The sequence below is a fragment of the Marinomonas sp. G8-14 genome (assembly GCF_055808935.1).
Genome location: NZ_CM147891.1, coordinates 3,485,145 through 3,600,487, shown reverse-complemented (window position 1 = coordinate 3,600,487; position 115,343 = coordinate 3,485,145). Strand labels below are relative to the sequence as shown.

At 44.8% G+C, this 115,343-nt stretch carries 111 protein-coding genes and 6 pseudogenes (2 of these 117 cut by a window edge); 54 read left to right on the top strand and 63 right to left on the bottom strand.

Features of this window, described 5'->3' with window-relative positions:
- From AC0L6V_RS18295 to AC0L6V_RS18285, 3 genes are all read left to right on the top strand, one after another.
- Positions 1-1,092: the 3' portion of a phosphatase PAP2 family protein gene (locus tag AC0L6V_RS18295; RefSeq protein ID WP_418138482.1), read on the top strand. The gene continues 996 nt to the left of window position 1, outside the view; 1,092 of the gene's 2,088 nt are visible here — the last part of the coding sequence; its start codon lies off the left edge, out of view; it ends in the stop codon at positions 1,090-1,092.
- A gap of 119 nt (positions 1,093-1,211) precedes the next feature.
- Positions 1,212-1,649 (top strand): hypothetical protein, encoded by a 438-nt coding sequence (locus tag AC0L6V_RS18290; protein WP_265219786.1) that lies wholly within the window; start codon positions 1,212-1,214, stop codon positions 1,647-1,649.
- Positions 1,650-1,785: 136 nt separating this feature from the next.
- Positions 1,786-2,592: an ATP-grasp domain-containing protein gene (locus tag AC0L6V_RS18285; protein WP_265219785.1), complete on the top strand. Its 807-nt coding sequence runs from the start codon at positions 1,786-1,788 to the stop codon at positions 2,590-2,592.
- 112 nt (positions 2,593-2,704) lie between these two features.
- Here the strand turns inward: AC0L6V_RS18285 and AC0L6V_RS18280 are convergent, their stop codons facing one another.
- Both AC0L6V_RS18280 and AC0L6V_RS18275 read right to left on the bottom strand, forming a co-directional pair.
- Positions 2,705-3,076 carry a hypothetical protein gene (locus AC0L6V_RS18280; protein WP_265219784.1) on the bottom strand — a complete coding sequence of 124 codons (372 nt, stop codon included), beginning with the start codon at positions 3,074-3,076 and terminating at the stop codon, positions 2,705-2,707.
- Positions 3,077-3,226: 150 nt separating this feature from the next.
- Complete coding sequence (locus AC0L6V_RS18275; protein ID WP_265219783.1) at positions 3,227-5,269, bottom strand: HAMP domain-containing methyl-accepting chemotaxis protein; 2,043 nt, start codon at positions 5,267-5,269, stop codon at positions 3,227-3,229.
- Between the two features lie 233 nt (positions 5,270-5,502).
- Here AC0L6V_RS18275 and AC0L6V_RS18270 point away from each other — a divergent pair, with 233 nt between their 5' ends.
- Both AC0L6V_RS18270 and AC0L6V_RS18265 read left to right on the top strand, forming a co-directional pair.
- Positions 5,503-5,910, top strand: coding sequence for a GNAT family N-acetyltransferase (locus AC0L6V_RS18270; RefSeq protein WP_418138481.1), 408 nt, complete (start codon positions 5,503-5,505; stop codon positions 5,908-5,910).
- 149 nt (positions 5,911-6,059) lie between these two features.
- Positions 6,060-7,571: an adenylyltransferase/cytidyltransferase family protein gene (locus AC0L6V_RS18265; RefSeq protein ID WP_409418877.1), complete on the top strand. Its 1,512-nt coding sequence runs from the start codon at positions 6,060-6,062 to the stop codon at positions 7,569-7,571.
- Between the two features lie 94 nt (positions 7,572-7,665).
- Here the strand turns inward: AC0L6V_RS18265 and AC0L6V_RS18260 are convergent, their stop codons facing one another.
- The 5 genes and pseudogenes from AC0L6V_RS18260 to AC0L6V_RS18240 form a co-directional block, all read right to left on the bottom strand.
- A complete protein-coding gene (locus AC0L6V_RS18260; protein ID WP_409418876.1) occupies positions 7,666-8,976 on the bottom strand; it encodes an NAD(P)/FAD-dependent oxidoreductase in 1,311 nt (436 codons plus the stop codon).
- Positions 8,977-9,078: 102 nt separating this feature from the next.
- Positions 9,079-9,850, bottom strand: a pseudogene (locus AC0L6V_RS18255) (amino acid ABC transporter ATP-binding protein).
- The gene (locus tag AC0L6V_RS18250; protein ID WP_265219775.1) at positions 9,850-11,208 is read right to left on the bottom strand and encodes an amino acid ABC transporter permease; all 1,359 of its coding nucleotides are present in this window, start codon (positions 11,206-11,208) and stop codon (positions 9,850-9,852) included. Before AC0L6V_RS18250 ends, AC0L6V_RS18255 begins: the two are co-directional and overlap by 1 nt.
- The gene (locus AC0L6V_RS18245; protein WP_265219774.1) at positions 11,209-12,441 is read right to left on the bottom strand and encodes an amino acid ABC transporter permease; all 1,233 of its coding nucleotides are present in this window, start codon (positions 12,439-12,441) and stop codon (positions 11,209-11,211) included.
- Positions 12,442-12,551: 110 nt separating this feature from the next.
- The gene (locus AC0L6V_RS18240; RefSeq protein ID WP_265219773.1) at positions 12,552-13,583 is read right to left on the bottom strand and encodes an amino acid ABC transporter substrate-binding protein; all 1,032 of its coding nucleotides are present in this window, start codon (positions 13,581-13,583) and stop codon (positions 12,552-12,554) included.
- Between the two features lie 210 nt (positions 13,584-13,793).
- Here AC0L6V_RS18240 and AC0L6V_RS18235 point away from each other — a divergent pair, with 210 nt between their 5' ends.
- The 3 genes and pseudogenes from AC0L6V_RS18235 (at position 13,794) to AC0L6V_RS18225 (ending at position 16,551) form a co-directional block, all read left to right on the top strand.
- On the top strand, positions 13,794-14,702 hold the full coding sequence (locus AC0L6V_RS18235; protein WP_265219772.1) for a LysR family transcriptional regulator: 909 nt from the start codon (positions 13,794-13,796) through the stop codon (positions 14,700-14,702).
- 82 nt (positions 14,703-14,784) lie between these two features.
- Positions 14,785-15,939, top strand: coding sequence for a hypothetical protein (locus tag AC0L6V_RS18230; protein WP_265219771.1), 1,155 nt, complete (start codon positions 14,785-14,787; stop codon positions 15,937-15,939).
- Between the two features lie 8 nt (positions 15,940-15,947).
- Positions 15,948-16,551: pseudogene (locus tag AC0L6V_RS18225) on the top strand (DNA-3-methyladenine glycosylase I).
- A 20-nt stretch (positions 16,552-16,571) separates the two neighbouring features.
- Here the strand turns inward: AC0L6V_RS18225 and AC0L6V_RS18220 are convergent.
- A complete protein-coding gene (locus AC0L6V_RS18220; protein WP_265219770.1) occupies positions 16,572-16,871 on the bottom strand; it encodes an addiction module antidote protein in 300 nt (99 codons plus the stop codon).
- Between the two features lie 367 nt (positions 16,872-17,238).
- Here AC0L6V_RS18220 and AC0L6V_RS18215 point away from each other — a divergent pair, with 367 nt between their 5' ends.
- From AC0L6V_RS18215 to AC0L6V_RS18180, 8 genes are all read left to right on the top strand, one after another.
- Positions 17,239-18,537 carry a methyl-accepting chemotaxis protein gene (locus AC0L6V_RS18215; RefSeq protein ID WP_321160357.1) on the top strand — a complete coding sequence of 433 codons (1,299 nt, stop codon included), beginning with the start codon at positions 17,239-17,241 and terminating at the stop codon, positions 18,535-18,537.
- A 266-nt stretch (positions 18,538-18,803) separates the two neighbouring features.
- On the top strand, positions 18,804-19,814 hold the full coding sequence (locus AC0L6V_RS18210; protein WP_409418873.1) for a LacI family DNA-binding transcriptional regulator: 1,011 nt from the start codon (positions 18,804-18,806) through the stop codon (positions 19,812-19,814).
- A 47-nt stretch (positions 19,815-19,861) separates the two neighbouring features.
- Positions 19,862-20,740, top strand: coding sequence for an ABC transporter substrate-binding protein (locus tag AC0L6V_RS18205; protein ID WP_418138480.1), 879 nt, complete (start codon positions 19,862-19,864; stop codon positions 20,738-20,740).
- Between the two features lie 7 nt (positions 20,741-20,747).
- Positions 20,748-21,218, top strand: coding sequence for a type 2 periplasmic-binding domain-containing protein (locus AC0L6V_RS18200; protein ID WP_265219767.1), 471 nt, complete (start codon positions 20,748-20,750; stop codon positions 21,216-21,218).
- Positions 21,219-21,338: 120 nt separating this feature from the next.
- The gene (locus tag AC0L6V_RS18195; protein ID WP_418138479.1) at positions 21,339-21,962 is read left to right on the top strand and encodes a carbohydrate ABC transporter permease; all 624 of its coding nucleotides are present in this window, start codon (positions 21,339-21,341) and stop codon (positions 21,960-21,962) included.
- On the top strand, positions 21,959-22,204 hold the full coding sequence (locus tag AC0L6V_RS18190; protein WP_418138478.1) for a hypothetical protein: 246 nt from the start codon (positions 21,959-21,961) through the stop codon (positions 22,202-22,204). Before AC0L6V_RS18195 ends, AC0L6V_RS18190 begins: the two co-directional genes overlap by 4 nt.
- A gap of 9 nt (positions 22,205-22,213) precedes the next feature.
- Positions 22,214-23,176 (top strand): carbohydrate ABC transporter permease, encoded by a 963-nt coding sequence (locus AC0L6V_RS18185; RefSeq protein WP_265219765.1) that lies wholly within the window; start codon positions 22,214-22,216, stop codon positions 23,174-23,176.
- A 187-nt stretch (positions 23,177-23,363) separates the two neighbouring features.
- Entirely contained in the window at positions 23,364-24,473 is a 1,110-nt protein-coding gene (locus tag AC0L6V_RS18180) for an ABC transporter ATP-binding protein (protein ID WP_265219764.1), read from the top strand.
- Between the two features lie 14 nt (positions 24,474-24,487).
- On the opposite strand, the gene AC0L6V_RS18175 is transcribed toward AC0L6V_RS18180, so the two are convergent.
- Positions 24,488-25,393 (bottom strand): LysR family transcriptional regulator, encoded by a 906-nt coding sequence (locus tag AC0L6V_RS18175; protein ID WP_265219763.1) that lies wholly within the window; start codon positions 25,391-25,393, stop codon positions 24,488-24,490.
- Positions 25,394-25,493: 100 nt separating this feature from the next.
- On the opposite strand from AC0L6V_RS18175, the gene AC0L6V_RS18170 reads away from it, so the two are divergent.
- Positions 25,494-26,669, top strand: coding sequence for an MFS transporter (locus tag AC0L6V_RS18170; protein ID WP_265219762.1), 1,176 nt, complete (start codon positions 25,494-25,496; stop codon positions 26,667-26,669).
- 108 nt (positions 26,670-26,777) lie between these two features.
- Here AC0L6V_RS18170 and AC0L6V_RS18165 read toward each other — a convergent pair whose 3' ends face one another.
- Positions 26,778-27,404 (bottom strand): FMN-binding negative transcriptional regulator, encoded by a 627-nt coding sequence (locus AC0L6V_RS18165; protein ID WP_265219761.1) that lies wholly within the window; start codon positions 27,402-27,404, stop codon positions 26,778-26,780.
- Between the two features lie 132 nt (positions 27,405-27,536).
- Here AC0L6V_RS18165 and AC0L6V_RS18160 point away from each other — a divergent pair, with 132 nt between their 5' ends.
- A complete protein-coding gene (locus AC0L6V_RS18160) occupies positions 27,537-28,619 on the top strand; it encodes a linear amide C-N hydrolase (RefSeq protein ID WP_265219760.1) in 1,083 nt (360 codons plus the stop codon).
- 6 nt (positions 28,620-28,625) lie between these two features.
- On the opposite strand, the gene AC0L6V_RS18155 is transcribed toward AC0L6V_RS18160, so the two are convergent.
- From AC0L6V_RS18155 to AC0L6V_RS18145, 3 genes are all read right to left on the bottom strand, one after another.
- Positions 28,626-29,669, bottom strand: coding sequence for a GGDEF domain-containing protein (locus AC0L6V_RS18155; RefSeq protein WP_265219759.1), 1,044 nt, complete (start codon positions 29,667-29,669; stop codon positions 28,626-28,628).
- A gap of 307 nt (positions 29,670-29,976) precedes the next feature.
- The gene (locus tag AC0L6V_RS18150) at positions 29,977-31,494 is read right to left on the bottom strand and encodes a pectate lyase family protein (RefSeq protein WP_265219758.1); all 1,518 of its coding nucleotides are present in this window, start codon (positions 31,492-31,494) and stop codon (positions 29,977-29,979) included.
- Between the two features lie 219 nt (positions 31,495-31,713).
- Entirely contained in the window at positions 31,714-32,025 is a 312-nt protein-coding gene (locus tag AC0L6V_RS18145; protein ID WP_418138477.1) for a TSUP family transporter, read from the bottom strand.
- Positions 32,026-32,218: 193 nt separating this feature from the next.
- Between AC0L6V_RS18145 and AC0L6V_RS18140 the strand changes: the two genes are divergently transcribed.
- The gene (locus tag AC0L6V_RS18140; RefSeq protein ID WP_265219756.1) at positions 32,219-32,791 is read left to right on the top strand and encodes a hypothetical protein; all 573 of its coding nucleotides are present in this window, start codon (positions 32,219-32,221) and stop codon (positions 32,789-32,791) included.
- 151 nt (positions 32,792-32,942) lie between these two features.
- Here the strand turns inward: AC0L6V_RS18140 and AC0L6V_RS18135 are convergent, their stop codons facing one another.
- The 3 genes from AC0L6V_RS18135 to ypfH all read right to left on the bottom strand — a co-directional run bounded on the left by AC0L6V_RS18135 (position 32,943) and on the right by ypfH (position 35,335).
- The gene (locus AC0L6V_RS18135) at positions 32,943-33,704 is read right to left on the bottom strand and encodes a sulfite exporter TauE/SafE family protein (protein WP_265219755.1); all 762 of its coding nucleotides are present in this window, start codon (positions 33,702-33,704) and stop codon (positions 32,943-32,945) included.
- A 159-nt stretch (positions 33,705-33,863) separates the two neighbouring features.
- Positions 33,864-34,631 (bottom strand): transporter substrate-binding domain-containing protein, encoded by a 768-nt coding sequence (locus tag AC0L6V_RS18130; protein ID WP_265219754.1) that lies wholly within the window; start codon positions 34,629-34,631, stop codon positions 33,864-33,866.
- An 86-nt stretch (positions 34,632-34,717) separates the two neighbouring features.
- Positions 34,718-35,335, bottom strand: a complete 618-nt coding sequence (gene ypfH / locus AC0L6V_RS18125) for an esterase (RefSeq protein ID WP_265219753.1) — start codon at positions 35,333-35,335, stop codon at positions 34,718-34,720.
- 229 nt (positions 35,336-35,564) lie between these two features.
- Between ypfH and AC0L6V_RS18120 the strand changes: the two genes are divergently transcribed.
- Together AC0L6V_RS18120 and AC0L6V_RS18115 are read left to right on the top strand one after the other, a co-directional pair.
- Positions 35,565-36,641, top strand: a complete 1,077-nt coding sequence (locus AC0L6V_RS18120) for a bifunctional transcriptional activator/DNA repair enzyme AdaA (protein ID WP_265219752.1) — start codon at positions 35,565-35,567, stop codon at positions 36,639-36,641.
- Between the two features lie 134 nt (positions 36,642-36,775).
- The gene (locus AC0L6V_RS18115) at positions 36,776-37,186 is read left to right on the top strand and encodes a gamma-glutamylcyclotransferase family protein (RefSeq protein WP_265219751.1); all 411 of its coding nucleotides are present in this window, start codon (positions 36,776-36,778) and stop codon (positions 37,184-37,186) included.
- Here the strand turns inward: AC0L6V_RS18115 and AC0L6V_RS18110 are convergent.
- The 9 genes and pseudogenes from AC0L6V_RS18110 to AC0L6V_RS18070 all read right to left on the bottom strand — a co-directional run bounded on the left by AC0L6V_RS18110 (position 37,155) and on the right by AC0L6V_RS18070 (position 44,221).
- Positions 37,155-38,315 carry an aldose 1-epimerase family protein gene (locus tag AC0L6V_RS18110; RefSeq protein ID WP_265219750.1) on the bottom strand — a complete coding sequence of 387 codons (1,161 nt, stop codon included), beginning with the start codon at positions 38,313-38,315 and terminating at the stop codon, positions 37,155-37,157. The two genes, AC0L6V_RS18115 and AC0L6V_RS18110, sit on opposite strands and share 32 nt — an antisense overlap.
- An 80-nt stretch (positions 38,316-38,395) precedes the next feature.
- Positions 38,396-38,848, bottom strand: a complete 453-nt coding sequence (locus AC0L6V_RS18105) for a phosphatase domain-containing protein (protein WP_265219749.1) — start codon at positions 38,846-38,848, stop codon at positions 38,396-38,398.
- The gene (locus AC0L6V_RS18100) at positions 38,845-39,192 is read right to left on the bottom strand and encodes a histidine phosphatase family protein (RefSeq protein ID WP_265219748.1); all 348 of its coding nucleotides are present in this window, start codon (positions 39,190-39,192) and stop codon (positions 38,845-38,847) included. The genes AC0L6V_RS18105 and AC0L6V_RS18100 overlap by 4 nt, the downstream gene beginning before the upstream one ends.
- Positions 39,161-39,397 (bottom strand): histidine phosphatase family protein, encoded by a 237-nt coding sequence (locus AC0L6V_RS18095; RefSeq protein WP_265219747.1) that lies wholly within the window; start codon positions 39,395-39,397, stop codon positions 39,161-39,163. Before AC0L6V_RS18095 ends, AC0L6V_RS18100 begins: the two co-directional genes overlap by 32 nt.
- The gene (locus tag AC0L6V_RS18090; protein WP_418138476.1) at positions 39,381-40,481 is read right to left on the bottom strand and encodes an MBL fold metallo-hydrolase; all 1,101 of its coding nucleotides are present in this window, start codon (positions 40,479-40,481) and stop codon (positions 39,381-39,383) included. The genes AC0L6V_RS18095 and AC0L6V_RS18090 overlap by 17 nt, the downstream gene beginning before the upstream one ends.
- Positions 40,478-40,918, bottom strand: coding sequence for a TOBE domain-containing protein (locus AC0L6V_RS18085; RefSeq protein WP_321160375.1), 441 nt, complete (start codon positions 40,916-40,918; stop codon positions 40,478-40,480). Before AC0L6V_RS18085 ends, AC0L6V_RS18090 begins: the two co-directional genes overlap by 4 nt.
- A 165-nt stretch (positions 40,919-41,083) precedes the next feature.
- Positions 41,084-41,522, bottom strand: a pseudogene (locus AC0L6V_RS18080) (ABC transporter ATP-binding protein); the annotation flags it as partial.
- Positions 41,510-43,193: pseudogene (locus AC0L6V_RS18075) on the bottom strand (ABC transporter permease). The pseudogenes AC0L6V_RS18075 and AC0L6V_RS18080, both read right to left, overlap by 13 nt.
- Positions 43,194-43,243: 50 nt before the next feature.
- Positions 43,244-44,221 (bottom strand): ABC transporter substrate-binding protein, encoded by a 978-nt coding sequence (locus AC0L6V_RS18070; protein ID WP_265219745.1) that lies wholly within the window; start codon positions 44,219-44,221, stop codon positions 43,244-43,246.
- Positions 44,222-44,349: 128 nt separating this feature from the next.
- On the opposite strand from AC0L6V_RS18070, the gene AC0L6V_RS18065 reads away from it, so the two are divergent.
- Positions 44,350-45,099 carry a DeoR/GlpR family DNA-binding transcription regulator gene (locus tag AC0L6V_RS18065; protein ID WP_265219744.1) on the top strand — a complete coding sequence of 250 codons (750 nt, stop codon included), beginning with the start codon at positions 44,350-44,352 and terminating at the stop codon, positions 45,097-45,099.
- Positions 45,100-45,269: 170 nt separating this feature from the next.
- Positions 45,270-47,255: a methyl-accepting chemotaxis protein gene (locus AC0L6V_RS18060; protein ID WP_265219743.1), complete on the top strand. Its 1,986-nt coding sequence runs from the start codon at positions 45,270-45,272 to the stop codon at positions 47,253-47,255.
- Between the two features lie 54 nt (positions 47,256-47,309).
- Here AC0L6V_RS18060 and AC0L6V_RS18055 read toward each other — a convergent pair whose 3' ends face one another.
- From AC0L6V_RS18055 to AC0L6V_RS18045, 3 genes are read right to left on the bottom strand one after another with little or no spacing between them, the layout of a single operon-like run.
- Positions 47,310-47,675 carry an aldehyde dehydrogenase family protein gene (locus tag AC0L6V_RS18055; RefSeq protein WP_265219742.1) on the bottom strand — a complete coding sequence of 122 codons (366 nt, stop codon included), beginning with the start codon at positions 47,673-47,675 and terminating at the stop codon, positions 47,310-47,312.
- A complete protein-coding gene (locus AC0L6V_RS18050; RefSeq protein ID WP_418138475.1) occupies positions 47,653-48,558 on the bottom strand; it encodes an aldehyde dehydrogenase family protein in 906 nt (301 codons plus the stop codon). The genes AC0L6V_RS18055 and AC0L6V_RS18050 overlap by 23 nt, the downstream gene beginning before the upstream one ends.
- The gene (locus AC0L6V_RS18045; RefSeq protein WP_418138474.1) at positions 48,539-48,736 is read right to left on the bottom strand and encodes a hypothetical protein; all 198 of its coding nucleotides are present in this window, start codon (positions 48,734-48,736) and stop codon (positions 48,539-48,541) included. Before AC0L6V_RS18045 ends, AC0L6V_RS18050 begins: the two co-directional genes overlap by 20 nt.
- Positions 48,737-48,976: 240 nt before the next feature.
- On the opposite strand from AC0L6V_RS18045, the gene AC0L6V_RS18040 reads away from it, so the two are divergent.
- From AC0L6V_RS18040 to AC0L6V_RS18000, 9 genes are all read left to right on the top strand, one after another.
- The gene (locus AC0L6V_RS18040; protein ID WP_418138473.1) at positions 48,977-49,492 is read left to right on the top strand and encodes a GDSL-type esterase/lipase family protein; all 516 of its coding nucleotides are present in this window, start codon (positions 48,977-48,979) and stop codon (positions 49,490-49,492) included.
- A gap of 447 nt (positions 49,493-49,939) precedes the next feature.
- Complete coding sequence (locus tag AC0L6V_RS18035; protein WP_265219738.1) at positions 49,940-50,809, top strand: NAD(P)-dependent oxidoreductase; 870 nt, start codon at positions 49,940-49,942, stop codon at positions 50,807-50,809.
- A 516-nt stretch (positions 50,810-51,325) separates the two neighbouring features.
- Positions 51,326-52,918 (top strand): ABC transporter substrate-binding protein, encoded by a 1,593-nt coding sequence (locus tag AC0L6V_RS18030; RefSeq protein ID WP_265219737.1) that lies wholly within the window; start codon positions 51,326-51,328, stop codon positions 52,916-52,918.
- A 122-nt stretch (positions 52,919-53,040) separates the two neighbouring features.
- Positions 53,041-54,051 (top strand): ABC transporter permease subunit, encoded by a 1,011-nt coding sequence (locus AC0L6V_RS18025; protein WP_265219736.1) that lies wholly within the window; start codon positions 53,041-53,043, stop codon positions 54,049-54,051.
- 10 nt (positions 54,052-54,061) lie between these two features.
- Positions 54,062-54,976 (top strand): dipeptide ABC transporter permease DppC, encoded by a 915-nt coding sequence (dppC, locus tag AC0L6V_RS18020; protein ID WP_265219735.1) that lies wholly within the window; start codon positions 54,062-54,064, stop codon positions 54,974-54,976.
- 11 nt (positions 54,977-54,987) lie between these two features.
- Complete coding sequence (locus AC0L6V_RS18015; RefSeq protein WP_265219734.1) at positions 54,988-55,911, top strand: oligopeptide/dipeptide ABC transporter ATP-binding protein; 924 nt, start codon at positions 54,988-54,990, stop codon at positions 55,909-55,911.
- A 40-nt stretch (positions 55,912-55,951) separates the two neighbouring features.
- Positions 55,952-56,992 carry a peptide ABC transporter ATP-binding protein gene (locus tag AC0L6V_RS18010; RefSeq protein ID WP_265219733.1) on the top strand — a complete coding sequence of 347 codons (1,041 nt, stop codon included), beginning with the start codon at positions 55,952-55,954 and terminating at the stop codon, positions 56,990-56,992.
- 225 nt (positions 56,993-57,217) lie between these two features.
- Positions 57,218-58,471, top strand: a complete 1,254-nt coding sequence (locus AC0L6V_RS18005) for an MFS transporter (protein WP_409418863.1) — start codon at positions 57,218-57,220, stop codon at positions 58,469-58,471.
- Between the two features lie 230 nt (positions 58,472-58,701).
- Positions 58,702-59,661, top strand: coding sequence for an AraC family transcriptional regulator (locus tag AC0L6V_RS18000; protein ID WP_409418862.1), 960 nt, complete (start codon positions 58,702-58,704; stop codon positions 59,659-59,661).
- Positions 59,662-59,729: 68 nt separating this feature from the next.
- On the opposite strand, the gene AC0L6V_RS17995 is transcribed toward AC0L6V_RS18000, so the two are convergent.
- The 3 genes from AC0L6V_RS17995 to AC0L6V_RS17985 form a co-directional block, all read right to left on the bottom strand.
- Positions 59,730-60,821, bottom strand: coding sequence for a hypothetical protein (locus tag AC0L6V_RS17995; protein ID WP_265219731.1), 1,092 nt, complete (start codon positions 60,819-60,821; stop codon positions 59,730-59,732).
- Positions 60,822-61,002: 181 nt separating this feature from the next.
- Entirely contained in the window at positions 61,003-61,317 is a 315-nt protein-coding gene (locus AC0L6V_RS17990; protein ID WP_265219730.1) for an antibiotic biosynthesis monooxygenase, read from the bottom strand.
- Between the two features lie 40 nt (positions 61,318-61,357).
- Entirely contained in the window at positions 61,358-61,816 is a 459-nt protein-coding gene (locus tag AC0L6V_RS17985) for a YehS family protein (RefSeq protein ID WP_265219729.1), read from the bottom strand.
- A 215-nt stretch (positions 61,817-62,031) separates the two neighbouring features.
- Between AC0L6V_RS17985 and AC0L6V_RS17980 the strand changes: the two genes are divergently transcribed.
- From AC0L6V_RS17980 to AC0L6V_RS17965, 4 genes are all read left to right on the top strand, one after another.
- The gene (locus AC0L6V_RS17980; protein ID WP_265219728.1) at positions 62,032-63,156 is read left to right on the top strand and encodes an acyltransferase family protein; all 1,125 of its coding nucleotides are present in this window, start codon (positions 62,032-62,034) and stop codon (positions 63,154-63,156) included.
- A 95-nt stretch (positions 63,157-63,251) separates the two neighbouring features.
- Complete coding sequence (locus AC0L6V_RS17975) at positions 63,252-63,416, top strand: hypothetical protein (protein ID WP_265219727.1); 165 nt, start codon at positions 63,252-63,254, stop codon at positions 63,414-63,416.
- A 188-nt stretch (positions 63,417-63,604) separates the two neighbouring features.
- Entirely contained in the window at positions 63,605-63,787 is a 183-nt protein-coding gene (locus tag AC0L6V_RS17970; protein WP_265219726.1) for a hypothetical protein, read from the top strand.
- Positions 63,788-64,041: 254 nt separating this feature from the next.
- Positions 64,042-65,625: a methyl-accepting chemotaxis protein gene (locus AC0L6V_RS17965; RefSeq protein WP_265219725.1), complete on the top strand. Its 1,584-nt coding sequence runs from the start codon at positions 64,042-64,044 to the stop codon at positions 65,623-65,625.
- 40 nt (positions 65,626-65,665) lie between these two features.
- Here the strand turns inward: AC0L6V_RS17965 and AC0L6V_RS17960 are convergent.
- The 3 genes and pseudogenes from AC0L6V_RS17960 to AC0L6V_RS17950 form a co-directional block, all read right to left on the bottom strand.
- A pseudogene (locus AC0L6V_RS17960) lies at positions 65,666-66,947 on the bottom strand (transposase).
- Positions 66,948-67,215: 268 nt separating this feature from the next.
- Positions 67,216-69,153, bottom strand: a complete 1,938-nt coding sequence (locus AC0L6V_RS17955) for a phytase (RefSeq protein ID WP_265219724.1) — start codon at positions 69,151-69,153, stop codon at positions 67,216-67,218.
- Positions 69,113-69,262, bottom strand: a complete 150-nt coding sequence (locus AC0L6V_RS17950) for a hypothetical protein (RefSeq protein WP_418138472.1) — start codon at positions 69,260-69,262, stop codon at positions 69,113-69,115. Before AC0L6V_RS17950 ends, AC0L6V_RS17955 begins: the two co-directional genes overlap by 41 nt.
- Positions 69,263-69,619: 357 nt before the next feature.
- On the opposite strand from AC0L6V_RS17950, the gene AC0L6V_RS17945 reads away from it, so the two are divergent.
- Both AC0L6V_RS17945 and AC0L6V_RS17940 read left to right on the top strand, forming a co-directional pair.
- On the top strand, positions 69,620-70,573 hold the full coding sequence (locus tag AC0L6V_RS17945; protein WP_265219722.1) for a GGDEF domain-containing protein: 954 nt from the start codon (positions 69,620-69,622) through the stop codon (positions 70,571-70,573).
- Between the two features lie 3 nt (positions 70,574-70,576).
- A complete protein-coding gene (locus AC0L6V_RS17940; RefSeq protein WP_409418860.1) occupies positions 70,577-71,602 on the top strand; it encodes an AraC family transcriptional regulator in 1,026 nt (341 codons plus the stop codon).
- Positions 71,603-71,707: 105 nt separating this feature from the next.
- On the opposite strand, the gene AC0L6V_RS17935 is transcribed toward AC0L6V_RS17940, so the two are convergent.
- The 6 genes from AC0L6V_RS17935 to AC0L6V_RS17910 form a co-directional block, all read right to left on the bottom strand.
- Entirely contained in the window at positions 71,708-72,769 is a 1,062-nt protein-coding gene (locus tag AC0L6V_RS17935; RefSeq protein ID WP_265219721.1) for a class I SAM-dependent methyltransferase, read from the bottom strand.
- Positions 72,759-73,202: a gamma-glutamylcyclotransferase gene (locus AC0L6V_RS17930; protein WP_265219720.1), complete on the bottom strand. Its 444-nt coding sequence runs from the start codon at positions 73,200-73,202 to the stop codon at positions 72,759-72,761. The genes AC0L6V_RS17935 and AC0L6V_RS17930 overlap by 11 nt, the downstream gene beginning before the upstream one ends.
- A complete protein-coding gene (locus AC0L6V_RS17925; RefSeq protein WP_265219719.1) occupies positions 73,186-73,368 on the bottom strand; it encodes a gamma-glutamylcyclotransferase family protein in 183 nt (60 codons plus the stop codon). Before AC0L6V_RS17925 ends, AC0L6V_RS17930 begins: the two co-directional genes overlap by 17 nt.
- 197 nt (positions 73,369-73,565) lie before the next feature.
- Complete coding sequence (locus tag AC0L6V_RS17920; protein ID WP_265219718.1) at positions 73,566-75,098, bottom strand: DHA2 family efflux MFS transporter permease subunit; 1,533 nt, start codon at positions 75,096-75,098, stop codon at positions 73,566-73,568.
- A 10-nt stretch (positions 75,099-75,108) separates the two neighbouring features.
- A complete protein-coding gene (locus AC0L6V_RS17915; RefSeq protein WP_409418858.1) occupies positions 75,109-76,173 on the bottom strand; it encodes an HlyD family secretion protein in 1,065 nt (354 codons plus the stop codon).
- Positions 76,174-76,197: 24 nt separating this feature from the next.
- Entirely contained in the window at positions 76,198-76,623 is a 426-nt protein-coding gene (locus AC0L6V_RS17910; protein ID WP_265219715.1) for a MarR family winged helix-turn-helix transcriptional regulator, read from the bottom strand.
- A 201-nt stretch (positions 76,624-76,824) separates the two neighbouring features.
- On the opposite strand from AC0L6V_RS17910, the gene AC0L6V_RS17905 reads away from it, so the two are divergent.
- On the top strand, positions 76,825-77,574 hold the full coding sequence (locus AC0L6V_RS17905) for an SDR family oxidoreductase (protein WP_265219714.1): 750 nt from the start codon (positions 76,825-76,827) through the stop codon (positions 77,572-77,574).
- On the opposite strand, the gene AC0L6V_RS17900 is transcribed toward AC0L6V_RS17905, so the two are convergent.
- The 8 genes from AC0L6V_RS17900 to pdxR all read right to left on the bottom strand — a co-directional run bounded on the left by AC0L6V_RS17900 (position 77,512) and on the right by pdxR (position 86,594).
- Entirely contained in the window at positions 77,512-79,245 is a 1,734-nt protein-coding gene (locus AC0L6V_RS17900) for a tannase/feruloyl esterase family alpha/beta hydrolase (protein WP_265219713.1), read from the bottom strand. The genes AC0L6V_RS17905 and AC0L6V_RS17900 overlap by 63 nt on opposite strands.
- Before the next feature lie 206 nt (positions 79,246-79,451).
- The gene (gene cyoE, locus AC0L6V_RS17895; RefSeq protein WP_265219712.1) at positions 79,452-80,342 is read right to left on the bottom strand and encodes a heme o synthase; all 891 of its coding nucleotides are present in this window, start codon (positions 80,340-80,342) and stop codon (positions 79,452-79,454) included.
- A 71-nt stretch (positions 80,343-80,413) separates the two neighbouring features.
- The gene (gene cyoD, locus AC0L6V_RS17890; RefSeq protein WP_265219711.1) at positions 80,414-80,734 is read right to left on the bottom strand and encodes a cytochrome o ubiquinol oxidase subunit IV; all 321 of its coding nucleotides are present in this window, start codon (positions 80,732-80,734) and stop codon (positions 80,414-80,416) included.
- Positions 80,734-81,345 (bottom strand): cytochrome o ubiquinol oxidase subunit III, encoded by a 612-nt coding sequence (gene cyoC, locus AC0L6V_RS17885; protein ID WP_265219710.1) that lies wholly within the window; start codon positions 81,343-81,345, stop codon positions 80,734-80,736. Before cyoC ends, cyoD begins: the two co-directional genes overlap by 1 nt.
- A 2-nt stretch (positions 81,346-81,347) precedes the next feature.
- Positions 81,348-83,327: a cytochrome o ubiquinol oxidase subunit I gene (gene cyoB, locus AC0L6V_RS17880; protein ID WP_265219709.1), complete on the bottom strand. Its 1,980-nt coding sequence runs from the start codon at positions 83,325-83,327 to the stop codon at positions 81,348-81,350.
- Positions 83,327-83,713, bottom strand: a complete 387-nt coding sequence (locus AC0L6V_RS17875; RefSeq protein WP_265219708.1) for a COX aromatic rich motif-containing protein — start codon at positions 83,711-83,713, stop codon at positions 83,327-83,329. The genes cyoB and AC0L6V_RS17875 overlap by 1 nt, the downstream gene beginning before the upstream one ends.
- The gene (gene cyoA / locus AC0L6V_RS17870; RefSeq protein WP_418138471.1) at positions 83,710-84,357 is read right to left on the bottom strand and encodes a ubiquinol oxidase subunit II; all 648 of its coding nucleotides are present in this window, start codon (positions 84,355-84,357) and stop codon (positions 83,710-83,712) included. The genes AC0L6V_RS17875 and cyoA overlap by 4 nt, the downstream gene beginning before the upstream one ends.
- A gap of 773 nt (positions 84,358-85,130) precedes the next feature.
- Positions 85,131-86,594: a MocR-like pyridoxine biosynthesis transcription factor PdxR gene (gene pdxR, locus AC0L6V_RS17865; RefSeq protein ID WP_265219705.1), complete on the bottom strand. Its 1,464-nt coding sequence runs from the start codon at positions 86,592-86,594 to the stop codon at positions 85,131-85,133.
- A 117-nt stretch (positions 86,595-86,711) separates the two neighbouring features.
- Between pdxR and AC0L6V_RS17860 the strand changes: the two genes are divergently transcribed.
- Both AC0L6V_RS17860 and AC0L6V_RS17855 read left to right on the top strand, forming a co-directional pair.
- Positions 86,712-87,362 (top strand): pyridoxamine 5'-phosphate oxidase family protein, encoded by a 651-nt coding sequence (locus AC0L6V_RS17860; protein ID WP_409418855.1) that lies wholly within the window; start codon positions 86,712-86,714, stop codon positions 87,360-87,362.
- Positions 87,363-87,627: 265 nt separating this feature from the next.
- Positions 87,628-89,034, top strand: coding sequence for an alanine/glycine:cation symporter family protein (locus AC0L6V_RS17855; RefSeq protein WP_265219703.1), 1,407 nt, complete (start codon positions 87,628-87,630; stop codon positions 89,032-89,034).
- A gap of 101 nt (positions 89,035-89,135) precedes the next feature.
- On the opposite strand, the gene AC0L6V_RS17850 is transcribed toward AC0L6V_RS17855, so the two are convergent.
- Positions 89,136-89,351, bottom strand: a complete 216-nt coding sequence (locus AC0L6V_RS17850) for a DUF2798 domain-containing protein (RefSeq protein WP_265219702.1) — start codon at positions 89,349-89,351, stop codon at positions 89,136-89,138.
- A gap of 152 nt (positions 89,352-89,503) precedes the next feature.
- Here AC0L6V_RS17850 and AC0L6V_RS17845 point away from each other — a divergent pair, with 152 nt between their 5' ends.
- The 3 genes from AC0L6V_RS17845 to AC0L6V_RS17835 all read left to right on the top strand — a co-directional run bounded on the left by AC0L6V_RS17845 (position 89,504) and on the right by AC0L6V_RS17835 (position 91,284).
- Positions 89,504-90,028 (top strand): LysR family transcriptional regulator, encoded by a 525-nt coding sequence (locus AC0L6V_RS17845; RefSeq protein ID WP_265219701.1) that lies wholly within the window; start codon positions 89,504-89,506, stop codon positions 90,026-90,028.
- The gene (locus AC0L6V_RS17840) at positions 90,018-90,293 is read left to right on the top strand and encodes a LysR substrate-binding domain-containing protein (protein WP_418138470.1); all 276 of its coding nucleotides are present in this window, start codon (positions 90,018-90,020) and stop codon (positions 90,291-90,293) included. The genes AC0L6V_RS17845 and AC0L6V_RS17840 overlap by 11 nt, the downstream gene beginning before the upstream one ends.
- A gap of 184 nt (positions 90,294-90,477) precedes the next feature.
- Positions 90,478-91,284 (top strand): sulfite exporter TauE/SafE family protein, encoded by an 807-nt coding sequence (locus AC0L6V_RS17835; RefSeq protein WP_265219699.1) that lies wholly within the window; start codon positions 90,478-90,480, stop codon positions 91,282-91,284.
- Between the two features lie 200 nt (positions 91,285-91,484).
- Here the strand turns inward: AC0L6V_RS17835 and AC0L6V_RS17830 are convergent, their stop codons facing one another.
- Positions 91,485-92,885 carry a (Fe-S)-binding protein gene (locus tag AC0L6V_RS17830; protein ID WP_418138469.1) on the bottom strand — a complete coding sequence of 467 codons (1,401 nt, stop codon included), beginning with the start codon at positions 92,883-92,885 and terminating at the stop codon, positions 91,485-91,487.
- Positions 92,812-94,365, bottom strand: a complete 1,554-nt coding sequence (locus tag AC0L6V_RS17825; RefSeq protein ID WP_418138468.1) for an FAD-binding oxidoreductase — start codon at positions 94,363-94,365, stop codon at positions 92,812-92,814. The genes AC0L6V_RS17830 and AC0L6V_RS17825 overlap by 74 nt, the downstream gene beginning before the upstream one ends.
- 251 nt (positions 94,366-94,616) lie before the next feature.
- On the opposite strand from AC0L6V_RS17825, the gene AC0L6V_RS17820 reads away from it, so the two are divergent.
- Complete coding sequence (locus tag AC0L6V_RS17820; RefSeq protein WP_265219698.1) at positions 94,617-95,393, top strand: FCD domain-containing protein; 777 nt, start codon at positions 94,617-94,619, stop codon at positions 95,391-95,393.
- Between the two features lie 26 nt (positions 95,394-95,419).
- On the opposite strand, the gene aroE (AC0L6V_RS17815) is transcribed toward AC0L6V_RS17820, so the two are convergent.
- From aroE (AC0L6V_RS17815) to AC0L6V_RS17805, 3 genes are all read right to left on the bottom strand, one after another.
- Complete coding sequence (gene aroE / locus AC0L6V_RS17815; protein ID WP_265219697.1) at positions 95,420-96,310, bottom strand: shikimate dehydrogenase; 891 nt, start codon at positions 96,308-96,310, stop codon at positions 95,420-95,422.
- Between the two features lie 117 nt (positions 96,311-96,427).
- Complete coding sequence (locus tag AC0L6V_RS17810) at positions 96,428-97,573, bottom strand: MATE family efflux transporter (RefSeq protein ID WP_418139097.1); 1,146 nt, start codon at positions 97,571-97,573, stop codon at positions 96,428-96,430.
- Entirely contained in the window at positions 97,515-97,739 is a 225-nt protein-coding gene (locus AC0L6V_RS17805; protein WP_418138467.1) for an MATE family efflux transporter, read from the bottom strand. The genes AC0L6V_RS17810 and AC0L6V_RS17805 overlap by 59 nt, the downstream gene beginning before the upstream one ends.
- A gap of 386 nt (positions 97,740-98,125) precedes the next feature.
- On the opposite strand from AC0L6V_RS17805, the gene AC0L6V_RS17800 reads away from it, so the two are divergent.
- Both AC0L6V_RS17800 and AC0L6V_RS17795 read left to right on the top strand, forming a co-directional pair.
- Positions 98,126-98,329 carry a hypothetical protein gene (locus AC0L6V_RS17800; protein WP_265219696.1) on the top strand — a complete coding sequence of 68 codons (204 nt, stop codon included), beginning with the start codon at positions 98,126-98,128 and terminating at the stop codon, positions 98,327-98,329.
- Positions 98,330-98,336: 7 nt separating this feature from the next.
- On the top strand, positions 98,337-98,756 hold the full coding sequence (locus AC0L6V_RS17795; RefSeq protein WP_265219695.1) for a group II truncated hemoglobin: 420 nt from the start codon (positions 98,337-98,339) through the stop codon (positions 98,754-98,756).
- Positions 98,757-98,864: 108 nt separating this feature from the next.
- On the opposite strand, the gene norR is transcribed toward AC0L6V_RS17795, so the two are convergent.
- A complete protein-coding gene (norR, locus tag AC0L6V_RS17790) occupies positions 98,865-100,445 on the bottom strand; it encodes a nitric oxide reductase transcriptional regulator NorR (protein ID WP_265219694.1) in 1,581 nt (526 codons plus the stop codon).
- 205 nt (positions 100,446-100,650) lie between these two features.
- Between norR and hmpA the strand changes: the two genes are divergently transcribed.
- On the top strand, positions 100,651-101,841 hold the full coding sequence (gene hmpA / locus AC0L6V_RS17785; protein WP_265219693.1) for an NO-inducible flavohemoprotein: 1,191 nt from the start codon (positions 100,651-100,653) through the stop codon (positions 101,839-101,841).
- A 91-nt stretch (positions 101,842-101,932) separates the two neighbouring features.
- Here hmpA and AC0L6V_RS17780 read toward each other — a convergent pair whose 3' ends face one another.
- Entirely contained in the window at positions 101,933-102,574 is a 642-nt protein-coding gene (locus tag AC0L6V_RS17780; RefSeq protein WP_265219692.1) for a glutathione S-transferase family protein, read from the bottom strand.
- 144 nt (positions 102,575-102,718) lie between these two features.
- On the opposite strand from AC0L6V_RS17780, the gene AC0L6V_RS17775 reads away from it, so the two are divergent.
- Positions 102,719-103,705, top strand: coding sequence for a helix-turn-helix transcriptional regulator (locus tag AC0L6V_RS17775; RefSeq protein WP_265219691.1), 987 nt, complete (start codon positions 102,719-102,721; stop codon positions 103,703-103,705).
- 6 nt (positions 103,706-103,711) lie between these two features.
- Here AC0L6V_RS17775 and AC0L6V_RS17770 read toward each other — a convergent pair whose 3' ends face one another.
- The 5 genes and pseudogenes from AC0L6V_RS17770 to AC0L6V_RS17750 all read right to left on the bottom strand — a co-directional run bounded on the left by AC0L6V_RS17770 (position 103,712) and on the right by AC0L6V_RS17750 (position 108,474).
- Positions 103,712-104,872 carry a GNAT family N-acetyltransferase gene (locus AC0L6V_RS17770; protein WP_265219690.1) on the bottom strand — a complete coding sequence of 387 codons (1,161 nt, stop codon included), beginning with the start codon at positions 104,870-104,872 and terminating at the stop codon, positions 103,712-103,714.
- A gap of 40 nt (positions 104,873-104,912) precedes the next feature.
- On the bottom strand, positions 104,913-105,713 hold the full coding sequence (gene aroE, locus AC0L6V_RS17765; RefSeq protein ID WP_265219689.1) for a shikimate dehydrogenase: 801 nt from the start codon (positions 105,711-105,713) through the stop codon (positions 104,913-104,915).
- 61 nt (positions 105,714-105,774) lie between these two features.
- A pseudogene (gene hemF, locus AC0L6V_RS17760) lies at positions 105,775-106,717 on the bottom strand (oxygen-dependent coproporphyrinogen oxidase).
- Positions 106,718-106,887: 170 nt separating this feature from the next.
- Entirely contained in the window at positions 106,888-107,826 is a 939-nt protein-coding gene (gene lpxM / locus AC0L6V_RS17755; RefSeq protein WP_265219688.1) for a lauroyl-Kdo(2)-lipid IV(A) myristoyltransferase, read from the bottom strand.
- 84 nt (positions 107,827-107,910) lie between these two features.
- The gene (locus AC0L6V_RS17750; protein ID WP_265219687.1) at positions 107,911-108,474 is read right to left on the bottom strand and encodes a TetR/AcrR family transcriptional regulator; all 564 of its coding nucleotides are present in this window, start codon (positions 108,472-108,474) and stop codon (positions 107,911-107,913) included.
- Between the two features lie 136 nt (positions 108,475-108,610).
- Here AC0L6V_RS17750 and lpdA point away from each other — a divergent pair, with 136 nt between their 5' ends.
- A complete protein-coding gene (lpdA, locus tag AC0L6V_RS17745; protein WP_265219686.1) occupies positions 108,611-110,017 on the top strand; it encodes a dihydrolipoyl dehydrogenase in 1,407 nt (468 codons plus the stop codon).
- Between the two features lie 344 nt (positions 110,018-110,361).
- Here the strand turns inward: lpdA and AC0L6V_RS17740 are convergent, their stop codons facing one another.
- Positions 110,362-110,739 carry a hypothetical protein gene (locus AC0L6V_RS17740; protein WP_265219685.1) on the bottom strand — a complete coding sequence of 126 codons (378 nt, stop codon included), beginning with the start codon at positions 110,737-110,739 and terminating at the stop codon, positions 110,362-110,364.
- Between the two features lie 333 nt (positions 110,740-111,072).
- Between AC0L6V_RS17740 and AC0L6V_RS17735 the strand changes: the two genes are divergently transcribed.
- From AC0L6V_RS17735 to AC0L6V_RS17720, 4 genes are all read left to right on the top strand, one after another.
- Positions 111,073-111,735: a TIR domain-containing protein gene (locus tag AC0L6V_RS17735; RefSeq protein WP_418138466.1), complete on the top strand. Its 663-nt coding sequence runs from the start codon at positions 111,073-111,075 to the stop codon at positions 111,733-111,735.
- Positions 111,736-111,983: 248 nt separating this feature from the next.
- Positions 111,984-112,964 carry a dihydrodipicolinate synthase family protein gene (locus AC0L6V_RS17730; protein ID WP_265219683.1) on the top strand — a complete coding sequence of 327 codons (981 nt, stop codon included), beginning with the start codon at positions 111,984-111,986 and terminating at the stop codon, positions 112,962-112,964.
- The gene (locus AC0L6V_RS17725) at positions 112,952-113,887 is read left to right on the top strand and encodes a 4-hydroxyproline epimerase (RefSeq protein WP_265219682.1); all 936 of its coding nucleotides are present in this window, start codon (positions 112,952-112,954) and stop codon (positions 113,885-113,887) included. The genes AC0L6V_RS17730 and AC0L6V_RS17725 overlap by 13 nt, the downstream gene beginning before the upstream one ends.
- Positions 113,888-113,937: 50 nt before the next feature.
- Positions 113,938-115,137 carry an NAD(P)/FAD-dependent oxidoreductase gene (locus AC0L6V_RS17720; protein WP_265219681.1) on the top strand — a complete coding sequence of 400 codons (1,200 nt, stop codon included), beginning with the start codon at positions 113,938-113,940 and terminating at the stop codon, positions 115,135-115,137.
- A 164-nt stretch (positions 115,138-115,301) separates the two neighbouring features.
- Here the strand turns inward: AC0L6V_RS17720 and AC0L6V_RS17715 are convergent, their stop codons facing one another.
- Positions 115,302-115,343: the 3' portion of a GntR family transcriptional regulator gene (locus AC0L6V_RS17715; RefSeq protein ID WP_418138465.1), read on the bottom strand. Its footprint extends 534 nt past the window's final position; only the last 42 of its 576 coding nucleotides appear in the window; the start codon falls outside the window, past its right edge; it ends in the stop codon at positions 115,302-115,304.

Genomic DNA, 115,343 nt, shown 5'->3' with positions numbered 1-115,343 from the left:
GTGACGCGCGGCTCTGAGCTGGGTGAAAGTCGTATTGTGGCGGGTATGCATTCGCCATTCGATGTGATTGGTGGTCGCATTCAATCGCAAGCGGTGGCTGCAGCCGCTCTTCTTAACGAGAAAAACACGGCGCTAAAAGAAGCCGCCTATGAGAATACGGGCGAATATTTTTCCCAAATGTCCGCTGGGGATTCGCTTTACGATCTCGCGCACCAGCAAGATTCTTCAGATCGTTGGGCTGATCACGATAGCAACAAAGCTCTGTATCGTTTCCGTATGACCTATGGCTTTACTCAAGACAAGAGTAAAGCCGGACAAGCGCCTGTCGTACCAAAAGGTGCTGAAGTACTACTGGAAACACGCCAGCCTTATTTAACAGCTGAACAACGCCGTGCGGTGTTGTACACCACCTCGATTGATTCCGGCTACCCAGTGCTAGACGAGTCAAACGGGTGGGGGCGATTAGATTATGTCACCGCAGCGGATGGATATGGCGCCTTCCTTGGGGATGTCACGGTGACCATGGACGCTGATAAAGGTCGATTTAATGCCCATGATTGGTGGCGTAACGATATCAGTGGCAAAGGCTTATTAACCAAGCAAGGCACGGGCTGGTTAACCCTAACAGGCAACAATAGCTACAGCGGCGGAACGCATTTAAAAGCAGGGGTACTAGAGGCGCAATCACGTACTGCGTTTGGTTCTGGAGATGTCTTTATAGAGAACGGGGTTTTGTTAATCACTAGCGGGCTGAATGTGAACAACTTGCAACAGCAAAGCGGCATGCTAACCATCCATCTAGACCAAGTTAACGTACCCGCTCTCACCGTAAAAAATACCGCCATGATTCAAGGGGGCACCTTGGTCATTGATGCACTCGCTAAACCACAGGTCGGTGATCGTATCCCTCTCATTCAAGCTAAATACTGGCGTGGAAAATTTGAACAAGTACTCACAAAAGGCTTTAAGGCCAAGGTTGAGTACAATGACGACGGAGTAGAGGCTCCTCGTAACAGAATAAACGCAACGAAACATAACTTAAAGGGCGACAGGCAGAACAGCCATTCGCCCTTTTTTTATTCCTCTCCGTAAAAAATGAACAGTTTTTGTCATCAACAAGGAAGCTTGATGGCAATGAGCTTTTAAGCCTATGTATTTACTGGCGAATCCCTATTGTAAGAAGCGTTATCAAACACATTAGGTGCTTAACAATGCGCATAAACCTTCAAAAAGCTTTTGCCAAAACCTTCGCTACTATTTTCTTCAGCCTCGCAGGATTTGTGGTACTCGCCAGTTTTTTCGGTGCCATAGGTGAATACCGTCATGGCGAAAGCCTCACCCAAGTTATTATCAAAATCATCAACTCCAACATCATTGCCATTGCGGTATTTGAATTGGCGATGGTCATTAATAAAGAATACGGCAGTGATAATGAGCACGATATTATTGTTTTACTACGTCGCACTTTACCGCGCTTTATTGGCACCGTTTGTGTCGCCATGGCGCTAGAAGGTCTCATTATGGTGATTAAATACAGTCAGCTGGATATGGCGGGGAACTTGTATTATCCCGTTGCTATTGTAGCGAGTTCTGGATTCTTATTGATTTCATTAGGTATTTTTCTCAAATACGCACCACGAGAACACTGATTCTTACGGTGCTATTTGCTACCCGAATGGACGCTTTTTTTGAGTCGAAAATAGGCTAAAAAAAGCGCATTTTTTTGTTTATTTTTTCAGCTTCTGGCCTCACAATCGCGCCATGTTTGGCTATTGATTATAAATAATGAATATCATCTCGTTTGACGCACTAAGAACCCTCCACTTACCTCAGGTTAAATACATTAAACCCGAATCTATGTATGATCATTTGGAGGAAATCAAAGAGGCAGATTGGCTACTATTCCCACAATACTGGCAGCTTACCGCGTTGGTTCATGGGCTAAAAAAGCGTATTTTTCCAAGCCTTGCGTCATACATGATAGGACACGATAAAGTCGAAATGACACGCACATTTCGCACGGTCGTGCCGCATCAGCATCCTTATACGATCATAGCCGCCAATACACCTTACGAGGCGGATAAAATTTGGGACGAAATGCCGTCGCCCTTTGTTGCCAAGATTCCTCGTAGCAGTATGGGAAATGGTGTGTTTTTAATCGAAACACCGAGCCAGTGGCGCGATTATGTGGCGAAAACAGATGTCTTATACGCGCAAGAATATCTACCAATAGACAGAGACATGCGCGTTATTTGGGTAGGCAATAAGATTGTCAGTGGTTACTGGCGTCTACAGTCAGACAATGGTTTCCACAACAACATCAGCCAAGGCGGACAAGTGGAAGTGGCATTGATTCCCAAAGAAGCCCAAGACCTAGTGACATTTTTGGCACAATCTCTCGACATTAACCACGCAGGGTTCGACATTGCCATGGTCGGACCTGTTCCCTACGTGATTGAAATAAATCGCATTTTTGGTAACCAAGGGCTGCCAAATATTCAGCAAGATGTGAACACAGAACTGCTCAGTTATCTAAACGAACAGTATTTGTTATCAACCTCCATGTTGATAGATCAACCCAGCGGATTTTAATAATCACGACACAAAAGCTAGCTCTGCCGAGCTAGCTTTATCATCACGTTCAAAGACGTGTTTAAGGCTTTGGCAACGTCTGCTCTAACACGAGCTTTAGCAGTACAATCGTTTATCGCCGCCGCGTATTCAGTAAACAGTTTTCTTTTGGAATATCGCTCGTTAAGATGGCGAAAAAAGTCACTTGTTGTCGATCAAACAAATTTTGCATTAACTTTGCCTGATCCGCGTTCCCCCCGTACATGTTTAATAACATGGGCGTTATCACATCATTTTGTAAAAACTCACTGTAAGCTAATAAGCCTTTATGAACCAAGGCCATGTCTTCCTTCGTGTAATAACCAGCAAACTCATCTAATTTCACATCAACAAAGTCCACTAGAGCACGACAAGAATTCAGTTCATTAATCGACGCTTTGCTCGCCGCAAATAGTGGGAAGCAGAGTAAAACAAGGATAAAGAATAAGTTATGATACTTTTTCAAAGCCTTTCTCCTTTTTATTATTTTTCTTTTTGAAGAAAAAACAATCAATCAAATGACAATACGCCATTTCAACAGACTAAGGAAGGTTTGAACAGAAACCTATGGCAAACAATAATCGCTACCGTTTGCGCCATATAAAATAAAAAACCGCTAGCACCTTAGAGGCACTAACGGTTTTTTAGCACTAGCATTTAAAAATGCGCTTAGCTCTTTGCTAAAGTGAAATGAGCCATGGTGTCTCTCATTACAGCACTTTGACTGCTTAGCTGCTCTGCAGCAGCAGCGCCTTCGACAGAAGCAGCGGCATTGAGACTCGACAACATCGCCAACGGATACAATTGCACGCGTTACTTCATCTACTGCCAGTGCTTGCTCGCCACTGGCAGAGGCAATTTTCGTCACTAAATCCGTGGTTTCATTAATGCCATCAAACACCGCTTGAAGCGCTTGAGCCGTACTTTGTGCGATAGCAACACCGCTTTCGGTTTTGGCTGAAGACAGCTGAATTAATTTGGCTGTTTCCATGGCGGCGGCGGTACTTCTTGATGCCAAGCCACGCACTTCATCAGCCACCACTGCAAAGCCTCGCCCTTGTTCGCCAGCTCTCGCGGCTTCAATCGCGGCGTTTAGGGCCAATAAATTTGTCTGTTCGGCGATTTCATCAATGGTTTTAATGAAGCCTGCAATACTTTGTCCTGCGTCTTTTATGTCATTCATAGCTGCTACCATGTCTTGCATGTGTGACTGGCCTTGCGCAACCGCTTTTTGTGCCGTAAGAGCCAATTGACTGGCTTGTTTTGCCCCTGTTGCATTATCATTGGTTTGCACAGAAAGCTCTTCTAATGCCGCAGAAATCGTCTGTAAATTGTCTTTTTGCTGGTTCGCGCCTTCGGCAAGAGATTGGCTAAAGCTCGATACTTGTGAGCTACCAGCGGCAATTTGATCACCAGAGCTTTGGATTTCCGACAAGACATTGTTAAGGTTTTTGACCATGTCTTTCAGAGCTTTGCCCAGTACATCTTTATCCGACGCTAATACCACTTTGGACGATAAATCTCCGTCGGCAATCTTTTGTGCAAGGTGTGCTTTGTCGCGTGAACTCCTCACCATCACTTTCACAGCGGCATACAAACTGGCACTGTCTTCATTATTATTGGGTAAATCGATATCAAGATCACCTTCTGATACGCGTTTTACAATATTTGTGACCATCATAGGATCGCCACCCAGATTTTGTATCGTGGAACGAGTAATAAAGATGGCCGTGGCTATACCAAACACAATCGCCAATACCACAATCACTTCAATCACAATAATCGCGGTCGAATTACTTTGCTGTAACTCAGGTCCAAGGATATTTTGCTCCTCTAGGAATGAGGCTCTAAGCTCTTCCGTCATTTTGGCAACCATAGGGCCAATTTGATTCAATTTCTCGTTTACCAGCGCATTACGTTCCAATTGCGCTTTTACCACAGCGTCAAATCCCTGTTCGTAAAGCACAGCGCTGCTTATTGCTTCATCTAGCAAGTTGATACGCTCAGGATTTTCAAGTTCTTTCTTCAAAATCTGAAACTGTGCATTCATTTCTGTAAATTCTTTATGCACAATATCAACAGCGTCTTGTGTACTAGAATCTAAAAACTTCAACGCGTTCACTCGGGCGAGTAACAAGCTTCGCGTAGCTAGTGACGCGTGATAAGCCGCAAACATATCACCATCGTCCTTCGCTGAAACCAATATTTTAGTTAAATCCCGTTCAACAATGGGGCCATAAAGATTTAATACATTATTAACTAATTCATCTTTTTGTTTTTGCAGTGTTACCGCCTGACTAAAAGCTTGATTGTATTCTTTCAAGTTATCGGCAATTACTCTGATCACACCAACTTGCTCAGGATGCTTAATATTCAATATCGCTTCATCCATATATTGTTGAGTTTCTTGCCAGTAACCATCAAACTCGCGTTTGTCTTCTTCGTCAGACGTCAGTAAAAAATCTTTCACTTTAAGACGAACCATCAACATACGCTCTTCAACTTGACTAACGGCATTGGTGGATCTTGCAAGCGAACGATACTCTTCAAAACCGGTAGACGCGCTATTGAGAGCAAAATATGAAGTAATACCAACAGCACCAAGTAATATCAGTACAACAGAAAAACCCAGATACAATTTTCGCGAAAAACTAAACATAATGAACAATCCCTTATAAAACATTACACAAAACATAGTGCATGTAGAATAAAACACTGCTCAATTATTGTTTTATTTTGTCAAAAAATTGTAAATATAGTCGTAAATTTTGTTACGTTAAAATGTAAGGGGCTTTGATACTCCTACTAGTCTGTGTTCAAGAGAATAGAAAAATCTATTATATTCATTTTTCTAACAGAAATTACGCAAGCATGAGCGGCAGGGTTAATTTGATGACTAAAAAGACGCTATTAATGCCAATTAACATTCGCTCTATTCGACATCAAGATTGCAATGCTTGGTCAGCGCTAAGAGTCGAATTTCTGCCTGAAATAAAAAACATTAACCAAGCGGAAGTCGACGCCTTCTTTCATGGCAGCCATCCAAATGTACAAGAGGTGTTGATTGCCCTTGATGATGCCCAAAAGATGGTCGGTTTTATCGAGCTAAACCTGCGTGACAACGTCCCTGGCAGTAGCCAGCAAACCACGCCCTACATCGAAGCTTGGTTTGTCTCACCGGATTGCCAAGGGCAAGGTATCGGCAAAGCTTTGATTCACGCTGCTGAAGAATGGGCAAAACAAAAAGGCTTTCAGGAGGCTCGGCAGCGACGCTCCGATTACCAACGAAAAAAGCGTTAACCTTCACAAACAACTTGGCTTTAACGAAATAGAACGTGTAGTTTGCTTGCTAAAAGTATTAGATTAAGACCTCAAGAGGCACTTACCCAGCCAGCCTTAATAGTAAGAACAATACTGCTCCCAATCACATAATACCCTGCAGGAAGAACATGACCATTGATGACCAAATTCAGCTCGCCGTGCAGTATTTTCGTGCCGGGCAATATCAAGACGCCAAGCAACTTTTTCAAGGTATTTATAAACAAGCACCTGAATATATTATCCCGCAAATCTATCTCGCTCAGTTGGCGGTCTTAGAAGGTACGGGGAACGCGTGGATTGAAAGGCTTGAAGCTTTATTGCGTGAAAAACCTTACCTGCATGAGGCATATCACATCTTAGGATTGTGCTATCAACAAAGCCGCTTGTTGCCCCAAGCCTCCCACGCTTTTCATCAAGCCCTTGGGGCGTTTTTGTCTCAATCCTTTGTTTCGGCGGCGGCCTATCCTCAGCCGATAAAAAAGACCTCGACGTTTGATCGCCCCCGAGCCGAATCCTTATTATGGACCACTCTTGCCGAGCTAAAGCGACAAGGGATTTATGCTTTTGCTACCGCCGGCACCTTACTCGGCCTTGAGCGTACAGGGCAATTATTAGACAACGACAAAGACATTGATATTGGTATTGATTGGCAACAAATGCCCGCTGCCATCCAAGCGTTAATCGCACTAGGTTGGCAGGAAACAGCACGCTCCTATGGTTTGATCAACCCTCGCTGCTTTATACACCTAACGTCTGGCATCACCATGGATGTATGCGGGTATGGTACCGAGCTTCCTTCAGGTGAAACCATATCAGGACTTTGGATGGATCAGGTTCCCTTTGATTGGAACCGCATCACTTACTTCCCCCCGCTTCAGCTTAACGCCAAAATGTCTCCTGCCGGAGAAATATGGCATTTAACGGCACCAGATGCGTTTTTAGCTGCCCTTTATGGCGCACATTGGCGCGTTCCTGATCCATATTTCGACACCATAGTATCCGCCGCTAACTTACGGCATTTTTCTTGGCTTGCGCTATGTTATGGCTACTCACGCCTTTACGGAGAGTGGAGCAAAGGCAACACACAAAAAGCGCTGAATATTCTTTCCACCTTGCGACGACATAAAGCAGACGATCCACTACTGGCCGCCATCGAGAAACACCTTCAGACAATCCAGAAGAACCAGCCGCCAATCCAGAAAAGCCAACCACAGCGTGTACTCGCATTAGGCTACTTCGATTTATTCCACCAAGGGCACCTCAACTATCTGAAATATGCCAAACAACAAGGGGATGTTCTTGTTGTGGGGGTTGCGCCCGATGCGTTTGGCAAGCAAAGCAAAGGCTACGCTCCGGTGATGTCTGAACAAGATCGCATGGCCATACTCAGCGCACTATCGATTGTCGATGAAGTCCATTTGGTTGGCGCGCCCATGTCTCAAACCGAAGCAGCTGCTCAATGGATAGCCTCGCTCAACATCAACGCCGTTATCTGTGGTGATGAATGGCAAGGCAGCGAGCGTTGGAATGCCCTTAGCCAGTGCTTAGCGAAAGATAATATCATCGTCCTATACGCCCCACGTACGGCGAATATCTCAACAACCGATCTGAAAAAGCACATTCTGAATCTTCAAAGCTAAACGCATTTCAAGCATACCCAGCAAAAAAAACAAAACCCAAGTGAATCACTAGGGTTTTGAGAGGTGTTCAATCCAGCGTTGCTTCGCCTTGCTATTACCAGCCGCGTCGATCCGCAAAATCATGCCATCGCATAATGGCTGGCAAAAACCAAGGTTTTCCGGTGTAAAGTGGACGGGTATTGAATGGAAACTGGTCGAAAGACGTTTTCCCTTCCGCTTGATTCAGCACCTGTTGGGCAATTTTGCGACCAAAATAATTGGCGCGACCCACACCAGAACCACAGTAGCCCATGGCGTAGTGCATATCGTCCATTTGGCCGATGTGAGGCACATGGTCAAAGGTGTAAGCAACATAGCCCGACCAAGCGTAATCGATTTTGGCCTCTTCTAATTGGGGAAACACCCGAATCATGAAATCTTGCAGGTATTTCGAATACAGTTGCGGCTGATCACCGCGACCAAACGCCCGCCCGCCAAACAAGATGCGCTTACCGTCTGGCGAAGGTCGATAATAGGCCACCAAACGCTCAGTACCGCCATGAGCACGTAATTTCGGGCTCACAGAACGAATCACAGATTCAGGCAATTCCTCGGTGGCAATCATCGCGGAACGAATCGGAATCACACGACGTTTGAATTTATCAAACTCGCCACCCGTGTAGCCATTTGTGGCGATAATCACTTGATCGGCATAGATAACGCCGCCATCGTACTGAACCTTGTAGCTAGCGCCTTGTTTACTGACATCACGCACCTTGGTGTGTTCTAGCATTAACACGCCCGATTGCTGAGCGATATGACACAGTCCACGATGTAGCTTAGCGGGCTGCAAAGTACCATCGGTCGGATAAACCACGCCGCCATGATAAGCGTTAGAACCCACTTCTTCGAATTGATCCTGACGACTCACCGCAATCGCGGGGAAATCTACTACTTTGGCAAGTTCTTCAGCCTGCTCAATTAAACCCGCATAGTGGCTTGGATGACTGGCCCCACGAAAACGCCCGCACAAAGACAAATCGCAATCAATTTGTTCTTCTTTGATAAAGTCCACCAGCCAATTAAAGGCCACCAGACTTTCTCTAATCGTCGAATGCACCTGATCACGACCATATTGACGCTCTAGCCCATCCACGCCCAACTTGCTGAAGCTTGGGCCAAGCAAGCCGCCATTTCGACAACTGGCTCCTTCCCCTAACCGACCACCTTCCAGTAATATCACTTTGAGCCCCGCTCGCGCCAAAGTAATGGCCGCTGAGATACCCGTAAAACCACCACCAACAATCACAGCGTCGGCTTTTTGTGGAAGTTCAAAGCGAGCATTTGAGTGAATCTTGCTTGCCAAAGACGTATCGGCCAACCAAAAAGGCATGTTGGTGTACGTCGATCTGTTTTTTGCCAACATATTGATTTCATTCCATAAAATAAGGGTAAGTTCGTATTTTTTCTTTAACCGCTAAGCTCAATCTTTGAACGATGTCACGAGTGCTGCCATCGTTCAAAAATTTCAGAGAACATGTTGTAAAAACTCTTTCGTCCTATCCCACTGGGGATTGACTAACACCTGCTCCGGTGGCCCAACTTCGATGATTTCACCATCGGCCATGAACACCACACGATCGGCTACTTGTTTGGCGAACTGCATTTCATGGGTAACGCACACCATGGTCATGCCGGTTTTAGCAAGGTCAATCATCACGTCCAAGACTTCCTTGACCATTTCTGGATCTAACGCAGAGGTTGGCTCGTCGAACAACATGATTTTGGGACTCCATGGCGAGAGATCGAGAAATCGCCACACGCTGTTGTTGACCACCGGATAATTGCCCCGGATAACGCGTCGCCAATTGCGCAATGCCCACGCGATCCAATAAACGCATTGCCATTTTGTCAGCGTCACGCTCTGACATCTTGCGCAGCCAAGTGAGACCTAAAGTACAGTTCTGCAAAACAGTAAGGTGAGGAAATAAGTTAAAGTTCTGAAACACCATACCCATGGTTTGGTGAATGATTTTATGGCTTTGACGATCCCGAGAAAGCGGCTGACCAAACACGGAAACCACGCCTTCCTGGTAATCTTCTAAATGATTCAAGGAGCGAATCAGGGTCGATTTACCTGAGCCAGACGGCCCACACACCACCATAATTTCGCCTTCACTAATATCCAGAGAAACGTCTTTTAAGACATGATGGTCTCCGTACCATTTATTTAGCTTGTCGATTTTAATCGCTGTGTTTGTGGTATTTTTTCTAGCCAAATGGCCTGATGAAGTCATCATTAGCGATCCACCTTTAAACGTTTTTCTAGGGTCAAACTGTATTGAGACATGCTGTAGCAAAACAAAAAGAAGAGTACGGAAATCATCACCAAAGGTTCGGTGTGCATGCCCACCCAGTCTTTGTCATTGGCGATATTACGTGCCATCAACATAATGTCGAACAAACCAATGATGGAAACCAAGGTCGTGTCTTTCAACAAACTGATAAACGACGTCATGATGTTTGGAATCATCATTCGAAGCGCCTGCGGCAGAATAATCAGCGCCATGGTATGCAGATAACCTAAGCCAAGCGTTGCGGCGGCTTCGTACTGACCTTTGGGAATGGCCTGCAAACCACCACGGATGTTTTCCGCCATGTACGCACCAGCAAAGATACACACCGCCACCAGCACCTGCGCAAGCTTGTTGAATTCCACATCCGCGGGTAAAAAGATAGGCAACAGAGTCACGGCCATAAACAAGACAGTGATCAAAGGTACAGAACGAACTAGCTCGATCACTGTCATCGACAACCAATGAATCACGGGTAACTTAGAACGACGGCCAAGCGCTAATACCACACCAATAGGAATCGCCATGGTGATAGCAAAACTGGCGATAATAAACGTCAAGAACAAACCGCCCCAACGCTCAATGGCCACCGGTTCCAACGATACTTGATTCACTACAAAAGCCATCACCAGCGCGATAAGCAACCACACAGCCACAAAGCTCAACAGATGAATTCGTCGCTCAACGAAGCGTGATACCAGCGGCACAAACAGTTCGTTTAGCCCCTTTTTATCCCATACTGACAAGATCCAGTTAGCGTAGATAATGGTTAGAAAAGCCAAAGCAAGGCAGGTCATCACGCCATGTACCCAGCCCAACTCCGCACCAAAACGGCCACCTAAGAAAAGATACGCCCCGACAAAAGGATACAGGCCGATCCAAGACAATAAGATGACGTTACGCAAAGGTATACGCTTAGACATCAGCGGCAATAACCACACCAAGCCAAGCAATACGCCAACATTGACACGCCATTGCTCATCGACCGGAAAACGCCCATAAATTAAGCCATTAAACCAGCTAATAACCCCCGCCCAACAGGCGCCATCCGGACTGATATCCATGCATTGGCGACGATTATCCGCAATAAATACAGCGTTAAACACGGCCCAATCCAACACGTGTTTCACTAAATAAAACAGCACAGCGATCACACACAAGGTCAACACACTGTTACCGATACTGTTAAAACAACGCTGACGAATGGTACCGAAAATGCCACTTTTACTTTGACGTGGCGGACGCGGTGGTGTCGGAACAAATTGCTTTAAAACGGGTGGATTTTTCACGTTTAGATCGTCCATTTATCGCACCTTATACTGCACACTGTCGTTGTACTTGTTGAGCAAGTAGGAGATCAGCAAACTGATGAAGATATAAAAGCCCATGACCATAAAGATGATCTCGATAGCGCGTCCGGTTTGGTTCATCGACGTTTGCATAAACACCGACACCAACTCAGGAAAGCCAATTGCCACAGCAAGAGAAGAATCTTTCACACTGGTCAACCAAGAATTGGTCATCGGTGGAATAATGGATCGAATGGCCTGTGGAATTAAAATCAGACGCAAGGACTGAACACGAGAGAAACCAATGGTAAAAGCGGCTTCGTGTTGTCCTCTGTCGATAGATTGCATACCCGCTCGCACAGTTTCAGCTATCGCCGCAGATCGATACACCGTCATGGCCACAAACGCCGCCCCAAATGACGCTGGAATATAAGCTCCCCCGCTGAAATTAAAACCTTGCAGGCTCGGCACAGACAGAGTCATTGCATTCACAAAGAACCACAAAGCCCAGCTAGCCAGCAATGCCCAAACAACTAGGCCAATATAAAACCCACTGGAACGAGAACCAGACAAGACGTAATACGGTTTAGACCAACGCAACAACCCATAAAGCAACAGGGTCAAGCCAGCAACAAGGGCAAGAACCCATCCCCATGACACGGCACTTTGTACGGTCGTCACATACAAGCCACGGTTATTCAAAAACAACCATTCACCTAGATGATAACTTTCTCGCGGCGCAGGCAAGGTAGAGAACACCACGGTAAACCAAAAAATAATTTGGATTAACAAGGGCACATTACGCACGATTTCCACGTACCAACGAGCCAATTGAGACACCAAGGGATTCTCAGACAAACGTAAAATACCCACCAAGGTGCCAACCAGAGTACCGACGACAATCACGCAAAAAGACAATACCAAGGTATTCACAATGCCGACGAAAAAGACACGCCAATAACTCATGCTGGGGTCATAAGGAATCAGGCTCCAGCTAATATTAAACCCCGCAGTCACCTGCAAAAAATCAAAGCCAAACGTCATGCCCAAACGGTTTAAATTTTCACTGGCATTGGCAAATAAAAACCATAGGCCGAATAACGCTAACATCAAGACAAACGCTTGAAGAATGACCGCTCTGCTTGCATCATTATTAAGCAGAGACCGTCTTTTTTGTGTCGCAGACGAAGGCAAGCCAGCGCCCTTCAAGGGACTTTTTTGTGACTTGCTCGTAGAAGACTGAATCATATCGATATACCGAACGAAGAAAGAAAACCAAAACCGCAATAGATAGGCAAACGCCTAGCTATTACGATATTTAGAAACCCTTACACCCAATAACGTGTCGCCATCAGGTGTTAACGGAAAGATTTTGCGTACATCATTCCGCCGTTAGTCCACAATGCGTTCAGAGTACCTTCACGGTCCAGACCCAACACACTGTTTACCCCCACGTTACGTTCGTAGACTTCACCGTAATTACCGACGTTTTTAATCACTTGATACGCCCAATCTTGCGGCAACCCTAGACCAACATGCAGGTCGCCTTCAACGCCAAGCAAGCGGCGAACCACAGGGCTTTGACTTTCCGCACGCATCTGTTCAACGTTTTGCGAATTCACACCAAACTCTTCTGCCGCCACCATGGCGGCAAAGGTCCACTTCACCACATTCGCCCATTCACTGTCGTTTTGCTTCACCGCGAAAGACAGAGCTTCTTTGGAAATGGTTTCGGGTAAAATGACATAATCGCTTGGGTTAGGTGCGGCAGAACGCTGCGCCGCCAAACCAGACTTGTCATTGGTTAATGCATCGCAGTTGTTGTTAAAAAAGGCGGTGTTGCGCACAGAAGAGTCATCAAATACCACCGTCTTGATGTCTAGATTATTCGCTCGGCTGTAATCCGCGATATTCAACTCACTAGAGGTGCCAGTTAGTACACATACCGTAGCCCCATTTAGCTCTTTGATGGACTTCACCCCCAGATCTTTATGCACCATGAAACCTTGGCCGTCATAAAAATACGTGTCTAGGAAATCCAACCCTTGTTGGGTATCACGGGAAAGCGTCCACGTCATACCTTTTGATAATATGTCACCTTTACCACTCTTAATAGAGGTGAAGCTTTGCGCCCATTGCACTGGGAGAAATTTTACTTTGGTGGCATCACCAAACACAGCAGAAGCAACGCCTCGGCACATGTCGATGTCCATGCCCTGCCATTCTCCCTCTTTATTCAAACTGTAAAAACCGGGAAAGGAGTTGCCTATCACGCAATTTACATAACCGCGCTCCTTGACCGCACTTAAAGTGGATGTGCTATCGTCTGCATAGCTGTTTGTGGCTAAAAGCGTCGATGTAACGGCTAACGCAACGGATAATTTCTTCATTGTTCGTTCCTTTTATGCTGTTGATTTTATGGTTTCTTTTTATTCAGTATCGATTTTTAACTGGCTTCTTGTTGTAAGTGATACCGTGACCGCATCTTCTTATGCAATATTTTGATGCAGATCAAACAACTAACCGTTAGGATCTTATGTGAAGATTTTCTATAATCACACTGAATATTTTTAATAGTCTAATAACTTTAGGTTATGGCGATGAACATCAATAAATTGCGTATCTTTCACGAAGTCTTTGTTACTGGCAGCATTACCAGAGCCGCAGAACGCAGCTATGTCAGCCAGCCAGCCGCCAGTAAAATGCTTGCTAATTTTGAAGATGAAATCGGCTACAAGCTCTTTGTGCGCAACAACGGTAAATTGATCCCAACCGACGAAGCACTTTACTTACACGAAGAAGTCTATGGCATATTGCAAGGCGTAAACCACTTAGAGGACAGTATTAAACGTGCTAAAAACAGTAAAACAGGCAGGCTGCGTATCGCCACCATTTTTGGTCCGTCCTACCAATTTTTGCCCGAACTGATTGCAGAATATATGACGGCCAATCCTGGCGTAGACGTGAGCTTACATCTTTCTGGTTGTTCCGCGATTCGACAAGGTATTGCCTCTGGGCAATATCAAATTGGCTTAGTCGATAAAGCCCAAAGCTCCTCGAAACACGATTCCGTCGCCTTTGATCTCGCCTGTTATTGCGCGGTACCTAAAGATCATCCCGCGTCTCAATTAGACATTATCCATCCTCATGATTTACAAGGATTAAACTGGATAACACTCGACTCTGAAAACGCCACCACCAAAGCGCTGAAACGCCTTTATGCAGAAAACGGTTTGCCTTTTAACCGCACACTCGAAGTGCATACCACCATTCACGGCTTATCCTTTGTCAACTTAGGCATGGGCGCCACCTTGGTCGACATTTTAAACTTCCGCTACTTCGATAAAGTCTTCCAACTGCCCAACGTCGTCTTAAAACCCTTCGCCCCCAATATTGTTGAACCGCTCGAAGTACTGACCTCTAACTTAAGCCCGCTTTCAGGCCTCGCCAAAGAGTTTTACGATACCCTGATTAACAAACTGGAGAAACAAACTCGATTGGACAAATAATACTCGCTGCAATTTCACCTTGTGAATGGTCATAAATTGACCTACTTTGTAAGGAGTTCGAAAATAAAAGAGAGGCGCTACTATGCGTTTTCTACCCTTACTTATTCTTACTTTGGTCTTGAGTGCTTGCTCCAACAATCAACTTAATGTTGTCGATAGCCTCACCTCCTCAGCCCAAAACGATGGTGTGGGGATGAACCCCAGCAGATGGTTTGTGAAAGGCCATCCTCTACAAACCACTTATGTGTCTTTGAATGGGCAACTTGGGCTAAAAGCAGGCCAAGTTTGTGTCGCAAGCAGTTATCGATCCCCATTTAAAACAAATTGTTTAAATGAACTTGGTTACTCACCGATAGCAAAAGAAGACACTATCCTAGAACGCAAGGGCAAGCTCTACCAAGAATACTATTCTGCCAACACGACTGATGTCGAGAACGCCCAAAAAAGCACAGACACGAATCCTCTTTATAGGTTTATTAAAGCAGTGAGCGATGAGAAATTACTTTCTGCGAGCTTTGTAAAAGCCAATACAGACTATTTATCCTGTCTTATAGAGCACAGCAAGGGAATGGATGCTGACAGCTTATCAGCAGTGGATAAACAAAACGCCTTGGCTGCCTGCGCAACTGAAAACACACTAAAAGATCAAACGCTTACGGCACTAAATGAAGCCAGACTTAAAGTCGATACATTGGCTATCGCTCCAAACCGCATGGTTTATAACTGGGCGGAAAACACGCAATGGGAAAATGGCGTCGTCATTCAATCCGAAACAAACTCAGCCAATATGAGTTCTAAGAAAAGCGCTTCCGGCTATACCGTCGTAAATGGTTTGGTACTAGAACGCTATCAAATGTCTTGTTCAGAACTTCAAAGCCTTAAAGAGCGTGAGGACGTCAAGCGACTAAAAATCATCACCATGACTCTTGCCGCAGAAGAGCTGTATTACAATGCGAACGAAGAAGCTAGCCTATCTTTAGATGCGGCCTTTTCTTTCACCGACGACAGCCTAAAAATGCTAAAAGCAGTATTAAACAAGGACCCAAAAGACCTAAAATTAGACATTCAAACCACCATCAACACCAGCAGCTCCATCGCTTCGAAAGGGTATTTAACCGCACCGATTATAACCCTTACTAAATATGACAATATTATTCCATCGAGCCAAGACACCTTTAAGCCTGGCCTTACTTATTATGCTGTATTATCAGATGTTGGCACTCTCGCCTGTGATTAGTACCAATTATGACGTTAAAAACCCCCAAACAGAATGAAACCCGCTGCGCGTGGGCCAGCTCTGCGCCGGACTTCCCTGAATACCATGATCACGAATGGGGCTTTCCTGTCGACGACGACCAAAGATTGTTTGAAAAGCTTTGTCTAGAGACCTTTCAGTCTGGCTTGAGCTGGAGAACGATCTTGAGCAAGCGAGACAACTTTCGTCTCGCCTTCGAAAACTTCGACTTCCATAAAGTCGCGCAGTTTGGTGAAAAAGAAATAACAGAACTACTTAACAACCAAGGTATAGTGCGGAATAAACGCAAAATCCTCGCAGTGATTAACAACGCCAAACGCGCTTTAGAAATGGTCGAAAAAGAAGGTTCGCTAGCCGCGTTTATCTGGCGCTACGAGCTCCGACGAAAACACCCTACCACCGCCCGAGACCCAAACCACCTGCGCGGAATCTATCGCCCTCTCCAAAGAACTCAAAAAACGCGGCTGGCAATTCGTCGGCCCAACTACCATCTACGCCTTCATGCAATCCATGGGACTCATCAACGACCATGCGGAAGACTGTTTTCTGAGAGAAGAGATTGATAGGGCGCGGAAGGGTTTTAAGAGGCCATGAAATACATCCATGTGATGTGCTCATTTTTGCGAATGAATCACAGCTTTCAAATCAAAATTAAGGGATTTAAGCACTTTTACTATTGTGTCAAATTGTGGCCGAGAACCGGATCGAAGGGCTTTGTAAAGACTTTCACGTCCAAGCCCACTGTCTTTGGCTATCTGCGTCATGCCACGCGATTTGGCAATATGACCAAGCGCATGAATAAGCTCGTCGGTATCACCATCCTCAAGCACCATAGTTAAATAGGCAGCAATATCTTCATCTGTGCGAAGTTGCTCAGCCATATCAAAGTTGGTCAGTTCTTTTATTGAAGTCATCTTGTCTCACCCAGTTTTGTAGTCCGCAGTTTTATCATACATAAAGCAGTTCGTATTCATTTAGATACAGAATGGTTGTTTTTTAGCCTAACCTCAACTTTTTTCCACCTTCATGCAACCCATGGAACTCATTAACGACCATGCGAAAAACAGTGTTGTGTGGGGAAACATCGATTAAGTCAGAAGAAAAATTAAACGGTAATAAATCATTACAGAGTTGCATAAAAATTTACCACATCAGTACGCAAGTTCTCATGAGTTAAGCCACACTCTAGAGGTAGTGTTTTCAATACTGCAATGGTTTTGAATTGTTCGTATAAAACGCTCGATGTTTAACAATGACCGCTCATTATCAAGGATAGCCAACATGATTTTCGGTAAAAAAGTAGATAAACGACCTGATCTTGAAGCAACACTTCAGCAATTAAGACAATGCCAAGACGAGTTAAACGCCATTAAGCAAAATACCGCGAGTATCAGCTTTAGCCCTGAGGGTGTGATATTGGATGCTAACCCACTATTCTTAACTGCAGTGGGTTATAAACTAGAGCAAATCATTGGGCAACATCATCGTATTTTTTGCGATACAGAGTACACCCAGTCCGTTGATTACAAACAATTCTGGCATGGGCTAAAGGCAGGAAAATCCTTTAAGGGTACTTTTTTACGTTTCAAACAAAACAAACAACCTATCTTCTTAGAAGCCAACTACTTTCCCATCTCAGATGACAGTGGCAAAGTGAAGAAAATCCTCAAAATAGCCAATGACATTACCGATATACAAGCATCCTTAGCAAACAAAAATGCCATTTTAACAGCACTAGATCGCTCACTCGCCGTCATAGAATTTGACACCAAAGGCAATATACTTCATGCCAATAGTAATTTCCTAAGAACCATGAAATATGACCTACAAGACATAAAGGGCAAACACCATAAAATGTTTTGTGATGATAAATTTTACAAAGAAAACCCCAATTTCTGGTCTGATTTAGCACGTGGCAAACACTTTTCTGGGCGTTTCCAGCGTTTTGACCATACAGGAAAAATAATCTGGTTAGAAGCCACCTATAATCCCATATTTGATGAAAAAGGTCGTGTTTATAAGGTCATCAAGTTTGCGTCCGATATTTCAGAACGAGTCAATAATGCCATGAACGCCATTGAACTTGCGGCGGCCACATCGGAAGAAACTAGCCAAGTCTCATCCAATGCCGTCGGGATATTAAATGCATCTGTGCAAACATCAAAAGAAATTGCAGAAAAAGTAAAGCATGCGGCCGATATTGGTAACTTACTGAAAACACAGTCTAAAAGTATTTCCGACATTGTTGTTACTATCCGCGCCATTGCTGATCAAACAAACTTACTCGCACTGAATGCCGCCATTGAAGCGGCACGCGCAGGCGATGCGGGAAGAGGTTTCTCTGTTGTTGCCGATGAAGTCCGAAAGTTAGCCAGCAATACCGCCATCGCCACTGCAGAAATTGGCCAGGTTGTCGAGAAAAACCATAATTTAATCAATGAAATGGACGTGATGCTGAACTCCGTAACAGGCATTGCCTTGCACGGCCAAGAAAGCATTAACGAAGTGTCACGAGGCTTAATGGAAATTTCCTCTGGCGTCGCGAGATTCGTCGAAATGGTTGATAAAATGAAGACTTAATCACTCTTTATCATGTCGATTACTTACCCTTGAGGCGGGGCCTTACTAAACAAGGCTTGCCCTCTGCACTTCCGTGGACTGCAGCGTCGTAGTTTCATTCTTCTTTAATCAACGCACTCAAGTTGTGCAAAAATAAAGCATTGCATCGAAACATTTTCGGTTTTAACGTCAATTATTGCTGGTCACAAAATGCACGATTAAGTCTTTTAAATCAGACTTGAATGATGGACAGTGGTAACAATAAGAATGGTGCAGTGAATTAATTTATGTCAATTAAAGAGATAGCAACCCAGTTGGAGTTGTCGGTATCAACAGTGTCACGAGCGCTGAACGATTACCCAGACATTAGCCGGAGTACAAAGAAGCGTGTGCTAAAAGAGGCAGCGCGACAAGGCTACCAATTAAAAGGGCCAGAAATGGCACACTGGGTGCAAGCAAAACGTGTGATCACGGCGATTATTCCTTGCCAAGACACACAATATCTCGACCCCATTCTTTCGAAGGTGTTGGCTGGAACTCGACACGCGCTGCAAGCAGAAGGCTATTTGCTGCAAGTGGTGGCAATCGATACCGGCAAACAGGAATTAAGCGAGTTTGAACGTCTTGTCAAAGCAGGCGATCAAGACGGCTTTCTGCTCCTTCGCACTCGGGTTAATGACCCGAAAGTCCATCGTTTACTGAAACTCAACGTGCCTTTTGTGTGTTACGGACGCACCGAACGCGCGGCGCAATTTGCTTGGCTGGATTTGGACAATTACCAAGTTGGCCATTTAAGCCTGAGCCGCCTGCACGAGCAAGGCCACCACAAGATTGGCGTAGTATCGGTAAGCGAGCGATATTTTTTCGCCCAAGAAAGGCGACGCGGCATTCAAGATGCCGCTGAACAAATTGGGCTTTCTCTTACGTCTGAACAATGGCTAGAAGTGGGCTTTGACGAGGAAGAAAGTTACCTCGCCTGTGCCGAATTTCTGCTCCAGCACCCAGATATCACCGCGTTGATTTGCCTCACCAGCACCAGCGCGCGAGCCGCTGCATTGGCGGCCATGCGATTACACAACACACAGTTTAATGAAAGTGAAAAAATAGTGTGTGTGATTGGTTGTGATACGCCCGCAGATGAGCTGACCGCCAGTATGGGGATCGCCAGCATTCAGCAAGCGCCACCAGCACAAATAGGTGAGCAACTTGCCAAGATGATGGTGTCGCGCATCAAAGGAACTCCGGTGAAGGACCTACAAGTCGTTTTAGCGCCGGGCGTTGTGACCATTGGGTTATAAAATCTAAAAGTTCAGACAAACCAATAAAAACAATAGAGGAAGCCATCATGAACAATAGAACTTCACTATTCGTCGCCGGCACTGTGCTGGCCAACGGACTCCTAATCAGCTCGCTCGCCCATGCCGCCACGGTAGAGTTTTGGACAGCACAAACTCAAACCGATCGCTTACAAAATATCGAATTGCTGGCCAGTACATTTGAAGCCTTAAACGATGGCGTGACGGTTAAAGTCGTCGCTGTTGATGAAAACGAAATGGCGACTCAAATGGCTGCCGCTGTCGCAGCAGGTACAACACCGCAACTGATTGAGGTCAATTCCGAGATCATCATGGCGCTTGGCGAAGAAGGCATTGTCGATACCAAGACTCATCAAGGCGTCATTCAAGATATTGGCAAGAGTCGCTTTCATAAAGGGGCTCTGACCACTCTGACATCGCCTTCTGGGGAATACTATGGCTTGCCCTATCATGGTTTTATTCAGGGAATTTGGTACCGCAAAGATTGGTTTGATGAAAAAGGCTTAGCAGCGCCAAACACTTGGGAAAATATCGAAAAAGCGGCCAAAGCTCTCACTGACAAAGCCAATAATCAGTACGGCATTTTGGTCGGCACCAAGCAGGACAGCTACACAGAACAAGTCTTCACTCAACTGGCGCTTTCCAATAATGCCAGCCAGTTCGATGCCAACGGCAATTTAGTCTTCAACAGCCCTGCAACACTCGAAACCATCGAATATTACAAAGAATTAGCGAAATACAATCCACCAGGCCCACAGAACTGGCGTGCTCGAGATTATTACTTGCAAGGCAAGATGGGCATGTTCTTTTATTCCACTTACATAATGGATGATCTCGCTTTGGCAGAAGTGGCTAAAGGCTCACTGTCTTCAGCAAATTTCAAAGAGCCTCAGCGGCGGCACCTTTGACCCTGAGTTGGTCAAAAACACTGAGTTCGCACCAATTATCACCCACAAAAGCGCCGCGTCTTATGGCACCTTGTCTGGCCTTGTCGCCTTGAAAGCGAAAAGCGCAGAGGACACCAAAGCCACCAAAGACTTTATTGAATTCATGTACGACCCTGCCAGCTACATCACTTTCCTACATATGGCACCGGGTGGCATGAACCCAATGCTGAAAGGCATTGCAGAAGATCCAGCGTATTTAGAGGATCCAAACGGCGTATTCAAACTTTATGGCGCAGACAAGATGAAGCAGATCGTGTCTGGTTTTGACAACCTTCGCTCCTTTTCTGTCGTTGAAGGCAAAACCTTCCCTGCCTCTGGCGCCATCTTTGCTAAATCTGTCATTCCGCGAATGATCTACAGCGTCACCATTGAGGGAAAAGACCCGCAAGCTGCGCTGAATGATGCTGAAGCGGAAATGAAATCGATTATAGGCCAATAAGTCTCAACCCCCTCCCAACCTCACCCTTAGCAGGGGGAGGAGCTAAGCGCTTTGTGTTATTCCCTCCCCTTGTTAAGGGGAGGGCTAGGGTGGGGTTAAACGTAAAAAAGGGAAGCAAATATGTCTTCTGTCTTAATAAAAAATGAATCTCGACTGGGCTTAAAGCTGGTTGCTCCAGCGGTCGGAATCATTGGCCTGCTGGTGATTTACCCGATCCTGTTCAACATCTATCTGAGTTTTTTTGATGTTCAGCTCAACGGCACGAAAACCTTTGTTGGCATGGAGAACTACACGGACTTGCTCGGCAACCCGCGTTATTATCATTCCATTGGTGTCTCGGTTATTTACCTAATCGGTACAGTGGTCGGCACCACGGTGCTTGGGTTGGCGGCAGCGATTCTAATGAATCAAGAGTTCCGTTTTCGCAATCTTGCCCGCGGCTTGATTCTTTTGCCCTACTTTGCTCCTGTGATCAGTGTGGTATTTGGCTGGCAATTTATTTTCGATCCAGTAAACGGCATTTATAACCATGTGGTGGTCGATGTTTTGCACTTGACCGACTCTCGGGAAAACCTCATCGGTAACCCAGATTCTGCTTTGTTCGTGGTGATCTTGTTCGATATTTGGAAACATTTCCCCATCGCCTATTTGCTGTTTCTCGCCAAGCTGCAAAGCGTACCGAAAGATTTGTACGAAGCCGCGGCGATAGACGGGCAAAATGCCTGGGGCGCTTCTGGCACGTGACCTTGCCAGAGCTGAGATTCGTCATTGCGACTGTGGTGTTGCTACGCATCATTTGGAATTTAAACCGCTTCGAGGACGTTTATTTGCTCGCTCCGAACGTGGAAACTTTACCGATTTTCACTTACTACCAAGCGTTCGCTGGCATCGTCGATCAAGGCGTGGCCGCCGCAATTTCGGTGATTCAATTGCTCGTGCTGGTCGGCTTGATCTGGCTGTACGTTCGTAAAGTCCTTAAGTGGTAGGGGAAGAATATGATGAATAAACGCTCAACCACCCAATCTGTGATCTTGTATGCCTTGGTGCTCGCTTTGGTGATTTTCTGCGTGTTTCCATTTTTGCAGATTCTTTCAACCTCGTTAAAGCACCCTATCGATTGGGGCAATCCATCGCTTATTCCGCGCGTCTTACATTTGGATGCATACAAAGAGCTGCTTGGCTTGATGCCAGCAAAAGAAGCCGACATTCCAGCCAGTGTGCAACGCTTATTGAGCAATCCGGCCTTGTCGGAAGATCAAAAGCAAAAGCTCTTGGCGAAATTTAGCTCCGGCGGTGATGTATTTCCGTTTGGTCGCTACATGCTCAATACTTTTGTGATCTCCTTTGTAACAGGGGTTTGCTCGACCTTCTTGGCATCACTCGCAGCGTACGCCATTGCCCGCTTACGCTTCCCAGCGCAATCCTTGATGGCAAACGGCGTCTTGTTTGTCTACATGGTTGGCGGCGTGTTGCTGATGGTTCCGCTTTATCAAATGAGCGTTAACGTCGGCTTGGCCTCCAGTGCCGCGGGGACGATTTTTAGTCTGTTTTTGATCTATCTGATTCAGACTTTACCCGTCGCCATGTACATGTTGGGGAATTACTTCCGTACCATTCCCTTCTCGCTAGAAGAAGCGGCAATGATGGACGGTTGCTCAAGGGTGGAAGCATTCTGGCGCATCATCATGCCCTTATCGAAACCCATGTTATTTACCGTGTTTATCTATTGTTTTGTCATCGCTTGGAACGAGTATTTGTTTGCTTCCGTGTTCCTCAAACAATACCAAGATTTCCAAACCTTACCGCTGGCATTGCAAACTCTGTTCACCTCGAAAAACGCCATTTGGGATCGCATCATGGCCGCATCCATGTTGACGCTTTTACCTGTGGTGATTTGTTTCATGCTGGCAAATAAGCATTTGTCAGGTGGCCTTACCGACGGCGGTGTGAAAGGCTAAATATGACTATTGCGCTTCATAGATATCTTTTGGAAGGTTAACAACTAACAAAATGACAAAACGTCACGAGCGAAGATCAGACAAGGAAAAAGTGAGCGAAAAAGCGGAGTTTATAGTTATAAATGAGCATTTTGAGCGATCTTTTGACGCAGTATCATCGAGCACAGTCGTTTTGTAGGAGTAGAATATGAGTTCAGTGATCTTACGTAACGTAAACAAATCCTACGGCAACTTGCCGATAGTCAAGAACCTTAATTTAGAAGTAAAAGACGGTGAGTTTGTCGTGTTGGTTGGCCCAAGTGGCTGCGGGAAAAGTACCACGCTTCGCATGGTGGCAGGTCTAGAAGACATCACCCAAGGGGAAATACAAATTGGCAAACGTGCCATTAATGATTTGCCTCCACACAAGCGTAACATCGCCATGGTGTTCCAGAACTACGCCTTGTATCCGCATATGTCAGTGCGAGAGAACATCATCTTTGGCTTGAAAAAATCGGGGGCCGATGCAGAGACCATCAAGCAAAAACTTGCTGATGTGTCGGAAATGCTCAAGCTCGACGATTATTTGGATCGCAAACCGGCGGATTTGTCCGGCGGTCAGCGCCAACGTGTCGCCATGGGACGAGCCTTGGCTCGGGATGCAGATGTGTATTTGTTTGATGAGCCATTATCGAACCTAGATGCCAAACTGCGTCATCACATGCGTACTGAAATTGCTCGTATTCAACATCAATACAACATGACCGCGATCTACGTTACCCACGATCAGATCGAAGCCATGACCTTAGGCGATAGAGTCGTGGTGATGCGCGATGGCATCGTCGAACAAGTCGGCACACCGATGGAAATTTACCTACAGCCGACCAACACCTTTGTCGCGACCTTTATTGGCTCCCCAGCGATGAACTTGATTGAAGCAAAAATCGAAGGCGACGATCTGCTATTCGATAACTACCGACTGCCAGCAGCGAAAATCGCCAATGTGGACTTACACGACCTAAAATCCCACGACACAGTGTTGGTTGGCATTCGTCCTGACTTCTTTGAAGACAGCGCACTGTCCTCACCAAGCGACAACCTATTTGCATTCAATGATATACAAGTAGAACTGGTGGAAAACCTTGGCTTCGACAAAGAAATCATGTTCAAACTCGGTGGTGAAGACGCCAAAGCCCGACTCGACCTACGCTCCCACGTCAAACGCCAAGAACATATCTCCTTGTCGGTCGACTTGAATCGCGTCTTATTATTCGACACCAGCCCACAAGGCATGCTGTTGAATGCGGGAGAGGTTTGAGGAACCAAGACTCTCTAGGAATTTGAAGCCATTTTCTCAACCAGATAGTCGACAAAGACCCGCACTCTGGCTGGCATGTGTTGTCCGCCAATAAATACGGCGTGGATGACTTCTTTGTCCTGCGGGTTGAAGTCTTCTAATAAGGGAATGAGTTGGCCCGATGCGAGGGCTTGTTGAATATGAAAATTCCCAACTCGGGTGATACCAATGTCCGCCATCACCAGCTCCACCAGCGTTTCACCATTGTTGGAGGTCATGTTGCCTTGTATCGGTAGAATATAGTCTTCTCCGTTCTCACGGAATGGCCAGCCAGGTTCTAGCCGCTGAAAACTGAAATCCAGACAGTTAAAGTGCTGTAAATCGGCGGGCGTTTTGGGAATACCAGCTTGCGCTAAATAGTTAGGCGAAGCGACAACGGTTCTGCCTGTGTCGCCAAGGCGCCGTGCGGTTAAGTTACTATCAGGTAAAGGGCCAAAACGTATTGCGACGTCAATATGACCATCCGCCACATTGCTAATCTTATCGCTCACTTCCACTTCGATTTTGATCTTGGGATAACGCTCTAAAAACTCTTTGTATAAGGGAATCATGGTCAAACGACTATACGCCGTGGCGGTACTGACTTTGATCAATCCACTGGGACTCGCACGATCGGCAATGGCGCGTTCGGTTTCTTCTAGATCTTTCAGAATACGCCGTGCCGCAAGCGCATAGGATTCACCTTCGCTGGTTAAATAGAGTTTGCGAGTAGAACGGACCAGCAGCCTAACGCCTAAACGCTTTTCTATTCTTGTCATCATTCGGCTTACCGCCGACGGCGTGAGACCGAGCGCTCTTGCTGCACCACTTAAACTTCCCGTCGTGGCAACAGTTAAAAAAGTTTCCATCTCGGCGGTCTTATCAACTTTAATTTGCTTCATTTGTGAATCCAATGCAAAACAGAATCGCTTTTTTGCCCACTATTCTGGTGTTTTATATCTCGTTATATTCCCTCATATCATAAATAAACGAGAGAGTAACATGAAGATTAACTTTCCATTGATGGCTCTAGCCATTGGTGCTTTTGGAATTGGTGTAACGGAATTTTCCCCCATGGGGATGTTGCCGGTGATTGCGGGCGATTTGGGCGTCTCTATTCCAACGGCTGGCATGCTTATCAGCGCTTACGCCTTTGGTGTATTAATTGGTGCGCCAGTCATGACCTTGCTGTTTGCAAACATGCCTCGCCGTCGTCTGCTGGTTTTGTCCATGGGGATTTTTACCATCGGCAATTTAATCAGTGCGTTGGCCGACAGTTACAGTGCGTTGATGATTGGACGCATCATTACGTCGTTCAATCACGGTGTGTTTTTTGGCGTGGGTGCTGTAGTAGCAACCCAATTGGTGCCGCCGAATCAACGTGCCGGGGCAGTCGCGGCGATGTTTTCAGGCCTCACCATAGCGACCATTGGTGGCGTGCCATTAGCGAGCTTTGTCGGGACGACATTTGGTTGGCGAAATGCTTTCTTTGGCATTGCGGCTATTGGTTTAGTAGCAATGGTGGCACTACGAGTCAGCTTGCCTCCGTTGGTCAATCAAGAGAAAGCGAACATTCGTAATGAATTGGCCGTGTTAAGTAGAGGCTCTGTCTTGGCAGCGTTGCTATTAACTGTAGTGGGTGCCAGCTCGATGTTTACGGTATTCACTTACATCGTGCCCATCCTGCAACAAGAAACCCATGCCTCAACCACCTTCGTGACGGCCATGCTGGTGCTTTACGGCGTGGGACTTGCCGTTGGTAATATTCTCGGTGGCCGTTATGCGGATCGTTCACTGTTTGGCACCTTGATTGTGTCGTTAATCGCGGTGATTCTGCTGTTGGTCATTTTTGCCGTCACTATGTCTTCTTCAATTATCGTTGTTCCTCTGATTTTCCTCTGGGGAATTGCCAGTTTTGCCGTGGTTCCACCGCTGCAGTCTTTGGTGGTTCATGAAGCCAGCGAAGCGCCAAACCTTGCTTCCGCCATGAACATTGGCGCGTTTAACTTAGGCAATGCCGTTGGGGCAGTATTGGGCGGCGGTGTCATCAGCGCAGGACTTGGATTGCCTTCGGTCGCCTTAGCGGGTGCAGGAACCGCTTTGCTTGGGTTATTCATGGTACTGGTGTTAAAACGCAGTCCTTCAAGCCAGAGTAACGCACCCGTAGCTTCTTCCTAATCTAGCTTTTTCTTAATCAACACGCAGGGAATGTTTTACACATTAATAAAAGCATTCCCGCGATAACCGATAATCATACGGGGATGCCTTCCTCAAGCTAGCTATTCGTCAGTCTCCATTTGCTGGTTTTATCAGATCTGCCATAGGGTGCTGAGTTTCGGATAAGCCCTCATGAATTCCATTTTTATTATCGGCACTTTGGTTTTGGCTAAGTTTGAATTTACCCTGAATATCAGTCACGGTGATTTCAACGCCAACAACAGCAGCTTGCAGTCTGTCGATGTATTCCTGAGGCGCATCGGAGATTGACCAAGGCGCAGGTTGTTTTTGCTCATGGATATCGGTGAGTTTTTCCAGTAATGATAGTTTCCATTCAGCTTCATGGATAAAGTCTATCGTGCCTTTAATGTGAACGGCGCGATAGTTCCACGTTGGAACCGCTTTGCCATCTACTTTTTTAGAGGGATACCAGTTTGGCGTGATGTAGGCATTTTCGCCTTGAAAAATCACCAATACATCAGCTTGATTCGCTAGGTTCTGCCAAAGCTTATTGGCCTTGGCGATATGAGCTTGTAGGACAACTCTATTCTCTGCATCGACATGAACCAACATAGGAATATGCTCAGCGTTTAGACCGTTATTATCATTCGACACTAACGTCGCGAAGGGAAAGGCTTTAACAAAGGCGAGCTGCTCTTCTTGGTCATTGATCTCAAAATGTTTTGGCGTGTACACAACGGTTCCCTTTCTAACTATTTTTAGACATTAAAACGACGTTATATATTCAATTGATTTGATAATTAAAAGTGTCATCTACTTATGATCTATTGATTACAAACTACGGCTTTATTTTGATGGAGTAAATCTATGTGCACTCGAATTGTTAATAATATCAGTCCTGATTGGGTAACAACCGCCCGAAATTTTGATTGGGAATTTCCACTGACAAGCTCAGTTTTTCGATCTCCAGTAGGTATGCATAGAGTTGGCCTAAGCTTACAGGAAATAGAAAAACATCATTTTAGAAACGATCAAGTATTATCATGGACAGTAAAATACAGCTCGACATCTATCCTTATCGGTACCGAAAATGATGGATACGGTACAACGGATGGAGTAAACACAGAAGGCTTAACTGCGAATATCTTATACGATGCCACCACGTCATTTGATGACAATATTGCTGAAGGACAAAAAGCCTTAAGTCTTATACGTTGGGGGCAGTTCGTCTTAGATGTATTTTCAAGTGTCCAAGAAGCTGTCAAATATTTTGAATCTCAAAGCGTTTTCTTTGTTAGTGGTACGGTACCGGGGGATATAACGGCCGATACTGAGTTGCATTTAACCCTATCGGATAAACACGGAGACTCTGCCATTATAGGCATAAAGAAAGGTAAAGCCGACATCCATCACAGCCGCAACTTCACTGTCGCGACGAATCAACCTGATTACCAAACCCAGTTGCAAATGATGAATTATTGGTTTTACCAATGGAATTTAAAAAGCGCTGGCGCAGTGAACAACACTCCAGTATTCACTGCGCCAGGAGGCAATACTGCTGTTCAACGCTTTCAAAGAGCCTGCTTTTATCGACTACTAACAGGCTCCACTAGCGAACTTATAGATAGGGTGGCGCAAGTCAAAGCAATGATAGGAACCTGCTCTGTTCCTACCCTATGTTCGACATTTGACGCGCTATCCTCCAATAAGACAATTCAAAAAGAAGACGATGATGATATTTCATCAACCTTGTGGACCAGTATTAGCGATGCGACCAACCTTAAGTACTATTTTTTCGATGGCCTGCATTTGGGATCAGTTTGGTTTGATGTATCTGCTGCCACAAAAAGTTGCGCAATATGGTTAGTCAGCGATAAAGAGCATGGTCCAGGTTTTATGAACAACGGTGATCACATGCTTAAAGAATGCAATGATATCTATGCGCACTAAGCACGTTTAAACAAGTTGGCTGGCGGTACAGAATCGATTCTTGCCATCAGCCTTCGCGTTGTACAACGCTTGATCAACTGCTCGTAAGCTGTCTCGATGCCTACTGGCATGATGATTTGCCAACCCGATGCTAATCGTAATTTGTCGTTCAATGCCAAATTTTGTATTTGCTACACGCTGATTTAACTGCTTTAAGGTTTCCTCTAGTCGAGCAAGATTTGATTCTGCAAAAATAATAATGAACTCTTCACCGCCCCAACGACCGACGGTATCGTGAGGACCAAGATGCTCGTTTAGCGTCTGCGCTAGGTATATTAACACTTTATCACCCTGATCATGACCAAACTGATCGTTCACTTTTTTGAAATCATCCACATCCAACATGGCAATGTAGTGACTACCAGTCGAATTCAATAATTTATCTTCCACATAGCGACGATTGCGCAATTTAGTTAATACATCTGTCGTAGCCAACTCCTGTAACTGACGGTTCGACTCTTCCATCATTTGATAGGCTTTTCGGCGGCTAGTGTCGTAGAAAAACGACACCATGAGTAACAACAAATAGATAAAAGAAAAATGTATCAAGCTGGCAGGAAGGAATGGCTCTGGTTGCCAAGTATCCATTTGCGTAAAGCAAAAATAAAACACACCGACGAAATAAACGACACTCAACATCGACCCATAGCGATAGCCAAGAAGAAATATTCCCATGACGGGGGTTAGAAAGGCAAAAATGAGTGCAAATTCTTCGTTACCATTAATTAAAATCAGTATAAAAGTATCAATCGACACAATCAGCTGAAGAATTGCCGCTGCGACTTGGGAGCGTTTTTTTACCAGCAGGTAATATCCACCAATGATACAAAAGAACAACGACACAGAGTTCGCTATTAACATTGGCGGAAAATAGTCTATGACCAAATTGTAATAAATGAAGAAAACGAGACTAGAAGAGATAAACACCAAGGCTGAAAATAAAAACCCTCGAAAACGAAAATCAGGATGCGTACGCTTCGTTCCAAACCATTGCTCTAAAAGCGATATCACTAAGCAGACCCCTGTCTTTAAAAAATAAGTCATTCCTTACGGCGTTTTTCAAGGTAATTGTAGAGCGCTAATTTTTAGCGTAACTAATTAGTACTCCAGCAAAAGATGTGCCTACATCGTTCCTTTATTGAAGAGTAAACGAACTTATTAAGAAAAAGAATAAATATAATGTAAATAATGGTTTAGCTATGTAAAGCACGATTTATTGACCAAAAAACTACCTTTTTGAAAAAGATGAACAAAAAATGTCGATGTATTTCGATTGGAATGACATCGACATCACAAGGAATATTCTTCTACTTAAGATCTAAAGTTTACCCGCTCCTGCATTTTCTTTGACATAATCAATCACGTCACTAGCAGGCAATACTGGCGTTGGTCCATATAAGGTTGGTGTCCAGCCCACCTCTTTAGAGAGAGGTTTGCCACTTGCTTTGTTCGCTTCTTCAACGATATCCATCATTTCGCCATTGAACATGGAACCCTGATCGTAAGCTACTTTCCCTTTCATATTACCGATAGCATGAGAAGGATCACCATTTTTGATTTCGAACACATTGGCTTCTGAATAAATAGCAGACTCTTTACCCGCTCCCAAAACCTGACGAACAATATTGTGCTTAGGTTTGTTAACCAAAGAATTCACATGACGTTCATAGGCATTGGCGCCAACGCCGTCACCTTGTGCATTACCGACGAAATAGTTGTTATACACATGCACCTTGCCATAACGAACACGTGGCATACGCTGACCAACATTGTTGAAATAATTACCATGCAGCGTGACACGTAAATAACCAGTGTCTGCCGTTTTACCATCGCTATTACCAATCAGAAAGGCTTTATCATGATCATGAAAATAGCTGTTGGAAATCGTCACGAGATCCGCCTGATTGGTAATATCAACTAAGCCATCATGATGTTGGACTTTTTGTGTAATCTCGTTCTGGGGGAATGGGTAGACTGGTGGGAACATGGCGTCTGGGCGATCACCATCAGAGAAAGTGCTGTGATCAATCCACACTCGCTTACCACCGTTAATAGAAATTAAGTCGTACTCTGAGTTCCAACGGCCACCTGGACACATTTGCGGACCATGGGAAGCATCAGCGTATTCCTCCATGCAACCTGGGTAATTAGAATCGATTTTAAAACTATCACCTGGATCCCAACCAGGGAAATAATCAAACGCGTCTTCAAAAGTAATATTACGAATGATGACGTTTTCAACGCCTGCACTAATTTGCAAGGTGCCTTTAATGATTTTTGCGTTTTTACCTAAACCTATGATGCTGGTATTTGAAGGGACATCAATGACAATTTGGTCTTTTTGTTTTTTAGCCGAGGCTAAACGAGCTTCTTCTTGAGGGCCGGTTAAATCCCTATTCGGACGTTTTTTAATAAGTGGTTTTGCATTCCAAACCGATGGTGCGTAAGCGTTTTTATACTCTTCGAAATTATAAGGCGCAACTCGATAATCGGCTTCCGTAAGCTCACGCCCTTGATCATTGGATGATAAGTTAATCGTGCCACTAATTTGAATAATCTTAGGTAGGTTACCCGCTTCTTTTAATGCATCAACAAAGGCTTTTCGGCTACTGACGGTATAAACATGCTCATCGAGTGCATCCGCACCGCCCGTCACTTGCCCTTCGGCTGCCGCCCAACCGTCGTTATGAGGAAGAACAACACGCGCTATATTTTGCGACATACTATTCTTTCCAGTATTTGAGAGCTTCTGTGATGTGTTATCCGCACTCACAGCTGAACATCCGGCAATTAAGCTGGCCGCCAAACAAGACGCCGCTAAAATTTTTCTATTCATTTTATTCTCCAAAGACATTGAAAATAAGCAGATAAAGACCTCTCGCCGTGCATATTTTCAAATCGCATTGTTATTTTTATTGGCAGCATACAAAGAGCAACCTACAGCGATGCTTTCTGTATAGGAGAATAGACTATCAGGAAAACCAAAAAAGTAAAACGATGTTTTATTTTTAATAAATCACTATTTCTCATAAGATATTAGAAAGAAGAAATATCTTTAATCACTCAAAAGAGCCGCTGCACTGCCACAAACTGTCATGATGAAAAGAAACCATTTCAGATGACTTGGATGGGCTTTAATAGCCAATTTCACCGCGAGAAATGAGCCAAGCATGGTGCCAGATGCAAGGATTAATCCGAGAATCCATAGGATTTGATCGTTCCAAATAAACACACCTAATGCCAACGCTGTAAAGCCAAGTGTACACACCATTTTTAGCGAATTGGTGCGAACTAGGTCGTAACGCAAGGTACCAGATAAATCGACGATTAAATTCAATGAATCTTGACCTAAAACAAACAAATACATGTCCATACTCTCAAAATAGTTTAACCAATTTGAACCTAGCTGTTGATGACATGATCAATTCATTGTTTACTTTTTAAAAAGCAAATATATAGATAAGGTATTGCAAAAAAAATGTACAACATTCTTTTTTTACATAAAATAATCATATGTAATATATGAAATTACTATTTTTATGTATATTGGATGTACAAATATGAAAAAAATATCTCTTGCTACAATCATACTTCTAACAGCCTCTAGTGCTATGGCAGAATCACAAATTCAGGTAGGACTTGGCTATACAAGAACAACTGTTAGTGGAACAGATAATGGTTCTGGCTATGAAGAATATGTCAATGCCCCAGCATTAGTTGCTCGCTATGCTTTTTCTAATAACATTGCAATAGAAGGAGCTTACCGGTTTAAATCAGGTGACACTTGTGACTGGGATAACGGGAATTCTTGTACTGAAAACCCACGGGTTCAGGTCAATGGTATTGATATTAACTTATTACTAGGTGACCATTTTATCGATCAAGATCACTTCTATTATTTCGCAGGTGTTGGATTTTTTTCAGATAATTGGAATCGCAGAAAGTACAACCGAAAAGATACAATTAGCGGTGCCCATTTTCCATTTGGATTTGGCTATAACACTGGGAAGTTCTCCTTAGAAACTCAATATACTTATCGATTAGGTTCTGCGTATGACAATGGCCTTAACGGCTATTTTGAAACTGACACCTCAGCATACAGCTTAGCTTTAAAACTTATGTACTCTCTTTAAAAGCCAAAAAAATCGCTTTAGCTAAAAATACTAAAGCGAATCTTTCACTCAATATCTTTTTACATAACTAGGGAAATTTATGACTAAAGTTTAAGGTAAAACTAATAACCTTAGTTGGCTAAAAATTCTATTCAATCAAATGTCAAGCCAATTAATCACTTAATAGCGCCGCTGCACTGCCACAAACTGTCATGATGAAAAGAAACCATTTCAGATGACTTGGATTGGCTTTAATAGCCAATTTCACCGCGAGAAATGAGCCAAGCATGGTGCCAGATGCAAGGATTAATCCGGGAATCCATAGGATTTGATCGTTCCAAATAAACACACCTAATGCCAACGCTGTAAAGCCAAGTGTACACACCATTTTTAGCGCATTGGTGCGAACTAGGTCGTAACGCAAGGTGCCAGCTAAAGCGGCAATCAAGATAAAACCCACGCCCGCTTGGACAAAACCGCCGTAAACACCGGCGATAAATAAGGCAATCCAAGCACTGGGTTTTTCCGACACTTTAAAGGGCACCGTGCCTTCTGGTGGCGCAATCATAGTCGGACGCACAATCATAATAATTGTCATGCCAATCATGGCACTGAGCAATAAAGGTTTTAACCAAGTCTCTGGCGCGTAACTGGCCGCAAATGCCCCAACCACACCGCCAAGTAAAGAGGGTATCATCACCGGTAGGATATCCGCGTTATCCAATTTTTTTGCTTTACGAAAGCCAAAGGTGGCCGCCACGTTCTGTAAAAATACACCAACACGATTGGTTGCGTTGGCGATGTCAGCTGGCATGCCCATGACCATCAAAGCAGGCAAGGTAAGATTGGAGCCACCACCAGCAAGCGTATTAATAATGCCAGCAACAAACCCTGTACCGATCAACAGCGACACAGTGAATAAACTGTAATCCATAACATCGTCCTTAATGACTCTTGAGCGAGTCGGAAGAGAATAAAAAGAGGAGCGAATGATAAGGAGAATTCGACGAGCTGACAAAAGATAATTTAGGCGGAGAAATAAAAACCGGCCCAGCGTCACCTTTAACAATACGTTGGGCCGATAAGAAATGACTTATTTAAGCGAGTTATTCACCATCAAGGTTTCATCGATACCTTTTAATGTCATTTCCTCCATCATGAAATTCACCGTATTCAATAAACGCTGCTCACCCGCTGGAATCAAGTAACCAAATTGGCTTTTAGTGAAAGGATCATTCGCTCGTGAGGCTTCTAGTTGCTTGTTGACTACTTGGTAATATAGTGCTTCTGGGGTTTCTGTCACCATCACATCAACGTCTCCTGCTTCCACGGCTTTAGGGACATCTAGGTTATTTTCATAACGAATAATGGTGGCTTTGCTCAGATATTGGTCGGCAAATTTTTCATTGGTTCCACCGATGTTTACACCAACCTTTACCTCAGGGCGATTGACTTCTTCTAACGTATCAAAACGAGCCACGTTGCCCGTCGCCACAAGGAAACATTTGCCAAAAGTCATATAGCCTTGCGATTGATCCGCTTCCATTTGACGAGAAGTCCGACGCGTAATGCCACCCATTGCAATGTCGTACTTATCGTCCTTCAAATCCGTTATAAGGTTTTTCCAAGTGGTTTGTACAAATTTCACTTCCACGCCCATTTCTGAGGCAAAATACTTTGCGACATCAATATCATAACCAGAAAAAGTACTGCCATCGTAGTAAGAAAATGGCTTGTAATCCCCCGTGGTTCCCACCGTGATGTAGCCTTGTTTTTTGATATCTTCTAAACGATCAGCTTGTGCAATAGCACTGTAAGCCATGGTGGACACGAGCAATAAAAACGACGCGGTGAACTTCATAACAGTGTACCTAACATAAGAATGAAACGAATATATAAGCATTTGCTATGCCATGTTTTCAATTTTTATTCTGCAAAACCATACCGTTATACACGCTCTAACAAGCAATCCACCACCGCTTGATTCACACTGTGAGCAAGTTGAGGGATAAGATCGTAAGTACTCATGACACCACCATTGATCAGAGCGTCATAAGCTAATTTAGATAAGCGATAGTCAATCACAGTATCTTGATTTCCATGGATAAAATGCACCTGTGTGTTATTTATTGGGGTTTTAATGAGTGATGTAGCAAAGCGACCTGATAAGGAAACAATTTTTTCAGCTAATTTTTCCTCGACCATTTGCGTCGAAGACAATGACATAATCGCCCCTTGAGAAAAACCAATCAAAGTGGTTTTTTCCGCACTTAAGCCTATTTTTTGTTGCCAATATTTCACTGTTTCGACAAAAGCTGGCATGGCAGTGTTAATACGTTCAACACGATTTTCTTCTGTTACGCCTTGCACAGAAAACCATTGATAACCTTGTCCAAAATCAGACACATCAGGAGCTTGTATCGACACAATGAACGCATTCGGTATGGCTTCAGCCAAAATCTGACCCAAAGGAGCCAAACTCTGCGGTGTGGCTCCAACACCATGAAATAATAAAAACAGACGCGTCGATGAATTGGGTTCCTGTATTACAAGAGTATTAGGCATGATGCATCCTTAGGAAAAAGTTAGAAAATAGGATAAATACTCTATTCTTCTGTAAAAACAAGATATACAAGCTATTCCTTAAGCTTCTATTTCGTATTTGGAAATAATCCATCGTTCAATTCAAAACAATAAAAAATACTCGTCCAGTTTTCGGTTGTCGCTAAATTGTGAATCAAGCTAACCTAACTGATAGACACTCTTTCAGTCATTCAAACAACGGAATAAACGCATGTTAATAACAGATGAAAAACAAGCCGATGGTTATTATCAAGCCTTACTAAACCGTGAACCAAGCTATGTTGGTGTGTTTTTTGTCGGCGTAAAAACCACAATGATTTTTTGTATTGCCACCTGTCGGGCGCGCAAACCAAAGCGTGAAAATGTAGAGTTTTACACACATTTCAAAGACGCTATGGACGCAGGCTTTCGCCCATGCAAAGTCTGTCGCCCCACTGAAAACGCTCATGAAGCACCTTATGAAGTACAAGCGGCAATGAACCTTGTGCGAGACTGTACTAAGGCGAAAATCACCGACCAAGAACTAAGAGAATCAGGAATACGGCCCATCTTTGTACGCCGTTGGTTTAATCAACATTACGGCATGACGTTTCAAACTTTTCAGCGTATGTATCGGATTAATTATGCCTTTCAAGAATTAAAGACAGGCAAAAGCGCCACCAATACCGCGTTAGATTCTGGCTACGATTCTTTAAGTGGTTTCGGGTACACTTTTAAAAAATTACTTGGCCATGCGCCGACCCTAAATTTGGAGAATGCTGTGATTTTAATCGATAGACTGACAACGCCCATTGGCCCTATGTTTGTCTGCGCCACTGACCAAGGCATCTGTTTGTTGGAATTTGTTGACCGACGCATGTTAGAAACCGAGTTTGAAGACTTACAACGTCGCCTCAAAGCCAAAATCATCACTGGCGAAAATGCCCATATTAAGCAATTAAAAAAAGAGCTAGAAGAATACTTCGCTGGCACACGCAGTACATTCAACGTGCCGCTTCATACACCAGGAACCGACTTCCAAAATGCTGTCTGGCAAGCCCTTAGCACGATTCCATTTGGAGAAACCGCCAGCTATCAAGAACAAGCCACACGGTTAAATAACCCCAAAGCCGTTCGCGCCGTCGCCAGAGCCAATGGCATGAATCGCATAGCAATTGTGATTCCGTGTCATAGAGTAATTGGTAAAGACGGTAGCTTAACCGGTTATGCGGGTGGATTAGAGCGCAAACGCTGGCTGCTTGATCATGAAAAAACACATTGCGATAGCGTCAGAGATAGCAGAGATTAATCGTTAAAATGCCTGTAGTTTCATGAATACATCAAGGTTGTGTCATGGCAATGTAATTTCCTCTAAGCGCTCTTGAAATGCTGTCGCTACCAGTTCATCTTGTGCACTTTGATTATACTTAGATGGAATTCAACATGCCGACAAATATTGTTGCAGTATATGGGACGCTTCGTGAGGGGCTTGAAAATCATGAGCTACTGGCTGAGTGCAAACGCATTGGTCTTGGTTGGCTGACAGGGTTTCGCATGCACAATCTAGGCGACTTTCCAGGCATTACATCTACCCATGATGAAAGTGGTCGAATCCGAGTCGAATGGTACGATGTATCTGATGAAATACTGGCGGCCTTGGATCAACTAGAAGGCTATGATCCAGAAGCGCCAGAGAGTTCTTTATACATCAGAAAACGCGTTTTCTCACCTTATGGCCGAGGTTGGATCTATGTTTATAATAAATCCCTAGACCACGCACCCTATATGGAAGCGGGCGATTGGGAGCGGTACTCCCGCACCGCTACTTTTCACCAAGGCACACAATCGGCGTAGACAACACTTGAGCCATTTGACCACTTTGTAATTGGGTAATATTTGCCACACTTGCTTGGACTTGATCTTCATCCGTTAACAAGCCAAAACGCACCACAAAGTGTTTCGATTCACCCGCATCAATGGTTGGCACCAAGCCTAACTCGCGCTGATAAGAACGGTTATAAGCAAAGCTAGTGCCCGGCTCGATTCCCACCACATAACCTTGCTCCAGTGTGTCCGTATTTTTCCACACGGTAAGCACTGGCAAGGTATCGGTTTGATAACTCACTTCAATGCCACAGTTCGCGTTGGCGTTATGTAATAAGGCATAAGAAAAACCTTTCTCGTCACTGATAGGACGAATGTTAAACACCATTTCGTCAAAGTCTTTAGTTGGCGCAGGCATCTGATTCCAATCACTCAAACCGCCAGCGGCGTAGTCGTTAAAAGGCGATAATTCAGCTATGGGAACATGCAGTTGTGCGCCATTTTCCAAAATCGGCTGAGCAAAGTTATTGTGATAAATCGCTTGAAATTCGCGCGGGTAACTACCTTTATTGGTTAAGGTATCTTCAACCAATAAATAAGGCTCATCTGGCGTTAATGACAATACCGTTTGCAGTTCAAAATTAGTAAATTTGAAACGCTTTTCATCCACTCGACCACGTAAAGTCACCCGATAAGGCGGCACTTGCTCAACCTCTAAAATCACCTCGTCAGCAGGCGTGTTCTGAATGCGACCGTGCAAGGTCAAAAACTCATCGCCGTCTTGACCGGGATGCCCTGCCCACTGATAACCACAACGCACGATCATCTCGTTAAAACCATCTAACCAGCCCAAGCCACCAGACGCTTCTTGATTCACGAAACTAGGATGAACCACCTCTTTCACAGGAGAATCCCAGCCAAAGCGAATACCTTTACGGACCACATCAAGCACTGCCATGCCACGCGTCGGTACCACACGTACAATGGAATCGCCCACGGTCAAGGTGATCAGACGCGATCCTTCTTGCTTTCCCCCTACCAAACAGGTTTGCTGAACCTTGATAGGAATGTCTTTCGGCAATCCCATTAACTCAGCGTTAAGTGACAAATTACCCACATCAATGTGCTGTTGATGACTAAGAAGAACAAGTTGAAACATGAACTAGGCTCCAAGAAAAAATTTCCTCATGCTAACGCGAGCCAGATGACAAGGCTAGCTATGAGGATAAAATCTGCAGCTTAAAAATCCCCCGGCGCGCACTGTAGGCAAGTCAGCCCTAAGTTACGCCAGCCTTTTACCACCGCATCACGGTCATCCAATACCAACCAAGGTGTGAAACCATCTTCATGGATTTTCTCCAACAACGCTTTTTTAACATCCTCGTCTGGTACCGCATCGGCGTTATCAGGCCTTAGATAAATACCATCACAGGGAATTTGGTGTTTTTGAATCCATTCAAGTGAATGCTGTTTATGAGATTCAGGACGTCCGCTACAAATCAAAATGTGTTGCCCTTGCTGCTTGAGAATAGTCACCAAACGAAGCACATTTTCGATCACTGGCGCATGTTTCATATACTCAAAAAAAGGGTCCCAATGCTTTTCTGCACCAAGCACCCAATGGGCAACCTTGGTGTGATCAAACTCGGCAAGCGTGCCATCTAAATCAACAATTACGGCATTTGGTATCATATAAAGCTTCCTTTAAACGGGGTGATTTTCCAGCCGTTTTCGTCTTGGCTGGGTACAAAAGCAATGGGCGTCACATTGCCGATTCTTGGGCAATAAGGCGTGCCGTTGATGACATTATTGAGCACTCGATAAACGCCAGAATGCGCAATAATCAGAGGCCACGAATGCTCGCTTAGAATCTCATTCAATGCCGTAAGCACACGAGCCTCGAAGTCTTGCCAAGATTCACCATTAGGCGGCGTCACGTCATAAGGTAATTGTTGTTCTATTGGGCAACCTTCAAGGTCGCCCCAATTGCGCTCTTTAAGTTGCTCATAAGCCATAATGTTTTTTTGGTACCGCATGTAATGCGGTCTCTTGGGTGCGTTGTAACGTACTGGTTGCCACAAGACTCCAATCAATGGCGCTTAATATTGGCGCCGCGTCTTTGGCTTGTTGAATTCCGGTTTCGCTTAACGGACTGTCGGTAAAACCACCAATACGAAACGCGGCGTTAAACTCGCTCTGCGCATGGCGAGCAAAGACAAAAGGCTTAGGTATTAAGGTCATAATCTAACTCTATACACTCTAACTCAATATAAGAATCTACAGTAACGCTTGAGTTCAGAGCCTGTCGCCACTCGTTTAAATTTTTTATGGTGTGGAAAAGCGGAACACAAACGCGACAACCAAGATGATCCACCAGCCGTTTTAGATCTTGCTTACGCGGATGCACATTCCAGCGTTCAAAATGCGCTCTGTCTTCGCTCACGGCCTGACGAGCGTGTTCCGGCAAATGCCCAGTATAAACGGGCAAATATCGCTCTGGTTGTTGCAATAACACAGCGGAGTCGCCACTCAACCCATCGGGATCACCACATAAAACCACTTTGGCGTTAGGGTTGAACGGCTGGCTTTTCATGCTTTCCAAGACAGGACGAATCTCAGCGCATACACAGTCTTCAGGCCCAGCCAACACCGTTTCCGGTGCAATGCAATCTTCACCTAATGTCCAATCATAGAAGCCTTGGGAAGTTAGCCAGCAGGCCATTTCTAAGGCTCGTCCTGTTTGCGGAACGGGCATCAGTAAGGCGCGCTCGTCCTTCAGATAATGCAACAAGGCGTTTTTGCATTGCTCCAGTGAATTATCGTACAAGCCGTAAGACGCATCGAGCAAAGCCACATCCGCTTGTGGTGGCATGGTAAAAGGATACAAGCACGATTCGAGGCTGAAATCGCCGCTGTAAAATACACCATCGCCCACATCAAGATGCAACCACACGCCGCCGAAAGAATGACCAGCCGAACCGGTTGTCACCTTAATGCCAGACACATTTGTCGTACCACAAATCGGCAAGGAATGAAGGTTCAAATGCGATGGCAATTGCTGCTGAACGGATGAAGTGGCGTAGACCGGAACTTGGCAATCAATATCGATCAAACCGCCCATATGATCTTGATGATCATGGGAAATAAAAATCGCGTCTAAGTGATCTGGTTGCGTCCAGCCTTTGTCTTCGCCCACCTCTAACGCACCGCCCGCGTCGAGCAAAAAGCGAATCGGTTTTGACTGGTGGTCCGCCTCGTAGGTCACCAAAATCGCGGCAGCGGTTTTCCGTCCTACGCCACTTAGAATATCAATGCTAACCTTCATGACTCACTCTCAAGCGACCAAGCTTGCCCAAGACGAACCTGATGCTGACTTTCTCGCGTCATCGGTACATCGCTGTACGCGAGTAAGCGCTGACCATCCTTTAGTGTCAATTCAATATCGTAACGTTCGCCACGAAAAATACAGCTGTGCACACTAACAGCCAGTGCTGAATCGTCCGCACTGACGAAATGAATATCTTGTGGACGCACGAGCACAGAACTGGCCGCTTTGTCTGGCGAATGCTGACGAATCAACGCGTGCAAATTGGTACCACTCACGTATTGCGCAGGCGCAACAGCAGCCACTGACAACACAGAACCTCGACCAATAAAATTCGCTAGCCAAGTGTTTCTTGGTCTTGCATACAGTTCCTGAGGTGTTCCCCATTGCACTAACTGCCCTTTATTCAATACAGCAATTTTGTCGGCCAATGACATGGCTTCGGATTGGTCGTGGGTGACATACACCATGGTCGCGCAAGTGCGTTTGTGAAAGGCACGGAAGGTTTCTTCCATCGTCGCTCGCAAATGTCTATCTAAGTTGGCAAGCGGTTCGTCAAACAACACCACATCTGGCTCGGTGACCAAACTACGCGCCAACGCCACACGCTGGCGCTGACCACCACTGAGTTGCGCTGGCAAACGATCTGCGTATTCTTCCAACTGAACAATTTCCAGAGCGTCTTTAATTCGCTTGTTGCGTTCTGCCGTCGGTATTTTCTGTACTTTAAGCGGATAGCCGACGTTTTCTTTCACCGTCATGTGCGGCCAAAGTGCATAGGATTGAAACACCATGCCGAAGTTTCTTTCTTCGGTTGGTACGTGACGCGTCGAGCCTCGAAAGACAGTCATCGCCATGACTGATTTGACCACCTGAAACCTTCTCAAATCCTGCCAGCATTCTTAAAATGGTCGATTTACCGCAACCGCTTGGCCCAAGTAAGGCGACAAACTCACCCGGTTCAATCGTTAAGTTCAAACCTTTTACAACTGGTGCGCCATGAAAAGATTTTTCAACACCATCCAATATTAACCGTGCCATGGAATCACTCCTTTGGGCAGACGAGGGGCAAACAGACTCAATAAACTCATTAGCCCTGCGACCAGCAAAACCACCAGCACAGCAATGGCCGAGGCCAACACACTGTCGCCACTTTCATCGAGATTAAAAATCAATACACCGAGGGTTTCATTGCCTGCGCTCCACAACAAAGCGGACACCGTCAGTTCATTAATGGAAATCAAAAACACGAATAAGCCGCCAGCAAAAAAGGCCGGTGCAGTGAGCGGTAAAATGATGTCTATCAGGCGCTGTATCGGCCTTGCACCGGCAAGCTGAGCGGCTTCTTCTAAAGCGGGGTCAAGCTGAGACATAGCGCTTAATACTGGCTTCAAACAGACACTCAAAAAACAAGACAGATACGCCAAGAAAATAATACCCAACGTGCCGTACAAGCTGACCTCAATAAAAGGCAAAGGCTTGGCGAACAACAGAATAAAAGCGATGGCCAATACAATGCCAGGGATGGCATAAGGCACTTCGATCAAGCTAGCAATCACCGCTCTGGTTCGCATTGGCAAACGCATCAACAAATAGCCTAATGGCAAAGACACCAGCATCAAGACTAAGGCACTAAAGAAAGCCAAAAACGCACTGTTCTCAAAAGCTCTAGCCGTAACGCCTTGCCGCCCAATCATTTCGTAAAACGCGGCAAAAGTAAGGGTATCCGCGTTCAATGGCATGCCGAGAGCAGGCACTAATGAACTGACAATCAAAGCAAATAGCGGTGCGACCAAGATAAAACACAATACCAAGGCCAAGAGAATTTCGAGGGGCAAACGCCATTGCTTAAGACGGAAAGACAGCGACTGCGCGGTGTGACCTAACAAGGCATAACAACTACGTTGCTGTAGCCATTGCTGCAACAACATGCCCGCCAACACCAACAATGCAATCATCATCGACAAGCCCGCCACTTGGCTCAGCATATCGTGTCCAAAGCCTGCCATTTGCTGATAAATCAAGGTGGGTAAAACGATGTAACCCGCTGGAATCCCTAACATCGCCGGAATACCAAAATTACCCAGAGAAGAAACAAAGGCTAACGCGGCGCCAGCGATAATCGCACTGCGACACAAAGGCAGGATGATATCGATCCAAATTCGCAATTGAGAAGCACGAGATAGTTGGGCGGCTTCTAATAAATCCTGCGGTAAGGAAATAAGTTGAGTACGCAGTGCCAAAAACACCAAGGGCGCACTTTGTATACCAAGCAGTAAAGCAATACCTTCCGCCGAATACATTGGCTGTGGGCTGCCCAACGCAGGCGCGATGCCTAGCGTGTTTAAAATTGGGACTCGCTGGGCCAAACAGTTGCAACCAACTCAATGCCGTCACTTGTGGCGGAATCATCATCGGCAACATAAAACAAAACACCCAAATGGCGCGACCACGAATATTCGTTAACGTCACCACAAAGCCAAAGCCGCAGCCTAAAATCACCGCGATGAGTGTCCCTAACCCTGAGGTGTAAAAACTATTGCGTAATGCCGTCCAAGTTCGTTCACTTCTGAGTACTTCTGCCATAGGAGAAGACGTAGAAAAAGTCGCATGACTTAAGGCTTCTACCAATAAACGCAGGCTTGGTAAAACACTTAACGTTGCGATCAATACGAAGAGTCCAATGGACAACCAGCGTAGCTGGCTATCCATGGAGACTCCATCCATGAAACGTCTTTTTAATAACGAAGGTGTCATCTTGCTTAACCTTCAAAGATCTTACTGAAGCGCTCTTTATTCGCTTCGCTATTTTCAAGCGTTTTTGCCGCATCAAATGGCATTAACTGAATATTCTCTCGCTTAGGAAAACCTTCAGGTACGCCAATATCACGTCGAGCTGGCAAATAACCCTGTTCTAGCACCAAAGCTTGGCCTTCTTTCGATAAGAGAAAGTCCACAAAGCGCTTCGCTGCTTCTTTGTTTTTGGCTTCTTTCATGATGGCGACAGGTTCCGTCACCATGGTGACGCCCGTTTTAGGAAAAATAAATTCTATCGGTGAACCTTTCTCTGCTTCACGGATGGCCAGAAAGTCGACAATCACACCATAAGGCTTAGTCCCTGATGCCACTGCTTTTAATACACCGCCATTGCCGCCTTGCGCCATCGCTTGGTTGGCATGTAATTGCTCAAAATAATTCCAGCCTAGTGATTTGTCATCGGTTAGTGTCGCAAGATGGATCAGTGCGGCACCAGAATACAAAGGGCTTGGCATCGACACTTGATTTTTGTATTCAGGCTTGACGAAATCGGCCCAATCCGTTGGATGTTGTGGCGCTTGTTTATGACGAACAATGCCTGTGGTGATCAGTTTCGTGCCGTAATAATAGCCCTCTTCACTGTACAAGCTCTTTTCGTACTGATCTCGCTCAGGACTCATATATGGAAGCAAATAACCCTCATTCACCATGGATTCCATAGTGACACTATCGGCAATAAGCAATACATCGGGTTTCACCACGCCAGAAGACAACTCTGCACGTAATTTAGTCATCAATTGGGTTGTGCCATCACGAACCCATTCTACCTTGATATTTGGATTAGCGGCTTCAAACGCATCCACCGTCATTTGCGCATCTTTGTTTGGCTGACTGGTATACAAGGTCAAAACATCTTGAGCTAGAGCAGATAAGGGAAAGATCAGTGACGCAGCACACAGTAATAATGTCTTCTTAACGGTCATGTGAAAACTCTCTGTTCGATAAGGGAGTTGCAACAATACCGACATATTTTGACATTATAGTGACGAAATACTTTCGTTTAGTAATGGTTTGCTTTCGTTTCGAGAGCTGAGGTTAAGAACCGTATCATATGAATAAACGCCACTATGACATTGTTCAATGGGTAAACAAACATGGACGACAAACCCTACAATCCACTGCAGATGAATTTGGCGTCTCGGTCCAAACTATCCGCTCAGACATTAGAATTTTAGCTGAAAAAGGTTTAGTGCTTCGCAGTCACGGAGAAGTGATCCCTTTTCCCCACCGAGAAAATATCAGCTTTGATCAACGGCGAATTCGTAATGCTCTAGGTAAAAAACATATCGCGAGTTTATGCATTAGCAAAATAGCGGACTACCAATCTATTTTTCTAGGCAGTGGTTCAAGCGTCGCCGAAGTCGCCAGCCAATTAAACGCCTTTCAAGGCTTGCAAGTCATGACCACCAATTTGCATGCTGCCCGCAACTTATGCGAACACCCAGACTGTGAGCTGACCATTTCAGGCGGACGAGTGCGAATGCGAGATCAAGATGTTATCGGGGGCGATGCCATGATGTTTTTCCAACGCTATCGAGCAGATATTGGGATATTTTCCGTCGCAACTGTCAATAAACACGGCAGTTTATTTGATTTCACTGATGATGAGGTTATGGCAAGACAAGCCCTTGTTGAACATTGTCATTATCGGGTTTTGGTTATCGATAGCACAAAGTTTGAAAAAGAATCACGCTGTTTATGGGGGAAAATGAGTGATTATGACTGTGTCATTACTGATCAAAAGCCATCGTCGTCTCTATTGAGCATGCTGCATTATCAGGGTGTAGAGATATTGTATTAAGCGAATCTCGTATTGAAATGAAGAGACACTAAAAATGGATTTAAGCGCATGAATGCAGAGCTACCAAGTACGATTGTTACAATTTGTGCAAAAAATGCGCTTGATCTCTTTGTTTATATAAGACTATTGTCTTATATACCCTTACCCAAGTTGCAAAAATTGAGGTTGTTATGACGTCACCGATGAGAATTCGACAACAAATAAATATTGGCTTAATCGCCATACTCTTACTCGCACTTGCTAGCATTTACCTTGTAATAGAAACGAAAGTAAAACCCGATCTCACCGCCGAACGACAAAGACAAATCTCAGTAAACCAAAAAGCACTGACCGAGTTACTCAGCGCCAAGCTAGAAAAAATCCAATTACTCACCAGCACCCTCGCTTTAGCCAGCACTGAACTCCCCAAAGACGACGCGCTATTCAAACAAGTCTTTCCCAACATCATTAATAACCACGATGACAAAAGTATCGCCGGAGGTGGTATCTGGCCAGAGCCTTCTGCGTTTACACCGGGAACGGAGCGACGTAGTTTCTTCTGGGGACGCGACGGCTCTAAGATGAGTTATTTGGACGATTATAATGATCCAGCTGGATCTGGCTATCACAATGAAGGTTGGTACACTGTTGGTAAAACCTCGCCTGTCAATCGCTGTGCTTGGTCGGAAGCCTACATTGATCCGGTCACTAATATTCCTATGGTGACGTGTACCATCCCAATGAAGGAAAACAACACGTTCACCGGTGTCACAACGGTCGATATGATGCTCGATGGCATTACCAAAGCACTTGAGCTTTATGGTGCCGAAAATCAGGGTTATGTCTTCGCCATTGACCAAACAGGGCAGGTACTTAGCTTTCCGAAAGATAAAGCCAACTTGGTGAAAAGCGACGGTAGCATGTTAACGGCAACGGAACTTGGCAATCAGCTCCCATGGTTAAAGCCAGCACTGGGAAAAATAAGCGAAACCGAAAAAGTCATCGCTCTTGATCACGACGCCATCTTGAATGGCGCAGCGTATGTCGACTTAATCAAGCATCCACAGACGGGCTGGACCATTGGTTTAGTCGTACCAAAAGAAAGAATGACGGAAATAGCGCAAAGCATGGGGTTATTTTTGATGATTGTCATCGGTGCATTGTTGATCATCGTAAGTATTATAGCCGCTTCTTTCTTCCGTAGCTTACTTGGTCAAATCACTCAAACGACAGCTCAAATTCAAGAGCTGGCCGACGGCGGCAGCACCCAAGAACTTACCGTGGGTAAATTGAATGAATTAGGAGATCTTCGCCAAGCGGTAAATGCGTATGGCGATAAATTGAAAAAATTACTCGAACAAATTCACACCGAGTCAGCCAATCTGGTCGCTGATGCGGGACGTCTCAGCAAATTCAGTAATGACTTCCTCAATAAAGCCAACAGTTTAAGCGATGAAAATACGACTTTAGCTGCGGCGACGGAAGAACTCGGTGCCACCTCTCACGATGTTGCCATGTACGCCAACGAAACCAAAGAAACCGTTGAGCGTATCCACAAAGACGTGCGCAATAGCGGCAAAGAAATGAACACAGTGATTGAGACAATGCGCTCCTTAACCAGCGCCATGACGCAAGCACAAACAAACATCCTGCAATTAGACGAAGACAGCCGCCGCGCGAACGGCATGTTAAGTGTGATTCGTGACATTGCAGAACAAACCAACTTATTGGCACTTAATGCCGCTATCGAAGCCGCACGAGCGGGTGAAACAGGCCGAGGCTTTGCTGTGGTCGCCGACGAAGTGCGTAATCTTGCGGCGAAAAGTGAGAGCTCTGCCGTGGAAATAGAGCAGGTTCTAGGACGCCTACAAGTGGCATCAAAAGAGTCTGTCAGCTCCATGGAATTGGGTCACAGCGAAACCGAACGAGCAGTGGCAACGGCAGAGTCTACCGCGGCTCATTTGCAGCAGGTCGTCGATGCGTTCTCGCAAATTACCGATCAAGCAACACAGATTTCTGTGGCAGCGGGCGAACAGCAAAAAGTGTCACAGGATCTCAGCATGTTCGTGTCACGTTTGCAGGAGCTGACTGGCAGTAATGCCAGTGACTCCAGCCAGCTTAGTCGTATGAGCCAAGAAATAGACGCCATCGCTAAACGATTAAACGCGTTAAAATAAACGTCTAAATGGCGTTAAAAACCATGATGATGTCACCATCATCATGGTTTTCTATTATAAAAAGCGCCAAAATTTGGCCATGAAACGATGGATGGGACGTCGATAAGGCGGCCGCAGTAAAGCGAGAATATTCTTGCCACGTTTGCTTAACACCGACTTGCCGTGGGAAAACGTTCGAAAACCTTCTTCGGCATGGTAAGCGCCCATTCCCGATGCACCAATACCACCAAACGGCAAGTCAGCCTGTGCCACTTGCACCAACGTGTGATTGATCACCAAACTGCCACTTACTATGCGAGCTTCACAAAGTCGTTGATCTTCTGTCTGCTGGGTAAATAAATACAGGGCCAAAGGTCGTGGCCGCTGATGAATGTAAGACAGTGCTTCTTCCATGTCGCTATACAATAAAATGGGTAACAAAGGCCCAAAGAGGCTCATCTTGCATGACACGCAGGTCATCGGTTGGTTGATGTATAACGTGCAAAGCTAATTTGCCATCACTTTGTGCTGGCCCTTGCGACATCAGGTTGTCGCATTCGATCCCAGCGGCCCTTGCTTCCTCTAAATAGCCTTGTAGGCGATCCAGTTGACGGGGGTTAATCAAACTCGTGTAATCAGGACTCAGAACGCCCTCAGGGTAATAAGCTAAAAGCTCCTGCTTTATGTACTCGATTAAGGTCTGTTTTTGATCGGCATGGCACATGATGTAATCGGGCGCAACACAGGTTTGACCGGCGTTGAGCATTTTACCAAACACCAGTTTCTTCGCGGTATCGCGTAAATCCGCTGACGGTGCCACCAGCAGCGGAGACTTTCCCCCTAATTCAAGTGTCACAGGTGTTAAGTTTTCTGCGGCATTGCGCATCACAATATGCCCGACCGATGTGGAACCCGTAAATAATAAATGATCAAACGGTAACAAACTAAAGCGATTAGCAAGGTCTGCTTCGCCTTCCACCATCTCAATCCAGTTTTCACCCAACGCGCGATCCAATATTTCGCGCAGTACTTTATTGGTTTCTGGACAATATTCCGACACCTTAAGCATCACTCGATTACCCGCTGCCAACGCTCCGATTAAGGGACCAAGACAAAGTAAAACAGGATAATTCCAAGGTGAAATCACGCCAACAACCCCTTTGGGTTGATAGATAACCTTGGCTTTGGCGGGTAAGGTGCTAATGTGTAAACAACGTTTGGATGGCCGCATCCATGTTTTCAGGTGGCGCTTAGCGTGTTTTATTTCACCCAATACAGGTATCAGTTCTAATAGTCGAGATTCTTCATGAGCCTCGATGCCCAAAGTCTTTCTGAAGTGCGCTTAATAGTGATGCTTCCGAACGTAATAGTGCCGCCTCCAAATGCTTGAGACAATGTCGGCGCTCGTCAGCGGTCGGAAAAGACGCTCGTTGAGCGATGGCTTTTAGGCGTGTAAACGCCGCCAACATGTCGTCTTGATGATAAGACCGTTCAAGCGCCATTTTGCCTCCCATAATACCCATCAATATGCTGCCATGTTTACAAAACGTTTTTACTCTAAACTCGACCAAATTAGCTACACTATATAATGATAAAGGCACTTTCTAGTGGCAAACAAAAAAGCAAGGAGCAAATGATGGCGACGATTCTATGTTACGGCGATTCTCTCACTTGGGGCAGTGTGCCAAATGGCGGACGTTATCCTAAACATCTACGCTGGCCAACTATGCTCAATGAGGCTCTTGGGTAAACACCATCAAGTGATCAATTTTGGTTTACCTGGCCGCACAACTATTTGGAATGATCCTTTTTTAGAAGGCAGAAACGGCCTGTCGTATTTACAAGCCGCGCTGGAAACCTTCGGCCCCGTCGATATTTTAATCATCATGTTGGGGACGAATGATTTAAAGCGATATTTCAATGTCGGTGCCTATGAAGCCGCTAAAGGCGTAGAGAAACTGATCGAAAAGTCAAAAATGCCAAATAACCACGGATTCCCGCATCCAAGATGCGTGGTCATAGCGCCGCCAAATATCTTATCCCCAACGGGTGCGATGGCCGAGAACTTTGACGGAGCCATTGAAAAATCTCAACATTTTCATCACTACTACCAAGATGTCGCGGCTCATAACAAATGTCTTTTTCTCAACGCTGCGGGGATTTTACAGCCCAGTACCATAGACGGTGTGCATTTGGACACACAAGCCAATACACAATTAGCTCAGGCAATCCAGGCTTTGATCAAAGATAAGATTTAATTAAGATATTGTTTTATAAAGTTTTTTATTTTTTATAAAGATATTATAGGCATCACAAAAGAAAATGAATAACCATCAACCGAACATAATACAAGACGTATATTGATTTTCCCCACCTTTGAGTATTGACAAGATGGGGAAGATCTTTTCGCACAATAGAAAAATATAAAAATCGTATAAAATACGCACGATTATTGGCAAAAATCCCCTTCCCAACGAAATATCCGGCCATAAAAATTTTCTTGCACAAAGTTATCCACAGCTTATTTTCAGCAAGATAACAATAAAGCGTCTACTGAAAACATGAGCAAAATAATGAAAACACGCTTCTGTATGCTTCATTTCACGGTTTTTTGTACCTCGTAATTCATTATCAAATCCGTATGATCAATGCATTAAATTTGTCTCTCAAATTCATATCTGGGCAACGCAATAAGGAGAAAAGCAATGAAAGTCAGCTTCATTGGACTTGGTACAATGGGTTACCCCATGGCAGGACACGTTAGTAAGGCCGGCCATTCTGTCGTAGTCTATAATCGTTCCACACAAAAAGCCCAAAACTGGTGCAAGGAGTACCAAGGCGCATTTTCCAGCACACCAGCACTTGCCGCACAAGATGCCGACATCGTCCTAACTTGCGTGGGTAATGATGACGATTTGCGCGCGGTGTATTTAGGCCCCGATGGTGCCTTTCAACACGCCAAAACAGGCACGTTGTTTATTGATCACACTACCGCTTCAGCCGAAGTAGCAAAAGAGCTTCATCAAGCTGCGCAAGAACGCGGTTTTGGTTTCATGGACGCGCCAGTTTCTGGAGGCCAAGCAGGCGCAGTCAACGGCGTATTAACCGTGATGATTGGCGGCACAATCAGCGACCTTGAAAGAGCACAGCCAGTACTCGATTGTTACGCAAAAGCCACCAGCTTAATGGGTCCAGTCGGTAATGGTCAGATCGCAAAAATGGTCAATCAGATCCTTATTGGTGGAGTGTTATCAGGTTTGTCTGAGGGCATTCGTTTTGCTCAGACGGCCGGTTTAGACATCCCAACACTGGTGGATACATTAAAACATGGCGCTGCAGGCTCTTGGCAATTAGAGAACCGCGGCGAAACCATGGCGAAAAACGAGTTTGATTTTGGTTTTGCGATTGAATGGATGCATAAGGATTTGGGGCTGTGCCTTGCGCAAGCCGAAAAAATGGGCATCAAGATTCCATTAACTCAGGCCGTTGATCAAGATTATCAGGCACTGATCGCCGAAGGTCGTGGTCGCCAAGACACCTCTGTTCTCGTGAAAGCACTCGATAAAAAAGCCTAATGTTAATGTGTTGACCGTTTAATGTTTCTATGATGGAGCATTAAACGGCCGTCCTAAAGACCAAAAAAGCCGCTAAAACCGCCATCTCATGCCTCTTTTTTAAACTTTTTATAAAAATTTATCCTTTTCCTTTCACATTCCTTACTCATGATTTTTCCTCTAACCCCTTTGTTTTCAAGGTGTACAGGCCTTTATTCAGATTCTGTATTCATTACACGTATAGGCCATATCGTTATTTCAATTGGTTATTTAAATTGGCTTGAGTAATCTTCAGGGACGCTGTTTTTAATGCGCCTGTTTATTCAGATGCATTGCTTATGGCTAAAGGGGGCTCAGGGACGAGGCAGAACAACCCCATTCGAACTAGGAGTTTGGATGGGGTTTGTTTTAAAAACGGTAAAGATAGAAACGCTAAGGGCCGCTTTTACCCTCAAAAACATCACAAAAGTAACGAACACCTTGATTCGACTTCCCACGTGCTTAGCACGAAAATAATTATGTTAATGGAGAGTGACAATGAAAACAGGGCTAGCAAAACTAACGCTCGCACTTATGGCCGCTGGAGCAATCAGCACTTCCGCTCACGCTGCAACAACACTAGTTTATTGTTCAGAAGGTAGCCCTGAGGGCTTTAATCCATCGCTTTACTATTCTGGTACTACATTTGACGCATCTTCGAAAAACATGTTCAACCGTTTAGTAGAATTCAAATTGGGTACGACAGAAACAGAACCAGGCCTTGCAGAAAGCTATGATGTTTCCGCAGATGGCCTTGAGTACACTTTTCATTTGCGCAAAGGCGTGAAGTTCCACACTTCAAAAGACTTTACACCAACACGTGATTTCAATGCCGACGATGTATTGTTTACCTTTAACCGTCAACGTCTTGAAAGTAATCCATATCACAAAGTAGGCGGTGGTTCTTATGGCTATTTTGATGACATGGCTATGGGCACTTTAATTAAAGACATAGTCAAGGTCGACGACTACACGGTCAAATTTATCTTGAACCATCCAGAAGCTCCTTTTGTTGCCAATCTTGCCATGGACTTTGCGTCCATCTTCTCTAAAGAACAAGCCGACGCTTACATGAAAGCGGGCACACCTGAAAAATTGGACATTGATCCCGTTGCAACGGGTCCTTTCCAAAAAGTTCAGTACCAAAAAGACTCTTTGATCCGCTACACAGCGTTTGAAGATTACTGGAAAGGCAAAGCAAAAATTGACCGTCTTGTTTTCTCTATCACACCAGACGCTTCTGTGCGTTACGCAAAACTAAAAGCGGGCGAATGTGATGTTATGCCCTATCCCAACCCTGCTGATCTTAAGCAAATGGAGGCGGATCCAAACATCAATTTAATGAACCAAGAAGGCTTGAACGTCGGTTATCTTGCTTTCAATATAGAAAAAAAACCACTTGGTGATGTGAAAGTACGCCAAGCTTTGAATTATGCAACCAACAAACAAGCCATTATTGACTCTGTATTCCAAGGTGCGGGGAAAGCAGCTAAAAACCCAATTCCACCGACCATGTGGTCTTACAATAAGAACATTGTTGATTACCCATACGATCCTGCAAAAGCTAAGCAGCTTCTAAAAGAAGCGGGCCTTTCAGAAGGATTTGAAACCACACTATGGGCTATGCCTGTTTCTCGTCCATACAACCCAAATGCTCGTCGTATGGCTGAAATTATTCAAGAAGATTGGGCGAATGTGGGTGTTAAAGCTAAGATTGTCACCTTTGAATGGGGTGAATATCTAAAACGTGCTAAGGCAGGAGAAGCCGGTACACTTCTTATTGGTTGGACTGGTGATAATGGTGACCCAGATAACTTCTTATACACCTTATTAAGCTGTGATGCTGTTGGCGGAGGTAACTATTCGCAGTGGTGTAACAAAGAATTTGATGACCTATTGATCAAGGCAAAACGTTCGTCTGATATAGCTCAACGTACTAAGTACTACGAAGAAGCGCAAGAATTATTCCATAAAGAAGTGCCTTGGATGCCAATTGCCAACTCGGTGGTCTATGTTCCTGTTCGTAAAGATGTGAAAGGATTCAAAATCGACCCTCTTGGTGGTTTTTACTTTTACAACGTCAGCAAATAGTTATCGTTTAGTTACATAGTCTTCGGACCAAACAAAATATCTACTCGCTGGGACGCGAGTAGATATTTTGCTGACCGAGCAGATTGCTCGATCACATAACACCCCAAGAGAGCCAGTCCTTTATGTTCCAATTTATTTTTCGTCGCTTAAGCCTTGTTATTCCGACTTTTCTCGGGATCACCCTACTGACTTTTACTCTGATCCATTTGATACCTGGCGACCCCATTGAAGTCATGGCTGGTGAGCGCGGTGTGAGCGCAGAGCGCCACGCTGAATTAAGCGCACAATTAGGTCTTGATCAGCCGTTATATTTGCAATATTTCCGATACATTGGAGGAATTTTACAAGGAGATTTAGGCAATTCATTAGTCACTAGAGAGCCAGTGATGAAAGAATTCCTAACCCTATTTCCTGCGACCATAGAATTAGCATTCTGTGCCGCTATTTTTGCGATTCTGATTGGTTTACCTGCCGGTATTTTTGCGGCGGTGAAACGCGGAACCGTGATTGACCATTCGGTAATGACCTTTTCACTCACGGGTTATTCCATGCCTATTTTTTGGTGGGCGCTGTTATTGATGTTGGTATTTTCCGTCAATCTAGGCTGGACACCCGTGTCGGGGCGGATCGATGTCGTTTACTGGATTGAGGATGTGACGGGGTTTATGCTGGTTGACTCCCTTTTATCCGGCGAAGACGGCGCATTTGCTTCCGCTGTGTCCCATCTCATTTTACCCAGTATTGTACTTGGTACGATTCCCATGGCGGTGATCGCCCGCATGACACGCTCTTCTATGCTAGAAGTATTAAGCGAAGATTATATTCGTACCGCTCGTGCAAAAGGCATTGCCCCTTGGCGAGTGATCGTGATTCACGCTTTGCGTAACGCTTTGATCCCAGTCATCACAGTAATCGGTTTACAGGTGGGTATTTTGTTATCGGGTGCGATTCTGACTGAAACCGTCTTTGCTTGGCTGGGCATTGGTAAATGGCTAATCGAGTCCATCGGACGCCGTGATTACCCCGTTGTACAAGGCGGCATTTTAATTGTTGCCTGTATCATCATTGTCGTGAATCTCTTGGTAGATATCACTTACGGCATTGTTAACCCACGAATTCGACACAGCCGATAAGGAGGCGTTTATGACAGTATCTACAAAAACGTCCACGACGAATACGCCATTGACGGCTCCCGCACCAATGACGCCTATGCAAGAGTTTTGGCATTATTTCAGCAGCAACAAAGGCGCAGTAGCAGGCCTAGTTGTTATCTTAATTATTTGTTTTATGGCGGTATTTGCTAATTTTGTTGCACCACACTCACCATCGGATCAATACCGTGACGCGCTGTTATTGCCGCCCGCTTGGCTAGAAGGCGGCAATTGGTCTTACGTATTAGGTACCGACGACGTGGGTCGAGATATTTTATCTCGCCTGATCTATGGCTCACGTCTCTCAATTGCGGTGGGCATTGTCGCTGTGACGGCGTCTTTAGTCATGGGGATTTTACTGGGTCTTATTGCAGGCTACTTTAAAGGCCTAATCGACACCGCCATCATGCGTATCGTCGACATCATGTTGGCGATGCCAAGCTTGTTGTTGGCGATCGCGATCGTGGCGATTTTGGGGCCAAGTATTGTGAATGCGGCGTTGGCCATTTCCATTGTTTCGCTGCCACATTACGTACGTTTAACGCGTGCCGCCACTATGGCCGAAATGTCCCGTGATTATGTCACCTCTTCTAAAGTGATTGGGGCCGGGCCGTTACGTCTGATGTTTATCTGCATCTTGCCAAACTGTCTAGCACCGTTAATTGTGCAAGCCACCTTAGGCTTCTCCAGCGCCATTCTTGATATGGCGGCCCTTGGCTTTCTTGGCCTTGGCGCACAACCCCCCACCCCAGAATGGGGTTCTATGTTGGCCGATGCCTTGCAGTTCGTGCAACGTGCGTGGTGGGTAGTCACTTTCCCCGGTTTGATGATTTTGATCACAGTACTGGCGTTTAACCTCATGGGCGATGGCTTACGTGATGCCCTTGATCCCAAGTTGAAACAGTAAGAGAGGTTGTTATGTCACTGTTACAGTTGGAAAATTTAAGCGTTACCTTCGGCAATTTTCGCGCCGTGGATAACATCAGTTACAAGGTCGAAGAAGGGGAAGTTCTCGGCATCGTTGGGGAATCTGGCTCAGGCAAGAGTGTCAGTTCATTGTCCATTATGGGCTTGATCGATTTTCCCGGCAAAGTCAGCGCAGATCAACTGACGTTTGATAATCAAGATTTGCTAGCCATGCCAGAAAAACAACGTCGCAAGCTAACTGGCTCCGACATTGCAATGATCTTCCAAGATCCGATGACCAGCCTTAACCCCTGTTTTACAGTGGGTTATCAGATCATTGAGGCGCTCAAAACGCACCAAGGCGGCAGCAAGAAAGAGTTAAAAGCACGCGCTATTGAACTTTTAAAGCAAGTCGGCATTCCAGCGCCAGAGTCCCGTTTGGACAACTACCCTCATCAGCTGTCTGGTGGTATGAGCCAGCGTGTGATGATTGCTATGTCGATTGCCTGTGATCCACGCTTATTAATCGCTGACGAGCCAACCACTGCGTTAGACGTGACGATTCAAGCGCAGATCATTGATCTATTGATCGAGCTGCAACGCAAGAAGCAAATGGGCTTGGTGCTAATTACGCACGATTTGGCTTTGGTCGCTGAAGTCGCCCATCGTGTCATCGTCATGTACGCGGGTCAAATCGTTGAATCTGGCCCAGCGTCGGAAGTCTTTAGCACACCAAGACATCCATACACACAGGCATTACTGGCCTCTTTGCCAGAATCCGCTGCCGGTAAAGCACGCCTTGAAGCGTTACCTGGTGTGGTTCCGGTCAATATGATCGACCTTTGGGCTGTTTACTCAGCCCGCGCTGTCCTTATGCGACAGATCATTGCCGTAAGGTTGAACCTGCGAACCAAGGTGATCTTGATCGCCAAGTAAAATGCCATACGCCATTGGATCGCGAAGGGAGACCAGCCGCATGAACCAATCTAACCCTTCATTAGACAAGCAATTAATTTTAAAGGCCGAAAACCTCAAGCAGCATTACCATGTCAAACAAGGTTTGTTCAAACCTGACGCCGTTGTAAAAGCCGTTGATGGTATTAGCTTCAATCTTGAAAAAGGCAAAACCCTTGCAGTCGTCGGCGAATCCGGTTGTGGAAAATCTACCCTTGGCCGCATGCTGACCATGATTGAAACACCGACAGGCGGTAGCCTGGCTCATCTAGGTGAAGACTTACTGACCTTGAGTGCCGACGCTCAGGCGAAGTTGCGTCAAAAGATTCAGATCATCTTCCAAAACCCTTATGGCTCCTTGAATCCTCGTAAGAAAATAGGTGCGATTTTGGAAGAACCTTTGGTGATCAATACCAAGCTTTCCAAAGCAGAACGCAAAGAAAAAGCCCTCGCGATCATGGCGAAAGTTGGCTTAAAAGCGGAGCATTATGAACGTTATCCGCACATGTTTTCCGGTGGTCAGCGCCAGCGTATTGCGATCGCTCGTGGTTTGATGCTTGACCCAAATGTCATAGTGGCCGACGAACCCGTGTCTGCCTTGGACGTGTCTGTTCAGGCACAAGTATTGAACTTGATGATGGATTTGCAAAAAGAGTTTGGCTTGAGCTATGTGTTCATCTCTCACGATTTATCTGTGGTGGAACACATCGCTGATGACGTGATGGTGATGTATTTAGGCAAAGTGGTAGAACAAGGGACTCGCGAGCAACTATTCGAGAACCCGAAACACCCTTACACCTTGGCTTTGCTGTCTAGTACGCCGCAGCTTTCGCCAGATAAACGCCGTGTTCGCATTAAGCTACAAGGCGAATTACCGTCACCGTTGAATCCGCCTTCTGGCTGTGCTTTCCACGGACGTTGCAGTTACGCCAACGACCGCTGTAAAACCGAAACGCCATTGTTGAGATTAGACGATCAGGCAGAGCAAGAAAAAGGCCACATGATTGCCTGTCACGCGGTGGAAGAAAATCGCATCGAAACCGTCGCGGTGGGTGCGGCCTAAACGATTCAGACTGAAACAACACTCACCTCCCAGTGAGTTTTCGAACGCCCGAAAGGGCGTTTTTTTATCAAATAATAAAGAACAGTAGTCAAGAATACGGTCTTGCTATTAGTATATGAAAGTCTAAGTTGATGCTGTTTTTTGAAACGCATCCATCGCGTCTATCAAGATGCGTTTTCTTTCGAATAAGGATTTATTCGAATATAGAGTAGGGAAAACTCGATCATGAATTACCTAGAAAAGTGTCTTCGCACTTCTACAATCAATGCTTTTTTTATCATCTGCGCTCGATGCATAGCTGACTTTGGCAGTGTTCTCAGCATGATCGCCCTATCAAGCTATGTCTTTGTTATCAGTAATAATGTCTATCAGTTCAGCATGTTTATGGTCTGTAGTCTCTGTGGCAGTCTTTTCTCTAGTGTGATTAGCCTACCTTTTTTTCGAAAAATGCCGGGGAAATTAGCACTTATATGTCTAAACCTAGTGCGATTTTTCGTAATGGTCTTGCTGCTGATTCTTCCCGAATCTTACCGTTTATATGTGGTCCCTTGTATTGCTTTTATTAGCGGCTTTTGCAACACCCTGTTCACGATAGGAATCAATAGCCAACTCCCTAATTGGATCACCAACTCAAAACGGTTATCGGTCAATACTTGGTTAACCTCTTTATCTTCGGTGAGTGCGGTAACAGGAGGATTGCTAGTCGGAACATTAATTGCGGGGACAGGTTATGAGAATGTGTTTATTCTTAATATTATCGCCTATGTCTTTGTCGCGGTTATGCTGTTACCACTGAAAAAAATCACGGATGAGACACAACCAAGTTATCAGTCTGTCCCTTTTCGACAAGAGTGGCGACAGCTTAAGGTCGAACTCAGAAAAGCCCCCATACTAGCAGGCATGTTGTTGGTCACTCTTGTCGGAAGTTTAGGCAATGCGGCCCATCAAGTCGGTTTTCCAATCATAGCAAAATTGCTCACCCCCGAAAACATAAGCCAAGCCATGGGTATCTTGATGGCATCTTGGGCTGTCGGCAAGTTTGTCGGTGCCCGTCTGTTAGGTCATTTGTTAAAGAAATCTCCATACCTCTCACTGGAAAGGCTATTTTTTGTTGGCTTTTCAATTCTGTCTATTGGCTTCATGCTTACTTTTCAGCAACATCAGCAAGTATGGGCAATGTTATTTGTTATCTGTGCCGGCATAGGCGAAGGCATTGCTGAGGTAAGCTTGGTATCAAGAGTACAAACAGAACCTGACACGCTACGCCTACCCGTATTCAGCACTCTTGCTCTGTTCAAGATGACGGGATTTGCCGCTGGAATGATGATAGTGGCACCTTTTTACAATTGGCTGCCTCTCTATCTGGTCATTATGCTTTTTCATGGCATACCATTAATCACATTAGTCATGGTATACATTTGGCTAAAAAGACGATTACAACCTAAAAAAGTCAATATTCAACCAAAAGTCGACTTCTAAACGGCTCTGTACGCTATCTATTCTGATCTTTAAATCACGTATGTTAGTGTCTTATATAACATGGTTTTGAACATGACTGTTTACTATACCAATAATTGATGGACTAACCTCAAAAATGGATGACTAAGTCAAAGCACCGCGCACTACACTAAGTAGGCACTTTATACCGCAGTAAAGAAACAACCTAAACTGCCCGCTTATAAAAATAATTAATGCACTGGTGTATCGCGATGAGATTTGATTTTTCAAACTACGACCTTCAGCTTGTAGACGTTCCTATTCAGTCTCTTGCTGATGTTTTATTAGAAAAAGGCTTTGGAAAGCATCATTTTATTGAAGGAACACTTCAGCCAACACTCACAACGTTAAAATTCAAAACGTTTGGAGCACTTTCGATTATCGAATACAGCCTTGATGTGCCTGTTCAAATAAGCAGCGTAACAGTGCCCGACGCGTATTTTTTACAAGTCGTTCTGACAGGGCGCCGTCTCGAGCATAGCCACAATGCTGAACGTGTATTAAAAGCAGGAGACTCGATCATCATTATGCCCAATACGCCTATTGAATCGCATGACTATGCTGACTGTAAAAAGCTTATCGTCAGAATTCCGACGGATTTCTTGCATCAGGCAGCTCAAGAATTCGGTTATTTATCATCGACTAGCGGCATTGTTTTTAGCTCAGTCCCGAATCAACTCCCCATGGCGGGCCCTTTGTTTAATCTACTCAACGACATGTTACAACAAGACAAATCCGTTCTTGGTGAGCGGCCCTTGCTGTATTATTGCAAGCTACTAAACAGCGCTATTCTCAATGTCTTTGATAACAATGTCCGACTCGGCTCGGTTTCTAAAGATTCACTGCATCGTTATATTGCGCGTATTCGTCAATACGTTTTGGACAATATTACTCGGGATATTACGATAGATGAGTTGGCCAGCTTATGCCAAATCAGCCGAAAGTCGCTGTATAATTTATTTGAACGTGAGACAGGCCTAACACCCTCAACGTATGTTCGCCGTCTGAAATTAGAACGAGTTCACGCCGAATTGAAAAACAACGAGCGAATTAAAAATGTGACTCAGGTTGCATTAAAGTATGGCTTTACTAACCTAGGACGATTTTCAGCACAATACCGCGAGCAAATAGGGGAATTACCGTCGAAAACGTTACGAGATTTTTCTTGTTAAACAAACCATAAAAAAAACAGACTGGACAAAAGGGGAAAAGCCCAGTCTGTTCTTGTGGTGACTCGTTATTAGAACTTGTACATCGCCATCACTTCGACTTGTTGTCCAGCAGGACGTGATGACGTACCAACAGCCACTGAGGGACGGTTTGCCATATTCTGATCACGCACCTCTAAACCGAATTCTAAGCCTGGCAAGTACGTGTAGATAACGTTCGCTAGAGTCAATTTAAGCGTATCATCCGCCAATGTTGAAGCGGTTTCGTCAGACGTCACTTGACCATAACGTAGGTTAACTCTTACCTTGTCACTGACTTTATGCCCAATGCCTGCTGAGAAGCCGGTTAAAGTGACCATGTCACCCTGAGCGTCTATTTCAGCAACACCAGAAGCCCCTGACGCACCTTGGTAACCCCAACCAGCGTAAACACCCGCCCCCTTACCGGAGAAGCCACTGAGCGATAAACTGGTGTCACCAAATTTCAATTTCGCCGCTAGAGACAAAGCCGCACCGAATTTAGAGTCGCTGTCAGCGCTATTAGAAGGCGTCATGTCCACATCACGGCCTGTCACCGCAACGTTAAAAGCATGACCTTCTGGTGTGCGATGCGTATAAGCTGCCACCATATCTGGGTAACTCGCGTCAGCATAAACAGGATCTTGGAAAGTTAAGCGCATGCCTTTGTCTGCATAGTGCACAACCAAATCAGGACGAACAACCGCACCGTTCCCAGCCACAGTACCTATCCCTAGTCCCCATAAGTTAATCATTTCGGTATCAAATGGCGCGTTAGCAAAAAATTGACCATTCCACGTCTGACCAACGGTCAAGTTATCAACCGAAATAGTCGCATGACGTAAACGATAGGCGTAAGTAGAGTCTGACGCTGTTGTATTGTTATCCCAAAAATCCCCTTCAATAAATCCAGTGATTTTATGGCCGTCTTCCATGCGGCTTGCTGTGAAGTTAATACGTGACTGACGAGCACTGCCATCAAACGAACTACTTCCTTCGTCAGGGTTATTGAACACACCCTCTGCTTTTAAATAGCCGCCAATGCTGAATTGGGTACCATTAAAATCACCCAACTCCAGAGCAAATCCTTGCGAAGAGAGACTCGCCACGATAACAGCTTGCGCCACCTTATTTTTCATCAACATATGGATACCACCTGTTTATTAACTGTTATATTTATAATTAGGGAGTCAATATCGCAAAGCGGGGCGGAATGAGATATCCACATAGTGCAATCTTTGTACACTATGTGACATAAATAAGAAAAACGTAGATAAGGTAAAGGGATCAAATAAAACGTTAGATCTCTTTACCTAATGATTATGGCTACACCCAATGGTTTTCTAAAACATCATAGTGACGCACAAACGTATCTGGGTCTAACTCGTATTTATCGTCTTCAGGATAAAGTCTGGCGACATCAATATCCTGACCAGCGAAAGCGACAATAGACTCGCGTGTCGGCCAATAAGTAATAAGAGTAACTTCAAATGTGTATTCATTTACTTCACGACCAAAGATTTGAGCGCCTTTAAACCCCTTAGTTGCAGAGGTATCTTTAACTCCGGTTTCATATAAATAAGCAATGAACGCCTCTTTTTTAGACATCGGGCAACGGGCTTTCCATTCTCTAGCAATCATTTCTATGTTTCTCCGCCATAATTCAACATATCAGCTGTGTCTACGCACGAAACCGCTTTTGCAATCCCATTAGGAAGTTACGCAAGATCTGATCTTTGCATTCGCAATAGTGACGGTTGTCTGGTTTACGGAAGAAAGAGCTTAGCTCATGCTTGCTTAAGTTAAATTCCGCAAGCGACATGATGTCTAGAATGTCTTCGGCTTGTAGGTTTAAAGCGATGCGTAATTTCATAAAGACAATATTGTTTGTCAGACGCTTTTCTGGCTCAGGTTGTGGGCCTTCACGCTTGCCACGCTTCGTATTGATCAAGCCATTAAGAAAGGTCGCCATTTCCACATCAAGCATTTCGATATAGCCTGCATCATCTTCTTTTTTTAGCCAACTGGTGACTTGCTCTTGTGCGGCAATACCATCCGCTGCCGCGAAGATATCAACAATCTCCAACTCTTTTAGATCAAAGGTATAACGAAGGCGGCGTAAAATATCGTTGTTGTTCAAAATAATATCCTAGTGTTAGGGAAGTAAGTGATGGTAGACCGAGACTCTAGCAGATTGGCGGATTTTTACCTATCTTCGCACTTTAATTCCGTAAGAGTATCGTCGAAACTGCATGATTGGCGTAAAATCTTGCCCGCATTAGGTAAAAGAAATTGATTCTCTAGACAGCTGACCACTTAATAGATTGCATTGCCCATTTTCATGGATGTAAGACAGTGAACTTAACCCAAAAACCGACGCTCATCGACATCACCGAACAAGCCGCCAAGCAAACCTTACCGCCGACAACACATTCAACAACGCGGCTGACAGAATTCGAATACATGCGAGGTTTAGCCATTATATTGATCGTACTGGGGCACTCAGTAATCAATACTAATGATGGCTTTCCGCTATGGTTAGAAAATATAGTGCGCGGTGGTACTGGGGTTTTTGTGTTTATTTCTGGCTTTTTCTTCCATCATGTTTTTGCACAACGTTTTGATTATCGACGCTTTATGTCGAAGAAAGTACTCAACGTGTTTGTGCCATTTTTGGTTGTATCCGCGTTTGCTATTGTCATGAACTTTTTCGTCTTTATGTTAGTGGATCAGGTCAGTGCCGCGGAAGCCGCCGTAATGTGCTGGCACTTGATGAAACAGGGCTACATTCTGTTTCCCCATTGGTATATCCCCTTCATCATCGTGACTTTTTTATGCTCTGGGCTACATCTGCGCTATTTAACACTGCCGCTATTGACTCAGCTGTCTATTTTAGCGATGTTTACCATCATCTCCGTTGTCATTCATCGACCGCATGGCAACGCTAATGTGCTACAATCCGTGGTGTATTTCACGCCTTTTTACCTAGCGGGTATGCTGTATTCTCTACACCGTGACTGGATGAAAAAGCATTATCGCTATTTTTTTGTCGCCGCCATCCTCACCGTCATTTCCACCATTTGGTTACAATCTAGCCTTTTACTTCATGTTGGAGGCTATCATAAAGCCGCATTTGAATGGGGTGGCATCGATTTACAATTCATTCAAAAAATGGGCCTGTGTATTTTATTTATCGGCTTTTGTTCACACCTTGTCAGACCTGCCCTTGGTAAACACTTAACCATGTTGGCTTCCATTAGCTTTGCTATTTTTTTCTTACATCCTCTTATTAGCATGATCTGGGGAAACGCCACCTATTTACTACTCAATGCGGGATATCTTGAACCCAATACAACCCTGCTATACAGCCTTGTTTCATCATTGGCATTATTTGTTTTTCAGTTCTATGGATCGGTATGGTTAATAGGCAAATTAAAACCTTTGTTAGGCAAAAAAAGCCGATTGCTGATTGGGGCTTGATAAATATAGAAGGTGTACTATAGGCAAAAAGATGTCGATTTTGAGGTTGATCATGCATGATCATTACCTTATTTCTCATTAAATAAGGAGCCCAAATGAAATTATCATCCATTCTCTGTACTTCTCTCATTCTGTGCAGTGCCTCGTTGCATGCTACGGAGTTGACTCACTGGCCTAAAGACGTTGCCTCTGAGTTGAATACCATGATTGAAAAGAATGTGAATATGGGCGCTTATGCTGCTAAAAAACAAAAAATTTGACAACATCTAGAATGCAAATCAAACAAGGAGCATACAATCAAAAAAAGAATCTAGACCTTCAAATGACAGCTTTCTTGATGAACCCGATGACATGGTACGAAGGCAAGCTTGGCTCAATCCTTGGTTAGATTGACTAATGGAAGAACCCCATACTTGTCGCCGGTGACTCACCACTTTACGATGGCTACATGCTGTTCAATGGCACTGACACTGATAAAGGCTGCATGCGCATTTGGGTAAACCGCAAAGCGGAATACATGAAACAAATGGAAGCTTGGTGGGACGATGCTGCTAAGCAACAATCTACATTGGAACAACCTGGTACAGCTGATAAAAATTGGCTCGTTGTGACACCTGATCAATTGTATTAGGCAATACAGTAATGTTGGTGTAGATGTAATATCATTCCCCACCTTACTTAGATTTATCTACTAGAATTTAATAATCCTACCCAATTGAACCCCAAGTTTCATCATTTTTATTTTAAAAAACTTTATTTTAATATATAAGATACGCCTTCTAAATAACCTAATCACATACCATTACTTGCCTGAGATTGCATCTACCGCTCCGTGTATGGAATTGATTAGCAATAACATGCATGTTTTAACTAGACAAGGTGCGTATGAAACTATCAAAACAACTAGGAATTCTTATTATTTTTTCAGCAGCTGGCTTAATTATTTTGGGTGCACTTGCTTTAACGACACTTCGTGAAAATCTAATAGATAGCCGAAAACATGAAATAGAAACGATTCTAAATTTTGCAAAAAACCAAGCTACGCATTTCGTAGAATTAGAAAAAACAGGAAAGCTTACGAAACCAGAAGCGGAACAAGCTGTTATAGAAGCCTTATCAACAATGCGCGAAGGTGCATCTTTTATTTGGTCAAATGATAATAACGCCATTTCTCGTGTTCATGCTCGAGAAAGTGAATTGGGGAAGTTTCAAGAGTCTTACAAAGATCACATGAAACAACTTGCAAATACTGATTTAGTATTCAAAGTAAGTCCGAGCAAGAAACCAGGTACTGATGATCAAGTTATAAAAGTTAATGGAATGAGCAAAATCCCTGAATGGAATTGGGTGATTGGCTATGGCGTATATATGGATGATTTACAGTCTACGTTCTGGCACACAGCTGTTTATTTCATTATTGCAGGCCTTGTGATTCTAGCTTTTATTATATTTTCTGCCATTTACTTAGCTAGAAATATTCTTAATAAAATTGGCGGCGAGCCACAATACGCAATGGAAGTTACGACTCAAATTGCCAATGGCTACTTAAATGAGAGTATCCAAGGCAACTTCTCAAAAGACAGTCTACTCGGCTCTATTGCTCGTATGCAGAACTCTCTTCAAGAGATGGTCCGTAATATCAACAAAGGCTCTCTGTTACTTACAGGCTCTACAAAAATACTTAATGAACAAATGCAACATATTGCAGCAGCATCACAAAAATCATCCGATGCATCTTATTCAACAGCCTCTGCAATTCAAGAATTGTCATCTTGTATAGAAGAAATATCAAGAAGTGCTCACAACACTGAGAAGAACTCAGAAGAATCTTCTGCATTGTCATTGAATGGTGAAAATTTAGTTAAAAAATCGGCTCAAAGTATTAATGAAATTTCTAATCAAATTACCCGCTCTACCGAAGAAATCGCCAACTTAGAAAAACGCTCTCTACAAATTGGTAATATTGTTAATGTGATTCGAGATATTGCGGATCAAACCAATCTGTTAGCTTTGAACGCGGCAATAGAAGCAGCGCGCGCGGGTGAGCAAGGGCGGGGGTTTGCTGTCGTAGCTGATGAAGTAAGAACACTAGCGTCACGTACTGCAACTGCTACCGCTGAAATTACTGAAACAATTAATATGGTTCAAGCAGAGACGGAAAACGTCGCGAAAACAATGCAGGCAATATTACCTAAAGTAGAAGATAGTGTAGAAAGCTCATATCAAGTAACTCAAATGCTATCAAACATCCGCACGGGTTCGGATGAAACACTTGCCAGAATAAGAGATGTGTCTTATTCGGCAAAAGAACAAAACAAAGCCACTCAAAGCCTCGCAGAACATGTTGAAGAAATATCAACCATGGTACAAGAAACTGCCGTAGCAGTTTCCAGTTCACGAAAAAGCATGGATGATTTAGAAAAATTAGCTATAGAACTACATGAAAGCGTTAGTTATTTCAAAATATAAAACACTATTTTCTGATTAGTCGTTCCTGAATAATGGCGTTTCATGCAAGAAGCGCCATGCTATTTTTAGGTCTTTCCAGAGGAAAGATTATTTTCAGCCATAATCGTCTTAAAAATGCTCCAAAATATGGGGTACAACAAAGCCACTTCAGTAGCTTACGCAGGTTCTGGCCACAGGCACTTAAGATCACGTTGATCGCATCCATCGCCTAGTACACCTTTTAAGAAGCATCGTCTGAGTTTTCCATCCGATTTGAGATGCCCTATGATGGGTTCTATTCTATTTCGTCTTCCATCCAGTTTTTCTTTCTTGGGTACACCGCGTTTTGACCAGCAACCAAGACGTTAATGTCTTCCACGCCTGACCCTTTATACCCTCTATTAACAAAACAGGTTTCCGGTTTTCGCCCCGTCAAGGTTTCTACTTGTTGGAGTTGATCTTTTAACGTATGACCATCATAAGGATTACCTGAATAGCTTCTTTCACCCACGATGAAAGATTCTTTTGCTGTCACAGCTATGCTCGCTTTTACGCCAAATTCGTAGCGTTTATGAGCCTCTGCCTTTGGATATACAGTCCACATTGGGTTCATATAAGCTGTAGAGTTTGTTTTTGCTCTGACAAGTTTGTTTTAGTAATCGACAAGCTTGGTTGAGTGTGTCTTCCTGTTTTTAAGTGAGCGTTAATCCTTGTCGTTTTACTTGCCGATCTATGTCACGCAATACTCGCCCTAAGAAGCCTTTGACTTGCTTAATCGCTTTTTTCATCCGTTTGTATTGTTTGGCGTGACCATAACGTCCAATTTTAGGCATTAACTCATGACAAGCTTTGTTATAGGTTTGTCTTAACGGGATGTTTTTTTCTTTTACCGTGGTGTCTACTACGACTCATTTTAGGCTCGCTGGTTTGATGACTTTTAGTTTCAGCCCTGCTTGTATCGTCTGGGTTAGCAACCATTCACAGCCTTCTTCTCCTAACCGTTTTCGCCATTTAACAAGACTGGTTGGATGGCACGGGAAGTCGTGCTGGAAAAAGGTTTCGCCACAAAAGTATTGGTAGTAAGGCGATTCAAACCATTGCTCTAATACCATTTCGTCAGACAAATTATGCCAGTGTTGCAAATAGAGCAATCCCGCCATAAGGCGAGTGGGTAACGCGGCTACACCCACCGTCGAGAAGTGTGCCCCCAATTCGTTATCCAACTGGTTCCAATCAATGATCCTAGCTAGTCGAACTAAAGGATGATTGGGGTTAATGATGTCTACGAGCTGAGGTTGGAATAAATCCTTTTGCGGCATGATCTTTGTCTGACGAGGCTTCATAAAACTCACCCATTCTGCAACTTTTTAGGTCTAAAAGCGTATTTATCGTAAGATTTAGACATTAACTATCTTATAAAAAACATTAGATTAAATAGGTTGTGAGTTTTTCTGGGACTACTGATTTTAATGCTCATTCCTAAAGCTGGAGTGATTCATGCGATTTCAACAGGACAGTTCCAAGGTATAAACCGACAAACTCGAAACATTAAAAATCCGCTAATACGAAAAGTATTAGCGGATTGTTGTTTTTTTGTTTTATGAAACAAATCTATTTCTTAAATACTTTTGCAATGTCTTCCCAATTAACAATTTTGAAGTTCTGGTTTTCGGCTCTGTATTGCGCATCAAGATTGTTCCAATCTTGGGCAATAAAAATTCCTTGCGGATATGTGGCGCCCAAGTTCGCAGATACGGCATGAATGCCATCGGTATCACTGCTGCCATCAACCCCTTTTTCATCGTTACCAATAATGGCAAAGCTGCCTAGGTACTGATTTTTATTGGCAAGATCAAAAATAGCGTAAGTGTTATTACCTTGGCTCGATGCAATCAAGTAATTCACTTCGTCGTTTTGATACAAGGTAATGCCTTCAATGTCGTCAACTAATCGCTTGCCATCCACTGCAGCAAATAAACTTGGCTCCATAGTCGCTTTTTCATCGGCTTGGAAGGCCCAAATCGCTTTATCTTCTTCCCCAACGTAAAGCGTGCCTGTCGCATCATCGGCAACACAACCTTCAGGCTGGGTCTCTACTTTTAGCGTACGAACCATGTCGCCCTTCATGCCTTTTTGTGTCGGTGTAATACGCCATTGTTCAATCACACCGTTTTTACCATTAACGAAAACATACGGTGTGCCGTCTTTGGCTTGATACATGCACAACCCGTAAACTTCATCGACATTAGAAAGCAACTCGGCTTGCTCTGGATGAACATGACTGCCAATGGCATTTAATGGTTCGATTGGCTTTTTGCCACCAATTTTATAAAGCGCAATGGTGTTTAACTCACGGTTTGACGCCGCCGCCAAGGCAAAGCTTTTACCATCCCAATCTTGCACGGTACGAAGGTCAACATTGTTAGGCTTACCGCCTTTTAAGAACTGCAGCTCTTTACCATTAAGATCATATGCCATCAAACCACCTTTTTTGTTGGTCGCTATGATCAGGCTTTTTGAGGCGTCATCAGGGTTCAACCAAAATGCTGGATCATCTGCTGCGTCGCCACTTTTGCTGACTTCATCTGTTTCACCGCTGGCCGCGACCAATTTTACGCCTTGAACCGTTAAATCGCGGTAATCGCGTAAATGATTGAAGACCACTTTCTCGTTTTGCATACCTTGGCTTAATTGCTCCAGAGCAATTTTCTCATAAACAGGCTGGTCTGCTTCGGTATTACCAACCCAGATGGCATTGGTCGATGCTGTTATAATTTTCGCTTCTTCGACGCCAGCAACATTGAAACGAGTCAAATAGTTGCCTTTCTTGCGGCCATACACAAGGAAACCTTGACCTTCATCGGCAACCAAAAGATAACCCTCGCCATTGGCTTGATAGACCAAATCCAGACCTTCAATTTCTTCTAAATGACCTAATGGCGCGACGGCATCAACCAAACGACGATCTTTAATATTCTCGGCGTCTGCACCGTAAGCCCAAATACCAATGTTCTGCTCACTCACGTACAAGGTGCCTGTTTGATCGTCGACGACACAAGCACTCAATTCACCACCTACATTGGTGTGGCGTACCATAACGGGCTTGCCAGCGGCATCTTTCACTACACTTTGAACCTGACCATCCTTGTATTGCAGCTTGTATTGAACAATGTCACCGCCATCAGAAACACCTGTTACCGTGGTTTCACCTGTGGTCACATTTTGATAAAGACAAACCGCTTCTGCAGCGATATTGGCAGAAATCCGGCCCACTTCAGTTAAGGGGGTCGTTGCTGAACGATCGATGCGATAAAAAGCAAAGGCTTTGTCATCCGGTAATCCGACCGCTAATAAATCTATACTTTTATCGCCATCCTTTAGACCATATCGAACGTCAGCACCCAATACGTTCTTGCTGTCATCGCGCATGATCACTTTGCCTTGATAATCAAAGACAACCAAACCATCATCTTCTAGTGTCGCAATCAACAAATCGTCTTGCGCCTTGTCAGGTACTCGTCCAAACAGCCGCGTCAGCGATATCGTCAAAACTGGCCGCACTTTTTAGCTCAGTTGGAATACTCGGTGTCGTCGCATAAGCTGGCGAAACCATAGCACTAGTGATTGCTAGAGCAATCAAAGACAAACGTAAAGACATAATAATGTTTCCTCAATGTGATAAATAAATTAATTAATCTAGCTCAATAGATAGAACAATTTGAGGACACCTTAATAAGCCTTCATGTCGACTTTATGACAGCTTTTTTCAGCTTAAGCTAAAGGGACTATTTATGTGCTTATTTGACGATGATCCACCCATATTTGAGCTTTAATGACGAAAGACAAAGCGGCTTAAACCGCGGTTTCTTAGTGGAAAAATACCGTTATAACGCTATTTATCTGAACAAACGTCATTTGCTATGAGCTAATCGGACTTTATGCACTCAATGACCTCATTCTGTAACAGATACACCACATACTAATTCGACAGTAATTAAATAAGGCAGATTCCATAATGGATTGGTTACATCGGTGGCGTTACGCCTGTATTGATAACGTTCAAAAAATCATGCGTCACAAAATTTGGCTTACCTTGTTAGGCTTTGTATTTCTGTTGTTGCTGACGCTGAATTTTTCACAAGGTGAACTAAAACCTCCAGCTACCTGGGTTTGGGTCGATATTATTGGTGAAGGGGCGTCGTCATTATGTGTGGTGATTTGGTTACTTCTCGTACTATCAATGCGCCCCGTTGGACAAGTAACCAACTGGTTTGCAGCGGGATTTATTGGAATTTTCGCGTCTAATTTTCAAGACTTCCTTGATGAATGGGTGCATTTACCACTTCCATATACGTGGGACAGCTGGGTCGAGTCTTTGCCCGTTGGCTTGCTCGCACTGACCGTTGCTTTTTGCTTATGGCGCAAGGAACAAGGTCAAATAGATCGTTATTTACTGAAGCGTCAGGCTATTTATCACAATACAACCGCCTTAGATCACACCACCAGCTTACCTAAGTTTGAACATTTAAACACTCAGCTGGAATACGCCTTTGCCAAAGGAAAAGCCAACTGGCAACAGCATGCACTCGTGTTAGTTGACATCACGCCATTTTCTGAGATTAGTTACCGTTATGGTGGACGAGAAGCAGATCGCTTTTTGGTAGTCATAAGTGAACTTATGCTATTGGCATTGCGTGAAGAAGATATGCTTTGTCATTTGGCCGGAGATAGATTTGCCATTGTGATGAAAAACGTCAATCAAACTCTCGCTCAACAAAAAGCAGACCGACTTAAAGCTCTCATCGACCAATTTTATTTTTCAATTAAGGATTCAGAGCATGGCGTTTCGGCACAGGCCACGATGGTTTTGGTGATGGCAGACAATTCAATGAAAGCGCCAGATAGTTTACTTAAACAAGCAATCTTAGCGCTCTCAAACCAACACAAGCTTGTGCAATCAAATACCTAAGCCATGACTCGATTCTGGTTAGAAAAACAAGATCGCTATCTCTTGGCTCATCAGCAATCTGTCATCTTGATGGATCTGCTGATTGCGCGAGACATAAAGCCTGATTTCTTTTTACGTAAAACCGGGCTCTTTTACGAGGATGTTGCATCTGGCTCGAAACACTTTAGCCCAGAACAGTTTGCCCAACTTTGCGATAACGCCAGCCAATTACCCAATAGCTATGATTTGGCTTTTTTATTCGGCCAACGCATGCTACCAGGACATTTCGGCAGTCTGTCCAGTGGATTACAGAATGCCCCAAGCTTACGTCATGCGTTGGCTTTCATGGATGAATTTGCCATTTTACTTTTTCCACTGTTAGCCCCCAAATTAAGAACCTACAAAGAGCAACTTAATATCGATTTTATTGATGTGTTTGGGGTGTCTACAACGACCTTGTTAAGTAAAAAACACACAAAACTCGCTCTTTTCTTAAAGAACATGACGGTCACTGCCATTACCTCATTGACGTCCTGGTTATCACAACAATCCTTACCTTGGTCTTTCTACTTTGATTATCCTGCGCCGGATAATCAGTCTGAGTACGATGTATTTCTTGGTCAAAGTCGATATTTTTCTCAGACGTTCACCACAATTTCTATTCCAGAAAGCTATTTAGATCTTCCTTGGAAAAGAGCTTCACCTACACTTTTTCAGCTTGCTTTAGAAGAGTCTCGACTGAGCGTATCAAAGCTAGAGGCTCAACAAAGTTTACTAAGTTTGGTAAGCAATCAATTGAATACACAGATTCGATCTTTACCAAGTTTGGAGCAAATGTCCGACGCACTTAACCTCAGCCCAGCCACCTTGAAACGTAAGCTTAAAGCCCATAACACCAGTTATCAAAAACTCTGTGACCAAACAAGAAAACGGGTATCAATTAATTTAATCAATGAATTGGGATACAACGAAGCACAAGTGGCAGAATATTTAAACTTTTACGATGTGAGTAATTTTAGACGTTCGTTCAAACGCTGGCAGCTGTCTTAGTCTAAAACGAGACAGAAATTCACAAGAGCAACAAGAGCAACAAGAGCAATTGATTAGAGACCTTTGCTCGACGGCTGTGCGTGCCAAGGCCTCTATTTAATATCGTTATTTTTTCTTCGGCTGGCGACCATGATAAATGGCGAAGCCTTTGTCTCGATACAAACGACTATGAGACCCCAGTGCCGCGTCTAAAATTGGTGGATAACGTAAGAAGTCGTTGGCGACCACAAACAGCTCACCATTCAACGTCAGGTGTTGTTTCACCGTCATGAAAAAGTTTTCAGCAATGCTGTAATCAGTATTCACGCCGCTGTGGAAAGGCGGATTGGTGACAACGTAGTTAAAGCGACCTTTTACCTGATCTAAACCATTAGAAGCGACCAAAGTCACCGCATCACCGACCTGATTAGCCGCAAAAGTTAACTCTGTTGCTTTCAGCGCTAACACGCTGTCATCCAAGGCGGTAATTTTTGCGCCTGTTTTATTGTGTAGCCACAAGGCAATAATGCCGTCGCCACAACCAAAGTCGAGTATGCGAGCGCTGCCAATATCACTCATAAAGCGATGCTGATTCAGTTGATTTAATAAAATCTCCGTGCCTTTATCGAGTTTCCCATGACCAAACACACCAGGGAGACTGCACAAAGTCAATGTTTGCCCTGCGACTTCTTGTTTCCAGGTCACGATCCAATCTTCAAATACAAATGGCTTGGCTGGACGACGCTTGTAACCTGCATACAACAAACAATGCTTAGCGCCATCCTTCTTACCAACTTCATCCAATCCTGCTTCCAGTCGCTTCATAGAGGATTTAACGCCGCTCTTATTGTCGCCCACCAGCCAGATTTGGCCGCCATCTTTTAAAAGAGGCAGAACCGACGCTAATAAGTAATCCAGTAGCTCTTTGGCTTTGGGTTGATAAATAACCACCAAATCAAACTCACGACCATTCTCTGGCGCCCATTGCTCGGATAAAAACAGTTTTTCATCCGCAAAGCCAACGCGGATTAAAGCGTCATATGATGTTTTAGATTGACACCAAGCATACACATCCGCTTGTCGGCTTACCTCCAGCGGATAAGTGTCTTCTGGGTTTGCGAATAAAATTTTACCCGACAATTCCGTATTGTTACGCACCAATAGTTGGCTCGTTAAATTAAGATTCATAAGTAACAGATAGCTCTTTAATAGAAAGGGTGGTTACAGGCGCCAATAAAGTGTTTAAACGCTCAGTAGACAGTTCTGGTTGCACCCTTGGGTAACGCGGTGCTTTTCGGTCATTCAACAAAGGCGACGACCATCCTTTGGTTAAGGTTAAAAAATCTTGTGCGAACTCATCTCCGTGCTCTAAACATCCAGACAAGATCACATCCAAGTAACTGAGTGCAATAGGGCAATCCTGATCGGGCTGTGTGACTTCGTCTGTATGATAAACCCAATACGTGCCTTCAGGCAGAGCATCCTGCTGATAAGGTGTGAGTTGCTCCGACTTAATCATGGATCGTCGATAACCCCGCTCACGCTCATCAAACAAGGGAAATTGATCGTGAGGCACTTCCACCAACACCCCATTACAGGCTTTCTCAGGGGCAATGACCACCGCAACGGAGCCTCATACCGTACTCAACCGACATCACAGACCAATGGCGTTCGAAACCATGCAATTTAACAGGCCAAACCCTACCTGTTTCACCCGTTTTAGCACGACTTTCGCCGTTCATTAGGCTGCCATAGCCCAAAATAAAGTGTCGATTTACTGCGCTCATAGCAGCCCCCAAGCAAAATATGCAATTGAAATTCCTAGATAGCCTGCATGATAACGTGTGGCTTTGGACAGTACTAGCTTCTGTCTGCATTGATCGATGACGGAAGAAAGGGAAAAAGGCCCAGTGAAACAAAAAAGCCCTGAAAAATCAGAGCTTTTAGGCATTTATTTGAAGTAACGAGAACGACGCCCCTTTTACTATGCCGTGGCTTGCTTCGACTTCCCCTTCAATAAAAATACTAATGGCAGTGCTGCGACAGTCACCCACATCATCAGACGAAAATCTTGTAAATACGCCAAGGTAGCCGCTTGACCCGTGACAACTTGGTTTAGCGCCGCAAGCCCCGCTGCCGTTGTTGTATTATACGCACCCTGCTCTTGTGCTATCTGTAGGCCAAGATTAAAAGGATTAATGTAATCCGCAAAGGCAGCGTGATTGATCTGCGTTCGTTGCGCCAAATACGTTGTCACGACTGAAATGCCGATACTGCTGCCAATATTTCTTAATAAGCTAAACATAGACGTGCCTTCATTACGGTACTTAGGATCTAAGGTGGCAAAACTAATGGTGGATAACGGCACAAAGATAAACCCTAGGCCAGTGCCTTGAACTAAACCCGTACGGATAATGTCCCACGCTGTCACCTCGGTGGTAAACAACGTCATTTCCCACATAGAATAAGTAATCAACACCAAACCCAATGTAATGAAGAAACGAGCGTCAATCTTATTTGCAAGGCGACCAACGATGATCATCGCCGCCATGGTACCAAACCCCCTCGGTGCCAAAATGGCGCCAATATCAACCACTGGATAACCCATTAACGAACTCATAAAAGGCGGTAACAGCGCCATTGAGGACAGCAGAATAATACCGACAATGAAAATGAACACCATGCCGACACTGAAGTTTCTATCGCGAAACATTTTTGGATCGATAAACGGATGGCTGTGGGTAAAAATATGCGCCAAAAACATAGTACCGCACACAATGGTCAGTAGACCTTCAATCGTCACCTCTAGGCTTGCAAACCAGTTCTGTGACTCACCTCGGTCAAGCATCATTTGTAAACTACCGATAGCAACACCGAGTAAAACGAAACCGTACAAATCAAAGCTGCGCTTTTTATCCAGCTTAGATTCGTCTAAAAAAGCCGCCAAACCAAACCAAGCAAGGATGCCAAAAGGCACATTGATATAAAATACCCAACGCCAGCTGTAATATTCCGTCAGCAAGCCACCAAGATAAGGCCCTAAAATTGGCCCTACCATGACGCCAACACCCCACATAGCCATCGCAGAGCCATGCTTTTCTTTCGGATAAGTGTCCAGTAATACAGACTGGGACAAGGGCACCAAACTCGCACCGAAGACACCTTGAAGTAAACGAAACAGCACAATCTGATCTAATGATTGTGCCGCACCACATAAAATAGACGAGACGGTAAAACCCACAATTGACCACATAAACAAACGCTTACGGCCAATTTTTGCGGCTAATACACCAGTGAGAGGCATACAAATCGCCGCCGCAACAATGTAAGACGTTAACACCCAAGAAATCTGATCTTGCGTCGTTCCCATCGCCCCTTTCATATGTGGTAAGGCGACGTTGGCAATCGTGGTGTCTAACGCTTGCATGATGGTCGCCAGCATCACAGATATGGTAATCATGATGCGAGTCATCGCAACGTTGGTTTCTTTCATTTGCAAGCCTTGTGTTGTAGCCATAACTATCGCCTCACAACGCTAGACCAAATAAACGGCGCTGATGCTCTGTATCTATCGTTACATTTGAACTAAAACCAGTACGCAAAATCGGTGTATTTTGGTCCGTATCGACAAGAATTTTGACAGAAAGACGTTGCGCGATTTTTACCCAATTACCGGTGGCGTTTTCAGCGGGAATCACAGAAAACTCAGAACCCGTAGCAGGACTGATGCTTTCTACTTTGCCATGTAAGGTGACGCCAGGGTAAGCGTCAACGTCGATCTCAACCTCTTGACCTGGTTGCACATAGGTCAAATCTTTTTCCGTGAAATTGGCTTCGATCCATTGTTTTTCGTCTGATACCAATACCATAGCCGTTGCGCCGGCACTGATGTATTCGCCACTATTAGGAACTTTTGCCACCACACCCGACGCAGGTGCTTTCACGTCAACATGGCCAAGATCAATACGAGCTTGATCAAGCGCCGCCTGCGCGGCTTGATAACTAGGATGCTCTTCCAATGCGGCACTTGGATCACCGCCCAAGGCCTCTTTCAGACGAAATAAATCCTTCTTTAATGCCACAACATTCAGTTCACTTACTTCAGCCGCTTGTTTGGCTTGGTCAAATTGCGTGTCGGAAATGAATTTCTGCTTTAACAAATTCGCTTGGCGTTTTTCTTCACGCTGATTAAAGGCAAACTGATTCTCTGCGAGTGTGATCTCCGCTTTTTTCTCTTCATAAGCGGCTTTCTGTTCTAAAATATTCAATCTAACTTGCTGTAATTGTGCTTGTGCTTTCGCTTCCGCCACCTTAAATGGGGTTGCATCAATGCTAAATAACAACTGACCTTTTGCTACTTTTTCGTTTTCTCTCACCGCAATAGACTGAATCGCGCCAGACACTTCGGCATTAATTGTCGTCATATCAGACTGGATATAGGCATTGTCAGTTTCAACATAACGGCCGCCTTTCATATAGACAAAAACAGATGCCAATACGACGATCACAGGCAATGCGATTAAAAAAATACGGCGCGAAGTACGCTTTTCCACTTGCTTTGGTATAGATGAAATAGTTTCTTGTTCACTCATTTCCGGTATGTCCCCAAGTCAATTCTATAATGACGAATCCGCTGATAAATTTATATGCATAACAGCAAGTGCATCTCGAAGAGCAGCCACCTGCTCTTCAGATAAACCTTGCAGTGCTTTTTCATGAACACGCTTCACTTCAATATCAATCTTTTCTAGTAAAGGTGTCGATTTCTCCATGAGATACAATCCATAGGCACGACGATCTTTTGGATCAGGACAGCGCTCAATCAGACAATCCTCCGCCAATTGATCTATCAATCGAGCTAATGTGATGGGCTGAATATCAAGCATTTCTGCCAATTGCACCTGTTTTACCCCTTCATAGCGAGACACGTACACCAACGCCCGAGCTTGCATTGGGGTCATACATAAGTCACTTTTTGAATACTCCCTGCGCATCAGCCGGATGATGTCGGTTAGAAGAAAGCCAATATTGTTTGTCTGCATGTAAACCACTCATTTTTCATATACAACAATTATTATATACATTGCTTACTATATTCAACATGACCGAATAAATATGCCTAATACTTCCTAAATCTCCATAAAATAGCCGACTAAAAACCCTTAAATCACATAAATGAAAGGCTGGTGTTGCCCTATTAGGCACGGTATTGTTAATCCATTTTGAAAAATAAGGAGAGTCGCGTGAAAGCACCTATACTATTAATTACAGGTGGCGGAAGAGGCATCGGCGCGGCAACCGCTAGGCTTGCTGCTCAGCAAGGCTATCGCGTCATTATTAACTATCAAAAAAACGCGACTTGCGCTGAAAACCTTGTCGCAGATATTGTCTCGTCAGGTGGGTTAGCTCATTGTTTACAAACTGACATAAGCGACATTGATCAAGTCTCTCATATGTTTGCCACGATTAGACGTCAGTGGGGGCCAATCACGGCGTTGGTCAACAATGCTGGTGTCTTAGATCAACAAACGCAATTCGTAGACACCAAACCAGAACGCTGGCAACGTCTCTTTCAAACCAATGTTTTTGGTACCATGCAATGCTGCCAAGAAGCCTTTCAAGACATGGCAAAAAGTCGTGGCGGCAATGGTGGCACCATTGTTAATGTTTCTTCTCTAGCCTCCGTCTATGGCTCACCCAATGAATACGTCGATTACGCCGCTAGTAAAGGCGCGGTTGATTCCTTTTCAAAAGGATTTGCACTAGAAGTGGCGAGTGAGGGTATTCGGGTCAATGTGGTTCGCCCCGGTTTGATCTATACCGATATGCATGCCGATGGCGGAGAAGCAGGACGCGTTGACCGTATTGGTCCCAACTTGCCGTTACAACGTGGCGGACAGCCAGAAGAGGTCGCGGAAGCCATCCTCTGGTTACTCAGTAATAAATCCAGCTATTCTACAGCAGGCTTTATTGACGTAGGTGGTGGCCGCTAAGCCCATTATTGAGCGACAACACATTGAAAGGAGCCTCGCTTTAAGAAAGTCACCTTTGTTGTACTTAGCATACGCAGGATATGGACAAAGAGGACGCGTCATACCCGCCATACGAGCCGTGATTTCTGGATTTTTCGCTCGTGTGGCTGCCACAATCTCTTGAGGCGCTTGTTTTCTTTCAACCCAGGCAATCAAAGGCTGCAACATATCGAATTGATCGGCCGATGGCCCACCTTGTCCATGAGGCATGCCAGGCACACGGTAAAAACGCACAAACTCGGATGCTCGTCCCGCTAAACCAAAATCGAGAAAATCATACCACCGCATTGTATCTTTTACGGAAAAAACTGGGTCACTGTTGCCATGGAAGATCATCATTTTCCCGCCATTTTGATGGAAGGCTGTCAGCTTTGGCTTAGCAGCATCAAGTGGCGTCATCATAGCCATGGCGGATTCTTTAAATTGGTTATTTGTGGCGTAAATTTTTGGCGCATCTTTATCAAAATCAAATTTTAGCAAATAATTTTCTAATGAATAGATATCGCCCGCGACATCCGTAAAAGGCGTTGTAAAAATATGGGCTAAGGCGGCCGCGCCCATTACCACACTAATTGGCTTATGGCTCCAATCCGATATTGTGCTTTCAACCTTCCACATGCGCCAGTTATTAGACCGAATGCCAGTGTCATACACCCAATCCGCATATAAAGCCTGATCCTTCGAGTTATGAGGTCCTGCGTGCATTTTCATTAACGCCGCGACCTTAAGCATAGGTAAACAGTGCTTATCAAAATCACTTTTACAAACCAAAACTTTAGGATCAAACACTTTTTGACAGGCGTCTGTTGCAAACACCATATCGTCATTAATCCCGTCTAACCCATCGCACTGATCTAAGATTTTTTTCGCAAACACCACCAAGTCGCGCCGCGTCAATGCTCGACTAATGTTTTCATTAACTTGATATAACGCCTGAGTATCCCAAGCTTGTTGCAAAGCAGCTTTTGGTAAATTAAAACCAGGATAACCAACCAACAAGCCATCAAACATAGTAGGAAAGCGAGTTGCAGCCACCATCGCCATTCGTCCACCATTAGATTGGCCAAGGCCATAAGCATATTTAATCGGTGATTCGTAGTAGCTTTCAATCAAAGCACGAGCGACAGGATTAAGTTTTTGCACCGCACCATAACCATAGTCACGGCGTGCTTCTGGATCATGTCCAAACGCTGTCACACCAGCAAGACCCGCTTCAGGATAAGCCCTCGCATCGTGACCACCATTACTTGAAACAACGGCAAAACCCTGATTAATAGCGTATTGAGACGGTGTAAGCCCTGTCATTTTACCCAATGCTGGCTGAACTTCCCCATCTACACCACTATTGAACTGGTATGCAAAACGGCCCAGCCAATAATCGGGTAATCGCAACTCAAACTGGATTGCATAAAGTTTGCTATTAACCCCCATGCGTTGAGCCGTCACACCGGAAACGAGACAATATGGACTTCGAACTTCTTTATCTCGCCATACCATCATGGTTTTAATATCGACATTCTGAGGCGCCTTTGTCACTAACGCCTGACAACGAAGGATGTCACCATAAGCATTATTACTAGCCAAGCCAAGGAAAGGCAAAATCAGTGATAACAGGGCTAAAAGGGTTTTCATTACATCGTCCTTTCTGATTTCTAAGCGCCACATAAAAGAGCCATTTTCCCACTTTACTGTAATGAGAAAATAAGCAGGCTCCTTGTCGGAATAATAGACAACAGGCAGTATGCAAAATAACGAATATTAATAAAAATAGAAAGTGATAGAAGAACACTGAAAGGAAATATAAAACGGGCTAAACAGCCCGTTTTATAAAGCTTGAATTAATGAGCAGCAAACACCAATAAATTTGGTGATACTTCATTAAAATCCAATGCCATGGTCACACTAAGCGCTGTAACCGTAATAATGGAAAAGAAGAACACTTGTCGTGCCCACTTATTCACATCAATACCTAAACGGTAACCTCGCAACGCCATGGCTAACCACCATAGACTCGTTGCTAAAGCAACGACCATAAAGCCAATTCCAACATAGCCAGTCAGTGGCAAAAGTGCTGCAACCACTGCAAAAGCAGCAATGTGGAGGACTATATGGCGCTTGGCTTTTGCAATACCTTGTGACACAGGCAAAACAGGAATACCTGCCGCTTCGTAATCTTTATAGCGAAAAATAGCAATCGCATAAGAATGTGGCATCTGCCAAATACAAAACATTGTCAGAAGAATAGCAGCACCAGCGTCAAACTGACCTGCAGCGGCACAATATCCTACCACTGGAGGAACGGCACCCGATAAGCTACCAACAAAGGTTCCATAAACGGAATTGCGCTTGAAATACATAGTATACAAGCCAACGTAAACAACATAACCAAAGGCAGCAAAAGCAACCGCCACCCAGTTAGTAAAATACGCCAATAAAGCAAAACCAATAACACCTAACACAACACCATGAAAAAACGCCGCTTTACCAGACATTTCACCATTTACCGTAACGCGGTTACGTGTACGTTGCATTTTTGCATCAATATCTCTATCGATATAGTTGTTAATGGCACAGCCAGAAGCAACCACTAACGACAAGCCAATAACCGTCGCTAGCATAAGAATCCAATCAATCTCGCCACGGGAGGCTAGAAAAAAGCCTCCCGCAACAGAGATGAGGTTGCCCATAATGATGCCAGGCTTAGTCACCTGAAGATAACGCTTAAACATCTTTATAGGCCCCCACCGGACAGGTATCACATAATATGAAAAAAGTCCGCATAATCATCAAATTACTCTGCTTACATCATCATTGCGTTGGAAGCGTAGATAATCCATACGGATAACGCGACAACCATCACAATAATCACAGCAGCAAAAATAAATGAATAAGTGTCCAACTTGCCTTGCTCAGAGAAGTTCAAATGAAGGAAATACTTCAAGTGAACAAAAATCTGAATAATAGCCAACACAATGATAGTGATATAAGTTGGGCCTTTATCGAACGCTTCCGTCATTACCATCCAGAATGGGATACCAGTCAAAATAACAGACCAGATAAACCCAACTAGGTAAGACTTCACGCTACCGTGTGAATGCGCTTCAGAAGAATGATCGCTCATTAGATCGCTCCCATCAGATAAACAACGGTGAAAACACAGATCCAGACAACATCCAAGAAGTGCCAGAACAAACTCAAGCAGCTCAAGCGAGTCACTGTACGGCTTCCGAAGCCAGATACAATCAACTCAACCATAAGGATAGCCATCCAAATCAAACCAGCGGTTACGTGCAAGCCGTGCGTTCCTACTAATGTAAAGAATGCAGACAAGAAAGCACTGGCTTGAGGACCGTTACCGTGAACGATTAGATGATGGAATTCGTAGACCTCCATAGAAATGAAGCCTAGGCCCAAAAGAAACGTTAGAGACAACCAAGCTAGGGTGCCCTTTTTGTTTTTCTTATGTGCGCAGATCATTGCGAAACCGTACGTAATACTTGAAACAAGTAGAAGTGCCGTTTCAACAAGAACGAAATCCAACTCAAAGATATCTTTACCTGATACGCCACCTGCTGTGTTCATAAAGAGCACAGCGTAAGTAGCGAACAAAGATGCAAAAAGCAAACAGTCTGTCATCAGGTATAGCCAGAATCCGAACACGTTATGTGGTGCTGGATCGTGGTCGTGATGCTCATCGTGAGCGTCATGTGTACTCATATGTGTCGTGCTCATGATTACCCCTTAGCCACACTATCTAGATACGCCTTTTCGGTGCGAGCAATTTCATCTGGCTGAATATAGTAATCAACATCTTTGGTGTAAGCTCGGATCACAAGCAATACAAAACCACCGACGAAGCCAAGCGCTGCCAACCACCATATATGCCAAACCAAAGCAAAGCCCATTACTGTCATGCAAGCAGAAATCAAAATACCTGCTGACGTATTTTTAGGCATATGAATCGGTTCATAGCTGTCTCTACGAACGTAAGCCGTACCTTTTTCTTTCATATCAGTAAACGCATCAATGTCAGAAACAGTAGGAATGACAGCAAAGTTATATACCTGTGGTGGAGAAGATGTCGCCCACTCAAGCGTATGACCATTCCATGGGTCACCAGTCGTGTCCAAATTGTCTTTACGATCACGGAAGCTAACATACAACTGCAATAGCTGAGAAATGATACCGGCCATAATAACAAAGGCACCCACCAAAGCGATGTACAGCCAAATGTTCCAATCTGGGTTATCAGTGTGGTTTAGACGACGAGTCATACCCAAGAAGCCTAAAACATACAAAGGCATGAAGGCTAAGAAGAAACCAACCAACCAGCACCAGAAAGCCGTCTTACCTAATTTTTCATTAAGCTTGAAGCCCATGACTTTCGGGAACCAGAACACAAAACCCGCTAGATAACCAAATACCGCACCACCGATAATGGTGTTGTGGAAGTGGGCAATCAAGAACAAGCTGTTATGCAATACATAGTCAGCACCAGGTACAGCAAGTAGAACACCTGTCATACCACCGATAGAGAAGGTCACCATAAAACCTAGTGTCCAAAGTACAGGCACAGTCACACGTAGACGACCGCGGTACATAGTGAACAACCAGTTAAATAGTTTCACACCTGTCGGCACAGCAATGATCATTGTCATCACACCGAAGAAGGCGTTAACGTTGGCACTTGAACCCATGGTAAAGAAATGGTGAAGCCATACGATAAAACCAAGAATGGAAATCGAAGCTGTCGCCCAAACCATTGATTTGTAGCCAAACAAACGCTTACCAGTGAATGTAGACACTACCTCAGAGAAGATACCAAATGCAGGAAGCACAAGGATGTACACCTCAGGGTGACCCCATGCCCAGAACAAGTTGATATACATCATAGCGTTACCACCACCTTCGTTCGTGAAGAAGTGGAAATCTAGGTAACGATCAAGAGTAAGTAGCGCTAAAGTAACCGTCAAAATAGGGAAAGAGGCTGCGATCAAAATGTTGGCCCAAGTACAGGTCCAAGTAAAGATCGGCATGTCCATCAATTTCATACCTGGAGCGCGCATTTTGAACACTGTTGCCAAGAAGTTAACAGCGGTCAAAGTCGTACCTATCCCCGATATCTGCAATGCCCATATGTAATAATCCACCCCGACATCCGGACTGAATTGCAAACCAGCTAGTGGCGGATAAGCCACCCAACCAGTCTTGGCGAATTCACCAACGAATAAAGAGATGTTAATTAGAACAGCACCACCAGCCGTTAGCCAGAAGCTAAGGTTGTTTAGGAATGGGAAGGCAACGTCACGTGCACCAATCTGTAGCGGCACAACAATGTTCATCAGACCAATCATGAATGGCATCGCCATAAAGATGATCATGATCACACCGTGCGCCGTAAAGACTTGGTCATAGTGGTGTGGAGGCAAATAGCCGTCACCACCATTTGTTGACAACGCCAATTGCAATCGCATCATCACCGCATCGGCAAAACCACGCAACAGCATGATCAAAGCTAATACGATATACATAACGCCAAGGCGTTTATGGTCGATTGATGTTATCCAGTCACGCCATAAAGTGCCAAGCAAGTTGTACTTCAGCAATAAAAATGCAAGTGTCAATGCACCTAGAGCAACGACACAAAAAGTCACAATCAAGATTGGCTCATGGAATGGAATCGCATCTAAAGATAATTTACCTAGAATAGACATTATTTGTCTGCCTCCATGTGCATCTCGTGAGATGATTGCTCAGACGATTCATGATTCATCTCGCCATGCTTCATTTCACCATGGTTTGAATCACCGTGAATCATTTTCGGTGCAAAGGAAGTTCCTTCCAGCATTTCAACTCGACCATGATCTTCCATGAACTTCATCACGTTATCCATGAAGATATTTGGCTCAATAGAGTTGTAGTACTGAACAGGCGTTGCTTCATGTTTATGATGCGGATCCGCGTCATATTCAGCAAGCTTGTCATAGGCGGCTTGGTCCAACACACCGTTGTTAATCACGTTGTGAGTACCGGCTTTCACACCCTCAACCCAAGCATCAAAATCGGCCTGTGTTTCGGTGGCAATCGCTTTAAACTTCATCGTACTAAAACCAGGTCCACTGTAGTTCGCAGAGAAACCGTCAAATGTGCCGAGCCATTTGCGATCAAGTGAAGCTTGGTCACCATGCCTGCCATTGAGTAAATTTGGCTACCCAACTGAGGAATGAAGAACGAGTTCATTGTGCCTTCTGATGAGATGTGGAAAGCAACAGGAACATTAGCTGGGAATCTCAGCTCATTCACAGACGCAATACCAAGGTCCGGATAAACAAACAACCACTTCCAGTTCATCGAAACGACCTGAACATCAATGTGATCTTTTTCCGATTCCAAAGGCTTGTAAGGATCCAATGAATGGGTTGATTTCCATGTAATCACACCAAGAACAATGATGATGACAATTGGAATTGCCCAAACAATAGTTTCAATTTTTGTGGAGTGAGACCACTTAGGTTCGTAGATTTCGTCACGACCTTCACGGTATTTCCAAGCGAAATACAGTGTCATGAAGATGACAGGAATCACAACAAGCAGCATCAATAAAGTCGCAACAATAATTAGTTGCTTCTCTTCAATACCAACTTGCCCTTTAGGATCAAGCACACCACCCTGACAACCGGCGAGCAAGCCCACCATTAGCGCCAAAGCGACTTTATTTAGGATACGAGTTAACAAGAGAATCATCCTCTAACCCTTATGTTCACAAAACTGCCACCTAAGATCAGGTAACAGAACGAAAATCCGGCAAAGCCGGGTATTTCAGTAAGATCACCTCACTGTAAAAACAGTGTAAGAACCATTACTGTGTCAACAATATTAACGCAGTAATAATCCTTCTGGATCACCTAAATCTGAAAAAGGGAGCTCTACATCTCATCGCACATCGTGCCTCGGCACGATTTAGACGTTCTTTCGGAACGTCAGTACGAAGTAAAGAGAAGGCCATTTTTTGGCGAGCAAGGTTGTTATTGGTCGTAATGGACCAATAACTAACCAATAACAAGGAGATAAACACGATGCTAAAGAGTGGCATCGTATTAAAAATAGGGTCGGTCATGATAACCGTTTGGCTATCAATAAAAGAGGAGATAGTAACCAGCGGTAATAATAAAGCAAGGCATAGGCCGGCAAAAACGGGGCGTAAAAAATTCGCCAACATGCTGGATATCGAATTCACATAATGATGCAGAATGTCTTGAAATTTTTTCAATTTTTCCATCCGATTCATAAAAACAAAAGTGAAAATACCCTTCTTACCCGCTTCATACGAATTTAAGAGTGCGAAATATAGCAAAATTTATACAACCATACAAAGCGTAGTTTAGCCTTTGTTCATCTTTGCTTCACGGCCTTTTTATAAAAATTCACATTCTTGCCTTGGGCCAACGAATACAACATCTATCTAATACAGCAAGATTAACATTCTTCCCATACAATTTCCTTACAAAATGTAAGCCTTATTTCATTCTCATTTCAGCTTCCATCCAAGATTGCATCCTTTTTATCATATACGCCATGTCGTCTTCTTTTGGACCACTAAAGCCCAGTAAAAAGCCCTGTTTCTGATTGTTTTTATGCCCGTAGTGCCGCGATAAAGAGGACAGCACAATACCTTCATAAGATAAATCTTGTGCCATACGCTGTTCCAACGTCGCTTCGCTCCTTATCGAGGACGCAAGATTCGTCTTTATGTGTATTAATATGTGCATGCCTCCCCGTGGCGCTTTCCAATCGAACCAAGGCGTAAGATGCGTCTCTAAAAGACGCAATAACGTATCACGCTTAAAACGGTAATGTCGGCGCATCCTGTTCACATGGCGATCAAATTGACCTTGTTGCATAAAATCGGCCACTACAGGCTGAATGGGCAAAGACACCGAGGACCCTAACACATACTGACTATGGTGCAGCGTCGCCACATGTTTCATGGGCGCAACAATAAAACCAAGCCGTAAACCACGAAACAACACTTTAGAAAAGCTCCCTACAAAAAACACTCGATCGCAAACTTGACCATGAATACTCGCCGTCTGCATAAAAGGCACATTGCTCCGCCCCTGATAAACAAATTCATTATCGTAATCGTCTTCTATTAGCCACCAGCTTGGCGAATCATTCTGTAACACTTGTAACCATTGTTGTCGACGCGTCGCACTGATGCTCACACCAAGCGGATATTGTCGATTCGGCGTGACAATGGCCACATTCGAAGCATATTCGCTATCAGGTAAACAAGGGCCATCGTCATCGATACAGAGTGTGCCTCTGTTTGTGTGGGACGTGATTGCCTCACGTATTGGCGGATAAGTTGGCTCTTCAAGCCACCATTTTATCGCAGAGCTGTCGGAATCATTTAAGGACATCATCGCATGCTGTAATAAAAGTAACGCATCACGGCTACCTGCTGTGACAACAATTTGCTCCACCGAACAATCAAGACCGCGAACACGGTATAAATAGTCAACTATTGCAGTTTTTAACTCAGGATAGCCAGTTGTATATCCTCCTTGTAATACCATTAAGTCAGGTCGAAGCCAGCTACGTCTCATGCTTGCAGCCCATTTCTTAGTAGGAAAAACAGACATATCAGCCCCTGCGTCAAATGCTCGTGTCGGTAGCGTTTTATTATCCGATGATGATAGAGAAGCAGGGCGTTTCACCATACGATCGCCCACCATAGGCAAAGCTGCTACAAAAACGCCGCGTTTTTCTTCACTGGTTAAAATGCCTTCTGCAATTAACTGATCGTACGCTCGCGACGTAGTACTGCGGGAAACCCCTAAGGAACTGGCTAAAAATCGTGAGGAGGGCAGCTTATCCCCAACCGATAATTCACCCGACACAATGCCCTGTTGAATCTGATCCATTAATTGTTGGTAATAGGGCGCGCCGTCCTCTAAAGAGAAACGTAAACTCGTCATGGTGTGCTTCATATCTGGCCTGCTTTTTTATCTTCATTCTGGCTATTCTTATAGAAGCCAGTTTTCTCTACAGTCTGGTTATAACCAAACCCCCATTGAGACACAAGGAGAGAATGCATGAGCCAGTCACTAGAAGAAACCGCATTAAGTAAAGTCAAACGCGGGCCAAATCGCGCGTCCTACGACAAAGACTTAGCCATAGAGATTATCGATGCGGCGTTAATGTGCCACGTTGGACAAACGAAGGATGGACAGGTTTTTGTGACTCCCACTTGCCATTGGCGTGAGGGCGACTACTTTTATTGGCATGCTCACTCTAAAGCTCGTAACGTCAAAGGCCCCATCGACGAGCCAGAAAAAGTCTGCATTAACGTGAGCTTATTAGATGGTTTAGTACTGGCGCGTTCCGCCATGCATCACTCTGTGAACTATCGTTCTGTCACCTTATTTGGTGTGCCAGAACTCATTGACGATAAAGAAGAAAAGGTACGTCAGTTCAAGCTTTTCTTAGACAAAGTCAGCCCAGGTCGTTGGGAAGCGTTACGCCCAGTGAACGAACAAGAAATAAAAGCCACTGGCGTTGTGCGAATCAAAATCGAAGAAGCCTCGGTAAAAATGCGTGCCGAGCCTCCCATCGATGATCCAGCCGATAACGAATGGCCTGTGTGGGCAGGTGTCGTTCCTTTAAAAAGAGAATGGGGCTCGATTGAGCAAGACCCGATTCAAACGGAACACTATACTCAGCCAACACCGCCCGATGCGTACTAACACACAAAAATCACAAGGCCAAGATTGAAAAAGATGAGAATTACCAAGGTTTAGCCTATAAAACCTTATAAACCCATCTTTTATGCACCATTAATGCACATTTTTGCAGCTTTTATCTTGCGGTTTTTCATAAAATCGCTACTCTTGCACCCTTTTTTACGATTCTACGCGTTTCTTAGGGTGTCTTTTTACAAAAAAGCACTCCTAGCATTCAACCCACGAACAATAACACAATCGATATTATCGAATAACGGGAGTGCCCTACATGGCAGCAATCATAGACTTTTTAAACACGATTTTCTGGGGGTATATCCTCATCTATGGACTACTAGCCGTCGGCGTATATTTCACTTTACGTCTAGGTTTTATTCAGGTTCGACGTTTTCCAGAATTCATCCGTACTGTTCTTAAAGCCCCACAATCTGATCGTGGCGGTATATCTCCTTTCCAAGCCCTTTGTACTAGCCTCGCTTCTCGTGTTGGAACAGGCAACATGACAGGTGTAGCTGTCGCGTTATATTTAGGTGGCCCTGGTGCTATTTTCTGGATGTGGGTCGTTGCCCTAATCGGTATGGCGACTGCCTATGCAGAAAGCACCTTGGCTCAACTCTACAAAATGCGTGATCAAAATGGACAATTACGTGGTGGTCCAGCGTTTTATATCAGCAAAGGCTTAAAAGCCCCTTGGGCTGGCGCGGTATTTTCGCTGGCGCTTATCTTGGCCTTTGGTTTGGTCTTTAATGCGGTTCAAGCCAACTCGATTGCAGGCGCAATGGAAGGCGCATTTGGTATCGACACCAGTGTGACCGGCATCGTTATCATGCTGCTAGCAGCGATTGTTATCTTCGGTGGTATCAAGAAAATCGCACGTTTTGCTGAAATCGTTGTGCCATTCATGGCAGTTTTATACCTACTACTCGCCTTGTATGTAATCTTTACCAATCTTTCTGATGTGCCTGCGGCGTTTGCGTTAATCGTCAAAAGCGCCTTTGGTATTGAACAAGCGGCAGGCGGTGTACTAGGTGCCATGCTAAACGGCGTAAAACGTGGTTTGTTTTCCAACGAAGCGGGTATGGGTTCTGCGCCAAACATCGCTGCGGTTGCTACGCCAAACCCTCATCACCCAGCTTCTCAGGGTATGGTGCAATCCTTAGGTGTTTTTATTGATACGCTATTGATCTGTACCGCGACGGCACTGATGATTCTGCTATCCGGCGCGTTGGGTAACGGTGAAACGGGCATCATGTTGACACAAACCGCCTTGACCACTCACATTGGTAGCGCAGGCCATTACTTTGTGGCGATCGCCATTTTCTTCTTCGCGTTTACTTCTATCATTGGTAACTACACCTATGCAGAAAATGCGCTAACGTACCTAAAGTGGGCAAACAAGCCAGGGATTTTTATTTTACGTATCCTCGCTCTGGGCATGATCCCATGGGGCGCTTATGAAAGTGTGGCGATGGTATTTAACGCCGCAGACGCTGCGATGGGCCTCATGGCGACCATTAACCTAATCGCTATTATGATGCTCTCAGGATTGGTGATAAAACTCACCAAAGACTATTTCACTCAGTTGAAAACAAAAACCCCCGTATTTAACTCAGATGACTATCCAGAAATTCGTGACGATATTGATCTCAGTGTTTGGGATGAAAAACCCAGTAAATAAACGACGAATACGACATTAGTAAGGTTAAAAAAACAAAACCCGCTGCACAGCGGGTTTTTCATTTTTGCTATTCAAGCTCTACAAAGCATAATGTAAATGCGCTAAATTTTCGCGGCAATCTTATGCGCTAAACCATGTAAGAATGGCCCGGCAATAAAAGAAATAATGCCTGCTGCGGGCCATGCTAATACCCAAGCATGCAGCCAAAAGGACACAAAATCTGGGTGTAATCCAATGTTCACGTAGGTAATCCACGCCGACATCATCAATGACAAGGTGAAGGACATAAGCACTGCAAAAATAATTCTGTGTTTCATTTTTCTCTCCTGATGAACTTATCGTCTTCTCTTAAATAAAGAGTGCCCCAGACAAAAAGTAAGTAAACGACTCAAACCTTAGATACATACTAGCAAGCATCTTTATTTGTAAATATACTGATTTTTTAAAATCAAATTTACAAAAATGCAAAATGCTTGATGATCTAAAGATTTTTATCACTGCGGCCAACAAAAATAGCCTGACCGCTGCGGCTCAGCATCTCGATATGACCATCGCTACCGTGTCACGTCGTATCAGTGCGCTTGAACAAAAACTTGGCTGCGAGCTATTACATCGCTCAACAAAAGGCCTCACACTGACGCCAATAGGGGAAAGCTACTACCAAGAATGCGCCGAATTCATCGATGCACTGGATCAACGTATTTCCAATCTCGATCAAACCTTGAACAGCTTAAAAGGCGACTTAAAAATATTAGCGCCAGTCAATTTAGGCAGTGGACCACTGGATGAATTTTGGCGAGACTTTGTGCAACAACACCCAGAGATTGAATTAAACATCGAACTGAGCAACACGGTGCAAGACATAAGAGACACGCGCGCCGACATCGCATTGCGCTCTGGGCAACAACCCAGCTCGTCTCTTATTCAGAAGCGCATCGGTCATATCGAGTCCCATTTTAGTTGCATCGCCCAAAGTATCCTTTTTGCTGCCTAGCTCGATAGACGCCTTACAGCAATCCCCAAGCATCGCCTCCAATATGTTTTCTGATTGGTTACTGATGAATCGTCAAGGCGAAAACTATCCAATGAAAAAAGAACACCAACATATTAGCAACGACATGAACATTACGCTCAACCTTGCCAAAGCAGGCGCAGGCATAGCATTAATGCCCATGAGCATGGTGCACGGTGCGCTAGCAACAGGCGAACTTATTCGGGTTTTGCCTGAATGGCGCGGCCAAAATAGAGAGATTTTTTAGTCTGGCCCTATCGTCGCAGCCTGTCTGCGAGAGCTAAACTATTACGTGACGAACTCACGCAATACCTTCATCAACAAAGCTGGTTCCATCCAAGCTCTTAACCTCAAAAGCAAGAGTCTAAAAAGCAAAATTTGGTTACACTGACGCACGAATAACGACCGACGACTTATCAACAAGGATTAATATGGAAAACTTATTCTGGTGGCAATATGCCTTAATCGGTGCCATTTTTATATGGAGCGGCTTTGTTCGCAGTGGCTTAGGATTTGGCGGTGCGGTCCTTGCATTACCTTTTCTATTATTAGTAAAAAACGATCCTCTGTTATTTCTCCCCATTATTTCCATCCATCTTTTGGTGTTTTCCAGCTGGATTGCATGGCAAGGGGCAAAAACCACCAAGCAGCAAGCTCAACTCGCCGCAGAGCGAGGCGAAGCACCGCAAGAAGCGCAGGGCAACATCGCGTGGGGCTATTTGAAAAAAGCCCTCGGTATCATGATAGTGCCGAAATTGATCGGCGTATTTGGTTTATTAACCTTACCGGGCAACATAGTCACTGGGGTGATTTTCGTCATCGTCGCGGTATTTGCCGTGTCTTATATTCTCAATAAACCCTTTTACACCAACAACAAATTCCTCGATACGGTTTTCCTCATGCTCGGCGGCTACGTCAGCGGCACCTCCTTAATAGGCGCACCGCTTATCGTCTCCGTCTTCGCTACCAAAGTCCCACGCCACCAACTGCGCGATACCTTATTCGTGCTTTGGTTTATTCTGGTGATGATCAAAATGGTGTCCTTCCTCATCGCCGGCATCGACCTACAACTCATCCACCAACTTTGGTTACTGCCTTGCGCCTTGATTGGTCACGTCTTCGGACAAAAGCTCCACAACCGCATTCAAAAAGCCGAAACACCCGTCTTTTTCCAATTCGTCGGCTGGGCGCTACTCATCGTCTGCGGATTTGGCTTGTACTCGACCTTCATGCTTTAAGGTTATTGGGCTTTACAGCCCAACCATAGCCCGTTAAAACAGTACTTTTTGTAGGTCGGAATTTATGCCGACAATAAGGCATTGTTGGCCTAAAGGCACAACCTACAAAATTTATATAAAACAATTACTTGTAGGTCGGCATTTATGCCGACAAAAAATTCAGCACAGCAAATTACATCTCGTCGGGCTAAAGCCGCGACCTACAAAACCCTCGAAGATTGAGTCAGTTGATCAACCAGGTAGACGATGGATTGATACTCGATGCCGCTGTGTTCCGATAAGCCAATCTCGCAGGTACGGCTATTGGAGTAGCCCGCTTCGCAGCCTTCTACGGCTTTGGCTAGGGTTTTCAAGGCGCTGGCGTTGAGTTCGGGTGTGGAAAAGCCTTTGTCGCCGGCAAAGCCGCAGCAGGTAATGTCTGGTGGGATAATAACTTCCTCAGCGAGTTGATGAGCAAGCTGTACGAAGCTGTCGGCGAGTCCCATGCGGGTTGTGCTGCACGTCACATGAAGGGCGATTTTGCCGAGCTTTTCTTTCACGGTTAGGTTTGGCATCACGTGAGCGGAGACAAAGCCCACTTGTTCATGAAGATCTAAGCGTGGATCAAGACTTTCCTGCATGCGTAGCAAGCAAGGACTGACATCGCAAACGATGGGGATTCTGCCATTATCGCTGGCGTCGAGCAGTAAACGATTGAGGTCATTGGCTTTTTTGTTCGCTGCGTCGAATTGCCCTTTGGATTGAAACGCCATACCACAGCATTGGCTATCTATGTCTTTGGGTACAGTGACTTTATAGCCTGCTTTTTGCAATACAGAGAACATCACCTCCATGACGGAGCGTTTATCGTCGGCATTTGGCCCAGCGCCCATGACACGAGTCGCACAGCTAGGGAAGTAGATGACTTCTTTTTGTAGGTCATTGCTTTGCATATCATCACATTGCAAGACAGGAATAGACTTCAATGATGACGCAGCGTTGGGCATCTGTTTATGCCACTTCGGCACAGCACCATTGGAGACTTTATTCATCGCCGAACTAATGGTTGTCATGCCTGAGTCACCCATAACTCGACGGGCTCCACTGGCAAGATTGAGGCCGACTTTTGCTGTTTTAGTGACGCCTTCAAAATGATCAGCAACCCAATAGCCAACTTTACTGTCTGGGTGACGATCATGACGTAATTCGCGGGTTAAATCGCCGGTATTGATGCCAACGGGACATTGCATTGAACACAAGCCGCAACCAGCACAGGTATCAACCCCTTGATAATCATAGTCTTTTCTTAACTCCGCTAAGCGTTGCGGATCTGTACCCATTGCGGTTAATCGCTGAATCTCACGCCAAATCACAATACGCTGACGAGGCGTTAAGGTAATGGATTTGGATGGACAAGAGGATTCACAAAAACCACATTCGATGCAGGTATCCACTTTGTCATTGGCTTTGGGCAAGGGTTTGAGGTTCTGCACATGCAAGTTGGCATTGTGTGACAAGATCACATCTGGGTTGAGCAAGCCTTGCGGGTCAAAGGCACGCTTGATTTGCCACATTATGTCGTAGGCTTCTTTGCCCCATTCCAATTCCACATAAGGCGCCATGTTGCGACCTGTGCCGTGTTCCGCTTTCAACGAGTACCTTGTATTTCACCGCGACTAATTGCGCCACTTCGTCCATCAGTTGTTCGTAGCGTTTCACTTCCTTCGGATCATCAAAACCTTGGGTAAACACGAAATGCAAATTGCCCTCTAACGCGTGACCGAACAAAATCGCTTCGCGATAACCATACTTTTGAAACACCCCTTGTAGTTCTAAAACACCTTCGGCGAGTTGTTCGACAGGGAAGGCCACGTCTTCGATGATGACCGTGGTGCCAACAGGACGCACCGCACCAACGGCAGGAAACAAGCCTTTGCGAATCTTCCAATAGGAATCGTAGATGACTTTGTCTTGGGTAAATTCAATAGGGTTGAGTGTGGCTTGACCGCTTAAGGCTTGTGTCACCAAGGCCAAATTGGCTTCTAATTCTTCGGCATCGGCAGCGCGTACATCAACCAATAAACCCGCTGCTTGTGCGCCAAGAGACGACAACAGTTCCGGCATCCCAGGTTTGCCTTCCACCGCACGCAAGCCAGCACGGTCGATCAATTCTACCGCAGAAACTGGTGAACTTTTTAGCGCCGTCACCGCTCGACAGGTAGCTTCCATATCCTCAAAGAAGATCATCGCGGCGGCTTTTATGGGGTGATCTACCACGGTTTCATAGGTCACTTCGCTGATAAAACCCAAAGTCCCTTCGGAGCCGATCATCAGATGCAGCAAGATATCAAAGGGATCTTGGTAATCGGTTAGGCTGTTTAAACTGTATCCTGTCGTGTTTTTTAAACGATATTTGTGTCTAATTTTGTCGGCTAATTCGCTATTGGCTTGCACACTTTTAGACAAACGAACCAGCGTATCCAGCAAGTCAGCATTGCGATTTCCAAAGGCTAAACGACTTGCTCCATCAGCGGTATCCAATAGGGAACCATCGGCAAAAATCAAGCGGGCACTTTGAATGGTGTGATAGCTGTTTTGCGCCGTGCCGCAACACATACCACTGGCGTTGTTCGCTGCGATGCCGCCAATCATACAAGCATTAATGGACGCAGGATCTGGGCCGATTTTACGCTGGAAAGGCGCTAGCAGCTGATTGGCGCATGCACCAATAATGCCTGGCTGGAGGGAAATAGAACGACCATGGTCATGCAGTCGATGACCTTTCCAGTTATCGGACAATTGCATCAAGATGGAATCGGTTACTGCCTGCCCAGACAAACTCGTACCCGCCGCACGAAAGGTTACCGGTAAATTGCGCTTTCTGGCTTCTTTCAGCACCAACTGCACTTCCGCTTCGTTATCGACTCGCACCACCAATTGCGGAATCAAGCGATAAAAACTCGCATCTGTACCATACGCCAAGGTGCGCAATGGATCGCGGATCAATCGAGTCTCATCAATCGCGCCCTTTTTAGCGTCTTTTAGTGCTAAATACAGATCGCGATATTGAGCGGTTTTATCAGCAAGTGAATCAGTGTTCATAGAAGCTTCCACGGCGGTAGCCTTTTTATTGTTAGAAAGTATTAGTATTGAAAATTAACGCTAGACAAATTGGTAAGACCAATTTACCTTTTAAATATAAGGCACAGTAAGAATTCAAAGAAACTTTGTCAACTTATAATTTAGTCGATATTTCGTGAATTTTAGCAGCAAGATTAATTGGTTTTACCACTTTTAAACTTACACACAGCTTTTACGAAAGAAATATTTAAAAACCATTTTTAGGAAAAGCCATGGAATCCAATCACTTTGGTCGCGTTAAACAACCGAAAATCTCCGACATCATCATGAAAGAGCTCGAAAGCATGATTTTAGAAGGCAGCTTTACGGCAGGGCAAAAACTGCCGCCAGAAAGGGAATTGGCAGCGCGCTTTGACGTGTCTCGCCCTTCGTTGCGGGAAGCCATTCAAAAATTAATCGCGCGCGGCGTGTTATTCAGTCGTCATGGTGGCGGTACCTATGTATCGGAGCAACTCGGCAGCTCCTTTGCCGATCCACTGCAAGATCTGCTCAGTTCCCATGATGAATTTTTATACGACCAGTTGGAGTTTCGCGATGCGTTAGAAAGTCTTGCCGCTTATTACGCCGCGTTGCGCAGCACCGATGCAGACAAAACCAAGCTCACTCACTGTTTTCATCAACTGGTGGAAGCCAACCAAAATAAAGCCTTCGCCTTGGAAACAAAGCTCGATGTGGAATTTCATATGATCATCGCGGAAGCCGCGCACAATGTGGTCTTGCTACACACACTTCGCGGCCTGCACGCCATGTTGGCGAAGAGCATTTCGAGCAACTTGAGAAATTTATTCGAAAAACCCGCAGCACGCCAACGTGTGATGGAACAACATAGGAATCTGTATCAAGCCATCATGGAGGGCAATGCGGAAGACGCTCGCACCGCGGCGCATACGCATTTGGTATTTGTGGAAGATAATCTATTAAAAATGCGCCAAGAAGAAACACGAATCCAGCGCTCGCTACGCAGAAACGAGCACCAGAATCCGCTTTGAACGATCTTTGAATATTCCAGTGATTATTATTTTTCTGTGCTGTCCAGATCTGTGATGTCCAGATCTGTGATGTCCAAAGCATCGCTCAATGCGGCTTTCATCACCTCGATAGAAGGGGTTTTACCAGTCCAGTATTCAAAGGCGATTGCGCCTTGCTGAACGAGCATGCCCAAGCCATTGACCGTCGTGCAGCCCTTGGTCTTCGCGGTTTGAATCAATCGCGTTTCAGGTGGATTGAAAATCCCATCTGCAACTACCATGCTAGATTTAATTGAATCTGTGTCTATATCTAGTTCTGCATCCACATTGGGATATAAGCCAATCGACGTTACATTGATCACTAAATCCGTCTCGACAGGAATCTGATATTGCTTTGTCCAAGCGTGGTATTCCGCGCCAGTCGACGTGTTATCGGCAACCAGTTTGGCAAGTTCTTCGCCGCGCTCTTGATTGCGGTTCACAATGATTATTTGTGCCACGCCAGCCAAGGCAAGTTCAACAGCAACCGCTCGTGCCGCGCCACCTGCACCAAACAAAACAACACGCTTGTTGGTTAGCTCTAAGCTGGATTTAACAGATTCAACAAAACCACGACCATCGGTATTTTCGCCAATCAACTTGCCATTACGATTCACTACGGTATTGACCGCGCCAATGATGCGGGCCGACTCGCCTAAGTCATCAAGGTGAGAAATGACGGACACTTTATGAGGTATTGAGCAGTTAAAACCGCGCCAGTTCATGGCTCTCGCACCCAACACAGCGTTTTTCAGATCATCCGGCTGAATTTCGCAATTGATGTAACGCCAATCTAACCCCAAATCTCGATAGGCGGCTTCCATCATCACGCCAGTAGGATTTTCTAAGGCTGGCGTGGCAAAAGAACCGGTTAACTCGCTTAAGAAATTCTTCGACATATTGAATTCTCTCCCTGTTTGGTGGCTTTAAAAAAGAACACGTCATGCATGGTAGCAAACCGAGTCGCCAGAAAAATTTCAATTATTAACAGAGTCCTTTACACGAAGTAATCCAGTTTAAGAATTCGCGAACCAAACACCTTTCTTCATATTGCGTAAATAGCACCAATAAAGCGTGACAGCACGTGCGACAAACAGCATCGCTTGGCTAAACCATAAGCCATGATTACCCAACCCTTGAGTCATAAACCAAACAGGAAAGAACACACCGACCACACAAATAATCATGGTGTTTTGCATTTGTTGTACACTGGTTGTACCGATGAAAACCCCATCCAACATAAAAGACCATATACCCAACAGAGGGAAGAATATTAGCCAAGGTAGGTACAGAGCAGCGTCGTCTCGAACCGTTTGCACGTTGGTTAGTAAGGCTATGATTTGATTACCAAATAACCAAAATACCAGCATCAAAATAACCGCAGCCAGCAGTGCCCAATAGGTAGAAAGCTGGATCACTTTTTGAAAATTGGCCTTGTCTTTGCGACCATAATACTCACCACATAACGCTTCTACTGAAAAGGCAAAGCCATCTAAGGCGTTGGAAATTATCATCAAGAAAGTGAGCAAGACAGCGTTGGCGGCAAGAATAGAGTCCCCTTGACGCGCGCCCTGAGCGGTAAAAAACAACATCACCAGCAGTAATAAAATCGTGCGCACGAATAAGTAACGGTTAACTTTCACTAACGCCATATACTCACGCCATTTCGCCAGTGCGCGCATCGGCACATGACCGGAAAAGCCTTTTAGTTTATGCCAAGCCAATATTCCCGCGACAGTGACACCAATATAATGCGCAAACACAGTCGCCCATGCCACACCGTCACTCGCCATGCCTAATCCATAAACCGCGACATAATCGAGCACCATATTGGCAATATTAATCACCAACAACATCCACAGTGGCCCCTTGGAATATTGCACACCAAAGAACCATCCCATCAGTGCGTAACCAGCTAACACCGCTGGCGCACTGAATATACGCGCCTCGCAATATAAGCGTGCCCACGGTTCCACTTCTGCACTGGGAACCATTAAAGTAATCGCCAGATCAATCAAGGGGGCTCGAAATACAATTAACATTAGACCAATAAAAACGCCCATTAAAATGGACTGCAACAGCAGTTCACGCACACGTCGATCATCACCTTGACCCAAGGCTTGCGCCGTCAGCCCGGTTGAGTCCCATGCGCAAAAAACCAAACGCCCAAAACAAAAAGCTAAAAATGCTCGCGCCAATCGCTACCGCCGCAAGATGAGTTGCCGTGCCCAAGTGACCGACTACCGCCGTATCGACCAAACCAAGCAAAGGTGTTGTGATATTCGACACCATAGGAGGCCACGCCATGCGCCAAATTTTGTGGTTCATATTGGTATTTGCACGGAACAAGCAAAGAAGTGCGGAAAAAGAGAAATTTGACAAAGAAAAGCTCACTTATAAGTAATCTGTCTTCTGTGGATAAAAATCCATCAACGGTGACGAGAATCGTCTTTCAAATCTGTGGAAAATAATAGCAGTTATTCACATCAGGGGAAGATTTTTGGCTTTTTTGTGCAAATAATACGCAAAAAAGGCTTTTTATTGAGCATTCTTATCATTTATAGACGACTTACCCACAAATACACAGCGCTCAAACACTTTTCATATTAACCCTGTCTAATGTTGGATAACTGATGCTTTTTTCCACAATTGTGCTCACATAAGCTGAGAATTTTGTTAAACTCGCGCTTATTTTTATCTTACGGAGCACACCCATGCCGAAGCAACTTAGACCCATCATCGAAGGTTTAGCCGTTGGCTGTGTCTTTATCAGCATCACCATGTTGTTTCAAATTCCACTATACATGAGCTTTATCATCGGAGCGTTGGCCGCTATTGGTGGCTACCGCAACTCCATCAAAATGGATAAAGAAAAGGCCGCTAAACAAGAGCAAAATCAGCCAAAAGACACGGAGTAAGATACTCATGTCCCAACCACCCGCATACGGACAAGGTGATGCGACTTTACAGGCTGTCGGCGGATTAACGGGTTTGCAGAAATTAGTCGAGACCTTCTACCGCATCATGGAAAACACGCCAGAGTTTCGGCCGCTGTTTGATATGCATCCTAGCAATATCGAACTCACCATCGACAAGTTGGTGTCGTTTTTATCCGGTTGGATGGGTGGCGAGAAGTTGTTCTCGAAAAAATACGGCCCAATCAGCTTGCCTCAAGCTCATGCTCACTTAATCGTTACCGAGAAAGAAAAAGCCATGTGGCTAAACTGCATGGCAGCGGCATTGGATGAATTGGGTTATGCAGACGAATTAAAAGCGTACTTACTGCCTCAGCTCGCTTTTCCGGCCGAACGCATTCGCCAAGTAAGTGCAGCGAGGCACCAGTAAATTATTCCCAGCTCTACTTGCAATCAAAGCAAATGACATTCTTCCTCGAAACTATCGCCTACCTCGTATGAATGTCATTTTGCTTTGAATAATTTAATTCAGATGTTTTTAAATGCGCACGTCCTTAGCAACGACAACACCTAGGCGTTTTGCCAAGCGGGCTAGGTTGGCGCGATCCATAGACAGCTGTTGAGCAGCTTTAGTCCAGTTGCCTTCGTTCGTTTCCAATGCTTTACGAATCATATTACGTTGGTAAGCTTCTGTTTCTAAACGCAAATCTATTGTTTCTTGGTAGCCTGTAATGGGCCGTAATGTTTCATTGCTCTGTATCTTTTCTTGAATACTGTTATCAATTTGTAGCCCTGTTAAATGTGCGGGAGAGATAATAGTGATGCCATTTGTTTGTCCTGTCTTAACAGTTTCGGCCTTAGAAAAGAGCGCCGCACGGGAAATGACATGCTCTAATTCACGTACATTTCCTGGCCAGTGATACGCTTCAAGCATGTCGATAGCTGATGCAGATAACGTCAATTGTTGCAGGCCTAATTTACGACGGAAGCGCTCAGCGAAGAATCCAGCCAACACAGGAACATCGCCTTGTCGTTCTCGTAATGGCGGTACTTGAATCGGGAAGACGCTGAGGCGATGAAATAAATCCGCACGAAAGCGATTTCCTGCCACTTCGTTTTCTAAATGTCGATTAGTCGCCGCGATAATACGAACGTTTACTTTACAAATTTGATCTTTGCCGACTGCTTGGATTTCTTGATTTTGAATCGCTCTGAGTAAGGTGCCTTGTACTTCTAAAGGCAGTTCACCGATTTCATCTAAAAACAGAGTGCCGCCATCCGCCAGTAAAAATTTTCCCTGACGATCCCGATCCGCGCCAGTAAAAGCGCCTTTCACATGACCAAATAACTCACTTTCAATAAGATGATGAGGAATCGCCGCGCAATTCACATACACCATAGGCGCATCAAAGCGTGCTGATTTGTCATGTAACATCCGTGCCACCAGCTCTTTACCTACCCCCGTTTCCCCTTCAATCAAGATAGAAAAGTCTGACGGTGCCACCAGATTAATCGACTGTTTAAGGTTTTGCATGGCCTTGCTTTGACCAATCATTTCATGGCTTTGCTCGCCCATTACTTTTAATACGTTTTGGGCGTGTTGCGACTGATTTTCTAATCGCTCCATCAAGATCGCGGTATTCAGCGTCATGGCTGCCATGGTGCCAATGATTTCCAACGCGCGGGCGTCGATATTATCAAACACGCCCGGCAGGATGCTGTCTAGCGTCACCACGCCAATCAATTTGCCTTCCAAATACAGCGGCACCCCCATACAAGAATGCACAGGTAAATTCTCGTCATGGCCTAACACCATGCCATCGTAAGGGTCGGGGAGATCGGAATCGGCAGGAAAACGAACCGGATAATGCCCCGCACAAATGGCTTTTAATCGGGGCTGCTCTTCAATAATAAAGCGTCGTCCCATTAGGTCTTCCGATAAACCCCGTTGAGCCAGCGGCGTCAACACACCATTGCTGTGAGACAACAAGACCACCGCATCGCAGTTGATTGTTGCCCGCACCGCATAAACCAATTGTTCGAAGCGATTAGGTTGCGTCACCGCGCTAGCAAGATCGAGGGCAAAACTCAGTAAAGCGTTGTTAGAAACCTGATTCATAGTTATCAGCTCAAAGGGGGAATTGGTTTTCGTGTCAATTTGACTCAAAGATATCATATAGACCTTTATAATTAAGAGTCATATTGACTCTTTTTTTAATAAATAAAACATAAAGCATTGATTTAAAATACTATTTTTGGTTTGGCACACACTTCGCACTATAAGAGTTAACAAGCTTTATTCACCCCTTTAAAAGGACACAAATATGTTAACTCAACACCATATAGATACAGTAAAAGCCACTATCCCACTTCTTGCTTCTGCAGGGACTGCGATTACTGAGCATTTCTATCAACGCATGTTTTCTCACAACCCTGAGCTAAAAGATGTGTTCAACATGACCCATCAAAGAACGGGCGGTCAGCCTGCGGCTTTATTTAATGCCATCGCGGCGTACGCAACACACATCGATAACCTAGAGGTATTAACTGGCGCTGTGATGCGCATTGCTCATAAGCACACCAGCTTTAATATCCAACCAAATCAGTACGACATCGTTGGTCATCACCTCATTGAAACCTTACGTGAACTGGCTCCAGAAGCGTTCACCAAAGACGTAGAAGAAGCTTGGGTAGCGGCTTACACTCAGTTGGCTGAAATATTTATCAAAGTCGAAGGCGATCTGTATAAAGAGCGTGCCGCGCAACAAGGTGGCTGGAAAGATTTTCGTCGCTTCCGTGTTGCCTCCAAAACACCTGAATCCGATTTGGTCACCAGCTTTGTGTTTGAGCCAGTCGATGCTGGCGCAGTGATCGACTACCAACCCGGCCAATACTTGGGCGTTAAGTTACATCCAAAAGGCAATGAGTTCGATGAGATACGTCAATACTCTCTATCAACCGCGCCAAATGGTAAAAATTATCGTATCAGCGTCAAACGTGAAGGAACGGGCGATATCAAAGGGGTTATGTCGAACTACCTACACGATCATTTAAACATTGGGGACGAAATAGAAGTCATGCCACCAGCAGGGGATTTCGTATTCAAAGACAAGCAAACACCTGTGGTACTGATTTCTGGTGGCGTTGGCTTAACACCCATGCAAGCCATATTGGATACACTCGCCAAACAGCAATACAGCCACCCAGTGAGCTATTTACACGCTTGTGTGCACCAAGATCAGCATTCCTTTAAAGACCACGTAAACGGTCTGAAAAACCAACTAAACTTATTGGTTCATACTTGGTACGAACAAGCTGACAGTGAAGAAGAGGGCGTATCAAAAGGCATGATGCAGCTAGATGCGATAAAAGACAGCTTACCGCTGACAAATGGCGAGTTTTACTTATGCGGCCCAGTTGGCTTCATGATGTTTGTTAAGCAGCAATTATTAACCCTAGGGATAAAAGCAGATCGTATTCACTACGAATTATTCGGCCCGCATCAGGAAGTGTGATAGTTAACCCCTCCGAACTCTCCCCTTAGGAAACAAAAGGGGAGGGAACCGAGAGCCTAAGCACCTACCCTCGTTGAGGACAAGGAGGCCATTAAACGTCTTGGGCAAGCTTCAGCGTTTGGTCTTGCTGTTCAACGTAAATAAACGCTGGACGTGAGGTAATACGTTCTATGTAGGCGTCTACCACTGGATTCGTCGTAATCAGCCCAAACATACGACACCATTTCAAACTCAATCCCCAAAGAATATCGACAGCGTAAAACTCTTCTCCCAGTAAATAAGGGCCTTTGGCAATTTGATCGAATACAGTTTTTAGCATCTTATCAAAACTACCATAAGATGATTGTGAAGCCTCAACGGGAGGACGATTAAAAGCTTTATCAATCACAGCTGGCTCAAAACTACTCCCTTGGTAGGCCATCCAACGGAGATACGCACCGCGCTTCGGGTCATTTAAGGCTGGCGCCAAGCCCTTTTCGAGAAATAAATCGGCTAAATACAGATAGCAGGCGACTTGTTCCGTTACCACGGTACCATTATGAACAAGGGTTGGAAATTTGCCTAAAGGGTTTATCGCCAAAAACTCTGGTTGCTGATTTTCGCCTGCTTTGAAATTCAACACTGTCATCTCATAGGGTATGTCCAATTCCTCCAGCAATACCCTAACACCAGAACCACGGGTTTCTGGGGCATGATAAAGGGTAATAATGTCTTTATTGTGGATGCTGTTCATATTGATTAACTCCAAATAGGTTAAGAGAAATAGTGGTGACTACATGAACAAGATTAGAGGTAAAACCTGACACCTTGTGTCAGGTATTTAATTTATACTGATAAAATCAGCACCACGACGTATTGGTACCTAAAGGAGCACCCCATGCGAGCCAGCCGCATCCTAAAACTGTTGATGACCTTGCAGACCCATGAAAAAGTAACGGCTCGCACCTTGGCCGATATTTGCGAAACCTCGGTACGCACCGTATATCGCGATATAGATGCACTAAGCGCTATTGGGGTGCCGGTTTATAGCGAGCAAGGCGTACAGGGTGGCTATCGGCTCTTACACGGTTACCGTACCCGTTTAAACGGACTGTCCGCTAAAGAGGCAGAAACACTGTTTCTAGCAGGGCTGGCTGGCCCAGCCCAAAAGATGGGATTGGAGGCAACGCTGGCTGACGCACAACTGAAGCTAAAAGCCGCCTTACCAGACACGGTTCGGCACGAAGCAGAACGCCTACAAAGTCGATTTTTACTGGACACGCCCAATTGGTTTTCGGATGACGAAAAAGCCGAGCACCTACCTCAACTGATGACTGCCGTGTTAGAACAACGAAAAATTGTCATGCGTTATCAGAGCTGGAAAGGAAAAAGTGAACGCCAAGCAAACCCTTTAGGTGTGGTTTTAAAAGGCGGGCAATGGTATTTGATCGCGCAAGTTGATCAGGATATTCGAACCTATCGAGCATCCCGTATTGATACATTAACGCTATCCAGTGACACATTTGAACGACCCGATGACTTTAATTTAGTGGCATTTTGGCAAGCCAGTTTGCGACGAGTGGAAGCCATTCAGTTTCCCTTAATAGCTGAGGTTCGTATCACCGCCCTGGGTGTGAAAATCATGGAATTTATTTGTGCATCCTACGTGATCAAAAACGCCAAAATAGAGCCAATGGATGAGTCTGGCTGGCATCGCGCTCACATCCCTGTTGGGGAAGCTTCACATGGTTGTTATGAGCTTTTGCGCTTTGGGCCAGAACTGGAAGTCATCGGCCCACCTGAATTGAGGGCAGAAATGGAGAAAATGGTGTCATCCTTGGCGAGGCTTTATCAACAAGATGCGGCTCGCTCTTTAAGCAATTGAATAAATTCAGGTTTCTTGCTTAAACGGCAACATTTCTTGGGTGTCTTGATGGTACTCACGCACGGCTTGGGCTTCTTCTTCGCAGAAGTTACCAATAGCGTCACGGAAGCCTTCGTGGGCGATGTAGTGGATGCTGTGGCTGAACACAGGTTCGAACCCACGGGCGATTTTGTGTTCCCCTTGAGTGCCCGGATCAAAATGCTGTAGCCCTTTTTCTAGGCAAAATTCGATGCCTTGGTAATAGCAGGCTTCAAAGTGCAGGCAATCGACTTCTTCCATACAGCCCCAGTAGCGGCCATACAATGAGTGATCGTCAAAGAAACACCAAGACGCAGCGATGGCTTCGTCACCTCTGAAAGCTCGCACCAAGAGGATTTGTTCGCCCATGTCTTGCGCTAATTGGCCGAAGAATTCGCGGGTGAGATAACCTTGCTGGCCACGTTTGGCGTAAGTAGATTGATAGCACAGATAGAAAAAATCGATGTCGGCTGGGGTTAAATCGCGGCCCAGTGTGCGCGTGAGCTGAATCCCCGCTTGCGCCACCTTCTCACGCTCTTTTCGTGCGGTTTTGCGTTTGCGTGAAGAGAAGTGGGACAAGTAATCTTCCATGTCTTTATAACCACGGTTAAACCAGTGGAACTGACAGGAAATACGCTGTACCAGATCTTTGTTTGATGCAAACAAGTCTGCGTGTTCTGGCTTGGTAAACAACAAATGCCAGCTGGAAAAGTCGCGTTCTTGATTCGCTTGGGTCATTAACTCCGCAAGTGCTGGGTACAGATGCGAGAACTGTACATCATCGCCTTTTGGATCAAGGTGAGAGAAGATCCGTAGGCCCGTCACAGGGGAAAAAGGTATCGCCCAAATGCGCTTAGGAAAGTAGCGCATACCGTAACGCTGGTAAGCATCCGCCCACGACCAATCGAAAACAAATTCGCCTTGTGAGTGGGTTTTCAAATAGGTTGGGGCGATAGCCAACGGGCTGTCATCGTCGTCCATCACCAGCAAATACTCTGGATACCAGCCAGTGCCATCGCCAATGCTTTTGCTTTGCTCTAACGCCTGATGGAAGGCAAATTGCGCAAACGGATATCGCGTGTCTCCAATAGTCTCTTGCCATTTGGCTTCGCCTATTTGATCAACCGAACTGAACCATTGCGCTTTCATACCGCTTTCCTTTCTCCGCTGATTGCTCATATCGCCAGATTTACATCTGTTGGCGCATTGCCTCAACTAAGCTGGCTGTTTCAGGACGCACTTGGCGCCACAAATAGAACGCTTCTGCGGCTTGTCCCACCAGCATACCTAAGCCATCAGCTCCTTCGGCACCATGCTCGTGTGCCCACTGCAAAAACACCGTTCGCTCTTTGCCATACATCATGTCGTAGCACCATGTTGCTGAATTTATTAGCTCATCTTTTAATGGCGGTAAACTACCAGACAAGCTCGCTGAAGTACCGTTAATGATGATATCAAAAGGGCCTTCTAGCGCTTCGAAAGACGACGCCAGACAATCAAATTGATCAGCTAAAACCTGGGCTTTTTCAAGAGTACGATTGGCTATGGTGACAGATTCTGGATTCTCCGCCAAAACAGGCTCAAGCACGCCACGCACCGCGCCGCCTGCTCCCAGAATCAATATCCGTTTGTCCGTTAGGCTCTGCTGATGATTCTCTATGATGTCACGAACCATGCCCACACCGTCGGTATTGTCGCCGAACAGGTCGCCATTTTTGCCCATCATGAGAGTATTCACGGCGCCAGCTTGCTTAGCTCGCTGACTGAGAATATCGCACATAGCATAAGCACGCTCTTTAAACGGTACGGTAATATTTAGGCCTTTGCCGTCTTTTTCAAAAAAATCTCTCACTTGGTTTTCAAATTCAACAAGATCACCAAGCAAGGTCGAATACATCAAATTTTGTCCCGTTTGCTGAGCAAAATAACCATGAATACTAGGCGATTTACTGTGAGCAATCGGATTTCCGACAACCGCGTATTGATCCAAAATATGTCCTCTTGTGTTGAAGTTCAAAGCGCAATGCTAAAATACGAAACCTAACGAAACACTAAACCCAAAGCCAATCTTTTGAGGTTAAAAAATACTCGGTGAGTTTGGCTTCGTCGCTGTCGGCCTCAACGTGATATTCATACGTCCAACGCACTTCTGGCGGCAATGACATCAGGATAGATTCTGTACGACCCAAACCACTTTGTAGACCAAAATGCGTGCCTCGGTCGAACACCAAATTGAACTCCACATAACGTCCACGACGATGTAATTGGAAATCACGCTGTTGCTCATTGAACTCATGGTCTTTTCGACGTTCCAAAATAGGCAAATACGCTGGTGTAAAAGCATCACCTACGGATTTCATCATGCCGAAGCAATGCTCAAAAGAACCTTCATTAAAGTCATCAAAGAACAAACCACCAATGCCACGGGAACTCACCGCGATGTTTCAGATAGAAGTATTCATCACACCATTTCTTAAAACGCGTGTAATAGCCTTCACCAAAGGGTTCCACCGCATCGTAAGCCGTTTGATGCCAATGAATGCAGTCTTGATCAAAGCCATAGTAAGGCGTTAAGTCAAACCCTCCACCAAACCACCAAACAGGCGCCATATCGTCTTTATAAACAACAAACAAACGCACGTTAGCATGGGACGTTGGGGCAAAAGGATTGTTGGGATGAATAACAAGCGACACCCCCATGGCTTCGAATCGGCCACCCGCCAATTCAGGACGATCAACGGTCGCTGACGGCGGCAAGTTATCGCCCATCACATGAGAGAAGTTCACGCCGCCTTTTTCTATTACCTCGCCACCCGCAATCACCCGAGTACGCCCTCCGCCGCCATTAGGGCGATCCCAAGCGTCTTCTTTGAAACGCACCGTGGGTTCGACGCTTTCTAATGCTGAGCATATATGATCTTGAAGAGACAGCAGATAATCTTTAACTGCCTGAACATCAAGGCGAGTTACCGTGGCAGATGAGCTTACAGACATAACATGCTCCATCAAGTCTTCTCTTAAAAAATAGCTTTTAAAAACGACGTTTAAAAATATTAAAAAATGGCTAAGCCTAAATAGTTGTGCTCCAGTTTACCACTGAAAAAACACTTATCGCGAAAGAAGTTATTCGCCAATTCTTACACTGAATCACAAGCAAAGGGTTACTAATAAAGACGAGAGCCATCAGGACGCGTACGCAATAAGTTCAGCACCCACATATATTGCTCAGGATGCTTAGAAATCATGGCTTCAAGGGCTTGGTTCATAACCAGCGCATCGGTTTCTTCATTCCCCGTGGGAAAGTTTTCTAAGGCAGGAAAAATGAATAACTCGTATTTACCGGAGGTTGCATTGTAAGCCGGTAACATAGGCACAACAGTGGCATTGGTGAGTTTCGTCAACTTACCTAAACCTTTCATTGTGGCCTTGGTTGACGCAAAAAACGGCGTAAAAACAGAATGCTGGACCCCCAAATCTTCATCCGGTAAGTAATAACCAAGATAGCCATCTTGCACGTCTCTCATAAAGGGCTTAATACCACTACTACGACAGTAAACACGAGCACCGTAACGTACTCGCTGACGATGAATTAACCAATTAAAAATAGGGTTCTTCTGGATGCGGATCATGGCGACGGTTTTATGACCTTGTGCGGTCAGCATAATTCCCGCGTAGTCAATCGCCCAACAATGCGGTACAAGGGCAATCACATTGTCGCCGCGATTCAACAACGGAAAGAGATGCTCCTGACCAGAAATAACACAGCGATCCTCGCAATGCTGCTTGCTACGTACGAGCAATTCGCCATAGGCAACAAAATACTGCGCCGCCGTCTGAAAGCTCTGCTTAAGCAAAGCTTCGCGTTCTTCCAAAGATTTTTCCGGAAAGCATTGCTCTAAATTTAAACGCGCTCTTTTTAGCGCCCCACTTTTCGAGTGGAGCAATTTGCAGGCTATTTTACTTGCTAATTTGTCTCGCCAACGCAAAGGAAAAAACGCCATCAACAGCGAACACAATACCCCCAACCAAGTGAGCCAAAAACGTGGGTGGAGGAACCGCCATTGAAAGGTCGGGTTGTATAAATGCTTATCGGCTGAACTCATTTAGCAACATTTCGCATGAATTGTGGAAGCTTTATAATACATTAATCCTAAGGCGCCTTAAATTGATATCTTTTCTCTTCTTTTTCAATCACAACGCTTACGCCAACTTGATAGGGCATGATCGAAAAAGACGGGCTGATTTGTACCTTGTACCAAAATCGATGCGCCATGCAAACACGCTAACAATTGACTGGCTTGCATTAACGCCGTGTCTTCATCTGTCTGATCCAAACGCGCAAACACCTGACTCAACCAAGTAAGTTTCAGCTGATAAAACACAGATAACTCTGTGCAAACCTCGTCTGGCAAGATCGATTTGTCAGACGTCAGCATGGTACACAAGCTCATATTGCGCTGTTCAACGATCTTGGCTTTAAAACCATTGATAAAACCATTTAACAACACCCGAGGATCGAGTCTTTCATCCTTTGGGTTTGGCAGTAATTGCGAAAATAGCTCAGTGTAACGCGCCATCACAGCGGCCACTAAATCCCCCTTGGTCGGATAGTGATAGTGAACACTTGCACTCTTGATACCAACCGCTTCGGCGATGTCGCGAAAACTGAATGCGTTATAACCGCCTTGCACAATAAAACGCTCAGCAGCGTCCAAGATGTTTGTTTTAGTATCGTTTTTCTCAATGCTCATTCGGGTGTCTCATTATTTCATCTATCTAGTGATAGATATTTTATTGACCCATCGTAAATCCACAAGTTATATTTAATCTATCTAGTGATAGGTAGAAAAGCCATATTTCACAGAACATCATTGCAGGAGAGAAAGAATGACATACGATCTCGTTGTACTAGGAAGCGGTCCTGGCGGTTATGCGGCGGCGTTTCGAGCTGCCGATTTAGGCTTAAGCGTTGCCATGATAGAACGTCATAATACATTGGGCGGCGTTTGCTTGAACGTTGGCTGTATCCCGTCTAAAGCGCTGCTGCATGTGGCGGGAAAAATCCTCATGACTGAAGAACCTGCTCACGGCGTACAATTTGCCAAGCCAACCATTGATCTGGATGAGATCCGTCACCATAGACAATCCACGGTCGACACACTCACCAGCAACTTGGCATTGATGGCGAAAGGAAGAAAGGTCACCGTCCTTCATGGGGAAGGGACTTTCGATTCGACCAACTCCATCACCGTCACCAAAGACGGACAGTCACAACAAGTCGATTTTAAAAACGCCATCATCGCCGTTGGTTCCCGCGCCATTAAATTGCCGTTTGTGCCTTATGACGATCCACGGATTTTAGACGCCACCAGCGCTCTACAACTCGAACGCATTCCAGAACATTTACTCGTCCTTGGCGGCGGCATTATTGGCGTGGAAATGGCCACGGTTTACCAAGCGCTTGGCGCAAAAATTACCGTCGCGGAACTTGGCGAGCAAATCATGACCGGCGCAGACAAAGACCTCGTGCGTGTCTTCGAGCAAGTCAACAAAGATCGTATGAGTTTTTTAACCAAAACCCAAGTCACTAATATAGAAGCCACACCAGAAGCCTTGAACGTCACCATGCAAGACAAAGATGGCGAGCGAAGCCTTTCAGTGGATGCCGTGCTGGTCGCCGTTGGTCGCTCGCCGAATGGCAAAACCGCGGGTATTTCCGACATCGGCGTCAAATTAGACGAACGTGGTTTTGTACTGACAAATGAAAAGTGCCAAACATCTGTACCCAATATCTATGCGATTGGCGACGTCACTCACGGCCCTATGTTGGCGCACAAAGCGTCCCATCAAGGCCATACCGCCGCTGAAGTCATTGCGGGTCACAAGGTTGATTTCCAACCACTCGCCATTCCGTCCATCGCTTATACCTTTCCAGAAGTGGCCTGGGTTGGTTTAACCGAAACAGAAGCAAAAAAACAAAACATCGCCATAAAAACCGCCGTTTTCCCATGGACAGCAAGCGGCCGCGCCATTGCCTCTGGCGTGACTCAGGGTAAAACCAAACTCATTTATGACGAAGCAACAGAACACGTCTTAGGCGCTGGCGTTGTGGGTTCCCATGCGGGAGAATTACTCGGTGAACTGACACTCGCCATTGAATTCGGCGCCACACTGGAAGACATCGCCTTAACCATTCACGCTCACCCAAGCCTACACGAATCCGTCGGCTTAGCGGCAGAACTCGGCGCTGGAACGATTACCGACATGCCGAATAAAAAAGCAAAGAAAACTTAATGATTACAGAGGCTCTTTACGTGAACAACCTATGGTTGTTCACGTACCGTCATTTCCACGAAGGAGGGTGTCGTTAAAGGTAGCGAGCATGTTTTGTAGGCCTGATGAGGGAGGTACAACCGTGATCAGGCATGTAACATTCTTTAGCATACAATTGTTTGATTTATATTGCTTTTTTTGTAGGTCGTGGCTTTAGCCCGACAATACGTAATTTGTCGTGGCGAGTTTTTTGTCGGCATAAATGCGCGACCTACAAGATCAACGGAAGTCGTTTAACAACAACCTTCTCTGGAACGACAAGAATATTTCCTTATGATGAAACACGATAATTAAAAAATCAAAGTTCAACTCACATACACGATATGTTGCTCGTCATCATAACTAAAATTGAGAACTATATGGATTTGGCTTTCCTCAAGATGCAGCTTAGAAACCAGGTCAAACGTGCCGTTTTCGGCTTTTTTCGCAAAAATCTTTAACTGCTTTTCCAACATCACCCAAGCAACGTCATCCCTTGAGTCATCGAAATTATCGCCTGCTCTAGAAGTCGTCCGAAGCCAACGGAAATACACTAGTGAATTCGTTTTAATATCCACACGATCACCAGCGTCCGAGGCGACATAACGCAATTCATATAGGGAAAGCTGTTGTTTTAAATACACTTTCCATTGCTGCATAAACTGATCTAAATAGGACAAAAAAACCTCTTCTAACTTAACCACGTTAATCCTTTCTATCTTTTAGGTTACTAGTGCTTCTCGTAGTCTGTTGTCGTAAAGACAATCGATAAAAGGACTTTACTAAACAAAATATTGCCGAATAAGAAAACGAAAAGTTTAAGTATCTAGTTCAAGTATTTTATATATAAGGCTTCTACTGGACAAAACTGGATGTAGATTTTCAGCTTGATGGCATTAAGCATCCAAAAAATATCCGCTCTAAGCATGGCACGAGAGGGAAGATGATCCAGCACAGCTGTCTTACGTATATTTTTCTTGTAGGAAAAGAATAATCATTTTATTGTGAATAAAGCATAAGCCTTTTTAGGAATCAACATGGCAGAGATCAACTGGGAAGAGTTTGGAAAGTTAATTAATTCAAAGCGTAAAGAGAAAGATATCAGCCAATCAACTTTAGCTAAAGATATCGGAGTATCTCAGCCTGTTATATCCTTACTAGAAAGAGGAAGCCCAATAGGTATCAATGAAGAGCGCATTGACTTACTTAAGAGCAAATTAGATATTTCCGATAGCGAAATTCCACAAAAAGAGAAAGTAAAAGTATCAACTAAACGAAAACGAGCCTTTATAAGCTATTCGCATAAAGACAAAACTTACTTTGATCGACTTGCTGTACATCTAAAACCCCTTGAGAAAAAAGGTCTTATAGAAGCTTGGAGCGACACCAGAATCTCTGCCGGAGAGTTATGGAAGACAGAGATAAGTAAAGCTTTGGATCAGGCTCAAGTGGCTGTACTTTTAATAAGCGCCGATTTTCTCGCGTCAGACTTTATTGTTGACAACGAACTGCCTCCTCTTTTAGAAAAAGCTAAAAGTGATGGCGCAACTATTATCCCAGTCATTTTGAAGCCATGTCGTTTTGTACGAGAAGAAACACTTGCAAAATTTCAAGCTATAAATTCACCTGAGGAACCATTAATAGCTGCCAGTGAACATGAAAGTGAGTCTCATATACGATGCAGTAGCAGAGCGAATTGAATCATTGCTCTAACATATCAAATTACTATTGCAAACGTCCCAGTTAGAAGAGAGCTCATCGGTTTTAAAGAAAGCTAAGTTTGTCGCTTAGCTCTTGCCTTCTATACTTCATCATCAACTTACTCTTAAATCATCTGAATTGACGCCAAATCTAATTGACTACTTTTTGCACTAGGCGTATTTTGGATACAAAATCCATTTTTACTTTTTGCTAGTAAAATCCTTCAAATTCATAAAAAAGGTCGCGAATGATGGGTCGTTCTGTTTTAGATGTGAGTGTTTTCAACGGTATCATGCCGGCGCTGATGACGCCTTGTAAGGCGGATCGTACGCCAGATTTCGATAACTTGGTGAAGAAGGGCAAGGAGATGATGGCGGCGGGGATGTCGGCGGTGGTGTATTGCGGTTCTATGGGCGATTGGCCTTTGTTGACCGATGCAGAACGCATGGAAGGCGTGGAGCGCTTAGTGAATGCAGGCATTCCTGTGGTCGTCGGCACGGGGGCGATTAATACCAAATCCGCGGTGGCCTTGGCGGCGCACGCGGAAAAAGTCGGTGCGGCGGGTTTGATGGTGATTCCTCGTGTGCTGTCTCGTGGCTCGGTGATTGCCGCGCAACGTAACCACTTTAAAGCGATTTTATCCGCTGCGCCCTCCATTCCAGCGATTATCTACAACAGCCCTGTGTATGGTTTTGAAACCCGTGCGGATTTGTTTTTTGCGCTACGTGCTGAGCATAAGAATCTAGTTGGCTTTAAAGAATTTGGCAGCAAAGAAGCCTTGCGTTATGCCGCAGAGAATATCACCTCCCAAGACGATGATGTTTTGCTCATGGTGGGGGTGGATACGGCGGTCTACCACGGTTTTGTCAAATGCGGCGCGGTGGGTGCCATCACAGGGATTGGTACAGCGTTGCCAAACGAAGTTTTGTTACTCGCAAACTTATGCAAACTTGCTGCTCAAGGCAACGCAGAGGCTCGCGTTCGCGCCCAAGAATTAGAAGAAGCGTTTTCCGTTTTGGCCAGTTTCGACGAAGGTCCCGAGTTAGTCTTATTCTTCAAATATTTGCTTGTCTTAAACGGCGAAGAAGCGTATCGATTACACTTCAACGAGACAGACGAGCTGAACGCTGCGCAACGTCGTTACTGTGAAGAGCAATATTCTCTCTTCAAAAACTGGTTCGCAGATTGGAAGAAACAAGGTGGAGTAATAGATACATGCAAGTCATAGACAGTCATACGGAAGGTGAACCCACCCGCGTTATTGTGTCTGGTGGGCCAGATTTGGGTTCTGGCTCATTGGCAGAACGCGCCAAGATATTAGCCACAGAGCATAAGGATTTTTATCGTTCCGTGGTAGCCGAACCCTATGGACAAGAAGCCATGGTGGGCGTGATGCTGGTAGAGCCTGTTAACCCTGAATGCGTGGCAGGTGTGATTTATTTCGACGCTGCAGCCGTCATCGGTATGTGCGGTCACGGCACCATTGGCGTGGCTGCCACGTTAGCTCACATGGGCAAAATTGATATAGGTACTCATAAGATTGAGACGCCCGTCGGTGTGGTTGAAGTCACTTTGTCTGATGCCAATACAGTGACCGTGAAAAACGTCGCCAGTCATCGTTTGCAGAAAGATGTCACGTTAGATATTGATGGTATAGGTACAGTTTCTGGCGATATTGCTTATGGCGGAAACTGGTTCTTTATCGTCGATAAAAGCCCTGTTCCTGTGGTTCCAAGTAATATTCGCAACCTCACTGACGTTTCGATCAAAATTCGTGAAGCCATTGAAGCAAAGCAATTAACAGGTACAGATGGCGGCATCATTGATCACATTGTTCTTTATGGACCAGCTTTGAACAAAAACGGCCACAGCCGTAACTTTGTTTTGTGTCCAGACAATGCTTATGATCGCTCCCCTTGTGGCACGGGAAGCTCCGCCCGTTTGGCGTGTCTAGCAGCGGATAATCGCCTTGCGCCCGGCGAAGAAATTATTCAAGAAAGTACCATTGGCAGTAGTTATCGTTTGAGCTATCAGCAAGTAACAAACGATTCCATTATTCCAAATATTACCGGACAAGCGTTTGTCACTAAAGAAGCCACGTTAATGATGAACCCCAACGACCCGTTGAAGAATGGCATTAGCTTGTCTTAATAGATTCTTCAAAGTCACAAAATAGCTTAGCGATAATGGGTGAAACCGAAATGGACAGTACAAAAAATCAGGATGTGATTGTAATTGGTGCCGGAATCATAGGCATTAGCATTGCATTAAAACTGCAATCCGAAGGCCGACAAGTGCTGGTGTTGGATCGAAAAGGCGTCGCTGCAGAAACCTCTGCGGGTAATGCTGGCGCCTTTGCTTTTGCCGATGTCATTCCGCTGGCAACACCTGGCATTATGCGCAAAGCACCAAAATGGTTAATCGACCCTCTTGGCCCCTTATCACTGCGACCGGCTTATGCACTGAAAATCCTTCCTTGGATGTTGCGTTTCTGGCGCGCCAGTTGGCAGGATAAATACCAAGCATCACTCGCGGCACAAGCCAGTTTAATGGCGGTTTCCAAGGCGGCGTTGGAGCGCCAAATCGACGCGGTAGGTGGCGAAGCCATGATCCGCCGAGAAGGGCAGTTGCAGCTGTATGAAGGCGAAGCAGAATTCAGTGCCAGTCTTGCCGGTTGGCAAACTCGACAAGCGCACGGCGTCGTCTATGAGTTTTTACTTAGTTCAGAAGCCATCGCCAAAATCCAACCCGGCATTCACCCTAGATTCACCCATGCGGCCTTTACCCCAGAATGGATAAACGTCTGCGATCCTGCCCAATGGACTCAGCACTTGGCCAACGAGTTTGAAAAACGTGGCGGTAAAATCGTCATCGCGTCGATTCATTCCATTGATTTGAAAGACAATTTTGTCAATTTGAAAAGTGATTCGGCCGATTATGAAGCCAATCAAGTGGTACTTTGTGCTGGTGCTTGGTCAAAAATTTTAGCGCAATCTATTGGCGACAGTTTGCCATTGGATACCGAACGAGGGTACAACACGACACTGCCATCTGGCGCATTCGATTTAAAGACGCATATTACGTTTAGCAATCATGGCTTTGTGGTGACCAAAATAGGTGAAGGCGTACGTGTTGGCGGCGCGGTTGAACTAGGTGGATTGGACTTAAAACCCAACTTTCAACGGGCTGAAATCTTGCTTGATAAAGCGAAAACATTTTTACCTGGTTTAAAAATCGAAGACGGAAAACAATGGATGGGCTTTCGTCCTTCCATGCCTGACAGCTTGCCCGTCATAAGCTATGCCAGCCGCTCTAAACGCGTGATTTACGCGTTTGGACATGGCCATTTAGGGCTTACTCAATCGGCGGGAACCGCTGAGACTCGTCGCGGCGCTTGTTAGTAATGGCACACCAGACATTGATCTTACACCGTTTTCAGCGAATCGGTTTTAACCACTTCTAAGGTTTTTTGTCGTGCTTTAGCGCGTCAAGGGCTTTGATTTGGTGTTATCAGGTTTTTGACGGCCTGAAGGCCGACCAACATTAGAAAGCAGTTTGGAGAGCTTCAACTTCGAGCTGCGGTAATCCATTCGAGTACTTGGATCTT

Excerpts from the sequence above, each read along its gene's own strand:
- pdxR (WP_265219705.1), bottom strand. The coding sequence starts at position 86,594 with ATGACGAGTTTACGTTTCTCTTTAGAGGACGGCGCGCCCTATTACCAA.
- AC0L6V_RS18060 (WP_265219743.1), top strand. The coding sequence starts at position 45,270 with ATGACGTCACCGATGAGAATTCGACAACAAATAAATATTGGCTTAATC.
- AC0L6V_RS18270 (WP_418138481.1), top strand. The coding sequence starts at position 5,503 with ATGACTAAAAAGACGCTATTAATGCCAATTAACATTCGCTCTATTCGA.
- AC0L6V_RS18140 (WP_265219756.1), top strand. The coding sequence starts at position 32,219 with ATGAAAAAAATATCTCTTGCTACAATCATACTTCTAACAGCCTCTAGT.
- AC0L6V_RS17995 (WP_265219731.1), bottom strand. The coding sequence starts at position 60,821 with ATGTTGATGAAAAATAAGGTGGCGCAAGCTGTTATCGTGGCGAGTCTC.
- AC0L6V_RS18105 (WP_265219749.1), bottom strand. The coding sequence starts at position 38,848 with ATGATACCAAATGCCGTAATTGTTGATTTAGATGGCACGCTTGCCGAG.
- aroE (WP_265219697.1), bottom strand. The coding sequence starts at position 96,310 with ATGTCGAAGAATTTCTTAAGCGAGTTAACCGGTTCTTTTGCCACGCCA.
- norR (WP_265219694.1), bottom strand. The coding sequence starts at position 100,445 with ATGAATCAGGTTTCTAACAACGCTTTACTGAGTTTTGCCCTCGATCTT.
- AC0L6V_RS18260 (WP_409418876.1), bottom strand. The coding sequence starts at position 8,976 with ATGTTGGCAAAAAACAGATCGACGTACACCAACATGCCTTTTTGGTTG.
- AC0L6V_RS18220 (WP_265219770.1), bottom strand. The coding sequence starts at position 16,871 with ATGACTTCAATAAAAGAACTGACCAACTTTGATATGGCTGAGCAACTT.
- AC0L6V_RS17820 (WP_265219698.1), top strand. The coding sequence starts at position 94,617 with ATGGAATCCAATCACTTTGGTCGCGTTAAACAACCGAAAATCTCCGAC.
- AC0L6V_RS18265 (WP_409418877.1), top strand. The coding sequence starts at position 6,060 with ATGACCATTGATGACCAAATTCAGCTCGCCGTGCAGTATTTTCGTGCC.
- AC0L6V_RS17835 (WP_265219699.1), top strand. The coding sequence starts at position 90,478 with ATGGAAAACTTATTCTGGTGGCAATATGCCTTAATCGGTGCCATTTTT.
- AC0L6V_RS18135 (WP_265219755.1), bottom strand. The coding sequence starts at position 33,704 with ATGGATTACAGTTTATTCACTGTGTCGCTGTTGATCGGTACAGGGTTT.
- AC0L6V_RS17850 (WP_265219702.1), bottom strand. The coding sequence starts at position 89,351 with ATGAAACACAGAATTATTTTTGCAGTGCTTATGTCCTTCACCTTGTCA.
- AC0L6V_RS17940 (WP_409418860.1), top strand. The coding sequence starts at position 70,577 with ATGACTCGATTCTGGTTAGAAAAACAAGATCGCTATCTCTTGGCTCAT.
- AC0L6V_RS17805 (WP_418138467.1), bottom strand. The coding sequence starts at position 97,739 with ATGAACCACAAAATTTGGCGCATGGCGTGGCCTCCTATGGTGTCGAAT.
- AC0L6V_RS18100 (WP_265219748.1), bottom strand. The coding sequence starts at position 39,192 with ATGCGGTACCAAAAAAACATTATGGCTTATGAGCAACTTAAAGAGCGC.
- AC0L6V_RS18215 (WP_321160357.1), top strand. The coding sequence starts at position 17,239 with ATGATTTTCGGTAAAAAAGTAGATAAACGACCTGATCTTGAAGCAACA.
- cyoD (WP_265219711.1), bottom strand. The coding sequence starts at position 80,734 with ATGAGCGATCATTCTTCTGAAGCGCATTCACACGGTAGCGTGAAGTCT.
- AC0L6V_RS17945 (WP_265219722.1), top strand. The coding sequence starts at position 69,620 with ATGGATTGGTTACATCGGTGGCGTTACGCCTGTATTGATAACGTTCAA.
- AC0L6V_RS17925 (WP_265219719.1), bottom strand. The coding sequence starts at position 73,368 with ATGAGCGCAGTAAATCGACACTTTATTTTGGGCTATGGCAGCCTAATG.
- AC0L6V_RS18130 (WP_265219754.1), bottom strand. The coding sequence starts at position 34,631 with ATGAAGTTCACCGCGTCGTTTTTATTGCTCGTGTCCACCATGGCTTAC.
- AC0L6V_RS18185 (WP_265219765.1), top strand. The coding sequence starts at position 22,214 with ATGATGAATAAACGCTCAACCACCCAATCTGTGATCTTGTATGCCTTG.
- AC0L6V_RS17975 (WP_265219727.1), top strand. The coding sequence starts at position 63,252 with ATGAAATTATCATCCATTCTCTGTACTTCTCTCATTCTGTGCAGTGCC.
- AC0L6V_RS18230 (WP_265219771.1), top strand. The coding sequence starts at position 14,785 with ATGCGTTTTCTACCCTTACTTATTCTTACTTTGGTCTTGAGTGCTTGC.
- AC0L6V_RS18195 (WP_418138479.1), top strand. The coding sequence starts at position 21,339 with ATGTCTTCTGTCTTAATAAAAAATGAATCTCGACTGGGCTTAAAGCTG.
- hmpA (WP_265219693.1), top strand. The coding sequence starts at position 100,651 with ATGTTAACTCAACACCATATAGATACAGTAAAAGCCACTATCCCACTT.
- AC0L6V_RS18070 (WP_265219745.1), bottom strand. The coding sequence starts at position 44,221 with ATGACCGTTAAGAAGACATTATTACTGTGTGCTGCGTCACTGATCTTT.
- dppC (WP_265219735.1), top strand. The coding sequence starts at position 54,062 with ATGACAGTATCTACAAAAACGTCCACGACGAATACGCCATTGACGGCT.
- AC0L6V_RS17875 (WP_265219708.1), bottom strand. The coding sequence starts at position 83,713 with ATGAAGTTTAAAGCGATTGCCACCGAAACACAGGCCGATTTTGATGCT.
- cyoA (WP_418138471.1), bottom strand. The coding sequence starts at position 84,357 with ATGATTCTCTTGTTAACTCGTATCCTAAATAAAGTCGCTTTGGCGCTA.
- AC0L6V_RS17965 (WP_265219725.1), top strand. The coding sequence starts at position 64,042 with ATGAAACTATCAAAACAACTAGGAATTCTTATTATTTTTTCAGCAGCT.
- AC0L6V_RS18275 (WP_265219783.1), bottom strand. The coding sequence starts at position 5,269 with ATGTTTAGTTTTTCGCGAAAATTGTATCTGGGTTTTTCTGTTGTACTG.
- AC0L6V_RS17795 (WP_265219695.1), top strand. The coding sequence starts at position 98,337 with ATGTCCCAACCACCCGCATACGGACAAGGTGATGCGACTTTACAGGCT.
- AC0L6V_RS18015 (WP_265219734.1), top strand. The coding sequence starts at position 54,988 with ATGTCACTGTTACAGTTGGAAAATTTAAGCGTTACCTTCGGCAATTTT.
- AC0L6V_RS17920 (WP_265219718.1), bottom strand. The coding sequence starts at position 75,098 with ATGGCTACAACACAAGGCTTGCAAATGAAAGAAACCAACGTTGCGATG.
- AC0L6V_RS17910 (WP_265219715.1), bottom strand. The coding sequence starts at position 76,623 with ATGCAGACAAACAATATTGGCTTTCTTCTAACCGACATCATCCGGCTG.
- AC0L6V_RS18120 (WP_265219752.1), top strand. The coding sequence starts at position 35,565 with ATGTTAATAACAGATGAAAAACAAGCCGATGGTTATTATCAAGCCTTA.
- AC0L6V_RS18205 (WP_418138480.1), top strand. The coding sequence starts at position 19,862 with ATGAACAATAGAACTTCACTATTCGTCGCCGGCACTGTGCTGGCCAAC.
- AC0L6V_RS18290 (WP_265219786.1), top strand. The coding sequence starts at position 1,212 with ATGCGCATAAACCTTCAAAAAGCTTTTGCCAAAACCTTCGCTACTATT.
- AC0L6V_RS17750 (WP_265219687.1), bottom strand. The coding sequence starts at position 108,474 with ATGAGCATTGAGAAAAACGATACTAAAACAAACATCTTGGACGCTGCT.
- AC0L6V_RS18210 (WP_409418873.1), top strand. The coding sequence starts at position 18,804 with ATGTCAATTAAAGAGATAGCAACCCAGTTGGAGTTGTCGGTATCAACA.
- AC0L6V_RS17855 (WP_265219703.1), top strand. The coding sequence starts at position 87,628 with ATGGCAGCAATCATAGACTTTTTAAACACGATTTTCTGGGGGTATATC.
- AC0L6V_RS17800 (WP_265219696.1), top strand. The coding sequence starts at position 98,126 with ATGCCGAAGCAACTTAGACCCATCATCGAAGGTTTAGCCGTTGGCTGT.
- AC0L6V_RS17970 (WP_265219726.1), top strand. The coding sequence starts at position 63,605 with ATGCTGTTCAATGGCACTGACACTGATAAAGGCTGCATGCGCATTTGG.
- AC0L6V_RS18000 (WP_409418862.1), top strand. The coding sequence starts at position 58,702 with ATGAGATTTGATTTTTCAAACTACGACCTTCAGCTTGTAGACGTTCCT.
- AC0L6V_RS18175 (WP_265219763.1), bottom strand. The coding sequence starts at position 25,393 with ATGAAGCAAATTAAAGTTGATAAGACCGCCGAGATGGAAACTTTTTTA.
- cyoB (WP_265219709.1), bottom strand. The coding sequence starts at position 83,327 with ATGTCTATTCTAGGTAAATTATCTTTAGATGCGATTCCATTCCATGAG.
- lpdA (WP_265219686.1), top strand. The coding sequence starts at position 108,611 with ATGACATACGATCTCGTTGTACTAGGAAGCGGTCCTGGCGGTTATGCG.
- cyoC (WP_265219710.1), bottom strand. The coding sequence starts at position 81,345 with ATGAGCACGACACATATGAGTACACATGACGCTCACGATGAGCATCAC.
- AC0L6V_RS18115 (WP_265219751.1), top strand. The coding sequence starts at position 36,776 with ATGCCGACAAATATTGTTGCAGTATATGGGACGCTTCGTGAGGGGCTT.
- AC0L6V_RS17830 (WP_418138469.1), bottom strand. The coding sequence starts at position 92,885 with ATGGCGCCTTATGTGGAATTGGAATGGGGCAAAGAAGCCTACGACATA.
- AC0L6V_RS18090 (WP_418138476.1), bottom strand. The coding sequence starts at position 40,481 with ATGAAGGTTAGCATTGATATTCTAAGTGGCGTAGGACGGAAAACCGCT.
- AC0L6V_RS18250 (WP_265219775.1), bottom strand. The coding sequence starts at position 11,208 with ATGGACGATCTAAACGTGAAAAATCCACCCGTTTTAAAGCAATTTGTT.
- AC0L6V_RS18045 (WP_418138474.1), bottom strand. The coding sequence starts at position 48,736 with ATGGCGCTTGAACGGTCTTATCATCAAGACGACATGTTGGCGGCGTTT.
- AC0L6V_RS17725 (WP_265219682.1), top strand. The coding sequence starts at position 112,952 with ATGCAAGTCATAGACAGTCATACGGAAGGTGAACCCACCCGCGTTATT.
- AC0L6V_RS17730 (WP_265219683.1), top strand. The coding sequence starts at position 111,984 with ATGATGGGTCGTTCTGTTTTAGATGTGAGTGTTTTCAACGGTATCATG.
- AC0L6V_RS17825 (WP_418138468.1), bottom strand. The coding sequence starts at position 94,365 with ATGAACACTGATTCACTTGCTGATAAAACCGCTCAATATCGCGATCTG.
- AC0L6V_RS18245 (WP_265219774.1), bottom strand. The coding sequence starts at position 12,441 with ATGATTCAGTCTTCTACGAGCAAGTCACAAAAAAGTCCCTTGAAGGGC.
- AC0L6V_RS18235 (WP_265219772.1), top strand. The coding sequence starts at position 13,794 with ATGAACATCAATAAATTGCGTATCTTTCACGAAGTCTTTGTTACTGGC.
- AC0L6V_RS18150 (WP_265219758.1), bottom strand. The coding sequence starts at position 31,494 with ATGAATAGAAAAATTTTAGCGGCGTCTTGTTTGGCGGCCAGCTTAATT.
- AC0L6V_RS18005 (WP_409418863.1), top strand. The coding sequence starts at position 57,218 with ATGAATTACCTAGAAAAGTGTCTTCGCACTTCTACAATCAATGCTTTT.
- AC0L6V_RS17950 (WP_418138472.1), bottom strand. The coding sequence starts at position 69,262 with ATGTCTTTACGTTTGTCTTTGATTGCTCTAGCAATCACTAGTGCTATG.
- AC0L6V_RS18160 (WP_265219760.1), top strand. The coding sequence starts at position 27,537 with ATGTGCACTCGAATTGTTAATAATATCAGTCCTGATTGGGTAACAACC.
- AC0L6V_RS17900 (WP_265219713.1), bottom strand. The coding sequence starts at position 79,245 with ATGAAAACCCTTTTAGCCCTGTTATCACTGATTTTGCCTTTCCTTGGC.
- AC0L6V_RS17935 (WP_265219721.1), bottom strand. The coding sequence starts at position 72,769 with ATGAATCTTAATTTAACGAGCCAACTATTGGTGCGTAACAATACGGAA.
- AC0L6V_RS18030 (WP_265219737.1), top strand. The coding sequence starts at position 51,326 with ATGAAAACAGGGCTAGCAAAACTAACGCTCGCACTTATGGCCGCTGGA.
- AC0L6V_RS17775 (WP_265219691.1), top strand. The coding sequence starts at position 102,719 with ATGCGAGCCAGCCGCATCCTAAAACTGTTGATGACCTTGCAGACCCAT.
- AC0L6V_RS18035 (WP_265219738.1), top strand. The coding sequence starts at position 49,940 with ATGAAAGTCAGCTTCATTGGACTTGGTACAATGGGTTACCCCATGGCA.
- AC0L6V_RS17780 (WP_265219692.1), bottom strand. The coding sequence starts at position 102,574 with ATGAACAGCATCCACAATAAAGACATTATTACCCTTTATCATGCCCCA.
- AC0L6V_RS17720 (WP_265219681.1), top strand. The coding sequence starts at position 113,938 with ATGGACAGTACAAAAAATCAGGATGTGATTGTAATTGGTGCCGGAATC.
- cyoE (WP_265219712.1), bottom strand. The coding sequence starts at position 80,342 with ATGTTTAAGCGTTATCTTCAGGTGACTAAGCCTGGCATCATTATGGGC.
- AC0L6V_RS17860 (WP_409418855.1), top strand. The coding sequence starts at position 86,712 with ATGAGCCAGTCACTAGAAGAAACCGCATTAAGTAAAGTCAAACGCGGG.
- AC0L6V_RS18180 (WP_265219764.1), top strand. The coding sequence starts at position 23,364 with ATGAGTTCAGTGATCTTACGTAACGTAAACAAATCCTACGGCAACTTG.
- lpxM (WP_265219688.1), bottom strand. The coding sequence starts at position 107,826 with ATGAGTTCAGCCGATAAGCATTTATACAACCCGACCTTTCAATGGCGG.
- AC0L6V_RS18145 (WP_418138477.1), bottom strand. The coding sequence starts at position 32,025 with ATGTATTTGTTTGTTTTAGGTCAAGATTCATTGAATTTAATCGTCGAT.
- AC0L6V_RS18065 (WP_265219744.1), top strand. The coding sequence starts at position 44,350 with ATGAATAAACGCCACTATGACATTGTTCAATGGGTAAACAAACATGGA.
- AC0L6V_RS18170 (WP_265219762.1), top strand. The coding sequence starts at position 25,494 with ATGAAGATTAACTTTCCATTGATGGCTCTAGCCATTGGTGCTTTTGGA.
- AC0L6V_RS18025 (WP_265219736.1), top strand. The coding sequence starts at position 53,041 with ATGTTCCAATTTATTTTTCGTCGCTTAAGCCTTGTTATTCCGACTTTT.
- AC0L6V_RS17770 (WP_265219690.1), bottom strand. The coding sequence starts at position 104,872 with ATGAAAGCGCAATGGTTCAGTTCGGTTGATCAAATAGGCGAAGCCAAA.
- AC0L6V_RS17845 (WP_265219701.1), top strand. The coding sequence starts at position 89,504 with ATGCTTGATGATCTAAAGATTTTTATCACTGCGGCCAACAAAAATAGC.
- AC0L6V_RS17735 (WP_418138466.1), top strand. The coding sequence starts at position 111,073 with ATGGCAGAGATCAACTGGGAAGAGTTTGGAAAGTTAATTAATTCAAAG.
- AC0L6V_RS18010 (WP_265219733.1), top strand. The coding sequence starts at position 55,952 with ATGAACCAATCTAACCCTTCATTAGACAAGCAATTAATTTTAAAGGCC.
- AC0L6V_RS18240 (WP_265219773.1), bottom strand. The coding sequence starts at position 13,583 with ATGAAGAAATTATCCGTTGCGTTAGCCGTTACATCGACGCTTTTAGCC.
- AC0L6V_RS17915 (WP_409418858.1), bottom strand. The coding sequence starts at position 76,173 with ATGAGTGAACAAGAAACTATTTCATCTATACCAAAGCAAGTGGAAAAG.
- AC0L6V_RS18085 (WP_321160375.1), bottom strand. The coding sequence starts at position 40,918 with ATGTCATTGGCCGACAAAATTGCTGTATTGAATAAAGGGCAGTTAGTG.
- AC0L6V_RS18110 (WP_265219750.1), bottom strand. The coding sequence starts at position 38,315 with ATGTTTCAACTTGTTCTTCTTAGTCATCAACAGCACATTGATGTGGGT.
- AC0L6V_RS18095 (WP_265219747.1), bottom strand. The coding sequence starts at position 39,397 with ATGACCTTAATACCTAAGCCTTTTGTCTTTGCTCGCCATGCGCAGAGC.
- AC0L6V_RS17990 (WP_265219730.1), bottom strand. The coding sequence starts at position 61,317 with ATGATTGCTAGAGAATGGAAAGCCCGTTGCCCGATGTCTAAAAAAGAG.
- AC0L6V_RS18285 (WP_265219785.1), top strand. The coding sequence starts at position 1,786 with ATGAATATCATCTCGTTTGACGCACTAAGAACCCTCCACTTACCTCAG.
- ypfH (WP_265219753.1), bottom strand. The coding sequence starts at position 35,335 with ATGCCTAATACTCTTGTAATACAGGAACCCAATTCATCGACGCGTCTG.